Source organism: Micromonospora chalcea (assembly GCF_002926165.1).
In the GTDB taxonomy this organism is placed as follows: Bacteria; Actinomycetota; Actinomycetes; order Mycobacteriales; family Micromonosporaceae; genus Micromonospora; species Micromonospora chalcea.
Map to the genome: position 1 here is coordinate 1 of NZ_MAGP01000057.1, position 111,333 is coordinate 111,333.

Consider the following 111,333-nt stretch of genomic DNA (forward strand, 5'->3'; position numbering starts at 1 on the left):
CCAGTGACGTGCAGGAACGGGGTCACCCGGACCAAGCCGACGGATCCGCTCCAGGACAGCAACGTCGGTCAGGCGGTGAGTCAGACCAGGCCGGGTGACCCCACCCCTACATCCTCACTGTCAGGCGTCGTCGTGGCCGGGCTCCGGCGTCTCGGTCGGGCTCAGCCGTTGCCAGAGCAGCATCAGTAGGCCGAACACCAGCATCGCCGCGCCGGCCCACAGGTTGATCCGCAGGCCCTGTGCCTTGTCGATCTCGGCGGACGTGTCGAAGAGCCCCATCAGGCCGACGATCAGCCCGTACGCGACGAACAGGCCGCCGATGACCCGGCGGATGTCGAACAGCCGGGCCGCCGCCGAGCGGGCCTCGCGGGCGTCCTCGGTCTCGTCGACGAGCGGGTCGTGCGCCTCGCCGCCCTGGTAGTTGCGGTCCGCGTCGTCTGTCATGGCGTGCGTCCCCTCCTCTAGAAGACCGGGATGTAGAACAGGGCGGCGAGGATCACGGCGACGACGCCGAGCAGCACCGGGGAGCGGTACCAGGCGGCGTCGCCGGCCAGCGAGTCGTCGGCGAGCGCGGTGTCGCTGAGGCCGTACACCAGCCCGGTCAGCTGGTCGTCGGTCTTCGGCCGGGTCAGCGGCGTGACGATCGCGGCCACCACCGCGACGGTGGCGAAGGCCAGGCCCGCGCCCCAGAAGCTCTCCTCCAGGTCCGAGTTGAAGCTGATCACGCCGCCCTTGTAGAGCAGGTACGTGGCGGTGGCCACGACGGTGCCGGACAGCAGCGACCAGAACCCGGCCAGCGGCGTCATCCGCCGCCAGAACATGCCGATGATGAAGGTGCCGAAGAGCGGGGCGTTGAACACCGAGAAAAGCGCCTGGATGTAGTTCATGATGTTGCTGAACCCGGCCGCGATGAACGCGGTGCCGATGCCGATCACCACCGCGCCGACTGTGGCGAGCCGGCCCACCTTCACGTAGTGCTCGTCCGACTCGTTGCGCCGGAAGTACGCCTGCCAGATGTCGTACGTGAAGACGGTGTTGAACCCGCTGACGTTGGCCGCCATGCCGGCCATGAACGAGGCCACCAGGCCGGTGACCGCGATACCGAGCACGCCGTTGGGCAGCAGGTCGCGCATGAGCAGCGGGATCGCGTTGTTGTAGACCAGGTCGCCGTCGTCGGCGCCCAGACCTTTGACGGTGACCAGGGCGATCAGGCCGGGGATCACGGTGACCGCGGGGATGAGCAGCTTCGGGTACGCGGCGATGATCGGCGTACGCCGGGCGGCGCTCATGTTCCGCGCGGACAGCGCGCGCTGCACCTCGGCGAAGTTCGTGGTCCAGTAGCCGAAGGAGAGCACGAAGCCGAGGCCGAACACGATGCCCAGCCAGTGCGCGCCGAGCGGGTTGCCGGTGCTGCCGGTGCCCTCCCAGGCGTGCAGGCCGGCCTCGCCGAGCCTGGAGTCGCGGACCGCGTCCATCAGGCCGCTGACGCCGCCGACCTTGACCAGCCCGATGACCGTGATCGGCACCAGGCCGGCGATGATCACGAAGAACTGGAGCACCTCGTTGTAGATCGCGCCGGAGAGGCCGCCGACGGTGATGTACGCCAGCACGATCACCGCCCCGACCACGATCGCGAACCAGAGCGGCCAGCCGAGCAGCGCCTGCATGATCAGGGCCAGCGCGTAGAGGTTCACGCCCGCGATCAGCACCTGCGCGACCGCGAAGCTGATCGCGTTGAGCAGGTGGGTCGGGCGGTTGAAGCGCAGCCGCAGGTACTCGGGAACGCTGCGGACCTTGGAGCCGTAGTAGAACGGCATCATCACGATGCCGAGGAAGACCATCGCCGGCACGGCGCCGATCCAGTAGTAGTGGACCGTCATGATGCCGTACTGGGCGCCGTTGGCGGCCATGCCGATGATCTCCAGCGCGCCCAGGTTCGCCGAGACGAACGCCAGGCCGGTGACCCAGGCGGGCAGCGAGCGGCCGGAGAGGAAGAAGTCCACGCTGGTGCGGATCGCGCGCCGGGCGGCGAAACCGACGCCGAGCACCGTGACGAAATAGAGCGCGAGGATGAGGTAGTCCACCGCGTTCATGTCCAGACGCAGGCCGCCGCCCATGCCCGTGCTCCCCTCGTGTGCACCGCTGCCCGCACGTACCCCGTTTGCGAAGTTTCATGCCTGCTGGCCGGTCCGCGCGCGACGGAGCCCCGGCCGGATCGCCGGCCGGGGCTCGGTGGGGTTCTGCGGCGGGCCTCAGCGCCCCAGTACGCGGTCCAGGAAGTCGCGGTAGCCGCGCACGGCCACCCGGAGCTGCTCGGTGTCGGTGGAGCCGGACTCCTGCCACGCGCCGAGCCGGGTGCGCTGCTCGCGCAGGGCGGTGGAGAGCGCCTCGATCGCCTCCTCGACGAGCGACTCCGCCTCGCCGACCGCGGCGCGCGGGTCGTCCACGAAGCGCAGCTGCACGTCGCGCCAGCGGTCCCGGAAGCCCTGCGCCGCCTCCGGCGCGAACAGCGTCGCGGCGTCGGCCGGTACCGCGCCCGGCGTGGGCCGGTCCGCCCCGCCCAGGGCCGTGCCGGCCGCTGCCGCGCCCGCCGCCGCGGTGCCCGCGTCGACGTGGTCGTGGCGCCGGTCGGCGTCCTCGTCGGCCGCGGGGACCGGCTCGGCGTCGGGGTCGACCAGGCCCGGCTCGGCGCTGCCGTACCCGACCGCGCCGTCGGCCGCCGCGTCGTCCCGGACGACACCGTTGGCCCGCGCGTCGCCGTCGGCCGCCGCGTCGCCGTCGGCGTGCTCGGCGTCCCAGCGGTCGCGGTCGTGCAGTCGGTCCCCGGCCGTCGGATCGGCCCGCTCGTCGTCCAGCGGCTCGGTCCGGCCCGGCGCGCCGTCGCCCGGCATGGCCGTGTCCTCGTCGCGGGCGTCGCGCTCGTCCTGCGGACGGCCGCTCGCCAGCGCCGACGCGGCGACCGCGTCGCCCACCGTGGCCGCGCCGAACGCCGTCGGCAGCGGCGCCGGCTCGTGGAACGGCGGACGCCCGTCGTCGTCGCGCCCGTCGTCGGTACGGTCGGCCGCGTCGCTCAGTTCACCGGCTTCGTACGCGCGGGTCTCGTCGACCTCGTCTCCCCGGTCGTCGATTCCGTCGTGGCGCCGGTCGTCGGCGCCGATTTCGCGCCGGTCGTCGGCGACGGCCGGGTCGTCGAAGGTGCCCCGGTCGTCGAGCGCGTCCTCGGGCACGTCGGCCCGGTCGGCGTCGTGCCGGCCGGGGCCGGCGTGGTCGCCCGGCTGTGGCACCGGTACCGGCGCGGACCGGACGGCCTCGGGGTGGTCCTGCGTGACCTGCTGCTCTTCCTGGCGCATGGCGGCGGCCTCCTCAGCGGCTCGTGACGTCGTGGTCGTGGTCGGGGTGGCGCTGCTCCGGCTGCTCCCGCTGCTCCGGCGGCGGCGTGGACGTGGGCACCGGGTCCTCACCGAGCAGGTCGGCGAAGAGGGCCCGGTAGTGCACGAGCGCCTGCCGGAGGTCCTCGGTGCCGGCCTCGCCGCGCTCGTTGCGCTGCCGGATCTCGTGGGCGTCGCGGTAGTGGGTGAGCGTGCGGGCGTGCTCGACGGAGAGGTGGGCGATCTGGTCCGAGAAGTCCCCGGTGGGGTATCCGCGCTCGGCGATCAGGCGGCTGACCAGCTCGTCCGCCTCGCCGACGGTCTCGGCGGGCGAGTCGACGAAGCGCACCTGCAGCTCTTCCCAGGCGGCGGCGTAGCGGGCCCGGGACTCCGGGCTCAGCGGGGTCAGCTCCAGTTCGGCGTGCCGGCGCTCGCGCTCACGCAGCTCGCGTTCGGCCGCGCCGCGGCTGTCCTGCTCGGCGACGACCCGGTCGTACTCCGGGCCGAAACGCTCCCGCAGCGCCCGGCGGCGGCTGGCGACCACGGCGAACGCGGCGAGCGCGGCGATGACGAGGACGACGATGACTATGACGATTACCTGGGTGGACGACATGGCTCCTCCTTCGCCCGCTGGTATTCCCTCATGCGGGTGATCGCCAATCCCGTTGCGCGGCACTTTCCGCCCCGGTCGGGAAATAAGGAGCGGTGTCGCGACCGCCGTCCGGTGCCGGTCCGGTGTCCGACTGCGCCCGCCGTGCCCGTCTCGGACCGTAGTGAGAGCCGAGACGGCCGGTAGTGCATCCGCCCCGGATTACGTATCCTGCCCAAGGCGTCCGGGCCGGGGCCCGGCGTCGTGGCCGGCGAACGTGACGGCCGCTGCCGGCGCCACCGAGCGACACCTTCCCGGGCGAGGTCTGATTGAACACCCGTGACTGGCCGATCCGCGCCAAGCTGACCGCGCTGGTCATCGGCCCGGTGACCGGGCTGCTGGCGTTATGGATCTTCGCCACCACGCTCACCTTCGGGCCCGCGCTCGACCTGCTCTCCGCCCGTACCCTTCTCTACGACCTCGGCCGTCCCGGCGAGCGCGTGGTGGCGGAGCTGCAACGGGAGCGACGGCTGTCGGTGGTCCAGCTCGCCGGCCGCAGCGCCCTGCCGGCCCTGGCGGAACAGCGCGTACGCACCGACGACGCGATCGTCGAGCTGCGCCGCAAGGTCGACGGCAAGGCCCTGCGCGACGTCGCCGACGAGCAGCTCGACGGCCGCCTCGACCAGCTGGTCTCGGCACTGGACGCGCTGCCCGCCGGACGCGCCTTCATCGACGACCGGAAGGTGGACCGGTCCGGTGCCGTCGGCCTCTACAGCGGGATGATCGGTTCGGCGTTCCAGGCGTTCGGCGCGATGGCAGCGCTGCCCGACGCCCAGCTCAACCGGGAGGCCACAGCGCTCACCGCGCTGGGCCGCTCCCGCGAGCTGCTCGGCCAGGCCGACGCGCTGCTGGCCGGCGCGGTCATCGCGGGCCGGTACGCCGACGGCGAGCACGAGCAGCTGGTCCGGACCCTGGAGAACCAGCGTTTCCTGGCGGAGACGGCGGTCGCCGAGCTGCCGTCCGAGGAACGGACCTCGTACCAGCGGTTGACCGAGGGCGCCGGGTTCGTCAAGCTGCGCGCGCTCCAGGACACCCTGATCCGCTCGTCCGCGTTGCCGGCCCGGTTCGACATGGCCGGCTGGGAGGCCGGCCACGCCGAGGTGTGGCAGAGCCTGCGCGACTTCGAGCTGCGCGGCGCGGACGCCCTGGCCGAGCGGTCGGTGCCGATGGCCACCCGGATCCTCGTCCAGCTCGCCGCCGCCGGTGTGCTGGGTCTCGTCGCGATCGTCGTCTGCGTGCTGGTGGCGCTGCGGGTCGGCCGGTCGCTGGCCCGGCGGCTGACCGGCGTACGCACCGCCGCGACCGAGGTCGCCGAGCAGCGGCTGCCCGACGTGGTCGCCCGGCTGCGTCGCGGCGAGGAGGTCGACGTCGCCCGGGAGGCGCCCGAACTGGACCACGGCGGCGACGAGATCGGCCAGGTGGCGCGCGCGTTCAACGAGGTGCGGCGTACCGCGGTGCGCGCCGCGATCGACGAGGTCACCCTGCGCCGGGGGTTCAACGAGGTGATCCTCAACCTCGCCCGGCGCAGCCAGGGCCTGGTGCACCGGCAGTTGGCGCTGCTGGACCGGCTGGAACGGCGTACCGAGGACCCGGACGAGCTGGCCGGACTGTTCCAGGTCGACCACCTGGCGACCCGGCTCCGGCGGCACGCCGAGGACCTGGTCATCCTCGCCGGCGCCGCGCCCGGGCGGGGCTGGCGCCGGCCGGTCGCCGCGGTCGACGTGATGCGCGGCGCGATCTCCGAGGTCGAGGCGTACGACCGGGTCGACGTGGGTGAGGTGGCGTCGGCCGGGGTGCTCGGCCGGGCCGTCGGCGACGTGATCCACCTGCTCGCCGAGCTGATCGAGAACGCCACCGCGTACTCCCCGCCGGGCACCCGGGTGGACGTCACCGGCCGGACCGTGCCGGGCGGCTACACCATCGAGATCACCGACCGGGGGCTGGGCATGTCCGCGCCGGCCCTGGCCGCCGCCAACCGCAAGCTGGCCGAGCCGCCCGAGTTCGACCCGGCCGGCAGCGCCCGGCTGGGGCTGTTCGTGGTGGCGCGCCTGGCCGCACGGCACGGCGTGCGGGTGGAGCTGCGGCCGGCCCGTCCGGCCGGGATCGTCGCCGCGGTGTTCGTACCGTCGGATCTGATCACCGACGAGCCGCCGGTGGGCACGGACGGCCCCGCCGGGCCGGAGCGGCGGCGCCTGGCCAAGGTGACCCGGTTGACGACGGTGCCGCGTCCGGGGCGCCCGAACCGGCCGGGACGGGACCGGTCGGAGAGCACCGTGGTCCCGTTGCAGTCCGCGCGCGCCTCGACCGTGGAGCCTCCCACCGACGGCGACGGCCTGCCACGCCGGATCCGGCGGCGCGGCGCGTCCGCGCGTCCGCGCGCGGCGGTCGTGGACGCCCCGGCGTACCGCACGCCGGAGGAGGCGCGCCGGGCCATGTCGGCGTTGCAGGCGGGCACCGCGCGGGGTCGCCGGGACGGCGCCCGCGCCACCGACCCGGCCGGTGACGCCGATCCGGCCACCACCGAAAAGCCTGACACCGGTACGCCGTCCGCCACGTCGGGGCCGGCCGTGGAGCCCGCCCTGCCGGTGGCGGAGGACCGAACCGCGACTGAGAGGGACGCCTAGTGGTGTACACGACGCGGCAGAACGCCGATCTCGACTGGCTGCTCGACGACCTGGTGGAGCGGGTGCCCGCCGCACGCCGGGCGGTGGTGCTCTCGGCGGACGGGCTCCTGCTCGGCGCCTCCGGCGACCAGGACCGCAGCGAAGCGGAGCACCTGTGCGCGCTGGCGTCCGGCTTCTCCGGCCTGGCCAAGGGCGCCACCCGGCACCTGGGCGGCGGCGCGGTCCGCCAGACCGTGGTGGAGATGGAGTCGGCCTATCTCTTCGTGACCGCCGCCGGACAGGGCGCCTGCCTGGCGGTGGCGAGCGACGCCGACGCCGACATCGGCCTGGTGGCGTACGAGATGGCGATGCTGGTGATCCGGGTCGGGGAGAACCTGGCCGCGCCGGCCCGCAGCGGCGGGGGGCCGGCCGATGCGCGCTGACTCGCCCGGGCCGCAACACGAGTGGCTGGACGCCGACGCCGGTCCGGTGGTGCGCCCGTACACGCTCACCGGGGGCCGGGTGCGCCCGCCGGTGGACGGCTTCGACCTGCTGGCTTTCGTGCTCGCCACCCCGGACGCCGAGCCGGCCGGCACGCCCGGCCTCCAGCCGGAGCATCGCCGGCTGATCGAACTGGCCCGCCGGCCGAAGGCCGTGGCCGACCTCGCCGCCGACCTGGACCTCGCCGTGGGCGTGGTGCGGGTGCTGCTCGGCGACCTCCTCGCCCATGGCTTCGTCGCGGTGCACCGGCCACCGGCCACCGCGTACCTGCCCGACGACAACATCCTCAAGGCGGTGGTCAGTGGACTCCGTGCGTTATGACCGGGAGCCGGGGGCGCCCCAGGTGCCGCTGGCTCTGAAGATCCTCATCGCCGGTGGCTTCGGGGCCGGCAAGACGACGCTGGTCAGCGCGTTGAGCGAGGTCCGGCCGTTGCAGACCGAGGAGGTCCTCACCGGCGCCGGGCTCGACACCGACGACGTCTCCGGGGTGGAGCAGAAGGCGACCACCACGGTGGCGATGGACTTCGGCCGGATCACCATCAACGACGACCTGCAGGTCTACCTGTTCGGCACCCCGGGTCAGGACCGGTTCTGGTTCCTCTGGGACGAGCTGGCGTTCGGCGCGCTCGGCGCGGTGGTGCTCGCCGACACCCGGCGGCTGGCCGACTGCTTTCCCTCCATCGACTACTTCGAGCAGCGGGGCATCCCGTTCGTGGTGGGCGTCAACTGCTTCGAGGGCTCCCGGCGGTTCGGCCTGGAGGCGGTGCGCGACGCCCTCGACCTGGACCCGGACGTCCCGCTCGTGCTCTGCGACGCCCGGGACCGGCAGTCCGGCAAGCTGGTGCTGATCTCGCTGGTCGAGCACGTGGCGCGGCAGCGCGGCGAGCCGGTGCCGGTGGGCTGAGCCGCCCGCGGCGAATCTCGTCGGCCGTCGCGGGACTGATCGGACGCCTGACCGGGAAGCCTCTGGTTGGATCTGGCGGAGACAGGACCGACGGAAGGTGGGAGCGGTGACCGGGCAGGACGAGATCGTCCACATCGGCGGCTACACGGCGGAGACGGGCGGGCGGGGTGAGGGCGGCGTCGCGGCCCGGCGGGACCGGGCGACCGGCGGGCTGACGCCGCTGGGTGTCGTGGCGGTCACCCCGTCGCCGTCGTTCCTGGTCCGGCATCCGGCGCTGCCGGTGCTGTACGCGTGCAACGAGCTGCCGGACGGCCGGGTCGGCGCGTTCCGGGTGGCGCCGGACGGCGACCTCACGCCGCTGGGCGAGCGCCCGTCCGGCGGGGCCGAGCCCTGTCACGTGGCGGTGGCCCCGGACGGTCGGCACCTGTTCGTGGCGAACTACGGCGGCGGCAGCGTGGCGGTGTTCGGCCTGGACGCCGAGGGCGTGCCGGGGGAGCGCGCCGACCTGGTCCGGCACGAGGGGCACGGCCCGGACACCGACCGGCAGGAGCACGCGCACTGCCACATGGTGTCGCCGGATCCGGCCGGCGGCGCGCTGCTCGCCGTCGACCTGGGCACCGACTCGGTCTACCGGTACGACGTCGACGCCGGCTCCGGCCGGCTGACGCCCCGGGAGCCCCGGGTGAGCACTCCGCCCGGCACCGGGCCCCGCCATCTGGCCCGGCACCCGGACGGGCGGCGCGCGTGGCTGGTCGGCGAGCTGGACGCCACTGTCACCGCGTACGACCTGACGCCGGACGGGCCGCGGGAGCGGGCGCGCGTCGACGCCAGCGGGTGGGCCGGGCATGTCCAGCCGTCCGAGGTGAGCGTGGGACCGGGTGGGCGTTTCCTCTACGTGGGCAACCGGGGCGTCGGCACGGTGGCGGTCTTCGCGCTCGACGGCGAAGCGCCGGAGCTGGTGGCCGAGGTCGACACCGGCGGTGAGTGGCCCCGGCACTTCGCGTTCGCCGGTGAGCACCTGTACGTCGCCGACGAGCGGGCCGACATGATCAGGATCTTCCGGGTCGATCCGGTCAGCGGCGTGCCCGAGGTGATGGGGGAGCCGGTGCCGGTGGCGAGCCCGACCTGCTTCCTGCCGTGAGCGGACGGTCACCGAAACGACCGTCCGCAGTGGACTTCATCACTCTGAAATGACTGACCAGTAACTTAGCGTATGAGTTAGGTGATCAACTGTTTCTGCTGCGTAACTTTCGTCCGAACGGTTGTGGTGGTAACCCCACGAGGTACGCAAGATGGTCACCGTGTCTGGCCGCCATCGCATGCGTTCCAACCTCCGTGGAGCAGGCGCCGCCGCTGTGGCGGTAGCCCTGGTCGCCGTCGTGGGCGGCTCCTGGTTCGGCTACCAGCAGCTGGCCGGCCCGAACTGTTCGGGCCGGATCGAGCTGTCGGTGGCGACCGCCCCGGAGATCGCCCCCGCGGTGCGCGGCGCCGCCGACCAGTGGGTCGCCGACGGCGCCGCGGTGGGCGGCACCTGCATCGCCGTCAACGTCTCCTCCTCGGAGTCGGTCGAGGTGGCCGCCGCGGTGGCCAGCAAGCACGGCGCCACGCTCGCCGGAGTCGGGCAGGCCAGCGGCACCGCTGTCACCCCGGACGTCTGGGTGCCGGACTCCTCGACCTGGCTGGTCCGGCTCAAGAGCGGCGGAGCCAGCGCCTTCGCGCCGACGAACGGCGCCTCGATCGCGCGCAGCCCGGTGGTGGTGGCGCTGCCCGAGCCGGTGGCCTCGCGTATAGGGTGGCCGGACAAGAAGCTCCGCTGGTCCGACCTGCTGACCCAGGTCACCGCGAGTAAGCCGCTGCGGGCCGGGATCGTCGAGCCGACCCAGGACGCGGCCGGCCTGTCCGGGCTGCTGTCGCTCACCGCCGCCGCCAGCTCCACCGGCGATTCCGGCTCGCCGAAGGCGCAGGAGGCGATGGTCGGGGCGCTGCGGGCCCTCGCCACGAACCGCTCCTCGCTGCGGCAGGACCTCCTCGCGCGGTTCCCGCGCTCGTCGGACCCGACGGCGATCGCCAACGGGCTGGGCGCGGCGGCGCTGTCCGAGGAGGACGTGATCGCCTACAACAGCACGAAGCCGCCGATCCGGCTGGCCGCGCTCTACCTGGAGCCGGTGCCGATCCCGCTCGACTACCCGTTCGCGGTGCTGCCCGGCATCGAGCCGGCCAAGGCGTCCGCCGCCCGGGTGCTCTTCGAGGTGCTGCGTACGCCGGACTTCAAGGACCGGCTGGCCGCGCAGGCGCTGCGCGCGCCGGACGGCAACTGGGGGCGCGGCTTCCAGGCCCCGACGGGCGCGCCGAGCCCGGCGAACGGCGGCGCGAGCCAGGTGCCGCCGTCCGGTCAGGGCGGCGCGGCCGACCTCGACCCGGGCGCCATCTCGACGGCGACCACCACCTGGTCGGTGGCCACGCAGTCGGGCCGGATGCTCTGCGTCATCGACGTCTCCGGCTCGATGAAGAAGCCGGTCGCGACGGCGAACGGCGCCAGCCGGGAGCAGGTCACGGTGGCGGCCGCGAGCCAGGGCCTCGGGCTCTTCGACGACTCCTGGTCGATCGGTCTGTGGACGTTCTCCACGAACCTTCAGGGCTCGCAGGACTGGAGCGAGCTGGTCGGGATAAAGCCGTTGTCGAGCAACCGGGGGGCGCTGCAGCGCGGCCTCGCCTCGATCAAGCCCTCCAGCGGCGACACCGGCCTGTACGACACCATGCTCGCGGCGTACAAGAAGGTGCAGCAGGACTGGGAGCCGGGCAAGGTCAACTCGATCGTGCTGTTCACCGACGGCAAGAACGAGGACGACAACGGCATCTCGCAGAAGGAGCTGCTGGACCAGCTGAAGAAGCTGAAGGACGACGAGCAGCCGGTCCAGGTGGTCATCATCGGCATCGGCACCGAGGTGAACCGGGCCGAGCTGGAGTCGATCACCAAGGTCACCGGCGGCGGCGCGTTCGTCACCACCGACCCCAGCAAGATCGGCGAGATCTTCCTCCGGGCGATCGCGCTCCGGCCGCCCGCCCCGCGCTGACCTGAAGCTCAGCGCTAGTCTTCCGCCGTACCGGCAAATCCGGTACGGCGGAAGGCTTCCCGGGTCAAGACGCGGGATGAGAACTGACGGTAATGCGTCCGAATCAATCGGTAACCATAATTGTCCAGGCATGATGACCGGGTGCCTCGACCGCGGGCTCCACACCGGAGCCGGGCGGGGACGGGGCGGTCCTGAGCGAAGTGGGGAGGGCCGGTGACCTCGGCGACGCTGTTGACCCCTGCCACGTCGTCGCGACCCGGTGGTGAACGCCCGGGCAAGACGACACGAGCCGCGGAGCGGGCCTACATCCGGGTCCTGGTGGTGCTGGACACCGCGGTGCTCGCGGTGGCCATCCTGGTCGGTTACCTGGCCCGGTTCGGCGACGAGGAGCCGACCGGGTCCGAGATCCCGTACGTCGTGGTAGCCCCGGCGCTGCTGCTGGTCTGGCTCGTCTCGCTCAAGGCGATGCGGTGCTACGACGACCAGGTGCTCGGGTACGGCGCGGACGAGTACCGCCGGGTCAGCGCGGCGAGCATGCGGCTGGCCGGCGGTATCGCGATCGCCGGGTACATCGCCGACGTCGGCGTCTCCCGGGGCTTCCTGGCCATCTCCTTCGCCGTCGGCACCGTCGGCCTGGAGGTGGCGCGGTTCGCGGCCCGCAAGCGGCTGCACCGGGCCCGCGACCGGGGCGCCGGCTGGTCGCGCAAGGTGCTCGTGGTGGGCGACACGGCACACGTGCTGGAGCTGGTGCACACGCTGCGCCGGGAGCCGTACGCGGGCTACCAGGTGGTCGGCGCGTGCATTCCGGACGCGCTGCTCGCCCCGGTGCCGCAGCGGCTGGGTGACGTGCCGGTGGTCGGCTCCTTCCGGGGCATCCCGGAGGCGGCCACCGCGATCGGCGCCGACACGGTGGCGGTCACCGCCTCCGGTGAGCTGACCGCGACCCGGCTTCGCCGCCTGGGCTGGCAGCTGGAGGGCACCGGGGTCGACCTGGTGGTGGCACCGGCGCTGACCGACGTCGCCGGCCCTCGCATCCACACCCGCCCGGTCGCCGGCCTGCCGCTGATCCACGTCGAGGCGCCCGAGTTCCGTGGCGCCCGCAAGCTGGTCAAGGGCTTCGTGGACCGGTCGATCTCGCTGATCGCGCTGCTCGTGCTGGCGCCGCTGCTGATCGTGATCGCGCTCGCCATCAAGATCGACAGCCGGGGTCCGGTGCTGTTCCGGCAGACCCGGGTCGGTCAGGGCGGCGAGGAGTTCGGCGTCTTCAAGTTCCGCACCATGGTGGTCAACGCCGACGCCCTGCTCGCCGAGCTGGCCGCGCGCAACGAGACCGACGGCCTGATGTTCAAGATGCGCGACGACCCGCGGGTGACCCGGGTGGGCCGGCTGCTGCGCAAGTGGTCGCTGGACGAGCTGCCCCAGCTCGTCAACGTGCTGCTCGGCCAGATGAGCCTGGTCGGCCCGCGCCCGCCGCTGCCGTCCGAGGTGGCCCGCTACGACGGCGACGTGGCGCGACGCCTCCTGGTCAAGCCCGGCATGACCGGCCTCTGGCAGGTCAGCGGCCGGTCCGACCTGAGCTGGGAGGACGGCATCCGGCTCGACCTCTACTACGTGGAGAACTGGTCGCTGGCCGCCGACCTGACCATCCTCTGGAAGACGTTCGGCGCCGTGATCAACAGCCGCGGCGCGTACTGAGCGGGCCGGGTCAGGGCTGCGGGCCCAGCCAGTCCAGGCACACCACCACCGCGTCGTCCACCAGATCGCCGGCGACGAAGGCCCGCAGGTCGCCGATCAGCGACCGGACCGCGTCCAGCGGCTCCATCGGCCCGGTCCGGCGCAGGAACCGGTCCAGCGCCGCCTCGCCGTAGCGCCCCTGCTCGGTGGTGGCGTCGATGACGCCGTCGCTGACCACGAAGAGCCGGTCACCGCGCTCCAACTGGAACGTCTGCTCCCGGTAGTCGGTGCCCTCGAACATGCCGAGCGGGAACTGCTCGTCCAGCGTCTGCTCGCTGACCTCGCCGGCCCGCAGCCGCAGCAGACGGGGCGAACCGGCGTCGACCACGGCCAGCGTGCCGGTGGCCAGGTCCAGTTCGACGAGCAGCACCGAGACATGCTGCTGGCCCCGGTGCTGCGCGTAGATCGCCTGGTCGGCCAGCGCGGCCTGATCGGCCAGGGGGAGCCCGGCCCGGCGCGCGTTGCGCAGCGCGTACGTGGCCAGCGAGGCGAGCAGCGCCGCGGCCACCCCCTCACCGAAGCCGTTGGAGACCGCCAGCCAGAGCCGGTGGCCGTCGTCGGACCAGTCGAAGCTGTCCCCGCGCACCGCGTACGCCGGTTCCAGCTGCCCGGCCAGGCTGAACGACGGCCGGATCCGGCTGCGCCCGGGCAGCAGCTCCCACTGCATCTCGGCGGCCAGCGTGAGGCGCCGGCTGCGCCGGGCGGTCCGGTAGATGTCGGTGGTCGCCATGACCGCGCTCAGCTCGTGCCCGAGCACCGTGGCGATGGTGTCCAGCTCGCGGCGCGCGTCCGGGTCGGCCGGTACCGGAGAGACCCGGAGGACGCCCCGGCGCTCGCCGCGCATGCCCACCGGGAACCAGCCCAGCTCGTCGGCGATCACCGGCTCCTGATGGTCGAAGGCGCGCCAGGCCGGGTGACCGGGGCGGGCGAGCGCCTCGCCGTCACCCAGCGGCAGCAGCTCGGCGAGCCGGTAGTCGACCTGGTAGAGCTCGGTGCGGGTGATTCCGTACGTGCGCGCCAGCTCGGCGGCGAGCCGGTCCACGATGAGATCCGTCGGCGCCTCGGTCAGGACCCGGCGCGCGCGGCCCTCCGCTCCGCTCATCTTTGCTCCTTTGCACAGGTCGCCGGGCAGATCCGGGGGGTAGTCTCGGGCCCACCATGACCGAAGAGCCTGGTCCCCAGGGACCTGACACGAGTATGTCCGCCGCCCTGGACGAGGCGGCAGGCACCTTGCTCGCCGTCTGGGAGGCGGCCCGGGAGCGCACCACCAGCCGGCTGTCCAGTGCCCAGTTACGCGCGATCATGGTCGTCGAGCAGTATGACGGCATCAACCTCCGCCGGCTCGCCACCCTCACCGACATGCTGCTCTCCTCCGCCAGCCGGCTCTGCGACCGGCTGGTCGCGGCCGGCATGCTGGAACGCGAGCCGGGCCGCTACGACCGGCGGGAGATCTCCCTGCACCTCACTCCGGAGGCCCTGCGGCTCCTCGCCGAACTGCGCACCGACCGGCGGCGCCGGCTGGAGCGGATCCTGGACGGAATGAGCTCGGAGGGCCGGGTGGCACTGCTGCAGGGCATGCGCGAGTTCGACGTGGGCGGCCGGCGCGGGGAGGCGACAGCGGCCGAGGGCTGGCCGGTGCTGCAGCCCTCCGGGGAGCGGATCGGTGACCCGGTCCGCCCGTCCGGCGAGCCGCCGGTGGCCCGTACCGCCTGACTTCACCCGCGGACGGCCCGCAGCCGGGCCACCACCCGGGGATGCTCGGTCAGCGCCCGCTCCAGCGTGCCGAGCACCTCGTCCAGCAGCGCCCGCCCGCCCCGGGACGTCAGCGCCTCCGCCTGCCACTCGACGAAGTCCCGCAGCAGCCGGTCGTCGTCCACCCGCACGGCCGCGATCAGCGCGTCCACCAGGTGCGCGATGCCGGTGGCGGCGTCCTCGGCGGTCTCCTCGGGCGGGTCCACCGCGGTCAGCGCGAGCCGGACCAGCTCCCGCCGCCGGTGCAGCAGGGCGACGTACGAGTCGTCGGGCGGCGGTGGTGGCGCGCCGATGTGCGTGCCCGCGGACAGCGGCCGGTCCAGCAGCGCGACGGCGTCCCGGGCGCTGGCGCCCCAGGCCGCCGCGCCGATCGTGGCGGCCCACCGGCCCTCCGGCCCGAAGCCGGGGCCGCCCGCCAGTACCGGCACCCCGGCCGCGCGGCTCGCCTCCACCATCCGCGCCGCCCGGACCAGCCGGTTCGGCTGCACGCAGCTCAGCAGTACCGCGTCCGGGCCGGTCTGGTGCAGGTAGGAGACCAGGTGCCGGGCCGGCACGCTGGCGCCCAGGAACGTCACCCGCCAGCCGGCCGCCCGGACCACCTCGGCGACGATCCGGGCGGCCAGCGCGTGCCACTCGCCCTCGACGCAGGCCATCACCACGTGCCCACGTCGCGGTGCGCCGATCGTCGCGCCCACCGCGCCGACCACGAGTTCGCTGACATGGGTGGCGGCGTGCTCCTGGGCCACGCTCCAGGAACCGGTGAGCCAGCGGCGGCCGATCTCCTGCTGCGCCACCTCGACGAGGTCCACCAGGATGTCCGCGACCGGCACGCCGTCGGCGAGCAGTTCCTGCGCCAGCGCGATCGCGCCGGCCCGGTCGGCCCGGTCCAGGTGATCGAGATACGCGGCGAGCGTCTCCGGCCCGATCCGGCGCTCCGGGCTCACCCGGCGGCCAGCGCCAGCATGGCGATGTCGTCGTGCGGCTGCCCGTCCAGCCACTCGTCGACGAGCTGGAGCACCCGCTCCACGAGCGCGGCCGGCGGGAGCCCGGCACCGGAGGCGACCGCCTGGCGCAACCGGTCCTCGCCGAACATGGCCAGCTCGGTCGGGCCGCCCCGGGCCTCGGTCACCCCGTCGGTGTACGCCAGCAGCAGGTCGCCCGGCGCCAGCCGTACCTCGGCGTCGACGAACCGCGCGTCGGTGAGCGCGCCCACCGGCATGCCGCCCAGCCGGACGGTCTCGATCCCGCCGCCGGCGCGGGCGACGAGCGGGGCGGGGTGCCCGCCGCCGGCCACCCGGACCCGCAGCCCGCCGCCGGGCTCGCGGCGGACCGCGCCGAGCAGGAGCGTCGTGAACTGGGCCCGGCGGGCGGCGTCCGGCGCGTCCAGCAGCGCCCGGTTGAGCAGCTCCAGCAGTTCCCGGGGACGCTGCTCGACGAGGCGCAGCGTCTGCAGCGACTGGCGTACCCGGCCGGTCAGCACTGCCGCGCCGACGCCCTTGCCGCAGACGTCGCCGAGCGCGAGGAGGCCGCCCTCGCCGGTGGGGAACACGTCGTAGAAGTCCCCGCCGATGCGCAGGCTGTCCCCGGCGGCGCGGTAACCGCCGGCGAGCGTCATCCCGGGCAGGCGCGGCAGTTCCGGCGGGAGCAGGCTGTTCTGCAGCACGCGCGCCAGGTGGGCCTGCTCGCCGTACAGCTCGGCGGCGGCCAGCGCGGCGCCGGCCCGCCCGGCGAACTCCCGGGCCAGTGCGATCTCCCGCTGGTCGAAGCCGGGCCGTTCGGGGCGGCGGGCCAGCACCAGCGCGCCGGCCGGGCCGCCGGCGCTGGGCATCGGGCTGATCAGCACGGTGCCCGGCCGGCCGAAGCCGGTGGGCAGCACCTCGGCCAGGTCGGCCAGTTCGGCGTCGAGCCAGGGACTGGGCTCGGTGCGGTCGCCGTCGAGCGCCTCGACCAGCCCGGGGACGGACTCCACGGTGCGCCAGCCGGTCACGCCGGTGACCGGGCCGGAGTCGCCGGTGGCGTACCGGATCCAGTGCGGCGCGTCCTCGGCGGGCGGGGCCGGGCGGTGCACCACCACGGCGACGTCGGCCAGGTAGGGCACCGGCAGCGTGACCGCGGCGCGCAGCGTCTGGTCCCGGTGCAGGGACAGCCCGAGCCGGCTGCCGGCCCGGGCGAGGAACGCGGTCCGGGAGCGTTCGGCGAGCAGCGCGTCGGTGCGTGCGTGCTCCTCCGTGACGTCTCGGACGTACCAGGCGCCGCGCTCGGCGGCCAGCGGGCGCCGCAGCCCGCGCAACCGCCGGCCGTGGTGCTCGGTCTCGAACGTGTCCGATCCGGTGCGCGCCGCCTCGGCCAGCGCCGGCACCTGGCACCCGGCCAGGTCGACGCCGGGGGTCAGCTCCGGGAGCAGGTCGATGGCCATCGCGTTGACCAGGGCCACCACGCCGGCCGGGTCGACTGTCACGACCGCTTCGGCGAGCCCGTCCAGCAGCTCCTGGGCGAGCCGGTCGTCAGCCGGGAGCGCGGCCCCGGCCACCCGCCGGGGTCGCTTCCTCCAGGCGTGCCCACCGCCGCTGACCGGCCCCGCGACACCGCCCCGGCGCGCGGCTGTCACCTCAGGTGGCCGGGCGCTTCGGTCAGTCGACCCCTGCGCATGCTGTCGGTGCACTCCTCGCTCGGCGGACAGGTTGCCTGGCGGCAAGCGTACCGAGCGCGGGCACGTAATGCCCGTCCAGGAACGGCCGGATCAGGCGCTGCGGGCCAGCCAGCCCACCGGCCGGTCGACGATCCGGCGGACCACCGAGCCGGCTCCGCCGACCGCCGCGGACTGCGCCCCGAGCACGGCCGGGCGTACCTCGACCGGTGCCCAGGCGGCGGTCAGCACCCGCCGGGAGATCTCCGCCACCACAGGCGGCCGCAGCCAGGGGGCGAGCGGGGCGTATCCGCCGCCGAGCACCACCGTGTCCAGGTCCAGCAGGTTCACCACACCCGCCACGGCGACCCCGAGGGCGGCGCCGGCGTCGGCCAGGGCGGCGAGCGTGGCCGGGTCACCGGCGTCGGCCAGGTCGGCGAGCCGGGTGGCGGCGGTGTCGGCGGGCAGTTCCGCGCCGGGCAGCCCGGCGGCGGCCAGGATCGCCTCCTGGCCCGCGTACCGCTCCAGACAGCCCTGGCCGCCGCAGCGGCACGGCCGCCCCTGCGGCTGGACCGGGAAGTGACCGATCTCTCCGCTCCAGCCGCGCGCGCCCCGGTAGAGCGAGCCGTCCAGCACGATTCCGGCGCCGATGCCGATCTCGCCGGTGATGTGCAGGAAGCTGCGGGGGCCGGCCGGTCGCGCGTACAGCTCGCCGAGCGCCGCCAGGTTGGCCTCGTTGTCGACCACGAGCGGTGGCACCCCGTCGACCGGCTCGGCCAGCGAATGCCCGGCCAGCAGCGCCGGCACGTCCACGTCCCGCCAGCCGAGGTTCGGCGCGAGCCGGACCAGGCCGCCGTCGCCGACCAGGCCGGGCACGGCGAGCGCCGCGCCGGCCAGGGTCAGTCCGTCGCGTACGGCGGCGGCGCGCGCCTCGGCGGCCAGCGCGGCGAGCCGGGCGAGCGCGTCGGCGGGGGAGACCGGGCGCAGGTCGGCGCGGCGGACCAGGTGGTGCCGGACCGTGCCGGTCAGGTCGACGACGCAGGCCGCCAGGTAGTCGACGTTCACCTCCAGGCCGAGCCCGGCCGGGCCGTCGGAGGCGAGCACCAGCCCCCGGGCCGGCCGGCCCGCACCGGTACGCGGCTCCGGCTCCGCCTCGGCGACCAGCCTGCCGGCGATCAGGTCGTCGACCACGGCGGAGACGGTGGCCCGGGTCAGGCCGGTGTCGGCGGCGATCCCGGCCCGCGAGGGCGGGCGGTCGGCGGCGGCGATCCGCCGGAGCACCACTGCGAGGTTCAACTCGCGCAGGCTGCCCTGCCGGACCGCCCCGGCCGTGCTGGCGCTTGTCACCTCTTGACACTGCCACATCGCCGCCATTTAATTCAACCGCTGAACAAATCGCGGACGACACCACCACTGGAGGTCTGCCATGGCACCCCGTCCCACCCCCGCGGACAAATTCTCCTTCGGCCTCTGGACGGTGGGCTGGCCGGCCCGTGACCCGTTCGGCGACGCGACCCGTCCCGAGCTGGACGCCGTCGAGGCCGTGCACCGGCTCGCCGAGCTGGGCGCGTACGGCATCACCTTCCACGACGACGACCTGGTCCCGTTCGGCGCGGACGCCGCCACCCGCGACGCCCGGCTCAGCCGCTTCCGCAAGGCGCTCGACGAGACCGGCCTGGTCGTGCCGATGGTCACCACCAACCTGTTCAACCACCCGGTGTTCAAGGACGGCGGCTTCACCAGCAACGACCGCGACGTGCGGCGGTACGCGCTGCGCAAGGTGCTGCGCAACATCGACCTGGCCGCCGAGATGGGCGCGAAGACGTTCGTCATGTGGGGCGGCCGGGAGGGCGCCGAGTACGACGTCGCGAAGGACGTCCAGGCCGCGCTGGACCGCTACCGCGAAGCGGTCGACCTGCTCTGCGAGTACGTCGTCGACAACGGCTACGACCTGCGCTTCGCGCTGGAGCCGAAGCCGAACGAGCCCCGGGGCGACATCCTGCTGCCCACCGTCGGCCACGCGCTCGGCTTCATCTCCACCCTGGCCCGCCCGGAGATGGTCGGGCTGAACCCGGAGGTCGGGCACGAGCAGATGGCCGGGCTGAACTTCGCCCACGGCATCGCCCAGGCGCTCTGGCAGGGCAAGCTGTTCCACATCGACCTCAACGGCCAGCGCGGCATCAAGTACGACCAGGACCTGGTCTTCGGCCACGGCGACCTGCTCAACGCATTCGCCCTGGTCGACCTGCTGGAGCACGGCGGCCCGAACGGCGGCCCGGCCTACGACGGCCCGCGCCACTTCGACTACAAGCCGTCCCGCACCGAGGACATCGCCGGCGTGTGGGCCTCCGCCGAGGCGAACATGCGCACGTACCTGCTGCTCAAGGAGCGGGCCGCGGCGTTCCGCGCCGACCCGGAGGTGGTCGAGGCGCTCGCCGCCGCCCGCGTGGCCGAGCTGGCCACCCCGACGCTGAACCCCGGCGAGGGCTACCGCGAGCTGCTCGCCGACCGCACCGCGTTCGAGGAGTTCGACCCGGAGGCCGCCGGGGCGAAGGGCTTCGGCTTCGTCCGGCTCAACCAGCTCGCCGTCGAGCACGTGCTCGGCGCGCGCTGAGGCGGGCCGCCATGCCGCTCGTCGCGGGGGTCGACTCGTCGACCCAGTCCTGCAAGGTGGTGGTCCGGGACGCGGAGACCGGCGCGCTGGTCCGGCAGGGCCGCGCCCGGCACCCGCCCGGCACCGAGGTCGACCCGTACGCCTGGTGGGAGGCCCTGCGGGCGGCGGTGGCCGAGGCCGGCGGCCTGTCCGACGTGGCAGCCGTCTCGGTCGGCGGCCAGCAGCACGGCATGGTCTGCCTGGACGCCTCCGGTGAGGTGGTCCGGCCGGCGCTGCTGTGGAACGACACCCGGTCCGCCGATGCGGCCCGGGACCTGGTCGAGGAGGCCGGCGGCGGGGAGACCGGCCGCCGGTTCTGGGCCGACGCGACCGGCGCGGTGCCGGTGGCCAGCTTCACCGCCACGAAGCTGCGGTGGCTGGCCCGGCACGAGCCGGACAACGCCGACCGGGTGGCCGCCGTGTGCCTGCCGCACGACTGGCTCACCTGGCGGCTCGCCGGCGCGCCCGGCCTGGACGCGCTGCGCACCGACCGGGGCGACGCCAGCGGCACCGGCTACTGGTCGCCGCGCACCGGCGAATACCGGCTGGACCTGCTGGAGCGGGCCTTCGGGCGGCGCGTGACGGTGCCGGTCGTGCTCGGCCCGGCCGAGGCGGCCGGGCACCTCGACCCGGCGGTGCTCGACGGCGACCCGGGCGCGGCGGGGCGGATCCTCCTCGGGTCGGGCACCGGGGACAACGCCGCCGCGGCGCTCGGTGTCGGCGCCGGTCCGGGCGACGTGGTCGTCTCGATCGGCACCTCCGGCACCGTCTTCGCGGTCGCGGACAACCCGGCCGCCGACCCGAGCGGCGCGGTGGCCGGGTTCGCCGACGCCACCGGCCGGTTCCTGCCGCTGGTGTGCACGCTCAACGCGGCCCGGGTGCTCGACGCCACCGCGACCCTGCTCGGCGTCGACCTCGACACGCTCGGTGAGCTGGCCCTGTCCGCGCCGCCCGGCGCCGACGGGCTGGTCCTGGTGCCGTACCTGGAGGGGGAGCGGACACCGGATCGACCGCACGCCACCGGCGAGCTGAAGGGCCTGACACTGCGCACCTCGACCCCGGCGCACCTGGCCCGGGCCGCGGTCGAGGGGATGCTCTGCGGGCTGGCCGACGGTCTCGACGCGCTGCTCGCCCAGGGCGCCCGCGCCGACCGGATCATCCTGGTCGGGGGCGGCGCCCGGTCCGCCGCGGTACGGCGGATCGCGCCGCAGGTCTTCGGCCGCCCGGTGGTGGTGCCGCCGCCCGGCGAGTACGTGGCCGACGGCGCGGCCCGGCAGGCCGCCTGGGTCGCGCTGGGTGGCGACACCCCGCCCACCTGGTCGGTCGGCGACACCGAGGAGTACACCGGCGAGGCGGTCCCCGCCATCCGCGAGCGCTACGCCCACGCCCGGGGGTAAGGAAGGGCCCCTTCTTAACGCCTGCGGTAGAGGAGGGGCCCCTTCTTAACACGCGCGTCGGCCGGGGGCGGTGTCCCGGAACCCGCCCGCACCTGATTGGCTGCCCTGCATGACGGGCACGAAGGTCTCCCGGCGCGGGAACGCGGCACACCGGTTCTACAGCGTCGTCGTCTTCGTGGTGCTCGCCTCGCTGGACAACGTGGCGATCGGCCTGGTGCCCCCGCTGTACGGGCCGATCTCCACCGCCCTCGACGTACCCCAGCGGATGCTCGGCCTGGTCACCGCCGTCAGCTTCCTGGTCAGCGCGGTGGCGGCGGTGGGCTGGGCGTACGTGGGGGACCGCACCAACCGCAAGCCGCTGCTCATGGTCGGCACGCTGCTCTGGGCCGCCGGCACCGCCGGCAGCGCGCTCGCCGGGGGGTACGCGACGTTCCTGGCCGCGCAGTTCGTCGGCGCGGTCGGGCTGGGCGCGGTGGGCTCGGTCGGCTTCTCCGTGGTCACCGACCTGATCTCGCCGCGCCGACGCGGCCTGGTGATGAGCTTCTGGGGGCTGTCCCAGGGCGTCGGCACGCTGGCCGGGACGCTGCTCGGCGGCGTGCTCGGGGCGACCGACTGGCGGCGGCCGTTCCTGCTACTGACCGGCGTGGGTCTGGCCGCCACGGTGGCGTACCTGTTCACCTACGACATCCGGCGCGGGCAGAGCGAACCGGAGCTGGCCGGGGCGATCGACGCCGGGAACGAGTACGACTACCGGATCAGCCGCGCCGACCTGCCCCGGATCCTGGCCCGCCGGACCAACCGCTGGCTGATCCTGCAGGGGCTGACCGCCCAGGCCGCGTTCGGCTCGCTGGTCTGGCTGCCGGTGCTGTTCAGCCAGCGGGCCGAGGCGCAGGGCTACTCGCCGGCGACGGCCGTGGTGGTGGGAAGCGTCTTCGCCACCCTGTTCCAGCTCGGCGGGGTGTTCTCGATCGTGGGCGGCCTGGTCGGCGACGCGCTGCAACGGCGTACGCCCAGTGGCCGGGCCACCGTCGCGGCCGTCGGCATCCTCGCGGCGCTGCCGTTCTACCTGGTCCTGTTCTTCGTGCCGATCCGCATCGACGTGCCCGACGGTGCCGGGGCGGGCGCGGTGGTGACGGCGGTGCTGTCCAGCGTGCTGACCGAGCCGACGGTGGGGCTGAGCCTGCTCACCGCCGTGGTGGCGCTGGCGCTGACGTCGGCGAACTCGCCGAACTGGTTCGCGCTGATCGCCGACGTGAACCCGCCCGAGCACCGGGGCACCGTCTACAGCCTGGGCAACCTCGTCAACGGCGTCGGGCGGGCGGCCGGCAACGGGCTGGTCGGGGTGGTGTTCGCCGCGCTGCGTACGGCCTTCCCGCCGCCGTTGAACTATGCGGTCGGGCTGGCCGCGTTCCAGCTCTTCTTCATCCCGACCGGGATCATGTACTGGCTGGCCGCGCGTACGTCGCCGCGGGACATCGCGCAGGTGCACGACCTGCTGCACGCCCGCGCCGACCGCCTGGAAGGAAGGGCCCCTTCTTAACGGTGAGTGTTAATAAGGGGCCCTTCCTATACCGGAGGCGTTAACAAGGGGCCCTTCCTTACACCACCCGGAACCAGACGGTGACGTCCGTGGGGACCGCGTCGTCGTCCAGCGGCGCGCTCGACACCAGCACCTGCGCGCCGGCCGGCAGCGGCGCCGGGTCGGCCCCGAAGTTCGTCAGCACGGTGAGGTCGCCGTTGGTGAACGTGAGCACCTCGTCGCCGGAGGACAGGAACCGCAGCGGGCCCCGGGCCAGCGCGTGCTCGCGGCGCAGCCGCAGCGCGGTCCGGTACAGCTCGTACGTCGACCCGGGCACGCCGCGCTGCCGGTCCAGCGCGTACTCGGCCCAGGTCGACGGCTGGGGCAGCCAGCTCGCGTCGGTCGGCCCGAAGCCGTACGACGGGGCGTCGGCCTCCCACGGGATCGGCACCCGGCAGCCGTCCCGACCGCGCTCGGTGTGCCCGCTGCGCGCCCAGGTCGGGTCCTGGCGGGCCTCGTCGGGCAGCGTGGTGTGCTCCGGCAGCCCCAGTTCCTCGCCCTGGTAGAGGTAGGCGGAGCCGGGCAGCGCGAGCATCAGCAGGCTGGCCGCCCGGGCCCGGCGCAGACCCAGCGCGGCGTCCGGCTGCGGGTCGTCCACGCCGACGCCGTTGGCCCGGCCACTGGCGGTGCCGAGCCCCAGCCGGGAGGCGTGCCGGACCACGTCGTGGTTGGACAGGACCCAGGTGGTGGGCGCGCCGACGGAGTCGGTGGCCTCCAGCGAGCGGGTGATCACCGCGTACTGGGCCGGCGCGGTCCAGGCGGCCAGCAGGTACTCGAAGTTGAACGCCTGGTGCATCTCGTCCGGGCGCACGTACCGGGCCAGCCGCTCGGCCGGCTCCACCCACGCCTCGGCGACCAGGATCCGCTCACCGGGGTACGAGTCGAGGACCCGCCGCCACTCCCGGTAGATCTCGTGCACGCCGTCCTGGTCCCACATCGGCGGGCGCGGCTTGTCCACCTCGCTGCCGGAGAGGATCTCCTGCGGCTCCTGCCAGTCGGCCAGGTCGGCCTGCTTGATCAGGCCGTGCGCCACGTCCACCCGGAAGCCGTCCACGCCCCGGTCCAGCCAGAAACGCAGCACGTCGAGGAACTCCGCGCGTACCTCCGGGTTGTCCCAGTTGAGGTCGGGCTGGCCGGAGTCGAACAGGTGCAGGTACCACTGTCCGTCCGGCAGCCGCGTCCAGGCGGGGCCGCCGAAGACGCTCACCCAGTCGTTCGGCGGCTCGGCGCCGTCCGGGCCCTTGCCGTCGCGGAAGACGTAACGCTGCCGCTCCGGGCTGCCCGGGGCGGCCGCCACCGCTTCGGTGAACCAGCGGTGCGCGGACGAGGTGTGGTTGGGCACCAAGTCGACGATCACCCGTAGCCCGCGCGCCTTCGCCTCGGCGATCAGCTTGTCGGCGTCGGCGAGCGTGCCGAACAGCGGGTCGACGTCGCGGTAGTCGGCCACGTCGTACCCGGCGTCGGCCTGCGGGGACGGATAGAACGGGGACAGCCAGAGCGCGTCGACTCCCAGCTCGGCGAGGTGGTCGAGCCGGGAGGTGATGCCCGGCAGGTCGCCGATGCCGTCGCCGCCGGAGTCGGCGAACGAGCGCGGGTAGACCTGGTAGATCACCGCCTCGGTCCACCAGCCGGTGCCCGGGGCCTGCTGCGTCGCGTCGGTGTTCAGCGCCTTACTCCTGTCTGGGTGGTGCGGGGACGAGCAAGTTGGTTCAGTGTGCCCGCGGCGGCGCTGTCGATTCGCGCACCACCAGGCGAGTGGGGAGGATCACCGGGGGTGGCGTCCCGTCGTCGGTGCCGGCGCCGCGCGGCGCGGGCACCAGGCCGGGGTACGGCTCGGTGGCCCGTACGCCGAGCGGGTCGAGCAGGATGCGGGCGGCGAGCAGTCCCTGGTCGGCGGCGGGCTGGGCGATCGTGGAGAGCCCGAGCACACCGGCGAGGTCGTGGTCGTCGATGCCGATCACGCTCACGTCCTGCGGCACCCGTAGCCCGGCGTCGCGCAGCGCGGTGACCGCGCCCATCGCCATCTCGTCGCAGGCGGCGAAGATGGCCGTCGGCGGTTCGCCCCGGGCCAGCAGTTCGGCGGTGGCCCGGGTACCCCCGTCGATGGTGAACCGCGACTCGACGTCGAGGCTCGGGTCGGGCCGCAGTCCGGCGGCCCGCAACGCCTCCTGGTAGCCGCGCCGCCGGTCCAGGTGCGTGGTGAAGGCCAGTTCGTCGTCCGGGTCGCCGGAGATGTGCGCGATCCGGGTGTGGCCGAGGTCGAGCAGGTGGCGGGTGGCGGTCCGGGCGGCGGCCACGTCGTCGATCCGGACGCAGGGCCACCCGGGCACCTCGCTGCCCGAGCTGATCGTCACGCCGGGCAGGTCCAGGTTCGTCAGCGCGTGCACGTCCGCCGCGCGCAGCGGGGTGGCGACCAGGATGATCGCGTCCACGCGCTTGTGCAGGCTCGCCGTGCGCAGCACCCGCTGGCGGGTCTGCTCCCGGCCGCCGAGGTTGTAGAGCAGCAGGTCGTAGCCGCTGTCCTGGAGGAACTCCTCGACCGCCTCGACCACCGTGCTGAAGAACCACCTGGTGATCCGGGGCACCACCACCGCGACCGTGCCGGTCCGGCCGCCGGCCAGCCGGCTGGCGCTCGGGGACACCGCGTACTGGAGCTGCTCGGCGGCGGCGAGCACCCGGCGCCGGTGCGCGGCCGAGACCGTCGGCAGGCCTCGCAGCGCCCGGGAGACGGTGGCCGTGGAGACCCCGGCCAGCCGGGCGACGTCGTCAATTCTGGTCATCGTGTGGGCTCCCCGCCGTGACCCGGGCCCCGCCGCCGGCCGTGCCGGCGGCGGGGCGCGGATCAACCCTTGACGCTGCCGGCGAGCAGGCCTCGCACGAAGAAGCGCTGGAGGGACAGGAACACGATCAGCGGTACGACGATCGACACGAACGCGCCGGCCGTCAGCCGCTGCCACTCGTTGCCCCGGGTGCCGGCCAGTTCCGCGAGCCGGACCGTCAGCGGGGCGGTCTCGTCGCCGCCACCGGCGAAGATCAGCGCGACCAGCAGGTCGTTCCAGACCCAGAGGAACTGGAAGATGCCGAACGCCGCCAGCGCGGGCATGATCAGCGGCAGCACGATGGTGCGGAAGATCTTCGGGTGGGTGGCCCCGTCGACCCGGGCCGCCTCCATCAGGTCGCCGGGAAGCTGCGAGATGAAGTTGTGCAGCAGGAACACGGCGAACGGAAGCGCGAAACAGGTGTGCGCGAACCACACCTGGGCGAACTTCTGCTCGTCGACCAGGTCCCACGCGGGCAGGATCTGCACGCCGGCGATCGTGACGCCGGTGGAGAAGAACCGCAGCAGCGGCACCAGGGCCATCTGCAGCGGCACGATCTGCAGCGCGAAGATCCCGATGTAGACCCAGTCCCGCCCCTTGAAGTTCATCCACGCCAGCGCGTACGCCGCGAGCGACGCGAACGCGAGCGGGAAGAGCACCGAGGGGATGGTGATCGCCAGCGAGTTGATGAAGTAGCTGGCCAGCTGCCCGGACGAGCCGGAGCTGAACAGCACCTCCTGGTAGTTCTCCAGCGTGATCTGCGGGTCGCTGAAGAACGTCCACCACCCGGTGGTCTTGATCTCGTTCTCCGGCCGGAGCGAGGAGATGAACAGGCCGAAGGTCGGGATCGTCCAGAGCATCGCGATCACGACTGACACGAGCGTGGCGGTACGGCTGTTCAGACGCTTGCGCACCCGGGCGCCCCGGGTGGTCGGTTCGGTGGCCTGGGCGCCGACTCCGACGGTGGGCGTGGTGGTGGTCATCTCAGCCCTCCCGCTGCTTGCGCAGGTTGCGGATCTGGTAGATCACGATCGGGATCACCAGGACGAACAGGAACACCGCCAGCGCCGAGCCCTGCCCGTTCTCCTGGTAGCGGAACGCCTGGTTGTACATCTCGGTCGCGATCACGTTCGTGTCGTAGTTGCCGTTGGTGGCGGTGCGGACGATGTCGAAGACCTTGAGCGTGGCGATGGAGATCGTCACCACCACGACGATCAGCGCCGGCCGGATGCTCGGAATGGTGATCCGCCAGAACATCTGCCACGCGGTGGTGCCGTCGAGCCGGGCCGCCTCGACGATGTCGGCCGGGATGGCCTTGATCGCGGCGGAGAGCACCACCATGGCGAAACCGGCCTGGATCCACACCATGATCACGATGAGCAGGAACGTGTTCAGCGGCGAGTCCAGCAGCCACTGCTTCGGTTCTCCGCCGAGGCTCACCACGATCTGGTTGAGCAGGCCGATCTGGTCGCCCTCGCCCCGGTAGGCGTAGACGAAGCGCCAGATGATGGAGGCGCCGACGAACGAGATCGCCATCGGCAGGAAGATCAGGGACTTGGCGACCGCCTCGAACCGTGCCTTGTCCACCAGGACCGCGTAGATCAGGCCGAACGCGGTGGCCACCAGCGGCACCAGCAGCACCCAGATCAGCGTGTTGACCAGGACCCGGACGATCGAGTCCTCGGCGAACATCCAGCGGTAGTTGTCCAGTCCCACCCAGTTGCTGCTGCTGGAGTCCATGAAGGAGAGCAGCGTGGTGCGGATGGCCGGCACCACCAGTCCGACGGCGAGCAGCAGCAGCGTCGGCAACAGGAAGAAGAACGCGAACGCGCCCTCGCGCTGCTTGGGCCGGCGGGGCAGTGGCGTGCCGCTCACCGAGGCGGCGACCAGTTGCGCCTCCCGGCGCCGGGCGAAGTACGACGGCACCACGTCGAGGAGCAGGAGCAGCCCGCCCACCACCGCGACGAAGGCGATCAGCCCGTACATCAGCATGAGGAACTTCGGCTGCTCCGCCGCGAAGTCGAACTCCATCGACCCTCCTTCAAGGGTTCGGCTAGCAGAGGTGGCCCGGTCCGGGGGAACCGGACCGGGCCACCTGCTAGATCACTTCCAGCTGCCCTCGATGTCGTTCAGGACGGAGTTGGTGTCCTTGCCGTTGATCCAGGCCACCATGCCCTTCCAGAAGGTGCCGGCGCCGACCGCGGCCGGCATCAGGTCCGAGCCGTCGAAGCGGAAGACCGTCTTCTCGTCCTGGAGGATGCCCACGGAGAGCTTGTCCACCGGGTTCGGCACGTTGTTGATGTCCAGCTTCTTGTTCGCGGACACCCAGTCACCGATCTTGGCGCGGCTGTTGGCGTACTCGCCGGAGGCCAGGTAGGTCTGCACCGCCTGGACCTCGGGACGGTCGGCGAACGCGCCGACGAACTCGCCGCCACCCAGCACCGGCTTGCCCTTGGCCGGGTCGATGGCCGGGAAGTAGAACGCGAAGACGTCGCCGTCCTCGGCCACCTTGGTGCCCTCGGGCCACTGGTTGGCGTAGAAGGACGCCTGGCGGTGCATCGCGCACTTGCCGGTGGTGATCGGCGTGCCGCCCTCCTGGAAGGCGGTGGTGGAGATGCTCTTGACGCCGCCGAAGCCGCCGTTCATGTACTTCTCGTTCTTCAGGATGGTGCCGGCCCGGTTGAGCGCGTCAGCCACCTGCGGGTCGTTGAACGGGATCTGGTGGGTGGTCCACTTGTCGTAGACCTCCGGGCCGCCGGTACGCAGCAGCACGTCCTCGATCCAGTCGGTGGCCGGCCAGCCGGTGGCGTCACCGGACTCGATGCCGGCGCACCACGGCTTGGTGCCGCTGGCCGCGATCTGGTCGGAGAGCTTGATCAGGTCGTCCCACGTGGTGGGGACGGTCCAGCCCTTCTCCTTGAAGGTCTTCGGCGAGTACCACACGAAGGACTTCACGTTCGAGCCGAGCGGGGCGCCGTAGAGCTGGCCGTTGACGGTGCTGTACTTCAGCCAGTCGGGGGAGTAGTTCTGCTCGGCCATCGCCTTGGTGTCGGCGCCGACCGGCTTGAGCTTGCCCGAGTCGACGAAGCGCTTCAGCAGGCCCGGCTGCGGGATGAAGGCGAGGTCGGGGGCGTTGCCGCCGTCGACCCGGACCGGGAGCTGCGCCTCGAACTCGGCGTTGCCCTCGTGGTCGATCTCGATGCCGGTGCAGTCCTCGAACTGCTTCCAGGACTCGTTGAGGCGGTCGGCCTCGATCTCCCGGATGGAGGAGTAGATGGTCACCTTCTTGCCGTCGTGACCTTCGTACTTCTCGTATGCGGCGCATTCGGCCGATCCGGCCTTGTCGCTCTTCTTGTCATCGCCGGTGCCGCAGGCGGCGACACCGAGCGCCAGCCCCAGGACGCCGGCGACCGCGAGCGTCTGGCGCGATCTGGCAAACGCCATGCCGATCTCCTTCCTTGCCGGCGCGTGGGGGGATCGAACCCGCGCCGGTCCGATGGTCGTCCTCACATGTAAGCGCTTGCATCGTGTCGGGTCCACCCCTGGCCGGACACGGCCCGGTAACAATCCCGAAACCCTGGCCAGGGGCTTGGGTGCGCTCCCACGAATCTTCCCGGGAACGGAACTTTCTGTCAGGATGTCCGCATCACATTGAAGACTTTCAACATTGGAGGCAGTGGATGCGTAAGCGATGGCTCGCCCTCGGGGCGAGCGCGACGGTCCTGGCGGCGACCCTCGTGCCGGCCGCGCCGGCGATGGCCGCGCCGACGTTCAAGGTCCCGTTCCCCTGCAACCAGTCCTGGTCCGGTCAGACCCGGACCAACCACAGCCCGGCGAACGCCATCGACTTCAACCGCACCGACGACGCCGGCGACCCGGTCGTCGCCAGCGCACCCGGCACCGTCGACGTGGTCACCAACCTCGGCGACACCAGCTACGGCAAGTACGTCCGGATCAACCACGGCGGCGGCCACACCACCTACTACGCCCACCTGAGCGCCTTCAACGTCTCCGTCGGGCAGACCGTCGGCTACGGCCGGGTGATCGGCTACGTCGGCACGACCGGCGGCTCCACCGGCCCGCACCTGCACTACGAGCAGCGCATCGACGGCAGCTCGGTGAAGATCAAGTTCAACGGCGTCCAGGCGCTCTACTGGGGCACCAAGACCTACACCAGCGACAACGGCTGCGGCGGGACGAACACCGGCCAGGGCACCGTGAACACGGCCGGCTCCCCGCTGACGGTCCGCTCCGGCCCCGGCACCGGCTACAGCTCGGTCGGCACGGTCGCCGACGGGGCGAAGGTGACCATCCAGTGCCAGACCAGCGGCACCAGCGTCAGCGGCACCTACGGCACCAGCTCGATCTGGGACCGGATCGGCTCCGGCCGGTTCATCTCCGACGCCTACGTCTACACCGGCTACGACGGCTACATCCCCGGCGTACCCCGCTGCTGAGCCCGGCGGGCGCGGGGGCGACCGGCCCTCGCGCCCGTACCGGTCAGGAGTTCAGCCGCCACACCGCGAAGTTCAGCGCGGACGCGAACGTCACCCACGCCCAGTACGGCAGCATCAGCAGCGTGGCCGGCCGGGAGACGCGCCGGAACAGGACCACGGTCACGCCGATCGCCAGCCACATCAGCACGATCTCGGCGAACGCCAGCCCGTACGCCCCGGCGCCGAAGAACAGCGGGGTCCAGATCGCGTTCAGCACGAGCTGCACCACCCAGGCCCAGAGGGCGGGGCCGAACCCGGCCCGGCGCCAGACCAGCCAGCCGGCGATCGCGATCAGCGCGTAGAGGACCGTCCAGACCGGGCCGAACAGCCACGACGGCGGCGCCCACGCGGGTTGCTCCAGGCTCTGGTACTCGGCGGAGGTGCCCTGCACACCCAGCCCGCCGATCGCGGCCGCGGCGAAGGTGGCGGCGCCGAAGCCGAGCAGTGCCCACCACTTCCGGGCGCCGGTGGTGCGCCGGGTGACACTCTGCGACGTCTCCATGGTCGAGATGTTTCCGCTCGACCGGCCCGGCAAACGCCGGCCCGGACGCGGAAAAGCCGGAGTCACCCGGCCCGGGTGTTCCGGTCCGGCAGGACGGAACACCCGGGCCCGGCGACCCCGGCGGGTACGAGAACCGCTGTTACGTGTTGAAGATGCTGACGCCACCCGGGCCGACCAGGAGGCCGACGACGATGAGGACGATGCCCCAGAGGATCTGCCGGCGGAACAGGGCGAGAATTCCGGCGACCACCAGTACGACTGCGAGAATCCAGAGAATCAGCTCCATGTCGGCTGAATACCCGTGCGCCCGATCCCGGAAACCTCCCGGTCAGTCGAGCTGGTCACCGCCCAGGTGGAAGACGCTGTACGCCTGCTTGATCACCGGGTGCGCCACGTTGCGGACCCGCACCCCGCCCGGCGTGGTGCCGCGCTCGGTGCCGTGGTGGGCGTGCCCGTGCAGCGCCAGCGCGGTGGGCGCGGCGTCGATCGCCTGCCCGAGCTGGTAGCAGCCGAGGAACGGGTAGATCTCCAGCGGCTCGCCGGCGAGCGTGTCCGGCACGGGGGAGTAGTGGGTGAGCGCGACGAGCGCGTCGCAGTCCAGCGAGAGCAGCGCGTCGGCGAGTGCGTCGGCGCTCTCCCGGGTGGTCCGTACGAACGCCTTCATCTCCGGCTCGCCGAAGTCGCTGGCGCAGCGTCCGGCGAACCCGCCGCCGAACCCCTTGACGCCGGCCACCCCGAGCCGCCCGCCCGGCGTGTCCACCACGACGCCGGTGCCCTCCAGCACCGTGATCCCGGCGTCCTCCAGCACCTTCACCACCTGCGGCACCTGGTCGCACTGGTGGTCGTGGTTGCCGAGCACGGTGATCACCGGTACGCCGAGATCGCCGAACTCCCGGGCCACGCAGCGCGCCTCGGCCTCGGTGCCGTGCCGGGTCAGGTCACCGGCGAGCAGCAGCGCGTCGGCGGAGCCGGGCAGCTCCTCCAGCGCCGGACGGAACCGGCCCACCACGTCCTCGTCCAGATGCACGTCGCCGACGGCGGCGATCCGGATCACCATCGAACCTCCCTCACGGCAGCTCCTCGACCTGGGTGGGCGCCTGCGTGCGGATCACCCCGATGTCGCTCGTCACGTGGGTGTCCGGGAAGCGCTCGGCCACTCGGCGCAGGATCTCCTCCCGCCGGTGCGGGCTCTCCACCTCGCCGTAGAGCACCAGCCCGTTCTCCCGCCGCACCACGGTGATGCCCTGCTCGGCCACCGTCGGGTCCTCGGCCAGCATGCTCTGGATCTCCGCCTCGACGTACTCGTCGGGGGGAACGTCGCCGGACAGTCCGGTCACAGGGTCTCCCTTCCGCCGGGCGCGCCGCCGGGCAGCACGTCCAGCCGGTCGAGCAGCACCAGGAACGCCTCCGCGTACGGCGAGTGCTGCGTCTCCTTCCGTACCCGTTCCCAGTCGATCTGCTCCCGCAGCGAGCGGGCCAGCGGCAGGGCGCGGGCGAAGTCGCAGTAGTGCTGCGAGAAACTCAGCAGCTTGTGCACCATGAGCTGGCTGGCCGAGAGCACCGGCATGTGGATGGCGTCGACCGGGCGCACGATCGTGTCGGCGAACGTCTCCTCGGTCACCGGCGTCTCCACCGGCCGGTGGATCAGGTCCACCATCCGGTCCTCGTCGTAGACCTTGACCAGCCAGTCCTCCGGCGGGCGCTCGGCGGTGAAGCCGGCCTCGACGAGCGCCTCCAGGGCCCGGTCGACGTCCGCCTCGCGGAGCAGGAAGTCCACGTCGTGGTCGCTGGAGTGGCCGCCGTGCGCGTACACCGCGAAGCTGCCACCCAGCGCGAACGGGATCTCGGACTGTTTGAGCACGGCGGCGACCTTCTTCAGCGTGTGCACCAGGGTCTCGTCCCCGCGCTCGGCCATCTGCGGCTCCCTCGTCGTCATGGGCGGTGGGATCACGTTGCGTACCCGGCGGACGCTCCGGTCACACCTGTTGCGGCGCGATCGGCCCGCCAGGGCAGGAAAGCGACATACAGGCCGGTGTGGGCGTCGGTCGGATAACCTCGGGAGGGTGGCCAGCTCACTGCGGACGCGGCGGGGCAGGGCCCGACTGCGTGCCGTCGCCCTGATCGGCATCGACGGCTCAGGCAAGACCACCCAGGCGCACCGGCTCGCCCAGGCCCTCACCGCCGCCGGCCACCCCGCGACGTACCACCGCAACGCCGGTGGCCGCCGCTGGCTCGGCCGCGTCGCCCAACGGATCGGCCGTCCGGACGCGCAGCGGCTCGTCGGGCGTGACGGCCTGCTCGTGGTCGAGTCGGCGCTGCGCTGGCTGGCCATCGCGCTCGCGCTGCTGAGCTGCCTGGTCACTGGCCGTACCGCGGTGATGGACCGCTGGTCGTACTGCCAGTACGCGAGCATCCGGGCGCACGGCGGGCAGCGGTGGGAGCGGCTGGTCCGGGCCGGCTACCGGGTCTTCCCGGCGCCCGCTGTCACGTTCCTGCTCACCGTCGACCCGGCCGAGGCGTACCGCCGGATCGAGCGGCGCGGCACCGACCACGAGAGCATGACCTGGCTGACCGACGCGGACACCGCCTACCGGAGGCTGCCGGAGTACGGCGGCTTCGTGGTGGTGGACGGCAACGGCCCACCGGAGGAGGTGGCCCGCCGGATCCGGGCGCACCTGAGCGAGTGGCTGCCCGACGATCCGTCCGCCGGTCCCGGCCCGGCTCCGGGCGGCCCTCCACGTCCGGCCGGCGGGGCGGGCCGCGACGGCCCGGTGCCGGTTCAGGCCCGGCCGTAGACCGGGATGCCGGCGCCGCTCGTGGGCGCCGACTCGGGGGAGGCCAGGAACCGGATCACGCCGGCGATCTGCGCCGGGGGCACCCAGCGCCGGTGGTCGGCGTCGGGCTGGGCGGCCCGGTTGGCCGGGGTGTCGATGACGCTCGGCAGCACCGTGTTGCACCGCACCCCGCGCTGGCGGTACTCGACCGCGACCGCGTCGGCGAACGCCCGCACCGCGGCCTTGGCGGTGACGTAGCCCGAGGCGCCCGGGAACGGCGACACCGCCGCCCGCGCGGAGACGCAGACCACGGCGCCGTCACCGGTCGCCACGAGGTGCGGCAGTGCCGCCCGGGTCACCAGGTAGGTCGGGCGCAGGTTGAGCCGCAGCATCCGCTCGAACTCCTCGACCGGGGTCTCGTGCACCAGGCCGCCCGCGGCGTACCCGCCGACCAGGTTGACCACCGCGCGCAGTGGCGCGGCCGGCTCGGCGGTCGCGACCTCGACCGCCCGCGCGGCCCCCTCGGGGGTCAGCAGGTCGGCCACGACCCGGACCGGGCCGTCGTCCGTCCCGGCCTCCCGCTGGGGTACGACCACCCGCCAGCCTGCGTCGAGGAAGGCGGCGGTGACCGCGCCGCCCAGCCCACCCGTGCCTCCGGTGACCAGCACCGTGCGTTCCGTCATGGACACACACGCTAGTCAACCGTCGTGCCGGCCGACCGGTGACCCGCACGGGCCGTCCGGACCGTCCGGCCGAGGCCGACCAGGCAGGCCCTGCCGCGCGACGGGGGACCGGCACGTCGGGCGGCAGGAGTGACTCGACCGGACCGGTTGAGGCGGTGGGGCTGCGACAATGGGATCCTTGGCCCGGGGGCGGGCACGGAAGACGGTAAATTTCCCGATACGCGGTGTCATGGTTGACGCTCACGCGCTCTGAAAGTAAGTTTCATCCGTGGCGAAGAGTCCGAAGATTTCTGCGAGTCACGAGCCCGGTGGACTGATCGTCCACATCAGCGGCCTGCTGCCCTCGCTGTCCCCGGCCGAACAGCGGGTGGCCCGGCTGGTCGTCGCCGATCCGGCGGACGCGGCCCGGCGCACGATCACCGACCTCGCCACCGCCGCCGAGACGTCCGAGGCGACAGTGATCCGCTTCTGCCGCTCGGTCGGCATGGACGGCTACCCCCAGTTGCGCATCCGCCTCGCCGCCGAGGCCGCCCGCCGGGTCGAGCCGCCGGACGCGCGGGTGGTCGGTGGCGACATCCCGCCGGGCGCGGACCTGGCCCAGATCATCGCCACCATCGCCTTCAACGACGCCCGAGCCGTCGAGGAGACCGCCGAGCAGCTCGATCCGGCCGTCTGTGAGCAGGTGGTCGAGGCGATCGGCGCGGCCGGCCGGATCGACGTCTACGGCGCGGGCGCCAGCGGCTTCGTCGCCTCCGACTTCCAGCAGAAGCTGCACCGCATCGGCCGCATCGCGTTCTACTTCCCGGACGTGCACACCGCGCTCACCTCCGCCGCCCTGCTCGGGCGCGGCGACGTCGCGGTCGGCATCTCGCACACCGGCACCACGTCCGACGTCATCGAGGTGCTGGAGCAGGCGCGGGCCCGGGGAGCCACCACCGTGGCGCTCACCAACTTCCCGCGCTCGCCGATCACCGAGGTCGCCGACCACGTGCTCACCACAGCCGCCCGGGAGACGACCTACCGCTCCGGCGCGACGGCCAGCCGGCTGGCCCAGCTCACCGTCGTCGACTGTCTCTTCGTCGGGGTGGCCGCGCGCAGCCGGGCCCGGACCAAGAAGGCGCTCGAAGCCACGGCCGAGGCGGTCCAGTCGCACCGGGTCGGTCCCGGGCGGAGGCAGGGATGACGGCGGGCCGGGCGGAGCGCGACGGCGTGGCGGCGATCCGGCCGGTGGTGCGTGTCGGCGCGCCGACCGAGCGGCGCAACCCGCACAGCTTCGACCTCGACCTGATGTCCACCCGGGACGTGCTCACCGTGATCAACGAGGCGGACCGGCGGGTGCCGGCCGCCGTCGCCGCGGTGCTGGACGAGATCGCCGAGACCGTCGACCTCGCGGTGGCCGCGCTGCGCGACGGACACCGCGTGCACTACTTCGGCGCCGGCACCTCCGGCCGCCTGGGCGTGCTGGACGCGGCCGAGCTGGCCCCCACGTTCAACTCGCCCCGGCACTGGTTCTGCTCGCACCTCGCCGGTGGCCCGGACGCCATGTGGCGGGCGGTCGAGGACGCCGAGGACGACGAGCGCGGCGGCGCCGCCGAGGCCGCCGAGTGCGTGCGCCCGGGCGACCTGGTGGTCGGCCTGGCGGCCAGCGGACGCACCCCGTACGTCCTCGGGGCGCTCGCCGCGTCCCGGGAGCGGGGGGCCGCTACGGTGCTGCTCTGCGCGAATCCGGAGGCCCCGGCCGCCGCGTCGGTGGACGTCTTCATCGGCGTGGACACCGGGCCGGAGGTGGTCACCGGGTCGACCCGGATGAAGGCCGGCACCGCGCAGAAGCTGGTGCTCAACACGTTCTCCACGGCCGTCATGGTGCGTCTGGGCCGTGTCTACTCGAACCTGATGATCGACATGGTGGCCACCAACGCCAAACTGCGCGGTCGCATGATCTCGATCCTCGTGGAGGCCACCGGTTGCGCCGAGGAGGTCTGCCGGGTCGCGCTGCGGGAGGCCGACGGCGACCTCAAGACCGCGCTCGTCGCGCTGGTCTCCGGCGCGGAGGTGCCGGCCGCCCGGGCCGCGCTGGCCCGCTCCGCCCACCAGGTACGCGGCGCGCTCGCCCTGCTCGCCTCCTGACCGCCCCCGCTCACCCCTTCTCCCGGCGATCCACCCGCCCGGCGCATCCGTCCGGCGGGTGCGACACGTATCACGTGCGGGAGGGGGACGTTCCCGCCCGTACGGATTGTTCAACGAGGCGGAGGGTAATCCTGAGCGTGGCTGAACCGACCGGTCCACGAGCGCGTATCTCGCAGTGACCAGGATCGCAACGACCCGGTGACGCGGCTCGCTGTGTTCATGGAACAGGCAATGGTGCCATTCCATGGGCGAATAGCGATTCAGCAGCTCCGGCGGGCCCCAAAAGCCGTGTCCGGAAGCCGTCCGAACCGGGCCGGTAACAGGAAACATGGACCGGGCTCTCAGCTAGTACTCAGGCATTCGTGACAGTTTCGACTCACGACATGGAATCCCCGAAGCGTCACATCTGTTGTGTAGGTGTCAGCACCTACGGGCACAGCGGAGGTTACGGGGAGGGCTGATGAACGTGGGGATGGCAAGGAACCGGGCAACCGGCGCGAGCGAGGGGACCGTGGCAATCGTGGACAAGAACATCGGCATGCGTACCGACGAGGTCGCCGAGGAGCGGGACCTGGTCGGCGTCTACCTGCACGAGATCTCCCGGACGCCGCTGCTCGACGCCGCCCGGGAGGTCGACCTCTCCAAGGCGATCGAGGCGGGCCTCTACGCCGAGCACCTGCTCGACGAGGACCGGATCCCCGAGGGCGTCGACCGGGAGGACCTGGAGCGGCTGGTCGTCGAGGGTGAGCGCGCGAAGGACCTGTTCATCCGCGCGAACCTGCGACTGGTCGTGTCCATCGCCCGGCGCTACGTGCGCTCCGGGATGCCCATGCTGGACCTGATCCAGGAGGGCAACACCGGCCTGGTCCGGGCGGTCGAGAAGTTCGACTACGAGCGGGGTTTCAAGTTCTCCACCTACGCGACCTGGTGGATCCGCCAGGCCATCAGCCGGGCGATCGCCCAGCAGGAGCGGACCGTCCGGCTGCCCGTGCACCTGGTGGAGGACGTCAACCGGATGCGCAACGTGGCCCGGCAGCTCACCCGTGAGCTGGGCAGCGACCCGGAGCCGGAGCAGATCGCGACCGCCCTCGGCGTGACCGTCGAGCGGGTCAACGAGCTGGTCCGCTGGTCGCAGGACACCGTCTCGCTGGACACCCCGGTGGGTGACGACGGCGACACCAACCTCGGTGACCTGGTCGCCGACAGCGACGCGCCGTCGCCCGAGGAGATCGTGCTCACCGGCCTGGAGCGGCAGCGGATCGAGGGTCTGCTCAACCACCTCGACGACCGGTCCGCCGGCATCATGCGGGCCCGGTACGGCCTGGAGGACGGTCGCGAGCACTCGCTGACCGAGGTCGCGTCGCGGTTCTCGCTCTCCCGGGAGCGGATCCGCCAGCTGGAGATCCAGGCCCTCGGCCGGCTGCGTGAGCTGGCTCGCGCGGAGGGGCTGCAGGCGGCCTGACCTGGTAGTAATTGAGACAACGAACGGCCGGCGTCCGACAGGGGGACGCCGGCCGTTCGCCGTCCGCGTCGATCAGACCCGGCCGTAGCCGGCGATCGACATGATGTTCATACCGCGTTTGCTGACGTTGCGTCCGGCGCTGGGCGCGTCGATGATCTGGCCGTTGCCGACGTAGAGCGCCACGTGCCCGAGCCCGGAGTAGAACACCAGGTCACCCGGTTGCAGTTGGCTGCGGGTGATCCGCGTGGTGGCGTTCCACTGCCGTGCCGCGCTGTGCGGCAGCGACTTCCCGGCGGCCCGCCACGCGGCGAGCGTCAGACCGGAGCAGTCGTAGCTGCCCGGGCCGTCCTGGGCATAGCCGTAGGGCTTGCCGACCGCGCCGTAGGCGTACCGCACGGCCTTGCCGGCGTCGCCGGAGACGGCCGGGGGCTTGCCCGCCGAGCCGGCGTTGCCGGGCGCCTCGGTGGCCCGCCCGTACGCCCTGCGCCGCATCTCGTAGAGGTCGGCCAGGTCTCCCTCGATCCGCGTCTTCGCGGACTTGAGCTGCTTGGCCTGCGCCGCCTCCCGGGCGAGCGTGGCGTCCAGCCGGGTCTTCTGGTCGATCAGCCGCTGCTGGTCGGCGGTGAAGCTGGAGAGGGTGCGCTGGCGCTGGCGGGTGAGCTGGTCCAGTGTGCCCAGCCGCTCCGGCAGCGTGGCCTGGCCACCCGGGTCCAGCAGGGCCGCCGCGGTACGCATGCCGCCGGTCTTGTACGCCGTCGCCGCCAGCACGCCCACCTCGGCGCGGCTGCGCTCGGCCTGTTCCTGCAGCGGCCCGATCCGGGCCTCCAACGTGGCCGCCGTGGCCTTGTTGGCCTTGATGTCCTCGTTGAGCTTGTTGTAGGACTCGACGATTCGCTCCAGCTCAGTCGAGGACTTCTCGATCTGCTTCGTCAGCTCTGCGGGTGTGGGCTCGGCCCGGGCCACCTGTGCCGGGGCGAGCAGCGCGGCCGAGAGGCCGGCCACCGCGAGCGAGCGGAGCAGCATCCGTAAGGACGACAAGAGCGGAAAGCTCCTCTCCCACCGGTCGCCGGGCGCGTTCGCGACCCGGCGACACCGGCCCGGGGCCATCCGGGTGGATGGCTGTCGACCGGGCCGACCTGCACAACCTAACCCGTGATCGGAGTGGTCGGGAGTTCAAGCAGGGGCGAAAGTTGGCAAAGTGGCGGAAAGTGACGATGGTGCAGCATGGTGTGGCTCGCCCGATTGGTCGTTCTGGGCGGATGTCGTCAGCCACCGCCACGCAAAGTCATGACAAAGGCTGAAATCGCTTCCTCTTTCCGGCGGGCCACCCGGGGCAGAACCGGCGGCCGATCGCCGAAAACCCGAGGTCAGGTGGCGGGCCCGCAACACAATGAAGCCCGGAACCGGGATTCCCGCACGGGATCCGCGTCCCCGGGAGGCCGCCGTGCAGACCGAACGCTCCGCCACCCAGCCGACCCGACCCACCTCGCCCAAACTGCTCTACGCCCGGCCCGGCATCGTCGTCACCGCCGAGCGCTTCACCGTCGGCCGCAACAGCTGGCCGGTGGCCGAGATCACCCAGGTGCGGACCGATCGCGGACCGCACGACCGGCTCGCGATCCGCGCCGTCGCCGTGTCCGCCGCGATGATCGCCGCGGTCGGGCTGCTGCTCGGCTTCACCGGCGGCCTGCACCGGCTCACCGCCGAGGCGTACCTCCTGCTCGGCGCGGTCGGGCTGGTGCCGCTGCTGCTCGTGCTGATCGGCGACCGCTGGCGGCCCCCGGCGCACGAGCTGTGGGGCCGGGTGCGGGGCACCGAGGTGCTGCTGTTCAGCAGCGACGACGAACGACAGTTCGGTCAGGTCAGCCGGGCGCTGCGCCGCGCCCGCGAGGCGGCGCGCATGGGCGGCTGGGCCGACCCGCCGGCGGCCGAGCCGTGGCGACCGGCGCGGTGAGCGGCGCTCAGCCCGCGACCGGCTCCGGGGTACGCGGCTGCTGCTCGGCAGCCACCCACTGGCTCACCCGCCGCTCGGCGTAGAACGAGACGAACGGCACGGTCCCGGCGAGCATCACCAGCAGCATCCGCTTCAGCGGCCAGTTCGCCCGGCGGGACAGGTCGAACGTGAGCGCCAGATAGAGCATGTACAGCCAGCCGTGCGCCACGCCGACCACGCCCACCACGCTCGGGTTGTCGAAGCCGTACTTCAGCGGCATGCCGATCAGGACCAGCACCACGAGCGCCACGCCCACGATCCAGGCGATCACGCGGTACCGGGTAAGGGCTCCGCCCACCGTCGTCCGTCCTTCCGCACCGGCCTCAGCCGGGATAGTCGCCGGGCCGGGCGCCCGGATTGGCGTTCAACCAGGATAGATAGCGGTTGTACGCGGCCAGCTCGGCGTCGTCCGCCCCGTCGGCCGGGGCGGACGGCGTCCGCACGACGCGCACCGGGCGGCGTACCGCCGGGGTGGTGACGGCCGGCTCGGCGCCGGCGGCCGCCGACGGCGCCGGATCGGCCGTCGGCTGCGCATCGCCCGGCGGCGTCGCCCGCAGCGTCTGGCGGACCTCCCGCCACCAGACGAAGATCACGAAACCGGCGAACACCGGCCACTCGATCGCGTAACCGAAGCTGATCGCGTTGCCCCCGGCGGCGCGGGTGACCTGCCACCAGCCCATCCCGAGGCAACCCGCCACCAGCACGACCATGGCCACGTGGCGGACGATCCACGCCGGTGTCCAGAGCCGTTCCATGCCCACGAGAGTACCGGGACTCCCCGGGCGTCTCCGACACGGCGTCGTAGTCCGGGCGGTGGTTTGGTGGCACGCCCGCTGGGCATCCGAACAGGTGCCAACCCGAACGAGACGAGGGGGCGACGATGACCGAATCGGTACGCCGGGACGCGAGCCCGGAACAGCGGGTCGCGGAGTGGGACGGCGACCACGCCCGCACCGTCGACGGCGAGCAGCTCGGGGTGGACCCGGTGGAGCTGGGCGACGAGGACCTGGTCCGGGAGATGCAGAGCCTGCACCGCACCCGGCTGGACACGCTGCGCCACGCCACCGACTCGGCGCTCGCCAACCACCTGCGGCGCACCGCCGAACTGGAGACGGAGTACCTGGCCCGGCACCCCGGCCGGGAGGTCGACCCGAGCCGGCTGCGGGACGCCTGATGGGCAGCCACGCCGAGCGCGGCATGTCCGCGCCCCCGGAGGTGGTGTTCAACACCGCCACTGATCCGGACCGCTCCTCGGCCTGGCTGCCCGAGCGGCTGCGCAACTCCGGCACCTGCCGGGTCGAGGTCGTCGACGCCGACGACATGCGGGCCCGGTGGAGCGCCGCGGACTGGTCCGCCGAGATCGACGTGGAACCGGCCGACGCGGGCGGCGCCCGGGTCCGGCTCGACCTGGCCGGCCCGGACCACGACCTGGCCGACGAGATCCTGGCCAACCTCGACCGCGAGGTGGCCGACAACCTGACCGCCGGCTGAGCCCGGCCGCACGACGAGCACGAGGAGGCCGGGTTGACCGGGAGTGGCCTGAAGCAGAAGGTGGCGCGCCTGCGCCAGGCGTACGCGCCGCACGAGCACCGGCCGCTGGAGGGCTACCTGAAGGCGATGGGCACGTACGCGGGCGTGACCGCCGCGCTCGTCGGCCTGGTCCGGGCGACCGGACGGCCGGTGCCCGAGCGGCCCACGCCGGCGGACGTGGTGCTGCTCTCGATCGCCACGCACAAGCTCAGCCGGCTGCTGTCCAAGGACGCGATCACCAGCCCGCTGCGGGCGCCGTTCACCCGCTACGACCACCCGATCGGCAGCGGCGAGGTGATGGAGCAGGTCCGCGACGAGGGCAGCCCCACCCGGCACGCGCTCGGCGAGCTGGTCAGCTGCCCGTTCTGCCTGGCGGTCTGGGTCGCCACCGGGCTCACCGGCGGCCTGGTGCTGGCGCCCCGGCTGACCCGGCTGGTCGCCACCGCGCTGACCGCGGTGGCCGCCTCCGACTTCCTCCAGATGGGGTACGCGGTCGCCCAGCAGGCGGCCGAGGGCGGTCACCACGAGGCGTGAGGGATGCGGACACGAAAGGGGGCCGGTGTGCGCCGGCCCCCTTTTCGCGCGTCTCCCACCCTCAGGTGGGGGTGGTGCCGTGGTCCTCGCCGGCCCAGCCGCGCGACGCCTCCGGCTCCCGCTCCTCTTCGTCCTCGCCGGTGACGATGTCCCGGTCCACAGCGGTGCGCTCGTGCTCGTTGGCGAAGTCCGGCTCCGGCAGCGTGTCGACGCCCTCCGGGGGCTGGCCGAGCGCCGCCAGGTGCTCGTGCTCGGGGTTCCGGTCGGTCATGTCGCGTCCTCTCGTCTTCCGGGGGCTCAGGCGACCGTGCCGCCCAGCAGATCGGCCGCCTCGTCCGCCGCGTACTCGCCCTGGGGGAGCGCGGCGATCCGGGTGAGCAGCTCGGCGGGGAGTTCGGCGGCCACCGCCCGGCGGTAGATGTCCGCCTGGGTGATCCGCTCCTGGCCGTGGTAGATGTCGTCGAGCAGGTCGTCGAGCGGCCGCGTGTCGGGCTGCTCGGTCACGGGCGCGTCATCGGTCACGGCGACCACCTACCCGGCGCCGAACCGGTCAAACTCGCCCCAACCCCGCTCAGGCCGGCGCCGGCAGCGTGGCCCGGCGGGCCCGGACGGCCTGGGCCAGGTGCTCCAGGACCTCGGCAGTGGTGTCCCACCCGATGCAGGCGTCGGTGACCGACTGGCCGTACGCCAGCTCCCGGGTCGGGTCCAGGTCCTGCCGGCCGGGCACCAGGAAGCTCTCCAGCATGATGCCGACGATCCCGCGCTGACCGGCGGCGAGCTGGGCGGCCACGTCGGCGGCGACCAGCGGCTGGTTGCGGTGGTCCTTGCCGCTGTTGGCGTGGCTGGCGTCGACCACCACCCGCTCCGGCAGGAGCGCGGCGCGCAGCAGCTCCAGCGCCCCGGCCACCGACTCCGCGTCGTAGTTCGGCCGGCCGCCCCCGCCGCGCAGCACCAGGTGCCCGTCCGCGTTGCCCCGGGTGTGCATGATCGCCGGGGTGCCGGAGACGTCGATGCCGGGGAAGACGTGCGGCACCCCGGCCGCCCGGATCGCGTCCACGGCGGTGGCGATGCTGCCGTCGGGGCGGTTCTTCATGCCGATCGGCATGGACAGCCCGGAGGCGAGCTGCCGGTGCACCTGGCTCTCCACCGTCCGCGCGCCGATCGCGCCCCAGGCCACCGTGTCCGCGATGTACTGCGGGGTGATCGGGTCGAGGAACTCGCAGCCCACCGGCAGGCCCAGCCGCAGCACGTCGAGCAGGAGCGCCCGCGCGGTACGCAGACCGGTGTTCACGTCGCCGGACCCGTCCAGCGCCGGGTCGTTGATCAGGCCCTTCCAGCCCACCGTCGAGCGCGGCTTCTCGAAGTAGACGCGCATCACCACGAGCAGGTCGTCGGCGACCCGGGCGGCGGCCTCGCGCAGTCGGCCCGCGTACTCCAGGGCGGCGGCCGGGTCGTGCACGGAGCAGGGGCCGACGACGACGAGCAGCCGGTCGTCGTCGCGGTCCAGCACCCGGCCGACGGCACGGCGGCCCGCCACGACGGCCTCGGCCAGCGGGGTCTCGAGCGGCAGGTGGTGGTGCAGCAGGGCCGGGGTGGTCAGCGGCACCACACGGTCGATGCGCTGGTCGATGACCCGATGGGCGTCCTGGGACGTGGTCACGGTGGGGATTCCTTCCGCCGACCGTGCCCCCGTGCCGGGTCCGGGGGATCGAGCCGGCTGCTCGCATACGAAAGGGCAGGGAAAAGAATCCCTGCCCGGCCGGCTCGAAGAGGTGGTGACGTCAGCTCATGGTCGACTCACCGGCTCCTCCAGCCGGCTGCGTAAACCATCGATACGACATCGTCACGTCGGCCAGCGTACCCGACGCGCGCCGGAAAGCCCGCTGTCGTTCCGAAGTGCGGAACACGGGGTATGTGATCGCCATGACCACCAGCCATGACCCCAGTGACCAGGAACGGATCGAGTCCCGGGCGCATCTGCTGCCGGAGGAGGCGGCGGCGGGCAGCGACGACGCCGAGGCGCAGGCCGACGCGATCCTCACCGAGTCCGACATCCGCGAGGCGGACCAGAACGCCGCCCCCGACACGGTGCTGGAGCACCGCACCTCCGAGCAGACCGTCACCCCCGTCGAGCCGCCCGACTGAGCGTCGCGCCCCGGGCCCGGCGGGAACCCCGGTAACTGTCGTCCCGCAACCGGGCCAGCGGGCCGGCCAGGCGCAACCCCGGCGGCACGTTGCCGATCGGATCGAAGGCGAGCGCGGCGTCCTCGGCGGTGCCGCGCTCGCCGTCGAGGCGTACCTCGCCGAACGGCCGCCACCGGCCTGCCGCCGAGGCCACCGCCAGCACCAGCCGGGGCTCGTCGGCGGCCACCGCCGCGCCCGCCTCGGCCAGGCCGCGGCCCAGGTCGGGTGACTCCGGGTCGGCCAGCACGGCCAGGAACAGCCGTCGCCCGCCGGCCCGGAACGGCATGATCGACGTGTACGTCCCGGTGAAGCGCCGCCGGGGCAGCGGCAGGTTCCGCAGCACCGGCGCTGCGCCGCTGGAACTGAACAGCAGGTCCACCGGCGGCTCCGGGTCGCGGCGCAGCCGTACCGCCACGCCCAGCACGTCCGGCCAGGCGCCCGGCGTCGGCACGCCCTTGGAGAGGCGGATCGTGGCCGGCCACCGGCCCGGCAGGTCGAGCAGCGGCACCCCGGTCGGCGGTCCCGGCGTACCCCAGATCCGGACCTCGCCGCCGAACGTGCGCCCGGCCGGGTGCAGCAGGCGGGCGTGCCGGAGCCGGGCCAGCGCGGCGGCGGCGCGCTCGACGGCGGACGGTGAGGTGGCGGCCATGCCCGCACGGGTACCCCGGCGCGCACCGACGATGCTCCGGCGCGCGTGTCACCTTTCCGCCTCCGGGATCGGATAGCGTCGTCTCATGCCCGACAGCGGTTTCCCCTGGCCGATCGAGACGACCCGACTGGACAACGGCCTGCGTGTGGTGGTGAGCGAGGACCGCACCGCCCCGGCCGTGGCGGTCAACCTCTGGTACGACGTGGGCTCCCGCCACGAGCCGGCCGGACAGACCGGCTTCGCCCACCTCTTCGAGCACCTCATGTTCGAGGGTTCGGTGAACGTGGCGAAGACCGAGCACATGAAGCTGATCCAGGGCGCGGGCGGCTCGCTCAACGCGACCACCAACCCGGACCGCACCAACTACTTCGAGACGGTCCCGGCCGAGCACCTGGAGCTGGCGCTCTGGCTGGAGGCCGACCGGATGGGCGGGCTGGTGCCGGCGCTGACCCAGGAGACGCTGGACAACCAGCGCGACGTGGTGAAGAACGAACGGCGGCAGCGCTACGAGAACGTGCCGTACGGCGACGCCTGGCTGCGCCTGCTGCCGCTGCTCTACCCGCCGGGGCACCCGTACCACCACGCGACGATCGGGTCGATGGCCGACCTGAACGCCGCCGACCTGGCCACCTTCCAGGAGTTCCACAGCACCTACTACGCGCCGAACAACGCCGTCCTCACCGTGGTCGGCGACACCACCGCCGCCGAGGTGTTCGGGCTCGCCGACAAGTACTTCGGCGGGCTCGCCGCGCGCGCCGACATCCCGGCCGCGCCGGACGGCCGTACCGTGCCGGCCACCGGCCGCCCGGCGGTGGAGACGGTCACCGCCGACGTGCCCGCCCCCCGCGTCTACGTCGCGCACCGCACCCACCCGTTCGGCACCCCGGGGTACGACGTGACCACGGTGCTGGCCACCGTGCTCGGCAGCGGCCGGGGCAGCCGCCTCTACCAGCGCCTGGCCGACGGCGAGCGGATCGCCCAGCCGGACCTCGTCGGCGCGTACGGGGTGGACCTGGCGCACGCGCCCGCCCCGCTGATCGCCACCGCCACGGCCCGCCCCGGGGTGAGCGCCGAGCGGCTGCGCGACGGGCTGGCCGAGGTGGTCGACGAGCTGGCCACGGTGCCGGTGACCGCCGCCGAGCTGGACCGCGCCAAGGCGCTGCTGAGCACCATGTGGTGGCGGCAGATGTCCACTGTCGACGGGCGGGCCGACACGCTCGGCCGGTACGCCACCCAGTTCGGCGACCCGGCCCGCGCGGCCGACCGGCTGCCGGCCTGGCTCGCGGTGACCGCCGAGCAGATCGCCGAGCAGGCCGCCGAGCTGCTCGGCGCCGCCGACCGGGTGATCCTGACCTACCTGCCCGAGGAGAAGTGATGTCGCTGATCGCCACCCGTCCCGGCCCCGGCGCCGCCCGCGCCTACCGGTTCCCCCAGGTGGTCCGGCGGACAGCGGCCGGCGGCCAGGTGGTCGCCGCGCACCTGCCCGGGCAGAACCTCGCCGTCGCGTTGCTGCTTCTCGACGGCGGCGCGGGCCGGGAGCCGGTCGGCAAGGAAGGGCTCGGCGCGGTGCTGGCCAAGGCGCTGGAGGAGGGCACCGCGCAGCGGGACGCCACCGCGTACGCGCTGGCCATCGAGGCGCTCGGCACCGAGCTGTCGACCGGGCTGGACTGGGACTCGTTCCAGGTGAGCGTGCAGGTGCCGGTGGACCGGCTGACCGCCGCCGTGGAGCTGCTCGCCGAGGCGGTCCGTACGCCCCGGCTCGACCCGGCCGACGTGCGCCGGGTCCGCGACGACGAGGCGACGGCGCTGCGGATGGACTGGGCCAACCCGGGCCCGCGCGCCGACGCGGTGCTGCGGGCCGAGCTGTTCGGCGCGCAGCACCGGTGGGGCCGCCCGCTCTACGGCGACCCGGACAGCGTGGCCGCGCTGGAGGTGGACGACGTCACCGTCTTCCACTCCGAGTGGTTCATCCGCCCCGGCACCCTGATCGTCGCCGGTGACCTGGACCGGATCGACCTGGACGCGCTCGCCGCGACGGCGTTCGCCGGCGCCGGCGGCGGCCCGGTGGAACGCGGCGGCCCGATCGACGTGCCGCTGACCGGGCAGCGCCGGATCATTCTGGTGGACCGGCCCGGCTCGGTGCAGTCCACGCTGCGGCTGGGCCACCCGTCCCCGCACCGCGCCCACCCGGACCACGTGCCGATGACGCTCGCCGGCACCGTGCTCGGCGGCGCGTTCACGTCCCGGCTCAACCACCTGATCCGCGAGGTGCGCGGCTACACGTACGGGATCCGGGGCGACTTCGCCTCGTCCCGGCGGTTCGGGCGGTTCGCGGTCAGCTCCGGCGTGCAGACCGCGGTGACCGCCCCGGCGCTCGTCGAGTCGGTGGGCGAGATCTCGCGTACCCAGCTGACCGGGGTCACCGAGGACGAGCTGGAGGTGGCGCGCTCCTGGCGGGCCGGCCAGCTCTCGGTCGAGCTGCAGAGCCCGCGCGCGATCGCCGCGGCCCTGACCACGCTGGTCGTGCACGACCTGCCGGACGACTACCACGCGCGGCTGCGGGAGCAACTGCTCGCGGCGACCGTCGAGGACGTTTCCGCCGCCGCGGCGACCTACCTGCACCCCGAGTCGCTGACCATGGTGATCGAGGGGGACGCGGCGGTCATCCGGGACGAGCTGGTCGCCAGCGGTCTCGGCGAGGTGCTCGACCACACGTGACCGGACGGGGCGGCGGGCCTGTGATTCCCGTCGCCCCGCATCCGCGCGGTGGGAAACGTTTCCCACCCGCACCGCCCGGCTGGGTAGCCTCGCGGGCATGAGGATCGGCATTGTGGGAGCCACCGGTCAGGTCGGTGGCGTCATGCGGCAGGTGCTGGCGGAGCGCGAGTTCCCGGCGGAGCAGGTGCGCCTGTTCGCCTCGGCCCGGTCGGCCGGGCGCACGCTGCCCTGGCGCGACGGCGAGGTCACCGTGGAGGACGCGGCCACCGCGGACTACCGCGGCCTGGACATCGTGCTCTTCTCGGCGGGCAAGGCCACCGCGAAGGAGCTGGCTCCCCGGGTCGCCGAGGCCGGCGCCGTGGTGATCGACAACTCCTCGGCGTTCCGGATGGACCCGCAGGTGCCGCTGGTGGTCGCCGAGGTCAACCCGCACGCGATCGCCGACCGCCCGAAGGGCATCGTGGCGAACCCCAACTGCACCACGATGGCCGCCATGCCGGTGCTGCGTCCGCTGCACGACGAGGCCGGGCTGGTCAGCCTCGTCGTCGCCACCTACCAGGCGGTCTCCGGCGCCGGCCTGGCCGGCGTGGCGGAACTGGACGAGCAGGTCCGCAAGGTGGCCGGGGACGCCGCCGGGCTGGCCTTCGACGGCGGTGCGGTGGAGTTCCCGGCGCCGCGCTCGTTCGCCCGCCCGATCGCCTTCAACGTGCTCCCGCTCGCCGGCTCGATCGTCGACGACGGCTCGTTCGAGACCGACGAGGAGCAGAAGCTGCGCAACGAGAGCCGCAAGATCCTGGAGATCCCCGGGCTGAAGGTCTCCGGCACGTGTGTGCGCGTCCCGGTCTTCACCGGCCACTCGTTGCAGATCAACGCCCGGTTCGCCCGCCCGATCGACCCGGCCCGGGCCCGCGAGCTGCTCGACGGCGCGCCCGGCGTGGCGCTGCGCGACGTGCCCACGCCGCTGGAGGCGGCCGGCCAGGACCCGACGTACGTCGGCCGGATCCGGGCCGACGAGACCGTCGAGCACGGGCTCGCGCTGTTCTGCGCCAACGACAACCTGCGCAAGGGCGCGGCGCTGAACGCCGTGCAGCTCGCCGAACTGGTCGCCGCCGAGCGCTGACCCTGCGGGCGTCCGTGCCGGGCCGCCCGGCACGGACATCCGCTCAGCGGGTATGCCCGCCGGGTCGCCGGCCGCCCCGCGCGCCGGCAGGGCGGAGGTGCCGATGACGGCCGAAGGGGACACCGAGGCCGCCGGGATGCGTTCGGACACGGGCCGGGCGATCGGGTTCAGCGACGCGGTCTTCGCCATCGTCATCACGCTGCTGGTCCTCGACCTGCGGGTGCCCGAGACGGCGCCGGGCGGAATGCTGCGCGCGCTGCTCGACCAGTGGCCGGTCTACCTCGCCTACGTCACGTCCTACCTGTACGTGGCGGTCAACTGGCTGAACCACAAGGGGACGTTCCACCGGGTCCGCTGCGCCGACCGGGGACTGCACTGGGCCAACCTCGGCGTGCTGTTCAGCGTGGCGCTGCTGCCGTTCGTCACCGCGCTCGTCTCCCGCGCGGTGGAGGAGGGCGACGTCTTCGACGAGCGGGTCGCGGTGTCCGCGTACGGGCTGGTCGGCGTGATCCTGTCGATCACGTGGCTGTGGCTCTACCACTACCTGAGCCGGCACCCGGAACTGCTGGAGCCGCACGTCCCCGCCCGTTTCTTCGAGGCCGAACGCGTCCGGGCGCTGCTCGGCGTCCTCGCGTACGCGATCGCCGGTCTGGTGGGCGTGTTCCTGAGCGTGCCGGTGGCGCTCGTGGTGCTCCTGCTGCTGCCGATCTTCTACGGGCTGTCCAGCAACGGCTTCTACGACCTGCGCCGGCGCCTGCGCCACCGGCGGTGACGCCCCGCGTTACCCCGCCTCGGGCGGCGGGTAGACCACCGTGCCGACACCGAGAGGGGAGCACCATGACAACGGTCGGAGAGTTCATGACGACCCGGTTGGTGACGATGGACGGCAACGACACGCTCACCGCCGCGGCGCAGGAGATGCGCGACAGCGCCATCGGCGACGTGGTGGTGACCGACGGCGACAACGTGGTCGGTATCGTCACGGACCGGGACATCACGGTGCGGGGCGTGGCCGAGGACATGGATCCCACCTCCACCCGGCTCAACCAGATCACCAGCAAGGACGTGGTGACGGTGAGCCAGTACGACGACGCGGTGGCCGCCGCCGACCTGATGCGCACGTACGCGGTCCGCCGGCTCCCGGTGGTCGAGGACGGCCGGCTGATCGGCCTCATCTCCATGGGTGACCTGGCGGTCGAGCGGGAACCCCAGTCGGTGCTCGCGGACATCAGCGCCGACGACCCCAACAACTGACCTGACCGACGCGGTGACGCCGACTCCCGGTTCGGGGGCCGGCGTTCCGCGTCACGCAGGCGACGCGGCGGTCACCCGGATCGGGCGAGGTTGACCGCGGAACGGGTGGGGACACCGCATCCCGGACGGAAGACCGCGGAACGCGGGAGGAGTCGCCCGGATGGTGGACATGGCCACAAGATTCTTCGAGGACCTGGACCGGCGGGGGTTCGAGCCCCTGTTGGTCAAGACATCCGGAACGCTGCGCTTCGACCTGCACGAGGGCCCGCACACCACGCACTGGCTGCTGGAGATAGAACGGGGCAACCTGCGGGTCCGGCAGGAGGACGGCGAGGCGGACACCGTGGTCGGCACCGAGCCGCGCCTCTTCGCCGAGCTGGTCGGCGGTGAGGAGAACGCCATCGCGGCGCTGCTGCGCGGCGACATGACTGTCGTCGGCGACCTCCGGCTGGTGTTGCAGGTCGAGCGGGTCTTCCCCGGTCCGCCGGACTCCCGGGGACCACGTCACACGTTCGGTGGGAGGGGCGCCTGATGCCCGGGCAGAACACCGTCCGCATCCTGGACGGCAACACGTTCGTGGTCAGCGAGGACAGCGGCGACATCGAGGCCACCCCGAACGAGCCGACGGGTCTCTTCTCGCTCGACACGCGCTACCTGTCGAAGTGGGTGCTCACCGTCAACGGCGAGCGGCTCAACGTCCTGTCCTACGACGACCTGCAGTACTACGAGGCCCGGTTCTTCCTGGTGCCCGGCATGGCCACGCATTACATCGACGCGAAGCTGTCGGTGATCCGGGAACGGGCGGTGGGCGGCAGCTTCCGGGAGACGCTGACCATCCTCAACCACGACGAGAAGGCGGTCGACCTGGAGGTCCGGATGGACGCCGGGTCCGACTTCGCCGACCTCTTCCAGATCAAGGACGAGATCCTGAACAAGAAGGGCGAGCTGTACGCCGAGGCCGAGTCGGACCGGCTGCGCCTGGGCTACCGGCGGGGCAACTTCCGGCGCGAGACCGTCGTCTCCGCCAACCAGCCGGCCCGCTACGACCAGCGCGGCTTCGCCTGGAGCCTGCGGCTGGAACCCAACGAGCAGTGGGACGCCGTCATCGACGTGCAGACGTTCGCCATCGGTCCCGGCGGCCGGGACCTGCGGATCGGGCTGCGCGCCCACGGCGTCGAGCGGCTCGCGCTCCAGCATGACCTGGAGGAGTGGATCAGCCGGGCCCCGAAACTGAACAGCGAGCACGAAGATCTCGCCGCGACCTACCGGCGGAGCCTGGTCGACCTCGCTGCGCTGCGCTTCTCGCCGCTGTCGCTCGGCGGGCAGACGCTGCCCGCGGCCGGCCTGCCCTGGTTCATGACCATGTTCGGCCGGGACAGCATCCTCACCTGCCTGCAGGTGCTGCCGTTCGCGCCGGAGATGTCGAAGACCACGCTGCGGATCCTCGCCGCGCTGCAGGGCACCCGGTTCGACGACTTCCGGGACGAGGACCCGGGCCGGATCCTGCACGAGATGCGCTACGGCGAGACCGCCGCGTTCGAGGAGCAGCCGCACTCGCCGTACTACGGCTCGGTGGACGCCACCCCGCTGTTCGTGGTGCTGCTCGACGAGTACGAGCGGTGGACCGGCGACGGGGCGCTGGTCAAGGAGCTGGAACTGGAGTGCCGGGCCGCGCTGAGGTGGATCGACAAGTACGCCGACCTGATCGGCAACGGCTACATCTGGTACGAGCGGCGCAACACCGACACCGGCCTGGAGAACCAGTGCTGGAAGGACTCGTGGGACTCCATCTCGTACGCCGACGGCACGCTGCCGCCGTTTCCCCGGGCCACCTGTGAGGTGCAGGGCTACGCGTACGACGCGAAGATGCGCGCGGCCCGGCTGGCCCGGGTGTTCTGGGGCGACCACACGTACGCCGACCAGCTCGAACGCGAGGCCGCGGAGCTGAAGCGGCGCTTCAACCAGGACTGGTGGGTCGCCGACCGCGGCTTCTACGCGCTCGCGCTGGACCCGGACGGGCGCCAGTGCGACGTGCTCAGCTCCAACATCGGCCACCTGCTGTGGAGCGGGATCGTGGACGAGGAACGGGCGTCGAGTGTCGCCGAGCACCTGGTGGGGCCCCGGCTCTGGTCCGGCTGGGGGGTGCGGACGCTGGCCGAGGGCGAGGTCCGCTACAACCCGATCGGCTACCACAACGGCACGATCTGGCCGTTCGACAACTCGTTCGTCGCCTGGGGCCTGCGCCGGTACGGCTTCAACGAGGAGGCGGCCACCGTGGCCAACGGCATCCTCGACGCGGCCGCCTACTTCGACGGCCGACTGCCCGAGGCGTTCGGCGGCTACCAGCGGGAGCTGACGAAGTTCCCGGTGGAGTACCCGACCGCGTGCAGTCCGCAGGCGTGGTCCACCGGCGCGCCGCTGCTGCTGATCCGCACCATGCTGGGTCTGGAGCCGCACGAGGGGCACCTGGCGGTGGACCCGCGCCTGCCGATGGGCATGGGACGCATCGAGGTGCTGGACATCCCGGGCCGCTGGGGCCGGGTGGACGCGTTCGCCCGGGGCCGGCTCGACCTCGACGAGCTGGCCGAATGAGTCAGTGCCCGGGCGGACGCGCGGTGTGCGCCTCGTCCGGCGGCAGCAGGCAGAACTCGTTGCCCTCCGGGTCGGCCAGCACGGTCCAGCGCGGCAGCTCGCGTACCACTGTCGCGCCCGCCTCCAGCACGGCGGCCCGCTCCTCGGCGTCACCGACCAGGTCGAGGTGGATCCGGCCGGGCGCGGGCAGCTCGGCGGCGGGGCTGATCCACAGGTCCGGCCGCCGGCCGTGCGGGTCGCGCAGCAGCACCGCCTCGGCCGGGGCGAGCGTGCCCTCGGCGAGCTTCACCCGGTCCTCCTCGACCACCGGCAGCCCGGTGACCGCGCTCCAGAACGGCGCGAGCAGGTACGGGTCGCGGCAGTGGATGACGATCGCGGCGAGGTCGGGCATGCCTCGAACCTAGTCGCCCGCGACGGCGGGCAGGACGTTGTCCAGGAACGCGGCGGCGGTCGCGAGCAGGTCGGGCCGGGCCAGGTCGAGCGCGTGACCCCCGCCTGTGAGCCACAGATGCACCGGGTGACCGGCGGCGAGCAGCCGAGCGGTCAGCTCGACCGGCTGGGCGGCCGGCAGGTCCTCGTCGTCGCGGCCCTGGACCAACAGCACCGGCACGCCGGAGCCCAGGTGGGTGGCCACTGTCGCGTCGGCGGTGGCCGGGTCGCCCGCGGCCGGCGGGTGGCCCAGCAGGTCGGTCCACGGGTCGTCGCCGGGGGCACGCCGTCGCCGCTGCTCCGGGTCGAGCGGGTCGACCGGCGCCCAGTACGCGAGCACGCCCGCCACATCGCCGGGCCGGTCCACCCCGCGCAGGGCGAGCTGGAGGGCCAGCATCCCGCCCGCTGAGTCGCCGCCCACCAGCAGCGGCAGGCCGTCCGCCCCGCTCCACGCGGCGCGCGCGGCTTCGCGTACGTCATCGAGCTGGGCCGGCCAGCGGGCCTGGTGGGAGAACCGGTAGGTGGCCTCGACCACGCGCAGCCCGAGGGACGCGAGCGCTCTGCCGTCCTCCTCGGCGCGGGCACGCCAGCCTCCGCCGTGGATCCAGAGCAGCACCGCGCGTTCGGTCACGGCACCATCGTCGCCGCACCCGCCCCCGGTGCGCGAGCCCGGTCTGCCGAGGGCAGATCGCCCCTACGGTCGCGTAACCTACTCGGGGTAAAGTAGCGGGATGTCGGAACTCGTGTACCCGCCCGTGATCACCGCCGCGAAGACGATGTTCCGGCTCCTCGACCTGCGCCTCGACGTGTCCGGCAGCGAGCACGTGCCGCCCACCGGCGGCGCCGTGCTCGCATCCAACCACGTGAGCTACCTCGACTTCATCTTCTGCGGCTACGGCGCGCACCCGGCCAAGCGGCTGGTCCGCTTCATGGCCAAGGACAGCGTCTTCCGGCACCGCGTCTCCGGGCCGCTCATGCGCGGCATGAAGCACATCCCGGTCAACCGGGCCGCCGGCGCCGGCTCGTACGCCGCCGCAGTGAGCGCGCTGCGCCGCGGCGAGGTGGTCGGCGTCTTCCCGGAGGCGACGATCAGCCGCTCCTTCGTCGTCAAGGACCTCAAGAACGGCGCGGCCCGGATGTCGCAGGAAGCCGGCGTGCCGCTGCTGCCGGTCGCGCTCTGGGGCACCCAGCGCCTGTGGACCAAGGGCCGCCCGCGTACGCTCACCCGCCGGCACACGCCGATCACCATCATCGTCGGCGATCCGATGGACCCGGCCGCCTACCCGGACGCCACAGTCATGACCGCCGACCTGCGTACCCGGCTGTCGGCGCTCGTCGACCGGGCCCAGCGGGAGTACCCGGACCAGCCGTCCGGCCCGGACGACACCTGGTGGCAGCCGGCCCACCTGGGCGGCAGCGCGCCCACCCCGGAGGAGGCCGTCGAGCTGGACCGCTCCGAGCGCCGCACCCGCAGCGCCTCCTGACCCCCGCGGTCCGCAGCTCGGCTCGGCTCGGCTCGGCTCGGCTCGGCTCGGTAGATCTTGGTACGAAAAGGCCCCCATGAGGGCCCTTTCGTACCAAGATCTACACAGATCTCATGACGTAGTACGTTCGTCTCATCTGGTGGTGTGCCCTCCAGGAGTGCGGTGCGCGCCCGGCCGAACTGAGCGAGTGGAGTCTCACGCAACGCCCCTCCGTTGCCGAGATCTTCGGCCGCCCACCACGCACATACGAGGAAAGGGCCGCCGAGAACGCTCACCTGTTCCGCCGACTGAGGACAGCCGCACCGCGCAAGGATGCACCTCCATGCCGCAGAGGATGCGCGCTCGGGGGAGGGTCAGCAGGCGGAACCGGGCTGGTCGCGGGCCGGGACGTCGGACAGCGCCCACGGCGACGCCTCGGCCACCGGCGGACGGTAGTAGTCGTCGCGGGACAGGAACTCCACCGGCAGCGAGCCCGGCAGCGTCACCGTGCCGAGCATCGGGCCGGGGGAGGCGGCGACCCGGGTGGCGAGCACGTCCCGCTCCGGCGGTGAGAGGTCGACCAGATCGGGGTTGGCCAGACGGTATCCGGCCACCGCGCGGCGGACCTGCCGGGCCAGCCCGGCGACCGGCCCGACCGGGCCGGTCAGTGCCAGCGCCGGCTGCCGGATGGTGCGCAGCGCGTCGCAGACCACGCGCAGCTCGGCTGTGCCGTCGCCGTGATCGACCAGTTCCAGCCGGGACGGCCACTGCCAGCGGATCTGACCGCTGACCAGGCGGGACAGCCGGACCGGGCGCCGGTGCCGGCTACCCGTCCGGCTGTCCCGCCCGGGGACCACTGACAACTCGGAACCGCTGCAGACGTACGCCAGCCGGCGGTCGGTCACGGTGATCGTCGCCGGCGCGGGCAGCGCCCAGCAGCGGACGTCCTCGGTGGGGCCCAGCAGGTGACCGGCGACCCGCAGCAACTGATGCCCGAGTATGCGCTCACCCGGCTCGGGCACCAGCGCGTAACGCCGGTCCAGCACGGGACGGGTGGGGTCGGCGTCGGCGTCGAACCGATGCGGTCCGACGAAGAAGGGTGCGGCGTCCTCCGGCACGGTACGACCTCCCGGTGACGGTTGGCGGTATCAGGGAGCCTGCCGGATTCGTAGGGTGATTGTCATGACACCTGTTAGGGGGTCGGCCGGTCGGCCGACGCCTGCGACCGGTAGATGCCGATATCTTCCGGTCGGACGAGTCCGTCCTCGATCGCGCGGGCGAGCAGAGCCGCCTTCGTGGCAGCCGGACGCCCCGCTCGGGTGTACTTGATCCGCGCTCGGTCGACGTACTGCTTCACTGTGTGCTCGCTGATCTGCATCCGGCGCGCCACCGACGCCTTCGACATCGACTGGAACCACAACAGCAGCGCCTCGCGCTCCTTGTCCGACAGGGCCGGACGATCCGGCCGGGCGTCGCCGACCATCGCGCCGGCCAGCGCGGGCGGCACGTACGGCCGGTCCTGCGCCGCCGCCAGCACGGTGCCCACACAGTGCTCGCGTCCCTCGTGCTTGGCCAGGAACGCCACCGCGCCCGCGTCCAGCGCGGCCAGCATGGTCGGCGGGTCGCTGTGCTCGGAGTAGACCACCACCCGGCGCCCGGCCGCGCTCAGCTCGGCCAGCTTGTCCAGCACCATCCGGCCGTGCAGGCGCAGGTCGAGCAGCACCACCTCGGCGTCGGGCGCGGCCCGCAGCACCTCGTCCGGGTCGTCGCCGGTGGCCACCACCCGCAACCGCGGCTCGCCGGCCAGCCAGGCCCGCACCCCGTCGATCACCACCGGATGGTCGTCCACGATCGCCACCCCGATCGGCCACCCGGCGTTCACGTCCGCCGCCAGCGGGTCTGCGTCCATCTGATCTCCCCGTCCCGCTCGTGCAGGTGTTCCACCGGTCCGCCCCCACCGGTCGTCGTCTCGTCCGGGCCGTCGTGGTCCGGTGTCACCAGGCTGACCACCACCTCGTCCGGTCCCGCGACCACTGTCAGCCGCGCCCAGCCCTCGGCCGCGGCGAGCCCTGCCGTGAGCGGGTCGGCCAGCCCGCGCCGGATCTCCACCGGCAGCTCCGGCGGCGTGCCGACCGCCACCAGGTCGATCGGCAGCCCGTTGCGTTCGGCCAGGTCGGCCGCCGCGCGCAGCGCGTCGAGCAGCGCGTCGGGCACGTCGTCCGACTCGGCGATGAGCCGGCGCAGCCGGGCCGCGGCCAGCACCGCCCGCCGCCGCACCGCCGGATCGGCCGGGTCGGCGTCGCCCGACGCCAGCTCGGCCAGCACCTCCTCGGCGGTGCCGCTGACCAGAGCGAGCCGTTCCTGGCGCTCGGTGCGGGCCCGCTCGGCCGCCTCCCGCTCCGCCGCCACGGCCAGCGCCGCCGCCGCGGTGGCGGCCCGGGCCCGGGCCTGCGCGGTGAGCGCCGCCGCGCCGACGAAGACCGCCGCCGGCAGGGTGGAGGTGCCGTAAACGTACATCGTGGCCCGGCTCAGATCGGCCGACGCGGTCGCGCCGTACAGCACCACCGCGGTCACCGCGATCGCGCCGTGCGCGGCGAGCATGACCAGCAGCCAGCGCACCGGCCGCCGCCAGAGCGCCAGCAGGAAGAACCAGGCCAGGCCGCCCCACACCCAGTTGGCGGTGCTGAACAGGAAGCGCTCGCCGGCGCCCGCGACGACCGCCGCGTCGACCACCAGCAGCGCCGCGGCCAGGCTCCGGGCCGGGGGCAGTTCGCCGCGCAGCAGAAGTACGCCGGCCCAGACCCCGATCAGCGCGGTCACCAGCCAGCCCACCGCCACCACGGCGGGGAAGGCCATTCCCGGTCCCGCCCGCAACACGGCCGGCAGCGCGATCGCCAGGTGCCAGGCCGCCGCGATGACGATGGCGGCGATCCGCGCGCCCCCGTCGGAGGCGTCGGCCACCGCGTGCGCCTCCGGCGGTGCGGTGGCCGGTCCGGGGCGCGTCGCCACCCGCGGCCGGGGAAGGGGACGCAGCACGGAGTCGGCGGTCACCGCCGCACCCGACTCAGTCGGCATCGGACCACTCCAGCCGAATCCGGGTGCCCGCGCCAGGGGCGGAGGTCACCAGCGCGCGTCCACCCACAGTGGTCATCCGCCCGTGGATCGACTCGCGCAGCCCGTACCGGTGGGCCGGGACCGTGGCGGGGTCGAAGCCCGGACCGTCGTCGACCACCTCGACCACGCCGGCGCCGCCCTCGCGGGCCAGGCGCAGCGACGCGGTCGCGCCGGGTGCGTGCCGCGCCACGTTCGCGAGCGCGGCGGCGGCGCTGTCGGCGAGCGCCGTGGCGACCTCCGCCGGCAGCCGGCAGGGCGCGAGCGTCGCGGTCACCGCCGGCCCGGGCGTTCCGGCGAGCACCTGGCGCAGCCGTTCGTCCAGGTCGGCCTCGCCGGCCGCGGTCGCGGACCGCGCGCCCGCCAGGGCGGTCAGGGTACGCAGATCGTGCGCGCACCGCTCGCGCAACGTCGCCGAGTCGGGTACCGCGCCGAGGCCGACCATGGTGAGCGTGCCCAGCACGGTGTCGTGCAGGTCGCGGTTCTGCCGCCGTTCGTCCTCGCGGGCGGCGCGCGCGACCACCGCCTCGTGGGACAGCCGCTGGTAGTCGGCGAACGCGGCGTCGGCGCGGGCGATCCGGCGGCGCATCACCGCTGTCATCACCGCCGCGCTTCCGGTCTGCACCAGCAGCGTCCCGGCGTGCGCCCGCGCCTCGACCGGGTTGCCGGCCAGCGTGGTGCCGGTGACGTACGCGGCGGTGACCAGCAGCCCGGCCGGCACCGACCAGCGGGCCGGCGCGGTGGCCTGCGTGTTGATCACCGTCGAGCTGGCCAGCACCGCGATCCAGCTCGCCTCGCCCGGCAGCACCTCCGGCGCGACCAGCCACGGGACGGCGAGCGCGGCGGCGGTAGTGAGCGCCACGTCGCCGGCCACCAGCGGCCCGTCGATGCCGTGCCGGAACGCCCGCCAGGCGTACCAAACCGACCAGACGGTGAGGACGACGACAGCGGGGATCAGCAGCGCCACCCGCACCGGCGGTGTCCGCACCGACAGTGCGACCACCGCGCCGACCAGACCGCAGGTGAGTCGCAGCAGCGCGGGAAGCGTCGTGAAGATCAGCGTGAACGCCTCAGCCGCCGGCCGGGCCTGGGTGGACCCGGGCAGAGACGTGGCGGCAGCGACCGGCATCGGGGGGATGTCCTTCCGGCAGCGACCCGGCCGGGTCCGCGCGGCATAGATTGACGCCGGAGAATAACACGGTTTGTGGGTACTGGTCACCCTTGGTGCTTGACGAGTTTCGCTCCGGCGTAAAGCAGCCGAGGCTCAGCGCCCGCCGAGAAGCGGAGCCGCGGCCTCCGGTTTACGGTTGCCGGCGTCTCCTACCCTGCGGGGTATGGCATACCAGCCGGCCATGGTGCCGCCGAAGAAGTCCAAGCGAACCCTGTTCATCGTGCTCGGCGTGGTGCTGGCGATCTGTTGCTCCGGCGGTGTGCTCGGCGGCTTCTTCCTCTTCCGGGTCGTGCAGGAAGCCACCGGCCCGGCGCGCTCCACAGCGCAGACCTACGCCGAGATGATCGTCGACCGCGACTACCCCGCCGCGTACCGGCAGCTCTGCTCCCGCGTACGCGACCGGGTCAGCGAGGCGGACTTCACCCGGCAGCAGTCCTCCCAGCCGGAGTTCACCGGCTACGAGATCACCGGGCTCAACGTGTCGAACAACAACGGCCGGGTGAGCGGGTCGACGACCATCCGGTTCACCCCGGCGGTCGGGACCAACGTGACGCAGTCGTTCCCCATGGTCAAGGAGGACGGGGAGTGGCGGATCTGCGAGTGAGCCGGTGGCGCTCCTCCGCGCGCACCTGATCCACTTGTCGCATGGCCCCATCTCCCACCGCACCGGTTCCCCCGGCCGTCGAGGACCGGCTCGCCCGCGAACGCAACGTCTGGCTCTGCACGCTGCGCCGGGACGGCTCACCGCACATGACGCCGGTGTGGTTCGTGTACGCCGACGGCGTCTGGTGGATCGGCTGCGAGGGCCGCAGCGTCAAGGCCCGCAACGTGGCGGCCGACCCCCGCGTCTCGCTCGCCCTGGAGGACGGCGTCCACCCGGTCGTCGCGGAGGGCGTCGCCCGACTGCACCGTGCCGGCTTCCCGCCCGCGATCGTGGCGGCCTTCGCCGAGAAATACGGCGGCTGGGACATCCGGCAGCCGGTCACACCGGACAGTGAACGGGTGCTGCTGGAGGTGCCCGTCCGGCGGTGGCTGCTCGCCGGCCGGGCACGCTAGTCCCCGGAGAACCCCCAGAAGTAGATCTCGCTCGGGACGCCCGCCTCGTCGTGCAGCACGGCGTACCGGCCGAACCAGCGCTGCTCGGCCAGCGGCGCGAGCGCCTCGACGTGCGCGCGGGTCGGCCTGGCGACGCCCACACGTGCGAGCGCTTCGGCCTCGGTCACCCGCTGGAACGTCCCGAAGCCGGGCTCCTCGCCGTCGGTCAGCACCCGCGACATGTCCAGGATGGAGTGGGTGCCGGACTCCTGTACCCGCTCGTCCGCCCACAGCTCCTCCTCGCTGCGGGGACGGTCCGGGAAGTCGGCGGCGGACGCACCGAACTCGCCCGGCGCCGCCCACCAGTAGTCGCCGGTCTCGAAGACCTGCCGGCGCAGTTCGTCAAGCGCGGCCTGGGCATCCGGCTGGTACGCCACGAAGTAGGTCCATCCCGATGCGCCCACGCTGCCTCCCGGTGATCCCGCTCGTCGACCGCCGTCGTGCGGCGGCGCACGCGATCATGCCCGACACCACCGACGAAACCGGCGGGTCGACGCGACCAGGATTCCTGTGCCACTCTCCGCCTTGCGTCTGTCGTCGGGCCTGCGCGGGCGATCGCGCCTACGGGTGCGAATCGGTGATCGCAATGACCTCGTCGAGGCGGTCCAGGGCGGCCCGGAGATCGTCGACCTTGGCCTGGATGCGCTCGCGCTCGGCGCGCAGCATGGCCCGCTGCCCGGGGTCGGTGTGCCCGGAGTCCCAGCACGGCAGGAGTTCGGCGATCCGGCTGCTGGTCAGGCCCGCCGCGTACATCTGCTGGATGAACCGGACCAGCGTGACCGTGTCCGGCCGGTAGAGGCGCTGGCCGGACGGGCTGCGCCTGGGGACGAGAAGACCCTGCTCCTCGTAGTAGCGCACGGCCCGTACCGAGACACCGGCGCCGCGTGCCACCTCACCGATGCGGATCAGCGGCTCGGTCACGGTGACCCCTCTCACCCCGGTCTCGGCGGTCAGCACTTGCCTCTGACGTCAACGTCAGGTTTTAGCGTACCGGGCATGGACATCAACGACTCGGTAGCCCTCGTCACCGGCGCCAACCGCGGCCTGGGCCGCGCCTTCGCCCAGCGCCTGCTCGAACGCGGCGCCCGCAAGGTCTACGCGACCGCCCGCCGGCCGGAGACCGTCGACCTGCCCGGCGTCGAGGCGCTGCCGCTCGACATCACCAGCCCCGCATCCGTACGGGCCGTCGCCGCTGCCGCCCCGGACGTCACGCTGCTCGTCAACAACGCCGGCATCCAGACCGGAACCGACCTGGTGACCGGTTCGCTGGAGGCGGTACGACACGAGGTGGAGACCAACGTGCTCGGCCACCTGGAGATGATCCGCGCGTTCGCGCCGGCCCTCGCCCGCAACGGCGGAGGCGCGATCGTGAACGTGCTCTCCGCCATGTCGTGGTTCGGGACCAGGGGCGCCGGCGCGTACCACCTGACCAAGGCCGCCGCCTGGGCCATGACCAACGGCGTACGCCTGGAACTCGCCGAGCAGGGCACGCTCGTGACGGCGGTGCACCTCGGCCTGGCCGACACCGACATGTCAGCGGGCTGGCCCGTCGACAAGATCGCGCCGTCCGATCTGGCCGACGCGGCGCTCGACGGCGTCGAGGCGGGCGCCGCCGAGGTGCTGGCCGACCAGTGGAGCCGGGACGTCAAGTCCCGGCTGACGCTGACGCCGGAGGAGTTCAACGCCGCGATGGACCGCGCCCTGGCGGCGCTGGCGGCCTGACCGGGCCTGGCGGTACCGGCCGTGGCCGTGGCCGCGTTCGCTGAGGCACCGCATCGCCGACCGGTTGCAGCGAGCCGAGCGCTGGTGAGCAGGGCTAGGGCTTGCTCGCGCCCTCGTCGCGGCAACGGCCGTCCTGGACCGCCGGTCAGACGACGGTCACGACGACTTTCCCGAGCGCGCGGCCCTCACCGACGTGGGCCAACGCCTCGGGCACCTCATCGAGGGTGAAGGACCGGTCGATGTGGACGGTCAGCTCGCCCGTGGCGCAGCGGTCGGCCACCGGTTCGAAATGCGCCGGCCCTTCCTTGACGGCGAGCACACCCAGACGCCGACGGGTGAGCCGGCCGACCGCGGCGCCGATCGTCAGGACGCGAAGCACCGCCGGGACCGGGCCGCCGACGCACCGGTAACGGCCGCCGGGGGCCAGCGCCCGGCGGTAGTCGAACACCGACCGGTACGCCACCAGGTCGAGGATGAGGTCGTACGGGCCGCTGCGGGTGAAGTCCTGGCTGCGGTAGTCGATCACCTCGTCCGCGCCGACCGACCGCATGAAGTCGAGCTTGCCGGCGTTGTCGACGCCGGTCACCTCGGCGCCGAGCTGCTTGGCAACCTGGATGGCGAAGGAGCCCGATCCTCCGCCGGCGCCGTTGATCAGGACCCGTTTCCCGGCTGCGGCGCCTTGAGTCCCTTGCCAGGCGATGGCTCCCGCCTGCGGGATCGTTGAGGCCTCGGCGAAGGTCAGGGCGGCGGGCTTGTGGGCCAGAACCGACTCGGGAGCGATCGCGTACTCGGCGAAGCCGCCCTTGAGCATGAGGTTGTCGCCGTACACTTCGTCACCGGGCCGGAACCGGGTGACCTCCGGGCCGACCGCATCGACCCAGCCGGCGATGTCCGAACCGAGTGTCCGCCGTGCCGGGGAGCGCAGCCCACCGATGCGCGAGTACAGCGGCGAGCCTCGCAGGGTCTCCCAGTCGCTCAGGTTGACCGAGGTCGCTGCGACCCTGACGAGCACCTGCCGGCCGGTAGGAGAGGGCTTGGCGACGTCCTCGACCCGTAACACATCCGGCGGCCCGTACCGGTCGTACACAATCGCTCTCATCCACGCACCCCCCAGCCCTTCACCAAGGCGCAGGCAACGGCTTCTTGGTAGCACACAGAGGCGAGGACCGCGCCCGTCCGTGACCGCGCGGAAAGCCGGAAACGGTGTTTCTCCGATTGGTGATCGCTCCGTAGGATCTCCGGCGATCAAGGGGGATGAACGGTGGGCGATTTCCAGCAGTTCGTGACGGACGTGACCTCACGTCTGTCCACCATGTCCAAAAGTGAGTTGTACGTCGTCGGCGACGGCCTCGACCGGGACTCACTCTGGCTCACCTTTCTCGAATCGTTCCCCGCCGGCACCAATCTGCGGTTCCGTGAGCGATCCGAGTACGACTGCTCGACCTGCCGCGGCTTCATCAAGCACTTCGGCAACGTGGTCGAGATCCACGACGGGCGGGTCCGTACCGTCTGGTCCGGGGTTTCGGCCCTCGATCCGGTCTTCTCCGTCGTCGCCGCCGCTCTGGACGAGTTCGTCCTTTCGCTGCCGTTGTCCACCGTCTTCCGGTCCAGTCAGGCGCAGTACGGCACGAAGACCACCCGATCGCTGCGCGACGGCCAGGTCGAGGTGTGGCACCACCTGCACGGCCGGGTGGAGAAGCGGCATCGTGTCGAAGACGTCAGCGCGGCACAGAGCGACTTCGACGCCGCGGTGCAGGTCTTCCAGCGGGGCCTGGCCGAGCTGACCCCGCACGCTCTGGACACCGTCGTCGACCTCATCGACGACAACGCCCTCTACCGCGGCACGGAGCATCGTCGGGCGGTGACCGAGTTCCGGTCGCTGCAGAACCGGTGGACGAAGGCGACCGACGGACGGGCCTTCGTCTTCGCCAACGCCATGAACCCGGCGGCACGCTTGCGCAATACGGTGATCGGCACTCTCGTCCAGGCTCTCTCCGCGGGCGTCGACCTGGAGCAGGCGGTCCGGTCGTTCGAGACGAAGGTGGCGCCGCAGAACTACCAGCGCCCCACGGCGCTGATCACCCCGGCCATGGTCAAGGCTGCCATGAAGACCATCGACGAGTTGGGCATCGAGGAGTCGTTGCAGCGACGGTTCGCCCGGCTGTCCGACGTGTCGGTCAACAACGTGCTGTGGGTCGACAACGACACCCAGCCGCAGATGAAGGACGGCATCGAAGGGCTGCTCATGCAGGCGGCCACCACGACGTCGACAGGTGCGCGCCTTCGTGACGCGAAGCCGGAGGAGATCCCCGTGGTCTCCTTCCTGAAGGACATTCTGCCCGGCGCCAGCTCCATCGACCTGTGGGTCGCCAACACCCACGAGCCGCACTTCGTCAGTCTCACGACCGGCCGGCACCCGGCTGCTCCGCGGTTGTTCAGGTGGGACAACGACTTCGGCTGGTCGTACGGCGGCAACGTCGCCGACTCGATCCGGGAGAAGGTCAAGCGGGCCGGCGGCAATGTCACCGGCAAGCTGCGGGTGAGCCTGTCCTGGTTCAACCACGACGACCTCGACCTGCACGTGTTCGAACCAAACGGCGACCACATCTGGTACCAGGAGAAGCGCGACAAGCTGGACGTCGACATGAACGCCAGCGGGCCGCTCTCCCGCGAGCCGGTGGAGAACGTCACCTGGACCGACCACGTCCCCGACGGTGAGTACCGGATCGAGGTGAACCAGTACCGCAAGCGGGACAGCGCCCAGGTCGGCTTCGTGATCGAGACCGAGAGCAACGGGAAGATCGAGCATTACCGTCACGAGCGCGCGGTCGGCCACAAGGAGACCGTCGAGGTCGGCCGGATGACGGTTGCCGGCGGCGTGATCACCGCTTTCCGGCCGGGTAAGGACGTGCAGCCGGGCAGTGCGGGCAAGGAGCTGTGGGGGATCACCACCGAACAGTTCGTACCAGTGTCCACCGTCATGTACTCGCCGAACTACTTCGACGACAACGAGGTCGGCAACCGGCACTACTTCTTCATCCTGAAGGGGTGCGTGAACGACCAGCCGACGCGGGGGATCTACAACGAGTTCCTCCGCGCCGACCTGCAACCGCATCGCAAGGTGTTCGAGGTTCTCGGCGACCGCACCAAGTGCGAGCCCTCTCCGGATCAGCTTTCCGGCCTCGGCTTCAGCTCCACGATCCGTAACTCTGTGGTCGCCAAGGTGACCATGACCGGCGGCCGGCGCCGCCTCCTCAGCATCCAGTTCTGATCCCCTACCCAGAAAACGGAGAGAGGTCGTCGTGACCATTTTTGAGAAGGCCACGCGGGAGAAGTTCCGCTATCCGTCGGCCAAGGGACTGCTGACCACGGAGCAGTTGTGGGAGCTTCCGCTGACCGCCAAGTCCGGCTTCAGCCTCGACGACGTGGCCAAGGCGGTCAACGCCGAACTCAAGGCCGTCGACACCGAGTCGTTCGTGGCCACCGAGGCCAATCCGGCCAAGGCGACCCTGGAGACCAAGTTGGAGGTCGTCAAGCACGTCATCGCCGTCCGCCTCGCCGAGGACCAGGCGGCGAAGGCGGCGGCGGCCAAGAAGCTGGAGAAGGAGAAGCTGCTGGCGGTCCTGGGCCGCAAGCAGGACGCGGTCCTGGAGAATCTGACCGAGGCGGAGCTGCTGGCCCGGATCAACAACCTGTAGCCCGCTGACGATCTGGCCTGCGGTGGGGATGGTGCGCCCGGCAGGATTCGAACCTGCGGCCTTGGGATTAGAAGTCCCCTGCTCTATCCGCTGAGCTACGGGCGCGCGCCGACGGTCGTCGCGCCAAGAGGGTACCGCCGCTCCCCGTCCGCCCGGGGGTACGGGTCGGCGCGTCCGTTCCGCCCCTCAGCGTCCCATGCCGGGGCCCGGAACGGCACCACAGTTCCGGCGGGTCCCGCGTGGGCCGGGCGGGACGCGATCCGTACCCTCGTCGGATGCTGCTCGACCAGGAAACCGAGAACGAGATCGTCTTCGAGCTGTGTCAGCTCCTCGGACGGGCGATCCTGCCCCTCACCGGCTCGGACGGCCCGGGCACGCCGCCCGGCGTCCTCGGCACCGCCTTCTTCTACAGCGAACTGGTCGGCGCCACCGACGACGGGGAGGTCGCGCACGAGTGGCTGCTCACCGCCGACGCGCTCACCGACCGGGCGTACGGCGAGATCGGGTTGCGGCCCAGCGTCACCGAGCCGGCCGAGGGGGCGGACGAGCCGATCGAGCTGCCCGGTTTCGCCGACCACTGGCTGCACCTGCCGGAGCTGGGGCTCGCCGCGATGCCGACCGGCGGCCTGCACGGCTGGGCCGACGACCGGGGCTGGCGCTGGCGTACCCAGCAGGTCACCGAGGCGGTGGCCGCGCCGGCCGACTCGGTCGCCCGGATCGGCGCGGCGCCCGTCTCGGCGTTCGTGCTGGCCCTGGGCGCGGGTGAGGACGGGTCGCGGCCGTTGGAGGCGGTGGTCGAGCGGGTCGCCCGGGACGGCGGCGAGGTGCGGGTCACCACGGAACTGCCCGCCGGCTACGTGGGCGCGCCGGTGTTCGCGGTGGAGGCCGGACCGGACGGCGGACCGGCGCTGCGCTGCCTGGGCGTGGTGCTGCCGTGGCGCGCGGGCGGGCACCCGGTCGCGACGTTCGACCGGATCCGCGCCGCGCTCGCGGCGGTCGTCACCGACTGAAGCGGCGAGGCGGGGCCGGGCTCAGCCCTCGGCGGTCGCGTCGGCCCGCCGCCGAGGTGACGGCGGCGTCGTGGGCTCCGGTTCGGTCGGTCCGGCGCGGAGGAATCCCTCCGCCCACCGTCCGACCTCCGCGAAGACCTTCTCGCGTACGCCGGGACTGGACAGCGTGAGGTCGTGCAGCCCGCCGTCGAAGCGGGCCAGCGTGACGTGGTGGCCGAGGCGGGGCGCCCAGCGCACCATGTGCTCGACGTCGAGCACGGCGTCGGCGCCGGTGGCGCTGTCGTGCCACTTGGTGCCCCGGAAGCTGCGCGTGGAACAGGCGAGCAGCACCGGCACCGGGATGTCCAGCCCGGCCCGCAGGCGACGCTGACCGGTACGGATCGCGTTGATCCAGCCGGCCCGGACCGGGAACCCGGCGAGCGGCTTCCAGGCCAGGTCGTACCGCCACTCGCCCCGGTGGTCGGCGTGCAGGCTCTCGCCGTACACGGTGCCCAGGCCGAACGGCAGGACACGCTGCGGCGCCCTGCGGCCCAGGCGGGAGACGGCGGCCGCGAGGGGCCGACGGACCATCCAGGGCGCGTTGATGTCGAAGAAGGGGCTGTTGAGCACGATGCCGTCGACCAGTCCGGCGTCGCGGCGGTCGTGCGCCCAGAGCGAGATGATCAGGCCGCCGGTCGAGTGGCCCATCGCGAGCAGGGTGTCGTGGCCCTCCTCGGCCCGGATGATCTCCGCGGCGGCGTCCAGCTCAGGGAAGTAGTCGCTCAGGTCGCGGCAGAAGTTCGGAGTCTGGTGCGCCAGCAGGCTGCGGCCGTACTTGCGCAGGTCGAGCGCGTAGAAGTCCCAGCCGCGCTCGGCGAAGAAGTCGGCTACGTGGGTCTGGAAGAAGTAGTCGACGAACCCGTGCACGTAGAGCACGGCGCGACCGGTCGGGCGGTCGGCCCGCCGCCGCACCAGGGTCGCGACGACCGGCCCCTCGTCGTCGGTGCCCAGGTCGATCGTCCGCCGCTCGTAGGGGGCGCCCAGCACGTCCGGTTCCACGACCGCGACGGTACGCCGCCGCGCTACTCGGCGGTAGGGGTGCTGGGCTGTAAGGAGGGGGCCCTTGTTAACGCATCCGGTAGAGGAAGGGCCCCTTCTTAACAACGCCTCGGCGCGGGGACGGCCCGCCCGCCGGCACCGAGCGGGCGGGCCGTGCCGGGATTCAGACGGTTTCGGCGTCCTCGCGTGCGGCGTCCTGCAACGGGACGCCCTCGGGCTGGTCGACGGCGCGCAGGTGCTTGTTGTTGCGCGGCTCCTGCCGGGTCTTCGCGTCGTTGAGCTTGCGGCGCAGGTCGTCCCGGACGTCGTTGAGCGCGGCGTGCAGATCCTCCTCGGTCGAGGTGGTGACGATCTTCTGCCGGCCGGCGATCCAGCACTCCAGGGTCACCTTCTGGCCCCGGGCCTCACGATCCTTGACGGACACCTCCAGCTCGGTGGCGTCGGCGTGGAAGCCGGCGAGCCGGGTGTCCAGGGTCGCGAACTGCTCGGCGATCCAGTTGCGGTCGCCCTGGGAGAACCCGGCGCCGACCCGCAGGCACTCGGCCACGGTCGCGGGGTTCGCCACGGCGCTCATCGCGCTGCCTCGCGGACGTCTCGGAGAAGCATCGGAGCTCCCTTTCTCTCGGTTGATCAAGTACTTACCCAACCGGCGTGATTCCGGAACGCCTGCTTGCCGGCTCCACTCGATCGTGCGTCGCCGCAGGTCAGGCGCGTAGGGCCGGTTGACCTAGCAGATCGGGACCTTGATCAGGGGGTTGTCCACAGGTCGGTCCGTCGTCCACAGGTACGGGCCGGGCGGGTGGCCCGGGCGAGGCGGCGGGCCGACGCTTTCCGGGACAAGTCGATCCCTGGGAGGGGCGATGTTCGATACGTACGTCACGATCGTCGGCAATGTGCTGACCGCGCCGGAGTGGCGCCGGACCACCCAGAGCGGAACGCTGGTGGCCAACTTCAAGGTCGCCTCGACCGCCCGCCGGCTCGACCGCGACAGCGGCCGCTGGGTCGACGGCAACAGCCTGCGGGTACGGGTCAACTGCTGGCGCCGCCTGGCCGAGGGAGTCGCGTCCTCGGTGGCGGTCGGCGACCCGGTGATCGTCGCCGGCCGTCTCTACACCCGGGACTGGACCGACGAGTCCGGCACCCACCGCACGCTCTACGAACTGGAGGCGGTCGCGGTCGGGCACGACCTGTCCCGCGGCCGGGCCCGGTTCCTGCGCAACCAGCCCCGCGCGGCCACCAGCACGGTCGAGGACGCGGAGGCCGAGCAGCGGGTGCACGGCGAGACGACCGAGCCGGTGCCCGACGGGCAGGCCCCGGCCACCTTCGACGACCGGCCCTTCGACGACGACTTCCCGCCCTCGGAGTACGGCGGCGGCCGGGTCGGGCTCGTCGGCACCGTGGAGCGGGTGGGTGAGCCCGACCCGTTCGACGCCCGGTCCGTCGACGCCCGGTCCGGTGCGCGGCAGGCCACCGGCTTCGAACCCGGTTCGGGTGGCCCGGCGGGGGAGGAGGACGAGCTGGGCGACGTGGCCGACGACGGGCCGGCCACGGCCGAGGACGACGAACTGGGCGAGGTCGCACCGCCGGAGGTCGGCGGACCGGGTGGTTCCGGGCCGGGTGAGGGCGAGCCGGGCGGCGCGAGCCCGGGCGGGACCGCGTCGGGGCGCCGGAGCAGGCGACGGACCCCGGTGCCCGCCTGACAGTCGTCCGACGGGGGCGCGGGGTGGTGACATCGGCGTCTCCACCCCGCGTACGACTAGGCTGGCCGGCCGGAGGTGGTGCGGGTGCGGCAGGCGACCGCCATGGCGAACGCGACCGGACTGGTGGCGGGCTACGCGCTCGACGCGCTGCTCGGTGACCCCCGCCGGTGGCATCCGGTGGCCGGCTTCGGTCGGGCGGCCGGCGCCCTGGAACAGCGGCTCTACCGTCCCGACCGGTCGGCCGGGGCCGCGTTCACGGCGGTGGCGGTCGGCGCGCCGGTGCTGCTCGGCGCCGCCGCCGCGCTGGCCACCCGCCGTCATCCGGTGGCCCGGGCCGCGCTGGTCGCCGCCGGCACCTGGACGGTGCTCGGTGGGCGCACGCTGCGGCACGAGTCCCGGGTGATGGCCCGGGCGCTGGGCCGGGCCGACCTGCCCGCCGCCCGGGCCCGCCTCGGCAACCTCTGCGGGCGGGACCCGTCCGCCCTCGACGAGTCCGAACTCGCCCGCGCCACGGTCGAGTCGGTCGCCGAGAACACCTCGGACGCCGTGGTCGCCCCGCTGGTCTGGGGCGCGGTCGCGGGCCTGCCCGGCCTGCTCGGCTACCGGGCGGCCAACACGCTCGACGCGATGGTCGGTCACCGCTCACCCCGGTACGCCCGCTTCGGCACCCCGGCGGCCCGGCTGGACGACGTGCTGAACCTGGTGCCGTCCCGGCTGACCGGGCTGCTCACGGTGGCGGTCGCGCCGGCGGCGCACGGGGACCGTGCCGTCGCCTGGCGGGTGTGGCGGCGGGACCGGGCCGACCACCCGAGCCCCAACGCCGGTCAGTGCGAGGCGGCGATGGCGGGCGCGCTCGGTGTCCGGCTCGGCGGGCGCAACGTCTACTTCGGCCGCGCGGAGACCCGGCCGTTCCTCGGTGACGGGCCCCGCCCCGAGGCGCGGCACCTGAAGCGGGCCGCCCGGATCTCCGGCGCGGTCGGCGTGGCCGCGCTCGGCCTGGCCGCGCTCTACCCGGTGACCGTCGGGCGCGTGGCCGGTGCCGCCGGGCGGGCCGCGCTGGGCGTCCTCATGCGGGCAGCCCGTCGGGGGAGCGGGCGGTGAGCGGCGGGCTGCTGGTCGCCGGCACCACCTCCGACGCCGGCAAGAGCGTGCTCACCGCCGGTATCTGCCGCTGGCTGCGCCGCCGGGGCGTCCGGGTCGCGCCGTTCAAGGCGCAGAACATGTCGAACAACTCCGCTGTCGTGGTCGGGCCGGACGGGCGCGGCGGGGAGCTGGGCCGGGCCCAGGCCATGCAGGCCGCCGCCTGCGGGCTCGACGCCGACCTGCGGTTCAACCCGGTGCTGCTCAAGCCGGGCAGCGACCACGCCAGCCAGGTGGTGCTGCTCGGCGAGGCGGTCGACACGGTCACCGCCGGCAACTACCACGAGGTGCGGTCCCGGCTCGCCACCACCGCGTACGCGGCGCTGACCGAGCTGCGCGAGGAGTACGACGTGGTGATCTGCGAGGGCGCGGGCAGCCCCGCCGAGATCAACCTGCGTGACGGCGACTACGTCAACATGGGGCTGGCGCGTGCGGCCGGGCTGCCGACGATCGTGGTCGGCGACATCGACCGGGGCGGCGTGTTCGCCTCGATGTTCGGCACCGTCGCCCTGCTCGACGCGGCCGATCAGGCGCTGGTCGCCGGGTTCGTCGTGAACAAGTTCCGGGGCGACCGGGGGCTGCTCCAGCCGGGGCTGGACATGCTGCGCCGGGTCACCGGCCGCCCCACGTACGGGGTGGTGCCCTGGGCGCTGGACCTGTGGCTGGACGCGGAGGACTCGCTCGCGTACGGGCGGGTGCTCGGCCGGCCGCCCGCGCCCCGGGGCACCGACTGGCTCGACGTGGCAGTGGTGCGGCTACCCCGGATCAGCAACGCCACCGACGTCGAGGCCCTCGCCACCGAGCCGGGTGTGCGGGTACGCCTCACCGTCGAACCGGCCGAACTGGCCGCCGCCGACCTCGTGGTGCTCCCCGGCACCAAGTCGACTGTCGCCGACCTGGCCTGGCTGCGGGAGACCGGCCTGGCCGACGCGGTACTGGCGCACGCCGCCGCCGGCCGGCCGCTGCTCGGCATCTGCGGCGGCTTCCAGATGCTCGGCCGGGCGATCCACGACCCGGTGGAGAGCCGCGCGGGCACCGTGCCCGGCCTCGGGCTGCTGCCCGTCGAGATCACTTTCGAGCCGGTCAAGACGGTGCGCCGGGCCGAGGGCAGCGCCGCGGGAGACGTGCCGGTGAGCGGCTACGAGATCCACCACGGCCGCGTCTCGGCCGCCGACCCGGGTCTCGCGCCGCTGCTCCGTCACACCGACGGCACCGGCGAGGGCGCGCGCCTCGGCACCGTGTACGGCACCCACTGGCACGGCACGTTCTCCTCCGACGAGTTCCGCCGCCGCTTCCTGACCGAGGTCGCGGCGGCGGCCGGGCGCACCGGCTTCAAGGTCGCGCCGGACACGTCCTTCGCGGCGGCCCGGGAGCGGACGCTGGACCTGCTCGGCGACCTGGTGGAGGAACACCTCGACACGGACGCGCTGTGGCGGCTGATCGAGTCCGGTCCGCCGCCGGGACTGCCGTTCGTGCCACCCGGCGCGCCGCCGGCACAGAGCGACGTCCGGCGGCCCGCCGTCGACCGCGCGGTTCAGTAGCGCACGTCGGCCGGGCGGTCGGACATCGGCAGCCCGGCCTCCCGCCAGCCCTGCACCCCGCCGATCATGTCGGTGGCCTGCCGCAGCCCCAGCGTCTGGAGGCTGGCGGCGGCCAGGCTGGAGCTGTACCCCTCCCGGCACACCACGACGATCTCGCGGTCGTACCCGGTGGCCTCGGGGATGCGCCAGGCGCTGGCCGGGTCGAGCCGCCACTCCAGCACGGTGCGGTCGATGACGATCGCGCCGGGCAGCTCACCCTCCTCGCGGCGCTGCGCCTCGGTACGCGTGTCGATCAGCAGCGCGCCGCCTCGGACCGCCTCGACGGTCTCGTGCGGAGTGAGCCGGCGGAGACCGGCGCGGGCCTGTTCCAGGAGGGCGTCGACGCCCGGACACATCACGTCATGGAGCACCCCCCGATGATGCCCAGCCGTCCACGTCACCGCTCGCCGAAACGGCCCGCCCGGGTCGCAGGTTCCAGCGGACGGGGGAACGTTAGCGTCGGTCGGGTGAACGTCGCCGTGATCGAGGCGTACGCCGGGTTGGCCCGCCGCGTGCTGGCCGGTCCGGCGCGGTTGGGGCGTACCCGGCTGGTGGCCGTCGACGGGCCCAGCGGCGCGGGCAAGAGCGTGTTCGCGACGCGCCTCGCGGACGCGCTCGCGGAGCGGGCGGGCGGCGTGCGCCCGCCGCTGGTGCACACCGACGACCTGCTCGACGGCTGGGACGACCAGCTCACGTTCTGGACCCGGCTGGAGGAGCAGGTGCTCGGCCCGCTGCGGGCCGGCCGGGCGGGCGGCTACCGCCGCTACAGCTGGGTGCGCCGGCGCTTCCTGGACCGGGTGGTGCCGGTGCCGGCCGGTCCGGTGCTGATCGTCGAGGGGGTGAGCGCCGCCCGCGCCGCGGTACGCCCCGAGCTGACGCTGTCGGTGCTCGTCACCGCGCCGGCCGAGCTGCGGTTGCGCCGGGCGCTCGCCCGCGACGGTGAGCAGATCCTGCCGGAGTTGCGCCGCTGGCACGCGGGGGAGCGGGCGCACTTCACCGCCGACGGCACCGCGGCGGCGGTGGACCTGGTCGTCGACGGTGCCCCGGACCTGCCGCACGACGCGGACCGCTACTACGTCCGGGTGGGCGGCTGGCGATCAGGCTCGGCCGACGTGGCGGGGTAAGGCCAGCATACGATTCCGGTCATGACCACTCCGATCCTCTCCGAGTCCGAGGTGCGGGCCGCCGTCGAGCGGGAACTGCCCGGCGTCCGTGCCGACCTCGAGCGACTCGTCCGCATCCCGGGCATCGCCTTCGAGGGCTTCGACCACTCGCACGTGGAGCGTTCCGCCGAGGCGGTGGCGGAGCTGCTGCGCGGCTGTGGCCTCGACACGCGGATCGTCCGGTCCGGCGGCCAGCCCGCGGTGATCGGCACGAAGGCGGCCCCGCCCGGCGCGCCCACCGTGCTCATGTACGCGCACCACGACGTGCAGCCGGTCGGCGACCTGTCGCTGTGGGAGTCGGACCCGTTCGAGCCGGTGGAGCGTGACGGCCGCCTCTACGGCCGGGGCGCCGCCGACGACAAGGCCGGCATCATGGCGCACGTCGCCGCGCTGCGCGCGTTCGGCGACCGGCTCCCGGTCGGCGTGGTGCTGTTCATCGAGGGCGAGGAGGAGTACGGCTCGGACTCGCTGGAGCGGCTGCTCGCCGAGCACCGTGACGATCTGGCCTCCGACGTCATCGTGATCGCCGACTCCACCAACTGGGACGTCGGCGTGCCCGCGCTGACCACCTCGCTGCGCGGCATCGTCAACTGCTTCGTGGAGGTGCGCACGCTCGACCACGCGGTGCACAGCGGCATGTTCGGCGGCGCGGTGCCGGACGCGCTCACCGCGCTGGTGAAGCTGCTCGGCACGCTGCACGACGAGGCCGGTGACGTCGCGGTGGACGGACTGGTCGGCCGCGAGGGCGCCAGCGTCGACTACCCGGAGGACCGGTTCCGCGCCGAGGCCGGCCTGGTCGACGGCGCGGAGCTGTTCGGCACCGGCCGGATCACCGACCGGCTCTGGACCAAGCCGGCGCTGGCGATCCTCGGCGTGGACGCGCCGGCCACCGGCGAGGCGCCGAACGCGCTGGTGCCGTCCGCGAAGGTGAAGCTGAGCGTACGGCTCGCGCCGGGCGACGACCCGAAGAAGGCGTACGCGGCGCTGACCGCGCACCTGGAGCGGCACGCGCCGTGGGGCGCGCAGGTGTCGGTGACGTTCGAGCACGACGGCGCGCCCTGCGTCATCGACGCCTCCGGGCCGATGTTCGACGCGGCCCGGTCGGCGTTCCGGGCGGCCTGGGACGGCACCGACCCGGTGGACATCGGGGTGGGCGGGTCGATCCCGTTCATCGCCACGTTCCAGGAGATGTTCCCGCAGGCCGCGATCCTGGTAACCGGGGTGGAGGACCCGCACGCGCGGGCCCACGGGCCGAACGAGAGCCTGCACCTGGGCGAGTTCGCGCGGGTGTGCCTGGCCGAGGCGCTGCTGCTGGCCCGGGTGGCGGAGGCCGGAAACCGCGTCTGAGGTGTCGAAACCGTAACTTCGGGGCCGATGTCGGAGTTTGTGGTGTGTCGGCGGGCGGGGTGTTATAGCCTTTCGAACATGCGTACGAACGACGAGATGGAGCGGCTTCAGGCCGCCGTCCGTGCTCTGGGGGACGTCGACGTCTCCGCGTGGTCCGAGGACACGCTCAACGAACAGATCGGCGAGCTCTCCGCCGCGCTGGTCACGCTCGACGCGCTGCTCACCCGGGTCGCCGAGGGCGTGCGCGGGCGCGGCCTGCGGATCGAGGAACCGGTCTCGGCCTGACCGGTTGCCGGTGACCCGGCCACCCGTGTGGTGTGCCGGGTCGCCGGATCGGCCCCGGTGTCGCAGGTGACTGGCAGGATATGGGCGTGCGTTTCGCGGAGCTGGCGGCCACCTCGGCCGCGGTCGGCGCCACCAGCGGCAGACGAGCCAAGGTGGAGCTGCTGGCCGCTGCGCTGCGCGGGCTGGAGCCGGGCGAGATCCCGGCCGGCGCCGGCTATCTCGCCGGTGAGCTGCGCCAGCGTCAGACCGGTGTCGGCTGGGCGGGCCTGCGTGACCTGCCGCCGCCGGCCGCCGAGCCGACGCTCACCGTCGCCGCCGTCGACGCGGCGATCGAGGAGATCTCCCGCGTCGCCGGCTCCGGTTCGCAGGCCCGGCGGCGGGATCTTGTCGGCCGTCTCTTCGCCGCCGCGACCGCCGACGAGCAGCGCCTGCTGACCGGCCTGTTCCGGGGCGAGCTGCGGCAGGGCGCGCAGGCCGGGCTGCTGACCGACGCGGTCGCGCGCGCCGCCGACGTACCGGTCGCGGCCGTCCGGCGTGCCCTGCTGCTCGCCGGTGACCTGCGCGCGGTGGCGGTCGCGGCGCTCACCGGCGGCGCCCCGGCGCTGGCCGGGTTCGGCCTCCAGGTGGGCCGCCCGCTCGCGCCGATGCTGGCGCAGAGCGCGCCCTCCGTCGACGAGGCGCTCACCGCCACCGGCGTGCCGGCGATGGTCGACGTGAAGCTCGACGGCATCCGCATCCAGGTGCACCGTTCCGGCTCGGACATCGCCGTGTTCACCCGCAGCCTGGACGAGATCACCGGCCGGCTGCCCCAGGTGGTGGCGGCCGTACGCGCGCTGCCCGCCCGCGAGCTGGTGCTCGACGGTGAGGCGATCGGGCTGGACGCGGCCGGCCGGCCGCTGCCGTTCCAGGAGACGTCCAGCCGGGCGGCCCGGCGCACCACGCCCAGCACCACCGGGCCGACGCAGGTCGCGCCCGCTGTGCTGGCCGCCGCCGAGCGCACCGGCGAGCCGGTGCTCACGCCGTACTTCTTCGACCTGCTGCACCTCGACGGCGCCGACCTGATCGACGCGCCCGGGCGGGAGCGGTGGGCGGCCCTGGCCCGCGCGGTCGACGCCTCGCTGCTGGTCGACCGGATCGAGGTGGACGACGCGGAGCAGGCGGCCACGGCGTTCGCCGCGGCTGTCGACGCCGGGCAGGAAGGCGTGGTCGTGAAGGACCCGGCCGCGCCTTACGACGCCGGCCGGCGCGGCTCGGCCTGGGTCAAGGTCAAGCCGCGGCACACGCTCGACCTGGTGGTGCTCGCGGTCGAGTGGGGCAGCGGCCGGCGCGAGGGGTGGCTGTCGAACCTGCACCTCGGCGCCCGTGACCCGCGAACCGGTGAGTTCGTCATGCTCGGCAAGACCTTCAAGGGGCTCACTGACGAGATGCTGCGCTGGCAGACCGAGCGGTTCCTGTCGCTCGCAGTGGAGAAGGGCGACTGGGAGGTGCGGGTCCGGCCGGTGCAGGTGGTCGAGATCGCCTTCGACGGGGTGCAGACCAGTAGCCGCTACCCGGGTGGCATGGCCCTGCGCTTCGCCCGTGTGCTGCGTTACCGCCACGACAAGACGGCCGCCGAGGCGGACACGATCGACGCGGTCCGCGCCATCCACGCCGGCCGGATCACCGGCTGACCGGTCCGGCTCAGGCGGAGGTGGGGGCGGCCGGCTCGGCGGCCCGGTCCACCGGCTCGCCCGGCTTGTCCAGTCCGGCGAGGCGCCGGGCCTCGCGGCGCGCCACCCAGCCGTAGCCGAACAGGCTCATCACCGCGAAGATCCACCACTGCCACACGTAGCCGAAGTTCTGCCAGTTGTTCGTGTGCCCGATCTGCACCGCCCGGAACGCCGGGTCGGCGGCCGGCGTCTGCCCGTCGAGCAGCACGTAGCCGCCGGTCACCGGATAGGGGAGCTGCTCGGCCAGGCGGGGGATGTCGATGCGCCGGGCCTCCAGCTTCCCGTCGCGCCGGCTGACCCCGCCCCCGCCGCTCTCGCTGGCGACCACCCGGCCGGTCACTGTCACCTCGCCGCCCGGCGCCGCCGGCACCTGCGGCTGGACCGTCGCGCCTGCCCCGGGGGCGGGCGGGATCCAGCCCCGGTCGACGAGCACCGCGCTGCCGTCGGCGAGCACCAGCGGGGTGAGCACCTCGAAGCCGACCGTCCGGTCGACGGTCCGGCCGCGGATCAGGACGGTGTTCGCGCTGTCGTACCGGCCGGTGGCGGTGACCCGGCTCCAGGTCAGATCCTCGGCCGGAGCGGGACCGACGGCACCCGCGCCGCCGGTGGGCGCGGGCAGCGCGTCGCGCAGCGGCGCGGGCGTCATGGTGGCTCCGGCGTCGATCCGGTCGTTGATCGCCGTCCGGCCCCGGTAGCGGTCCAGCTGCCAGTTGCCCAGGAACACCATCACCGTCGCGGCGACGAGCGTCAGCGCGAGGTAGCCGAGCCAGCGCGGGGTCAGCAGGAACCGGTACACGTTGGCCAAGGCTACCCGTATGAGCGATGCCACTCGCCGTCGCCGGGCAGAAACGGCGGTACGCGCGGACGTCGCGGGCCGGGCCGGACGGGTATGGTCACGCGGGCGGAAACCACCCACATCAGGAGTCGATGATGACCGACGTGCCGCGCGTCGTGCTGAGTGCGCCCTCCTCGGGTCACGGCACCGGCGCCGTCTCTCTCGGCCTGCTGGCGGCCCTCGCCGACCGGGATCTCCCGGTGGCCGGCTTCAAGGTCGGGCCGGACCAGGTGGACGCGGCGTACCTCGGGCTCGCCGCGGGCCGTCCCGGGCGCACGCTCGATCCGAGGCTGGTCGGTCCGGAGCGGATCGTCCCGCTCTTCGCGCACGGCGCGGCCGGGACCGGGTTCGCCCTGGTGCAGGGGACGATGGGCCTCTACGACTCGGTCGCCGGGCGGCCGGAGAGCGAATCCACGGCGGCGGTGGCCACGGCGCTGCGCAGCCCGGTGGTGCTCGTGGTGGACGTGGCCGCGATGGGCCAGTCGGTGGCCGCGCTGGTGCACGGCTTCCGGGCGTACGACGACGAGCTCTGGCTGGGCGGCGTGATCCTCAACCGGGTGGCCTCGCCCCGGCACGAGGCGCTGCTGCGCGAGGCGCTCGACGACGTCGGCGTGCCGGTCTACGGGGCGCTGCGCCGGCACGAGCTGCCGCCGGTGCTGCCCGCCCGGCGGTACGGCACCGGTCCCGTGGTGCGCGGCGACGCCGACGCCGAACGTGGCGTACGCCGGCTCGGGGAGGCGGTGGCCGCCACCGTCGACCTCGACCGGCTGCTGGTGCTGGCCCGGTCCGCCCCGGCGCTCACCGTTCAGGCGTGGTCGCCGGAGCCGGCCGACGCCCCGGCGGCGTCGGCGGAGCGCCCGGTGGTCGCGCTGGCCGGCGGCCCGGCCGGCGCCTACAGCCACCCGGAGGTCGCCGAGCTGCTGCGCGCCGCCGGCGCCGAGGTCGTCACGCTCGATCCGCTGCGCGACGAGGCGCTGCCCGCCGGGGCGCGGGCGCTCGTCGTCGGCGGCGGGTTGCCCGAGACGTACGCGGAGCAGCTCTCCGCCAACCGCCGCCTCTGCATCGCGGTGGCCGAGCTGGCCCGCTCGGGCCGTCCGGTGATCGCCGAGGGGGCCGGCCTGCTCTGGCTGGCCCGGGAGCTGGACGGCCTGCCGATGTGCGGCGTGCTCGACGCGGTCGGCACGGTCCGGGACGGCCTGGTGGTCGGCTACCGCACGGCCACGGCGGTCACGGACAGCGTGGTGGCCCCGGCCGGTACGACGGTGACCGGGCACAAGCAGCACGCGGCAGTGCTGACGCCGCGGGCCGGTGAGCGGCCGGCCTGGCGCTGGGAGGGCGGCAACCCGGAGGGGTTCGTCCGGCAGGCCGTGCACGCCTCGCAGCTCGTGCCGCACTGGGCTGCGCACCCGGACGTCGCGGCCCGGTTGGTGGCCGCCGCGCTGGCGCCCGTGCCAGCGCCCGCCTGACCGCAAGGTGACGGAAACGTCGATCAAGGAGCTCGCGTCGGCGGATCAGGCGATCCGGACGCAAACTCCTTGATCGACTACCCGGGCGCACCCCCGGGCGGATCGGGGCGGGTCAGCCGACTATCTGGTCCGAGGGTGGGGTGAACTGGCGGGTCGGCTGACCCTTCAGGGAATCCCGCAGGGTCTGCGCCACCGCGTTCACCGGGATCTGCGACTGCCCGTCACCCACCGCGTTGAACGGATTGTCCGGGTCGGCGATGAAACTCGCCGCCGCCAGCTCCGGCGTGTAGCCGACGAACCACGCCGACCGGGTGCTGTCCGTCGTACCCGTCTTGCCGGCGACCGGCCGGCCCACGGTGCCGCGGACGCTGTCGGCCGTCGACCAGCCGCCGCAGCTCCCCTTCGCCGGGGTGTCGCCGGTCGGGCAGCGCGCCGCGTCCGTGGCGGCCCGGGCCGCGTCCGCGTTCACCACCTGGCGGCACCGCGGCTTGGCGACCTCCCGCTGCACCCCGCCCGGCGTGCTGTACGTGGCCGGTGTGCCGTCCCGGTTCATGATCGCGTTGACCGGGATGGCCTCGCAGTAGCGCCCGTCGGCGGCGATGGCGGCGTACGCGTTCGCCATCTCCAGCGGGGTGGCGTCGGAGACGCCGAGCGTGAACGCGCCCCACTTCTTCGCCTTCCCCGGCGCCGCCTGTTCCTTGTCCACGTCGGTACGCCAGCGCAGCCCCAACTGCTCGGCCAGGCGCACCCCGGCGTCCGCGCCGATCTTCTCCTCCAGCTGGACGAAGTACGTGTTCACCGACTTGCCGAACCCGGACCACATGGTCTGCCGCCCGGTCATCGCGGCGCTGGCGTTCGACGGCGCCCAGCCGTCGTAGACCGCCGACTGGTACCGGTACGGCGAGTCGTACGCGGTGGACAGCGGCATCCCGGCGTTGAGCGCGGCGAGCATCGGGAACATCTTGAACGTCGAACCGGCCTGGTAGCCCGGGAGCGTCCCGCCGCCGAGCAGCGGCGCCACCGTGTTCGGGTAGTTCGCCTTGACCTTCGGTCCTGCCTCCGGGTTCGAGCTGTTCGGGTTCTCGGCCAGGTCGAGCGAATAGTTCCGGTTCACCGCCATCGCCTTGATCCGCCCGGTGCCGGGCTCGGCGACCACGATGCCGTTGGCGAACGGGCTGCCGGTGTTGTCCTTGGCGCCCACGTTCTTCTCCGCCGCGGCCTGCGTCTTCGGATCGAGCGCGAGCACGATCCGGTAGCCGCCGCGGCGCAGCTTGTCCATCCGTTCCAGCCGGTTCTCGCCGAACGCGGGCTGGGCGCTCCACCAGTTCTTCAGGTAGTCGCAGTAGAAGCCCCAGCTGCGGTGCCCGCCGTCGATCGCGGCGCAGTCGTTCGGCGGGTCGGTCAGCTTCAGCTTGATCGGCTGGCCCTTGGCCGCCGCGGCGGCGTCGGGCGACAGGTAACCGAGGCGGGCCATGTTGTCCAGCACGTAGTTGCGCCGGCCGGTGGCCTCCTTCTGGTCGGAGGTGATCGGGTCGTACTCCGACGGCGACTTCACCAGCCCGGCCAGCGTGGCCGCCTCGACGGGGGTGAGTGTGGCCGGGGTCTTGGAGAAGAAGATCTGCGAGGCGGCGTAGATCCCGTACGCGCGGTGACCGAAGTAGGCCGAGTTGAGGTAGCGCTCCAGGATCTGTTCCTTGGTCAGGTGCTTCTCGATGTCCAGCGCCATGCGCATCTCCTTGACCTTGCGCAGGCTGGTCTGCTGGGTCGCCTCCTGGACCTCCTTGGGCGTGGTCGCGCTGTCCCGCAGCGCCATCCGCACGTACTGCATGGTGAGCGTCGAGGCGCCCTGGGAGACGCCGCCGGACCGGGCGTTGGATACGAAAGCTCGCGCCACGCCCTTCGGGTCGACGCCGTGGTGCTGGTAGAAGCGGTTGTCCTCGGCGGCGACGATCGCCTGCTGGATGTTCGGCGACATGTTCTCGATCTTGGTGTACTGCCGGTACTCCTCGTAGAACATCGTCAGCACCGTCTTGCCGTCCGGCGCGTAGACGTACGAGGTCTCGGCCGGCAGCGCGGTCTTGAGGATGCTCGTCTTCTGTTCGATCGCGTGCGCGGTGGCCTTGGCCCCGATGCCGGTGACGGCGACCAGCGGATACAGGGCGGCGGCGACCACGATGCCGGCGATCAGTCCGGCGCGGAGAAGAGGAACGAGACGGCCAGCGGAAGCAAGGGGACGACTGCTCACGGGGTCAAGCTATGACATTTCCGATTCGGAAATGAGAAGAACTCATAAACCGGCGGACCGTGACGCGACCCACGCCGGGATGCGCTGTCCCGGGCGGCGGCTACCCGGCAGGATCGCGGACATGCCCGCACCATCGACCGGGAGCGCCGCCGCGCCCAAGGCGCCCGACCTGGGCCACCACGGGGACGCCGAGGCCACGCCCGGCCTGGTCGACCTGGCGGTCAACGTGCGCCGCGCCCCGATGCCGGACTGGCTGGCCGACCCGGTCACCGCCGCGCTGGGCGACCTGGCCGCGTACCCGGACCCGGCGCCGGCCCGCGCCGCCGTCGCTCACCGGCACGGGCGACCCCCGGAAGAGGTACTCCTCACCGCCGGCGCCGCCGAGGGTTTCGTCCTGATCGCCCGCGCGTTGTCCGGCGTCCGCCACCCCGTCGTGGTGCACCCCCAGTTCACCGAGCCGGAAGCCGCGCTGCGGGCCGCCGGGCACCGGGTGGACCGGGTGCTGCTCGACCCGGCCGACGGCTTCCGCCTGGACCCGGCCCGCGTCCCGGAAGACGCCGACCTGGTCATGATCGGCAACCCCACGAACCCGACCTCCGTGCTGCACCCGGCGGGGGCGATCGCCACGCTGGCCCGCCCCGGACGGGTGCTCGTGGTCGACGAGGCGTTCGCCGACACCACCGCCGCGCCGGGCGTCGACGGCGAACCTGAGTCGCTCGCCGCGCGCCGCGACCTGCCCGGCCTCGTGGTGGTGCGCAGCCTCACCAAGACCTGGGGCCTGGCCGGGCTGCGGATCGGCTACCTGCTCGGCGACGCCGCGCTGCTGACCCGGTTCGCCGCCGCGCAGCCGCTCTGGGCGGTCTCCACCCCCGCGCTCGCCGCCGCCACCGCCTGCGCCGCGCCGGCCGCCGTCGCCGCCGAACGCGCCATCGCCGCCCAACTCGCCGCCGACCGCGACTATCTGGTGGCCCGCCTGTCCGGCCTGCCCGGGGTACGCGTGGCGGGGCGCCCGGCCAGCGCCTTCGTGCTGATCCACCTCGCCCGCGCCGCCGACGTACGCGAGCGGCTGCGCGCGCACGGCTGGGCGGTACGCCGGGGCGACACGTTCCCCGGGCTCGGCCCGGACTGGCTCCGGATCGCCGTACGCGACCGGGACACCACAGACGCGTTCATCGAGACGCTGGCACGGATCCTGGAGGCATGATGCTGGAGTCCACAGTCGCGGCGATCCGGCCGCTGGACGAGGCCGCCATGGCGGCGGCCCGCGAGTTGCAGGGGCGGCTGACCAAGCCCGCGGGCTCGCTCGGCGCCCTGGAGCCGCTCTCGGTACGTCTCGCCGGGCTGGCCGGCGCCTGCCCGCCGCCGCTGCCCGAGCCGGCCGTGGTGGCGATCTTCGCCGGTGACCACGGCGTGCACGCCCAGGGCGTGACCCCGTGGCCGCAGGAGGTCACCGCCCAGATGATCGCCAACTTCCTGGCCGGCGGCGCCGTGGTGAACGCGTTCGCCCGCCAGGCCGGCGCCTCGGTCACGGTGGTGGACGTCGGCGTGGCCACCCCGATCCCCGGCGCCGAGTCCGCCGACCCGGCCGGGCCGCGTCTGGTGTCCGCGAACGTCCGCGCCGGCACCCGCGACATGACTGTCACCGCCGCGCTCACCCGGGACGAGGCCCGCACGGCCGTCGAGACCGGTATCCGGGTCGCGGGCGAGCTGATCGACGCCGGGGCGGGCATCCTGCTCACCGGCGACATGGGCATCGGCAACACCACCCCGTCCGCCACGCTCATCGCCGCGTTCTCCGGCGTCGACGCCGAGGCGGCCACCGGCCGGGGCACCGGGGTCGACGACGAGACGTACGCCCGCAAGGTGGCGGTGGTGCGGGCCGCGCTGGCCCGGCACGAGCCCGACCCGGCCGACCCGCTGGGCGTCCTCGCGGCGGTCGGCGGGCTGGAGCACGCCGCGCTGACCGGCCTGATCCTCGGCGCCGCCGCGCGCCGGGTGCCGGTGCTGCTCGACGGCGTGATCGCGGTGAGCGCCGCGGTCGCCGCCGCCGCGTTCGCGCCGGACGCGGTGGACGCCATGGTGGCCGGGCACCGCAGCGCCGAGCCGGGCGCCACGGCGGCGCTGCGGCACCTCGGACTGGAGCCGCTCATCGACCTGGGGCTGCGGCTCGGCGAGGGCACCGGGGCGCTGCTCGCCCTGCCGGTGGTCACCGGCGCGGTTCGGGTACTGCACGAAGTCGCCACGTTCGACTCCGCCGGGGTGGCGGAGAAGTGACCGGACCGACGTCGCCCAGCCCGTACCCCCTGGGGTTGCGGCTGGACGGGCGGCGCGTGGTCGTCGTGGGCGGGGGAGCGGTCGCCACCCGGCGGGTGCCGGCGCTGCTCGACGCCGGCGCGGACGTCCTGCTGGTCTCGCCCGAACTGACGCCGGCGCTGCGTGCCCACGTCGACGCCGGGCGGCTGCACTGGGAGCCGCGCCGGTTCACCCCCGGTGACCTGGACGGCGCGTGGCTGGTCCAGGTCGCGGTGGACGACCGGACCGCCGCCGCCGCGGTCAGCGCCGCCGCGGCCGAGCGGCGGATCTTCTGCGTACGCGCCGACGACCGGACGGCGGCGAGCGCGTGGACCCCGGCGGTGACCCGGCACGGCCCGGTGACGGTTGCGGTCCTCGGCGGCGGCGACCCCCGCCGCGCGATGGGCGTCCGCGACGCCATCCGCGCCCTGCTCGGAAGGAAGGGCCCCCCGTTAACGCCTGCGGTAGAGGAAGGGACCCCTGTTGACACCGGCGGCCGCGTCGCGCTCGTCGGATCCGGTCCGGGCGACCCGGAGCTGATCACCGTGAAGGGATGGCGGCTGCTCACCGAGGCCGAGGTGGTCGTCGCCGACCGGCTCGTGCCCGGACTGCTCCTGGACGAGATGCGCCCCGACGTCGAGCTGGTCGACGCCTCCAAGATCCCGTACGGGCCGTCGCGCGCCCAGGAGGAGATCAACCGGATCCTGGTGGACCGGGCCCGGGCCGGCAAGGTGGTGGTACGGCTCAAGGGCGGCGACCCGTACGTCTTCGGCCGGGGCGGCGAGGAACTGCTCGCCTGTGCCGAGGCGGGCGTACCGGTGACTGTGGTGCCCGGCGTGACCAGCGCGATCGCGGTGCCCGAGGTGGCCGGCGTGCCGGTGACGCACCGGGGCGTGGCGCACGAGTTCACAGTGGTCTCCGGGCACCTCGCGCCCGACGCGCCCGCGTCACTGGTGCGCTGGGACGCCCTGGCCGGGCTGCGCGGCACGCTGGTGATCCTGATGGGGCTGAAGAACCTCGCCGCGATCAGCGCCACCCTGATCGCGCACGGCAAGCCGGCGGACACCCCGGCCGCGGTGATCCAGGAGGGCACCACGTCGGCCCAGCGCACGCTGCGCTCCACGCTCGGCGCGGTCGCCGCCGACGTCGAGGCCGCCGCCCTGCGCCCACCCGCGATCGTGGTGGTAGGCGACGTGGTGCACGCCCTGACCCCCGCCTGACCCTCCGCCCTCGTACGGCGTTACTGCTTGAGCATGTTGTCCAGCAGCAGGGCGCAGCGGATCAGGCCCAGGTGGCTGTACGCCTGCGGGTGGTTGCCCAGCCCGCGCTCGGCCAGCGGGTCGTACTGCTCCGGCAGCAGCCCGGTCGGCCCGGCCGTGTCGACCATCTGGGTGAACAGCTCCTCCGCGTCGCTCCGGCGGCCGGTGCGCAGGTACGCCTCGATCAGCCACGACGTGCAGATGTGGAAGCCGCCCTCCCGGCCGGGCAGGCCGTCGTCCCAGTGGTACCGGTAGACGACCGGCCCGCTGCGCAGCTCCGCCTCGATCTTGAGCACGGTGGAGAGGAAGCGCGGGTCGTCACCGGCGAGCAGCCCGGAGATGCCGATCCACAGCGACGAGGCGTCCATCTCCTCGTAGCCGTAGGCGACGCTGTACGCCTCGGCCTCCGGGTGCCAGCCGTGCTCCAGCACGTTCGAGGCGATCCGGTCGCGCAGCTCGACCCACTCGGGCCGGTCCTCGCCGCCGTGCCGCCGTACGACGTGCAGCGCCCGGTCCACAGTCATCCAGAGCATGACCTTGGAGAAGACGTGGTGCCGCGGGGGGAGGCGGGCCTCCCAGATGCCGTGGTCGGGCTCGTGCCAGCGGCGGCGTACCGCCTCGACCATGTTCTCCAGCACCCGCCACTCGTCGTCCCGGATCGAGCCCCGGGCGTCGGCGACTGCCGCGATCAGGTCCGCGACCGGGCCGAACACGTCGAGCTGGAGCTGGTGGTTGGCGAGGTTGCCGACCCGTACCGGCCGGGAGCCGGCGTAGCCGGGCAGCGTGTCGATGACCGCCTCGGCGCCCAGCTCGAAGCCGTCCACCGTGTAGAGCGGGTGCAGCCGCTCCGGGTGCCCGCCGGTGCGCTCGACCACGCCGTCGATCCAGCGCAGCAGACCTTCGGCCTCCTCGGTGGAGCCGAGGTCGACCAGCGCGCGGGCGGTCATCGCGGCGTCCCGGAGCCAGCAGTAGCGGTAGTCCCAGTTGCGGACACCGCCCAGCTCCTCGGGCAGCGACGTGGTGGCCGCGGCGAGGATCGAGCCGGTGGGCTCGTGGCAGAGCCCGCGCAGCGTCAGCGCGCTGCGGGCGACCAGGTCCCGGGCGGTGGCTGGCAGCCGCAGCGAGGCCACCCAGTCCTTCCAGGGCTGCTCGGCGGCGGCCTGCCGCTCGTGCACCGGCAGCCGGTGCGGCTCCAGGCTCTGGGTGCCGAAGCGCAGCTCCAGCACCACCTGGCCGCCGGCCGCCGACAGGTCGACCACCGCCTTCGCGGTCTCGTACCCGGCGTCGTTTGTGACCTCCCACTCGACGCCGGGGGAGTGCAGCGCGACCGGCTCGTTGGAGCCGAGCACCAGCAGGCCGTCGTCGAGCGGCTGGAGCTGCACCGCGACCTGGCCGAACTCGGGCCGTGGCGCGAACTCGACGCGGGCCCGCCCGGTGCCGCTGAGCACCCGGACCAGTGTGGAGTCGCCGCTGACCACGGCCGGGTCGTCCGGCGTGGTCTGCCGTACCGGTAGGTCGAGCCAGTCGGTCACGGTCAGGCCGGACCAGCGGGTCTCGACGGTCATCGTGTTGCTGCGGTAGCGCTGGCCGAGCGGGATGCCGCCGCGCTCCGGGCCGACCGTGAAGTGCCCGGCCGGGCTGCCGCCGACCAGGTCGGCGAAGATCGCCGCCGAGTCCGGCTTCGGGTGACACAGCCAGGTGATCTTCGCTTCCGGCGTGACGAGCGCGACGGTACGGCCGTTGGCGAGCATCGAGTGCCGCTCGATCGGCACCGCCCGCTCGCCGAACAGCCAGTGCCGCCGCGTCTCCAGCAGCAGCCCCAGTGCGCGGGCCGCCTCGATCGGCTCGGACACCCGGTAGTCGGCGCGGGTCTCGCCGGGGCCGATCTTGATGCCGACGTCCGGCCCGGTCAGGTTGCCGAACGCGTTCTCGTCGGTGACGTCGTCGCCGATGAACAGCACCGCGCTGGCGGCGAGCTGGGTCCGGAGCTGATCGATCGCGGTGCCCTTGTTGGTGACCACCACCGACAGCTCGATGACTTCCTTGCCCTGGGTGACCGTCACGCCGTCCCAGGTCGCCGGCCCGTTGCGGACCGCCTCGACGGCCCGGGCGGCGGTGTGCGGGTCGACGCCGCGGGTGTGCACGGCGACGCTGGCGGGCTTGCGTTCCAGGCGGATGCCCGGATGCTCGGCGGCGATCTCCCGCAGCGCCTCGCGGAGCCGGTGCCGGACCGCGATCAGCTCGTGGGTGAGGCGCTCGACGAAGCCGATGTCGAACTCCGAGCCGTGGCTGCCGACGAGGTGCACCTCGCTGGGCAGCCGGGAGAGCGTGGCCAGGTCGCGCAGCGCGCGGCCGGAGACCACCGCGACGCTGGTCTGCGGCAGCGAGGCCAGAGCGCGTACCGCGGCCACCGACTCCGGCAGCGGAACGGCCTTGCTCGGGTCCTCGACGATCGGCGCGAGCGTGCCGTCGTAGTCGCAGGCGACCAGAAGCTGCGGAACCCGGGCGATGCGGCCGATCGCGGCACGCAGTTCGGGATCCAGCACGCCGCCGTGTGCGGCGGCGAGGGCGGGCGAGGTCACGCAGCCTCCGTATCTCCGACGCCGAGCTCGCTGAGGAACGACTTGGCCCAGTGGCCCACGTCGTGGCTGCGCAGATGGCGTTGCATGACGCGCATCCGGCGGCGGGCTTCGGGCTTTTCGACATGCACGGCCCGCAGCAACGCGTCCTTCACCGCGTCCGGGTCGTGCGGATTACACAGGAACGCCTGGCGCAGCTCGGTGGCAGCGCCGGCGAACTCACTGAGCACGAGCGCGCCGCCCTGGTCGGCGCGCGATGCGACGTACTCCTTGGCCACCAGATTCATTCCGTCTCGCAGCGGGGTCACCATCATGACGTCGGCCGCGACGTACATCGCGGCCAGTTCGGAGCGACTGTACGACTGATGCAGATAATGCACTGCAGGCACGCCGACCCGGCCGAATTCACCATTGATCCGGCCAACCTCGCGTTCCACCTTCACCCGAAGTGCCTGGTAGTGCTCCACACGCTCGCGGCTGGGCGTGGCGACCTGCACCATAACCGCGTCCGGAACTGTCAACTTTCCGTCAGCGAGGAGTTCGCGGAAGGCCTTCAGGCGGAGTTCGATGCCCTTGGTGTAGTCGAGCCGGTCGACGCCCAGGATGATCGTCTTCGGGTTGCCCAGCTCCTCGCGGATCTGCTTGGCCCGGGCCTGGATCGCCGGGTCCTCGGCCAGCCGCTCCATCTCCTTGGTGTCGATCGAGATGGGGAACGCGCCCGCCTTCACCTGCCGGCCGTCGACCTGGATCATCTGGCCCTCGTAGCGCAGGCCGAGCAGGTGCCGGGCCAGCCGGACGAAGTTCTGCGCCGCCAGCCGCTGCTGGAAACCGACAAGGTCCGCGCCGAGCAGGCCGCGCAGGATCTCGGTGCGGAACGGCATCTGCATGAACAGCTCGATCGGCGGGAACGGGATGTGCAGGAAGAAGCCGATCCGCAGGTCCGGCCGCAGCTCGCGGAGCATCGCCGGCACCAGCTGGAGCTGGTAGTCCTGGACCCAGACCGTGGCGCCCTCGGCCGCCACGTCGGCCGCGGCCTCCGCGAACCGGGCGTTCACCAACCGGTACGCCTCGCGCCAGCGCCGCTTGTACGCGGGTGTCTCCACCGCGTCGTGGTAGAGCGGCCAGATCGTCGCGTTCGACTGGCCCTCGTAGTAGCGCTCCAGCTCCTCGGCGCTCAACGGCACCGGGTGCAGGCGGATGCCCTCCAGGTCGAACGGCTCGGGCGCGGCGCCGGTGCCGCCGGCCCACCCCACCCAGGTGCCCTGGTGCTCGGCGAGCACCGGGTGCAGCGCGGTCACCAGCCCGCCCGGGCTGCGCCGCCACTGCCGCCCCTCGGGTGTGCTCACCTCGTCGACCGGCAGGCGGTTGGCCACTACGACAAAGGAGCTACGGACGGTCACGATCGGCCACCTCCGGGTACTGACGGGTCCACCGCGATGAGCGTACTGAGCGTAGCTGCGGCCTCTGTTCCCCCGTGCCGGAGTTACCTACCCGTCCCAGAACCGCCGAACCCACCGCGTGATCTTGTCGACACCGGTGGCTCAGAGGTCGATGATCGGCCACTCCTTCGGCAGCACCTCACCGAGCAGCTCCCGCCGGTCCGTCACGATCGGCACGAGCGGATTGGCGGCGGCCTCCATGGCCAGCTGCGCGAGATCCATCCGCCCGGTCATCCGCCGCGACCAGCCTCCGAGGTAGGCGCACATGTCAGGTTCCACGGGGGTGATCTGCACCTGCGGCAGGGCGGCCAGCAGTTCCAGAAGCTCCCACTGCGGAGCCGTGGCCTGCTGATGGGCATGCGCCAGGCAGAGGGCGGGCACCAGCACGTCACGCGCGTAGTCGGCGGCCTCGGCGATCCTCGCACCGACGTCCTTGGCGCCCGAGGCATAGGCCAGCAGCGCGGCCGTGTCGAGCGCCAGGCCGAACTGCGTCACCGCCGCGCCTTCGCCCTGGCCGCAAGGACCTCCGACTGGAGCCGGCTGGCCCGCTCACGAAGCTCGGGCGTGATACTCGCGGTGAGCTGCTGCATCTCCGCGTGGGCCCGGGCCACGTCCTCGTCGGTGATCGTGACACCGGCGCGAGCGAGCAGCACCCGCGTCTGCTCGCCGGCCATCTGCCGACGCACGGCGCGCGCTACGAAGGCGGACACGTTCGGCTCCTTGGCCAGCCGCTCCGCGACGTCGTCCGGCAGGCTCACGGCGATCTTCTTGGTCATACGCCAAGGCTATTCAGTCATACCCGCGCCGGCAAGGAGGCGCGCCACCGTACCCCTGGGGTGGGGTGATGTGGGCGTGGCGGTCCGTACCTGTCAGGATTGACGGCGGCGTGCGTGCGGCCGGCTCCCGGCCGGCGGCGGCGGGCGGAGATCGACGCCCGCGCCCCGCACCCGACAAGCCCGCGAACGCAACCGACGGAGGTAGCCCGCACCGTGGCCCAGTTCATCTACGTCCTGGACAAGGCGCGCAAGGCGCACGGCGACAAGGTCGTGCTCGACAACGTGACGCTGAACTTCCTGCCGGGTGTCAAGATCGGGGTGGTCGGTCCGAACGGCGCCGGTAAGTCCAGCCTCCTCAAAATCATGGCAGGGCTGGACCGGCCGAGCAACGGCGAGGCCCGGCTCATGCCCGGCTACTCCGTCGGCATGCTCGCGCAGGAGCCGCCGCTCAACGAGGAGAAGACGGTCCTCGGCAACGTCGAGGAGGCGGTCGCCGAGACCAAGGCCAAGCTGGAGCGGTTCAACGCCATCGCCGAGCAGATGGCCACCGACTACTCCGACGAGCTGATGGAGGAGATGGGCAAGCTCCAGGAGGAGCTGGACGCCGCCGACGCGTGGGACATCGACTCCAAGCTCGAACTCGCGATGGACGCGCTGCGCTGCCCGCCGCCGGACGCCGACGTCACCAAGCTCTCCGGTGGAGAGCGCCGCCGGGTCGCGCTGTGCAAGCTGCTGCTGGAGGCGCCGGACCTGCTGCTGCTCGACGAGCCCACCAACCACCTGGACGCGGAGAGCGTGCAGTGGCTGGAGCAGCACCTGGCCAAGTACGCCGGCACCGTCCTGGCGATCACCCACGACCGGTACTTCCTGGACAACGTGGCCAACTGGATCCTGGAGCTGGACCGCGGCCGGGCCTACCCGTACGAGGGCAACTACTCCACCTACCTGGAGAAGAAGGCCGCCCGGCTCTCCGTCGAGGGACGCCGCGACGCCAAGATGAAGAAGCGGCTGTCCGAGGAACTGGAGTGGGTCCGCTCGAACGCCAAGGCGCGGCAGACCAAGTCCAAGGCCCGCCTGGACCGCTACGACGAGATGGCCGCCGAGGCGGAGAAGACCCGGAAGCTGGACTTCGAGGAGATCCAGATCCCGCCGGGCCCGCGCCTGGGCAACACCGTCATCGAGGCGCAGAACCTGACAAAGGCGTTCGGTGACCGGGTGCTGATCGACGACCTGTCGTTCTCGCTGCCCCGCAACGGCATCGTCGGCATCATCGGCCCGAACGGCGTCGGCAAGACCACGCTGTTCAAGACCATCGTCGGGCTGGAGCAGCCGACCAGCGGCTCGGTCCGGGTCGGCGAGACGGTCTCGCTGTCGTACGTCGACCAGAACCGGCAGGGCCTGGACGGCGACAAGACGGTCTGGGAGGTCGTCTCCGACGGGCTGGACCACCTCATGGTGGGCAAGGTCGAGATGCCGTCCCGGGCGTACATCGCGGCGTTCGGCTTCAAGGGGCCGGACCAGCAGAAGCCGACGAAGGTGCTCTCCGGCGGCGAGCGCAACCGGCTCAACCTGGCGCTGACGCTGAAGATCGGCGGCAACGTGATCCTGCTCGACGAGCCGACGAACGACCTGGACGTGGAGACGCTGTCCAGCCTGGAGAACGCGCTGCTGGAGTTCCCCGGCTGCGCCGTGGTCATCTCCCACGACCGGATGTTCCTGGACCGGGTCGCCACGCACATCCTGGCCTGGGAGGGCGACGACCAGAACCCGGCGAAGTGGTTCTGGTTCGAGGGCAACTTCGAGGCGTACGAGAAGAACAAGATCGACCGGCTCGGCGCCGAGGCGGCCCGGCCGCACCGGGTGACCTACCGCAAGCTCACCCGTGACTGACCGCTTCGTCTACCACTGCGCGTTGCGCTGGTCCGACCTGGACGCGTACGGCCACGTCAACAACGCCCGCTTCCTCACGCTCTACGAGGAGGCCCGGGTGGCGATGATGTTCGCCGGTGGCCGGGCGTGGGGAGTGGGCTCGTTCGCCGACGGGGTGGTCATCCGCCGGCACGAGGTCGACTATCTGCGCCCGGTCGACTACGCGCTCGGCCGGGCCAGCGCGGAGGCGGCCCCGACCGTGCGGATCGAGCTGTGGGTGGACCAGATCCGCAACGCCTCGTTCTCGGTCGCCTACGAGCTGTACGACGGCGACACGCTGGCCAGCACCGCCCGGTCGGTGCTGGTGCCGTTCGACCTCGCCGCCCAGCGGCCACGCCGGATCTCGCCGGACGAGCGCGCGTTCCTGCTCCGCTACGCGCCGGGGCTGAGCGGATGACGACCGGGCACGGGCTGACCGGGGTGGCCGACGCGGGGGCCTTCCTGGCCCGGCTGGTCCGGTTCGACCCGGCCACGGTGGTCCGCCTGCGGCCGGTGCCCGGCGCCGGGCGTACGGCGCTCTGGGCGCGGCTGCCCTGGGGGGTGCTCGTGGTCCGTACCGTGCCCGGCGCCGCCCCCGGTGACGTCACGGTGGCCGCGGGGGAGCTGCTGGCCGAACTCTCCGCCGGGGGCGCGGCGCTGCCGGTACGGCGGGACGACGGCTGGCGCTGGCAGCTCCCACCGGCTGCCAGCCGCGTGGTGGAGACGCTGCCCGGCGCGGAGTTGCGCCGGATCGCGGAGCAGGCGGCCGGGACGCTGCGCGAGGCGGCCACGCACGGGGTGGCCGGCCGCGCGGTGGGTCAGCGGGTGCTGCGGGACGCGTTGCTGGACCACGTCGCCGTGGTGGTGACGCCGGACGAGGACCCGCGCACGCCGGTGGAGGTGTCGCAGCGGCTGGTGCAGGGTCTGGTCCGGATGGGCTTCGCCGGTAGCGGCGAGGACGACGTTCAGGTGCGGGTCGCCGGCCGGTGGGTCGGGCTCGTCGGTCCGTTCGGGGCGGTGTGGTCGCGTACCGTCGCCGATCTTGCACTCAGGCCGATGCGGGGTCAGCCGAAAGTATGACCCATCATCGGCCTTCCGGTTTGGGGCGGCCGTTGGGGGGATGCCTCATGCCGCCTGTCCGGGTACCGTCCTTCCTCGGATCCAACGCACCGTAGGCGATTGGATCCGCTGGGGAGTGAGGTGCGCGAGCGATGCCGTGGTGGTCATGGCGCCCTGGTCCCGCCGCTGGCGGCGAACCGGAGACTCGAAGCGGAGTCACAGTGGATGACACCATCCGGGTGGGGCCACCTACCCCGCGCCAGCCGGGAGACGACGCGCCGGCACCCGAGCGCCCGGCCCTGGCGGACATGCCGGCCACTGTCGCCCCGGTCACCCTGAGCCGGGTCTGCGACGCGCTCGACCTGCTGGACGTGCGCTACCTGGCCGACGGCGGCGGCAATCTGCTGGCCATGTGGGAGCGGCACGCCGTGCTCGTCGCGCTGGAGGGCCCGGAGGACGAGATCCTGGTGATGCGGGCCCGCCCGCACGCCACCGTCCCGCCGGACTGGGCCGACCGGGCGTACCGGGTGGTCAACGAGTGGAACCACACCCGCCGCTTCTGCAAGGCGTACATCGGCGACCCGACCGAGCGCGGCCAGCTCCCGATCTACGCCGAACTCCAGGTCCCGCTCGGCGCCGGGGCCCACGACGCGCTGCTCGTCGAGATGCTCGACTGCGGCGCCGCGGTCGCCACCACGTTCGTCGACTGGCTGCACGACGAGGGCGCGCTGCTCTGAGAGCCGGGCGGCTCAGCCGGCCGCCGGGTCCTCCATCACGTTCACCATGAAGTAGGCGGCCCGCTCCAGGTAGTCCCAGAGCGCGCCGGCGAGCTGCGGCGGCAGGTCCAGCGCGTCCACCGCCCGGCGCATGTGCAGCAGCCAGGCGTCGCGCTCCGCGGCGCCGATCCGGAACGGGGCGTGCCGCATCCGCAGCCGGGGGTGCCCGCGCTGCTCGGAGTAGGTGTGCGGCCCACCCCAGTACTGGATGAGGAAGAGGGTGAGCCGGTCCGCCGCCGGGCCCAGATCCTCCTCCGGGTACATCGGCCGCAGCAGCGGGTCCTCGGCGACGCCGGCGTAGAACTCGTCCACCAGCTTGCGGAAGGCCGGTTCACCGCCGATCGCCTCGAAGAGGGTCATCGACTCGCCTGGGGAAGTCACGCTTCCATCCTGCCAGGTGCGCCCCCGCGGTCGCGCCCGCCCGCGGGGCGGCGCGGATCACGTCACCGCGTGCCGGCGCCGGCCGTGCTCCCGGCCCCGGTCGCCCGCCGCCGGGCCACGCGCGGCGTGCGTGGGCGCGGCGGCGTCCGGGGCCGACTCGGCGCGGGCGGCCGCGATCGCCGCGTCGATGGTGCGCGGCCGAGGCCAGGCGAACGCCGCGACGAGCATCAGCAGCACGCCCGCCGCGCTCCACGCGCCGACCACCGACGGGACGGAGAACCGCTCGGCGAGGGCGCCGGTGGCGAGCACCGCGGCGCCCTGGATGACCTGGGTGCCGGTGGCCATCACCCCGAACGCCCGGGCCCGGTAGCCGTCCGGCAGGGCCTGCACGAACAGCCCGTTGGCGACCGGCACCAGCCCGGCGACGGCGAAGCCGCACGCCGCGGCGAGCAACGCCACCACGGACGGGGCCGGGTCGAGGAGCGCGGGCACGAGCACCGCCGGCGCGATCACCATCAGCGGCCGCATCAGCGCCAACCGGCGCGCCGGGGCGATCAGCCGCCCGATGATCACCCCGCCGAGGACGTATCCGACCGGACCGGCGGCCATGATGACCGCCTGGGCGGTGCCGGCGTCCATCGTGCCGTCGGTGCGCTCGGCGGCCCAGCCGGCGGCCAGCCCTTCGGGGACGATCGAGAACAGCATCGCGCTGAACACCAGCATCGCGATGGCCCGCAGCACCGGCCGCTCGAAGACGATCCGGAAGCCCTGGCCGGTCTCCCGCAGCAGGTGGCTGCGGTGCTTCGCGGTCATCGTCGACGGCCGGTCGCGTACGCCGACGCGGACCAGCAGGGCCGACAGGGCGAAGGTCGCCGCGTTGACGAGCAGCGCGGCGTTCGGGTTCAGCGCGGCGATGGTCGCGCCGATCAGGTAGCCGACGACCTGGGCGGCCTGGGACGCGCTGGTGAACGCGGACAGGCCCACCACCAGCCGGTCGCCGGTGAGGATCTGCGGCATCACCGCCGAGCGCGCCGCCTGGCTCGGCGGATTCGCGAGCGTGGCCAGGAAGATCAGCGCGAGGACCGACCAGGCCGGCATGAACGGCATGGCGACGAGCACCATCAGCGCCATGCGGATCAGGTCGCAGATCACCATGACCCGGCGGTAGCGGTGCCGCTCGGCGAGCGCGGAGAGCAACGGGCCACCGAGCAGCCAGGGCAGATAGCTGACCGCGAACGCGGCGGCGGAGAGCGCGACCGATTCGGTCTCGCGCAGCACGAGCACGGTGACCGCGGCCTTGGCGAGATAGTCGCCGACCCAGGAGAGGATGTTGGCGGCGAAGAGCGCCCGGAACTCCGGCTGACCGAACACGTCGCGGAAGGTGGCCGGGCCCTCCTGGGCGGGTCGCTCGTCGGACACCGTCGCCTCCATCGTTCCTGGTCGACCACTTGTGATGGCCCGACCGGGAACCGTCGTCAGATCAACCGATCAGCGAGGACACGAGCACGCTCCCCGGTGGAGCGTGTTCACCGGATTCTGCCCGATCGTCTGACAACTGGCTAGGGCGAACGGATTGATCGTCGCATCTCCGACTGAACCGAACGGACGATACCCGAGGGGCCGCGCGGAGCGCGACCCCCGGAAATAGTCCGGCTTGTCCGGCGACTCAGGTGGGTCCGCTGGTCCCCGTGCCCTCGGCCGTGGGCGTCGCCGGCGGCTGGGGCGGCAGCCCGGGGAAGAGCCGGGCCGCCGCGATCTGCGCTGTGATCCCGGAGTTCTCCAGTGCCTCGGCGAGGCGGCGGCGCAGCTCCCGGCCCACCGCGAACTGCCCGTCCGCGGTGGTCTTGACGACGGTACGGATCACCGTGCCGTCCACGGTGATCTGCTCGACGCCGAGGACCTCCGGCGCCTCGACGATCTTCGGCGCCAGCTCCGGGTCCAGCGCCACCGACGCCGCCGCGGTACGCAGCACCGCCGTGGCCTCCTCGGTGCCGGCGAAGCCGATCGGCAGGTCGACCACGACCAGGGCCCAGCCCTGACTCTTGTTGCCGACGCGGACGATCTCCCCGTTGCGGATGTACCAGAGCACCCCGCGGCCGTCACGGACCGTGGTCACCCGCAGGCCCACCGCCTCCACCACGCCCGTCGCCTCGCCGAGGTCGACCGTGTCACCGACGCCGTACTGGTCCTCGATCAACATGAACAGGCCGGCGATCAGGTCCTTGACCAGGCTCTGCGCGCCGAAACCGAGCGCCACGCCGGCGATGCCCGCGCTGGCCAGCAGCGGGGCCAGGTCGAAGCTGAACTCCTTGAGCACCATCAGCAACGCGATGCCGAAGACGAACGCGGTGACCATGCTGCGCAGCACCGACCCGATCGCCTCGGCCCGCTGCCGCCGCCGCTCCGGCACGAACTGGTCCGGGTCCGGCGTGGCGCTGGGAATCCGTTCCCGCAGCGGGCGGAGCATGGTCGGCACCGCGCCGTCGGTGGTGGTCCGCACCAGCCGGTTGATGGTCCGGTGCAGCGCCCAGCGGGCGGCCACCGCTAGCAGCAGGATCAGCGCCACCCGCAGCGGCTTGAACAGGATCCAGTAGCTGCTCTCGGCGAACCAGGCGGAGTCGGTGACCCGGTACACCCACTCGCAGGAGCTGCTGCCCTGGCAGTCCGGCCGCCGGTCGGAGACGGCGGACAGCAGGGCGGAGATCAGGTCGGAGAGATTCACAGTGCTTTCGTACCGCACCCGCGTCGCCCGTCCGGCGCGGACCCACCGCCGGCCGGGCAACCCGCCCTGCTTCCTGCTCCGTTGTACCGGGGGGCGGCAAGAACGCCCCGGCCCGCACGGGGGCCCCGCGACTGGCCGTCCAGCTCGCAGCTGGGCGGAGCAAGGGGAACAGCGACATGACGGAGGAGCTCTTAGGCGCGCGCCGATCCTGGTCCCGTCGTCAGGTGCTGACGGTGGTGGCGGCGGCGGCCGGCGCCGCGCCGCTGGTGGCGACCGGGGCGGCGAGGCTGTCTGCCGAATCGCCTGTCAAGTTCCGCAGCGACCCGTTCGAGATCCGCGATCTGCCGCAGGGTCAGCGGCCCTACTACAGCGGCGTACGGCTCCCGCTCGTCGACACGGGCACGCACGACGAGCACGGCGTACGCATGGCGCTGCTCACCGGGAAGCTCTACGACCATCCGGTGGCCCAGGCCCAGTACGGCATCAACCTGCTGGAGAGTTACCGGGTCACCGGCGATCAGGTGTACCTCAAGCGGGCGATGGCGCAGGCGCAGCGCCTGATCGACAGGCGGGTCGTGCGGCGGGACGCCTGGTTCTACCCGTACCGGTTCCGGCACGCCATGCACCGCGGCACCGACGTCTACGAGACGCCGTGGTACTCGATGATGGCCCAGGGGCAGGCGATGAGCCTCTTCGTCCGGCTGGCGCAGATCGTCGGCGAGCGCACCCACTGGCGGCAGGCGGCCGACTCGACGTTCGCGTCCTACCTGCTTCCGCCGGTGGGCGGCCTGCCGTGGGGGGTGTACGTCAAGGACGGGCTGCTCTGGCTTGAGGAGTACGCCCACCCGACGCGGGTGCGCGGCGACCAGACCTACAACGGGCACGTCTTCTCGGCCTTCGGGCTCTGGGACTACTGGAGCCTGAGCCGCGACGCCCGGGCCCGCCAGATGCTCCAGGGCGCGATCACCACCGCCCGGGACGCCCACCACCTCGTCCGCACCCGCCAGTGGCGGAGCCGGTACTGCCTCACCCACCGCAAGGACGCGGGCATGTACCACTCGACGCACATCATCCAGCACGCCGTGCTGCACGCGATCACCGGCGACCCGACCTTCGCCGGGATCATGGACCTGTTCTACTCCGACCACCCCACCTACGGGGTGTCCGGAACGATCCGGCTCGCCCCCGGGGACCACGTCGGCTACAAGTTCGACGCGGCCGGCACGGTCCTGGACCGCAAGCGGATCTCCCTGACCAGGCCGACCGAGGCGGCCTCCACGGAACGGCACAAGGTGATGCGGCAGACCGGCATCTGGTACGACATCAGCGAGGGGAGCCTGAGCGGCTACCTGGTCCAGGAGATCCCCGGCCGGTCGTACCAGATCGGGAGAGCGGCGCCGATCGGCTACCGCATCCCGCGCTCGGCGGTGGTCGTCGCCGCGCCCGGCAGGGCGTACTCCCTGGACGACGCCGGGAAGGTGACAGCGGTGACCGCCGGCCTCGCCGTCGGTGACACCGTGACAGTGGATCTGCGCGCCGCCATCGACGGCGTCCAGCACTACCGCCTGGCCGCCGGCCCGCACGAGGGCCAGTGGGTCCGGCTGGGCACCCTGCGTAGCGTCGGCACGGCGTAGCGCGAGCGCGCCGGAGCGCCCCGGTGCGGGTGATCCGGCGGGCCGCTTGCAGATTCGTGCGTGCAATCGAGGGCGCGATCAGGGACTATTGGCGCAACGGACGTCGGTGATCCGGCCGGCGTCGGAATTCGTTCCGCGCTGTTCGCGGGCGGTTCCGGCGCGCAGACGGCGGGAGCGGCTGGACCGGGAGGGTGAGCGCGATGCCTGACATACGACCCACGGCGGGCTCCGGTGCGCTCGTTCTCAACGCCACCTACGAACCCCTGTGCGTCGTGTCGGTGCGTCGTGCCGCGATCCTCGTGCTCTCCGCCAAGGCGATCTGCGTCGCCGACGGTGAGGGCATCCTGCACAGCGCGCGCAACGCGTTACCGGTGCCCTCAGTGGTACGCCTGACCCGCTACGTCCGGGTGCCCTACCGCACCCACGTCGGGCTGTCCCGGCGGGCCGTGTTCGCCCGCGACGGGTGGCGGTGCGCGTACTGCCGGGGGCCGGCGGAGACCATCGACCACGTCTTCCCGCGCAGCCGGGGCGGCCGGCACGCCTGGGAGAACGTGGTCGCCGCGTGCGCGCGGTGCAACCACACCAAAGGCGACAAGACGCCGGCCGAGCTGGGCTGGCGGCTGCACCACCTGCCGGCCGCCCCGAAAGGGGCGGCCTGGCGGGTCCTCGGGCACCGCGCGCCCGACCCGCGCTGGGCGGACTGGCTCGACCTGCGCGAGCCCGAGTCCGAGGCGGCCTGACCGGAGCGCTCAGCGTGCCTTGACCAGCGAGGCGTAGACGACCAGGTTGTCCGCGTACCCGGTCTCGCCGCCCACCCAGCGCCCACCGCAGGTGATCAGCCGCAGGTTGGGCCGGCTGAAGTCGCCGTAGACGTCCTCCACCGGCAGCTTCTCCTTGCCGTACCGCTCGATCGAGGTCACCTCGAACACCGCCACCGAGCGGTCCTCGCGGGTCACCTCGATCCGGTCGCCGTCGTCGAGGTTCTTCAGCCCGTGGAAGACGGCCGGCCCGGTGGTGGTGTCGACGTGCCCGACGAGCACCGCCGGGCCGTACTGGCCGGGGGTGGGGCCCTGGTCGTACCAGCCGACCTCGCCGGCCCGGTCCACGTCCGGCACGTCGATGCTGCCGTCCGGCGCGATTCCGACGCGGTGCACCGGCGCGCGCAGGTCGAGCTTGCCGATGCTCAGGTCGGTCGGCGGGCTGGCCGGCAGCACCGGGAACTTCTTCGGCGGCGGGCGCAGGCCGGCGACGATCCGGTCCGGCAGCACGCTGACCCCGGTCACCCGTTCCAGCCCGAGCATGGCCACGATCAGCGCCATCACGCTCGCCACCACGAGCACCGGGACACCGGGGTTGCGGCTCGGGGCGTACCGGCGGGTGGTGGCCGGTGCGGCGCGGGCCGGGACCGGCCGCGGGTCGGCGGTGGTGACGCTGGCCGTGAAGGCGTGCCCGGCGACATGGGCGAACCGGCGCGCGGCCCGGGACGTCAGCCGCAGCGCGGCCCGGAGCCGTTTCGCGCGCTCCGGCGGCCGGCGGCCGGCGGCGCGACGGCGGGTGCGGTCCGCCGCCGGGCCGGCGCGGTCCCGGCGGCGCGATTTGCGGGCCATGTCGGCGCCTCGTCAGACGCGGTTACCGGTCTTGCGGCGGGCGCTCACGCCGGCCACCACTGCCACCGCCACCAGGCCGCCGACCAGCAGCAGCGAGCCGGTCCCCCGGCCGCCCGCGGCGCCCCCACCGCCGGTCGCCGGTCCCTTGCTCGGCTGCGCCATGTTCAGCACGGTGAGCATGGTCGAGGCGGTGTTGCCGTTGGAGCAGTCCAGGTTCACCGGGTAGTCGCCGGGCGCCTTGTTGCCGGGCACGGTGACCGAGCCGGTGAGGAAGCCGTTGTCGGGCCGCAGCGTCACCCGCCCGAAGGCGTCCGAGGTGACCTGGGCCTGACGGTTGTTGCTGTTGTCGCAGCCGGCCCGCAGGCTCACCCGGGAACCGGCCTGGACGCTGTTCGGCGTCACCTCGATGAACACGCTCTCGCCGGCCCGCGCCGGTGGCGCGGTCGCCAGGACGAACGTCGCGACCAGGCCGAACAGGCCCAGTACGGACGACAGCACGCGGTGTGACAGGAGCCCTCGCATGGTTCCCCCCTCCCGGCGCGACGGTGCGCCGGACCCACTGACGGGCAGCGGCGGCTGCTTTCCCGGGGGGCAGGGGAAGCTAACGAGGCGCCTTCACCACCGGATGCCAGGCCAGCGGCGTGGAGAGCACCATCGTGCTGGACGGCTGGCCGTACGGGGCGAGCCGGTCGATGACCTCCTCGAACTCGCCCATGTTGGTGGCGGCGACCTTGAGCATGCTGCAGGCGTCCCCGGTGATCCGGTGGATCTCCATGATCTCCGGCCAGCCGGCCACCTCGGGGTCGTTGAGGATGCAGCGCGCGCCGTAGCAGGACATCCGGATCAGGGCGAGCACCGTGCGTCCGGCCCGGGTGAGGTCGACGTGGGCGTGGTAGCCGGTGATCACGCCGGACTCCTCCAGCCGCCGCACCCGTTCGGCCACCGCGGGCGGGGACAGGTGGACCCGGCGGGACAACTCGCTGTACGAGAGCCGGGCGTCGGCCTGGAGCTCACGCAGCAACGCCCAGTCCATGTCGTCCACGCGGGGACCTTCCTTCCGTAAAGGGAGCGACGCGAGATGGTTTCGGTTCGCGAGGTGAGACCACCATACCGCCGTTGAACAGGCATTCCATTCGGCCGCCCACCAGCGGGATCATGACGTCTACCCCGCGCACGGACGGAGAACGACTGTGGAACAGACGACGGCGGTGCGCCCGGTAACCCCCCAGGAACGGGCGGCTCGGGCGGCACGCAACGGCGGCGAGCCGACGCTGGAATTCGCCGAGCGCGTGCCGTACGACGCCTACGTACGGGCCAGCACCCTGCACCGGCTCCAGGAGCCGCTCAGCGACGACCCGGGCGAGATGTCCTTCCTGATGGTCAGCCAGATCATGGAGCTGTACTTCGGGCTGACCTGCCACGAGCTGCGGCACGCAAAGCGTGAGCTGCGCGAGGACCGGATCTGGGAGGCGCTGGCCCCGCTGCGCCGGGCCGCCCTGCACCTGGAGGGCCTCAACGCGGCCTGGCACGGCCTGCGCTGGATGAGCCCGGCCGACTTCAACCGCTTCCGCGACCGGCTCGGCGAGGGCTCCGGCTTCCAGTCCGCGATGTACCGGCAGCTGGAGTTCCTGCTCGGCCTGCGCGACCGGGCGCTGATCCGCCCGTTCCGCCGGCAGACCGACGTGTACGACGAGCTGACCGCCGCGCTGGCCACGCCGAGCCTCTGGGACGAGGTGGTGGCGCTGCTGGCCCGCAAGGGCTTCGACGTGCCGGCCGAGCTGCTGTCCCGGGACGTCAACACCGAGCACGAGGCGCACCCGGCGATCGAGGCGGCCTGGGTCCGGATCTACGGCGACAGCGGCCCGGACAACCACCTGCGCCTGCTCGGCGACGCGCTGACCGAGATCGCCGAGGAGTTCGGCGACTGGCGCTGGAACCACGTCAAGGCCGTGCAGCGCACCATGGGCGCCAAGGTCGGCAGCGGCGGTTCCGCCGGACTGGCATGGTTGCAGCGCAGCATGGCCCGGGTGGTCTTCCCGGAGCTGTGGTCGGCCCGCACCGCGATGTGACGAGAGAGAACAGCATGCACACCCCCGAGAACGAAGCCCTCCGCCGCGACGCCGACGACCCCGGTCACCGGCACCTGTTCCACATCCCGCCGGCTGACGGCGGTCGCTACCCGGACACCGCGTACCTGGCCGGTAACTCGCTCGGCCTGCAGCCCCGCGCCACCCGGGACGAGCTCCTCGCCGACCTCGACGCCTGGCAGCGCCTGGGCGTGGAGGGGCACCTGGAGTCGGAGCGGCCCTGGCTGCCGTACCACGAGCTGCTGACCGCGCCGGCCGCCCGCCTGGTCGGCGCGCTGCCCGCGGAGACGGTGGTGATGAACTCCCTCACCGTCAACCTGCACCTGCTGATGGTGAGCTTCTACCGGCCGGCCGGCGAGCGCACCCGCATCGTGATCGAGGACAGCGCGTTCCCGTCGGACAGCTACGCGGTGCGCAGCCAGGCCCGCTTCCACGGCCTGGACCCGGACACCACCGTCGTACGCCTCAAGCCGCGCCCCGGCTCCGACACGCTCGGCACGCAGGACGTGCTGGACTTCCTGGCCCGCGAGGGCCACACGGTGGCGCTGCTGATGCTCGGCGGCGTGAACTACCTGACCGGCGAGCTGATGGACATCCCCGCCATCACGGCCGCCGGGCGGGCCGCGGGCGCGGTGGTCGGCTGGGACCTGGCGCACGCCGCCGGCAACGTGCCGCTGGCGCTGCACGACTGGGACGTCGACTTCGCCGCCTGGTGCTCCTACAAGTACCTCAACTCCGGCCCGGGCGCGCTGGGCGGCGTCTTCGTCCACGAGCGGCACCTCGGCGACCCGTCGATTCAGCGCTTCGAGGGCTGGTGGAGCACCGAGGCGGCCACCCGGTTCGAGATGACCCCGGTGTCCCGGCCGCCGGCCACCGTCGAGGCGTGGCAGATCTCCAACCCGCCGATCTTCGCGATGGGCCCGGTGCGTACCTCGCTGGAGCTGTTCGACTCCGTCGGCATGCCGGCGCTGCGCGAGCGCAGCCTGCGGCTCACCGCCTTCCTGGAGCAGTTGCTCGACGAGGTGACGCCCGGCCGCCCGCTGAGCGTGGTCACCCCGCGCGACCCGGCCCGGCGCGGCTGCCAGCTCTCCGTCCGGATCGGCGTGGGCAGCGCGAACGAGCTGACCAAGCGGCTGCGGCACGAGCACGGCGTCGTCGCCGACGCCCGGGAGCCGGACATCGTCCGGTTCGCCCCGGTGCCGCTCTACTCGACGTACCACGACTGCTGGCGGGTCGCCGAGGCGCTGGCGGCAACTGTTGAGAAGGAGGGCTCATGACCGAGCGCGACGAGATCGCTGTCGTCGGCGCCGGGCTGGCCGGCTGCCTGCTGGCCTGCTACCTGGCGCGGCGCGGCTACCCGGTGGCCCTCTACGAGCGGCGGCCCGACCCGCGTACCGGCACCGTCGAGCGGGGCCGCTCGATCAACCTGGCGCTGTCCGAGCGCGGCCTGGACGCGCTGCGCCGCATCGGCCTGGAGGACGAGGTGATGGCGGACGCGCTGCCGATGCGCGGCCGCATGATCCACCCGGTCGAGGGTGAGCCGGAGTTCCAGTCCTACAGCGGCTCCGGGGACCGGGCGATCAACTCGATCAGCCGGGGCGCGCTGAACAACGCGCTGCTGGACGCCGCCGCCGCGCTGCCGAACGTGCGCGTCGCGTTCGACCACCGGCTGGTCGGCCGCGCCCTGCTCGGCGGCGAGATGACGTTCGAGACCCCGCAGGGCAAGGTCACCGCCACCGCCTCGGTCATCCTCGGCGCCGACGGCGCCGGCTCCGCGGTGCGCGGGCAACTGCTCGCGTACGGGGGCCTGACCGAGAGCCTCGACTTCCTCGACTACGGCTACAAGGAGCTGACCATCCCGCCGCTGGGCGGGGAGTTCGCGCTCGACCCGGGCGCGCTGCACATCTGGCCGCGCGGCACCTCGATGATGATCGCGCTGCCGAACCCGGACCGCTCCTTCACCTGCACGCTCTTCTGGCCGACCCACGGCACGCGCAGCTTCGCGTCGCTGAGCAGCCCGGCCGCGATCGAGCGGTTCTTCGCCACCCACTACCCGGACCTGGTCCCGCTGGCCCCGAACCTGGTCGACGACTACCAGCACAACCCGATCGGCCTGCTCGGCACGGTGCGCTGCACGCCGTGGCAGGTGGCCGGGAAGGTCGGCCTGATCGGCGACGCCGCGCACGCCATCGTGCCGTTCTACGGCCAGGGCGCGAACTGCGCGTTCGAGGACGTGGTCGAGCTGGACCGCTGCCTCGACGAGTGCGACGACGAGTGGGCCGCCGCGCTGCCGCTGTTCCAGCACCGCCGCCAGGACAACGCGGAGGCGATCGCCCGGATGGCGCTGGCGAACTTCGTGGAGATGCGGGACAAGGTCGCCTCGCCGGTGTTCCGGACCCGCAAGCAGGTCGAGCACGCGCTGGAGCGCGCGCTGCCCGGCCGCTACGTCTCCCAGTACGAGCTGGTCTCGTTCTCGACCACCCCGTACGCGCAGGTGCGCCGCCGGGTGCGCGCGCAGTACGCGGTGGTCGGCGCGGTGGCGGCCGGCGCGGTGGCGCTGCTGGCCGGTGGGGTCCGCGCGGCGCTGGGGCGGCGGCGATGACGCTCTGGGATCCCCGGCTGATGGCCGGGCACGCGCCGGACGGCCCCGGCCTGCTGCGCAACTTCGTCGGCGGCGAGTTCGTCGACGCCGGCGCCCGGTTCACCAAGCGCAGCCCGGTCACCGGCGAGCCGGTGTTCGAGGTGGTCGAGGCGTCGCAGTCCACGGTGGACGACGCGGTGGCCGCCGCCCGGGCGGCGCTGCGCGGCCCGTGGGGCCGGATGGGGGAGCGGGAACGCGCCGAGGTGCTGCGCCGGGTCGCCGACGAGCTGGAGCGGCGCTTCGACGACCTGGTTGCCGCCGAGGTGGCGGACACCGGCAAGGCCATCTCGCAGGCCCGGACGCTCGACATCCCGCGCGGCGCGGCCAACTTCCGCGCGTTCGCCGAGATCGTCGCGACCGCGCCCACCGAGTCGTTCACCACTGTCACCCCGACCGGTGGCCGGGCGCTGAACTACGCGGTCCGCAAGCCGGTCGGCGTGGTCGCGGTGATCGTGCCGTGGAACCTGCCGCTGCTGCTGCTCACCTGGAAGGTCGCGCCGGCCCTGGCCTGCGGCAACGCCGTGGTGGTCAAGCCCAGCGAGGAGACCCCGGCCTCCGCCACGCTGCTGGCCGAGGTGATGGCCGCGGCGGGCGTGCCGGACGGCGTGTTCAACCTGGTGCACGGCTTCGGCCCGGGCTCGGCCGGCGAGCACCTGACCCGCCACCCGGGCGTGGACGCGATCACGTTCACCGGCGAGTCGGCCACCGGCAGCGCGATCATGCGCGCCGCCGCCGACGGGGTGAAGGCGGTCAGCTTCGAGCTGGGCGGCAAGAACGCCGGCCTGGTGTTCGCCGACGCCGACCTGGACGCGGCGGTCGCCGGTTCGGTGCGGTCCAGCTTCACGAACGGCGGCCAGGTGTGCCTGTGCACCGAGCGCATCTACGTGCAGCGGCCGGTGTTCGAGGAGTTCACCGCGCGGCTGGCCAAGCGCGCCGACGAACTGGCGTACGGCTGGCCGGACGACGAGGCGACGGCGAACATGCCGCTGATCTCGCACGGGCACCGGGACAAGGTGCTCGGCCACTACGCGCTGGCCCGTACCGAGGGCGCCGAGGTCCGCGCCGGTGGGGGCACGCCGCGCTTCGGCGACGGCCGCGACGGCGGGGCGTACGTGCAGCCGACGGTGCTCACCGGCCTCGGCGCGGACGCCCGCACCAACCAGGAGGAGATCTTCGGCCCGGTGGTGCACGTCGCGCCGTTCGACGACGAGGACGAGGCGTTCGCGCTGGCCAACGGCACCGACTACGGCCTGGCCGCCGCGGTGTGGACGCGGGACGTGGGCCGGGCGCACCGGGCCGGCGCCCGGCTCGACGCCGGCATCGTCTGGGTGAACACCTGGTTCCTGCGCGACCTGCGCACCCCGTTCGGCGGGGTGAAGGCGTCGGGTGTGGGCCGCGAGGGCGGCGTGCACTCGCTCGACTTCTATTCCGAACTGACAAACGTCTGTGTGGACCTGTCATGAGCGCGCGTGGTGGGCAGAATGGCCGGAATCCCCAGCGACGTAAGCGAGGAACCGCCATGACCGTGGACATCGAGGCCGCCAACCGGGAACTCGCGGTGGCCCGGCAGGAGGGCAAACCCTGCCCGCCGCTGCGCGGCCGGCTGCTGCCCGAGGGCGACGTCGAGGCCGCGTACCAGGTGCAGCAGGTCTACACCCGGCAACGGCTGGGCAAGGGGCACCGCCGCGTCGGCGCGAAGATCGGCCTGACGTCGCGGACCGTGCAGGAGAGCTTCGGCGTCTTCCAGCCCGACTTCGGGGTGCTCTTCGACGACATGGCCGTCGGCGACGGCGTCGAGGTGCCGATCGACCGGCTGCTCCAGCCGCGGGTGGAGGCGGAGATCGCCTTCGTGCTCGGCGCGGACCTGCCGGACGAGCGGGTCACCACTGTCGACCTGATCCGGGCGGTGGACCACGTGCTGCCGGCCATCGAGATCGTCGACTCGCGGGTCGCCGACTGGGACATCTCCATCGTGGACACGGTGGCGGACAACGCCTCCAGCGGGCTGTTCGTGCTCGGCACCGCGCCCCGGCGGCTCGCCGACGTGGACCTGCGGTTGTGCGGCATGGTGCTGGAGCACGCCGGTGAGCCGGTCTCGGTCGGCGCGGGCGCGGCCTGCCTCGGCAACCCGCTGCACGCGTTGCAGTGGCTGGCCGCGACCATGGCCCGGGCGGGCGATCCGCTCAAGGCCGGTGACGTGGTGCTCTCCGGCGCGCTCGGCCCGATGGTGCCGGTCACGCCCGGCGCCGCGTACGAGGCGCGCATCTCCGGGCTCGGCTCGGTGCGTACCTGTTTCTCGCGGGAGGGAAGCTCATGAGCGGCGTCGGAGTGGCGGTGCTGGGGTCGGGCAACATCGGCACCGACCTGATGATCAAGGTGCTGCGGCTCAGTGAGAGCCTGCGCATGGTGGCGATGGCCGGCATCGACCCGGCCTCGGACGGTCTGGCCCGGGCCCGCAGGCTCGGCGTGACCACCACCGCCGAGGGCGTCGACGGCCTGGTCGCGCTGCCCGAGTTCGCCGACGTCCAGCTCGTCTTCGACGCCACCTCGGCCGGCGCGCACAAGCGGCACGACGAGGTGCTGCGGGCGCACGGGCGCACCGTCGTCGACCTGACCCCGGAGGCGATCGGCCCGTACGTGGTGCCGCCGGTGAACCTCGACGAGCACCTGGGCGAGCCGAACGTCAACATGGTGACCTGCGGCGGGCAGGCGACGGTGCCGATCGTGCACGCGGTCGGCCGGGTCACAGCCGTCGCGTACGGGGAGATCGTCGCCTCGATCGCCTCGAAGTCGGCCGGTCCGGGCACCCGGGCCAACATCGACGAGTTCACCGAGACCACCGCCCGCGCCATCGAGGTGGTCGGCGGCGCCGAGCGCGGCAAGGCCATCATCGTGCTGAACCCGGCCGACCCGCCGCTGTTGATGCGCGACACGGTCTACTGCCTGTGTCCGGACGCCGACGCCGACCGGGTGAAGATCGTCGCCTCGGTGGCCGACATGGTGGCCGCCGTGCAGGAGTACGTGCCCGGCTACCGGCTCAAGCAGGACGTGCAGTTCGACGCCGTCGACACGTACGCGCCGGTGCTCGGCCGGCACTTCACCGGCCTGCAGGTGTCGGTGTTCCTGGAGGTCTCCGGCGCCGGGCACTACCTGCCCGCGTACGCCGGGAACCTCGACATCATGACGTCGGCCGCGCTGCGCACCGCGGAGCGGCTGGTGGCGCTGCGTTCCCCGGAGGGGGCACCCCGATGACCGACCTCTACATCCAGGACGTGACGCTGCGCGACGGCATGCACGCCATCGGGCACCGCTACACGGTCGACCAGGTGCGTACCATCGCCGCCGCGCTCGACGCGGCCGGTGTGGCCGCGGTCGAGGTGGCGCACGGCGACGGCCTGGCCGGCTCCAGCGTCAACTACGGGCACGGCGCCGCCGCCGACGCGGACTGGATCGCCGCCGCCGCCGAGGTGCTGACCACCGCGCGGCTGACCACGCTGCTGCTGCAGGGCATCGGCACCATCGCCGACCTGAAGGCGGCGAAGGCGCTCGGCGTGACGAGCGTCCGGATCGCCACGCACTGCACCGAGGCGGACATCTCCGCCCAGCACATCGCCTGGGCCCGCGAGAACGACATGGACGTCTCCGGGTTCCTGATGATGTCGCACCTCAACGACCCGGCCGGGCTGGCCGCGCAGGCCAAGCTCATGGAGTCGTACGGCGCGCACTGCGTCTACGTCACCGACTCCGGCGGGCGGCTGCTGATGTCGGACGTGGCGCAGCGAGTCGACGCGTACCGGCAGGTGCTGGAACCGGAGACGCAGATCGGCATCCACGCGCACCACAACCTGTCCCTGGGTGTGGCGAACAGCGTACTGGCGGTCGAGCACGGCCGGATCCTCGGCGACGGCCCGCTCGGTTCGCCGTCCGGGCGGACCGTCCGGGTGGACGCCTCGCTGGCCGGCATGGGCGCGGGCGCGGGCAACGCGCCGCTGGAGGTCTTCGTCGCGGTCGCCGAGCTGCACGGCTGGAAGCACGGCTGCGACGTGTTCGCGCTGATGGACGCCGCCGACGACCTCGTCCGCCCGTTGCAGGACCGGCCGGTCCAGGTGGACCGGGAGACGCTCTCCCTGGGGTACGCGGGCGTCTACTCCAGCTTCCTGCGGCACGCCGAGCGGGCCTCGGCCAAGTACGGCGTGGACGTCCGCTCGATCCTGGTCGAGCTGGGCCGCCGCCGGATGGTCGGCGGCCAGGAGGACATGATCGTGGACGTGGCACTGGACCTGGCCGGTAAGGAGAACAACTCATGATCGGGCCGGACATCGCCGGCATCGCGGAGAAGCTGGGCGCGGCGGCCGACACCGCCACCGCGATCCCGCAGCTCGCCGCCGAGACCGGCCTCGACGTCGACGCCGCGTACGCGGTGCAGACCGCGCTGGTGAAGCGCCGCCTCGACCGGGGCGAGCGGCTGGTCGGGCTGAAGATGGGCCTGACCAGCAAGGCGAAGATGGCGCAGGTCGGCGTGGACGAGGTGATCTGGGGCCGGCTGACCGACGTGATGCGGGTGCCCGACGGCGGCGCCGTCGACGTCGGTGACTTCATCCACCCGCGCGTCGAGCCGGAGGTGGCGTTCCTGCTGGACCGGCTGCCCGACCCGGGCGAACCGGTCGGCTCGTTCACCCGGGCGGTACGCGCTGTCGCCCCGGCGATCGAGCTGATCGACTCCCGGTACGCGAACTTCACCTTCTCCCTGCCGGACGTGATCGCCGACAACACCTCGGCCGCCGCGTTCGTGGTCGGGCCGTGGGCGCCGGTGCCGGACGGGCTGGACAACCTCGGCGTGCTGCTGGAGATCGACGGGCGGGTGGCGCAGGTCGGCTCGACCGCGGCCATCCTCGGCGACCCGCGCCGCGCGCTGGACGAGGGCCTGCGGCTGGCCGGCCGGCACGGCGTCCGGCTGCGCAAGGGCTGGGTGTTCCTGGCCGGCGCGGCCACCGCCGCGGTGCCGCTGCGCCCGGGCGCGCACGTGCGCGCCACTGTCGAGAAGCTCGGTTCCGCCTCCCTGAAGGTTCTCCCATGACCGCCCGCGTGGTGGCCGGGAAGGCCGTGCCGCGGGGCGCGTTCCCGCACGTCAAGGTGGCCGGCGGATTCGTCTACGTGTCCGGTACGTCGTCGCGCCGGCCGGACAACACGTTCGCCGGGGTGTCGGTGGACGAACTCGGCACCACCGACCTGGACATCCGGGAGCAGACCCGGGCCGTGATCGAGAACATCCGGGACCTGCTGCGCTCGGTCGGCGCCGACCTCGGCGACCTGGTGCAGATCACCAGCTACCTGGTCAACATGAACGACTTCGGTGGCTACAACCAGGTGTGGGCCGAGTTCTTCGACGCGACCGGCCCGACCCGGACCACTGTGGCCGTGCACCAGCTTCCGCACCCGCATCTGCTGATCGAGATGCAGGCCGTCGCCCTTCTTCCGTCGGGAGGTTCCCATGAGTGAGATCGCCGAGCCGTTCAGCTTCTCCGGCTGGATCGGCGACAACCAGCACCTGCTCAAGCCCCCGGTGGGCAACAAGGAGATGCTGCCCGGCAGCGACGACTTCATCGTCATGGTGGTGGGCGGCCCGAACCAGCGCACGGACTTCCACGTCGACCCGTACGAGGAGTTCTTCTACCAGGTCAAGGGCAACATGCACGTCAACCTGATGCTCCCCGAGGGGCCGCGTACGGTGCACGTGCGCGAGGGCCAGATGTGGATGCTGCCGCGCAACACCCCGCACTCGCCGCAGCGTCCCGAGGCCGGCTCGATCGGCATGGTGATCGAGCGGGTCCGCGAGGAGGGCACGCTGGAGAAGTTCCAGTGGTACTGCGCCGAGTGCCACCACAAAGTGCACGAGGTGGAGTTGCAGGTCCGCGACATCGCCGCCGACCTGCCCCCGGTCTTCGCCGCGTTCTACGCCGACGAGAAGGCCCGCACCTGCGACAACTGCGGCGCGCTGCACCCGGGCAAGGGCTGACGCCGGTGTCGATGCCGGTCGTGGACGTGCACACGCACGTCGTACCGAAGGGGTGGCCGGACCTCGCCGCGGCGTGCGGCGGGTCCGGCTGGCCCTGGCTGCGGGTGGACTCCGAGCGCGCCGCCATGATCATGGTGGGGGAGACGGAGTTCCGCCCGATCGGCGCGCAGTGCTGGGACGCGCCGACCCGGCTCGCCGACATGGCCGCCGACGGCGTGGACGTGCAGGTCGTCTCGCCCACCCCGGTCTTCTTCAGCTACGACCGCCCGGCCGACCAGGCGGTCAAGGTGGCCCGGATCTTCAACGACCTCACGCTGGAGGTCACTGCGGCCGGCGGCGACCGGCTGGTGTCGTTCTGCCAGGTGCCGTTGCAGGACGCGGACGCGGCCTGCGCCGAGCTGGACCGCTGCCTGGCGGCCGGGCACGCCGGGGTGGAGATCGGCAACCACGTCGGCGACCGGGACCTGGACGACGCGGGCATCGTGCAGTTCCTCACCCACTGCGCCGAGGTCGGCGCGCCGGTCTTCGTGCACCCGTGGGACATGCCCGGCGGCCCCCGCCTGGACCGGTGGATGGCCCGTTGGCTGACCGGGATGCCGGCCGAGACGCACCTGTCGGTGCTGGCGCTGATCCTCGGCGGCGTGTTCGACCGGGTGCCGGACACGCTGCGGATCTGCTTCGCGCACGGCGGCGGCAGCTTCCCGTTCTGGCTGGGCCGCGCCGACAACGCCTGGCACCGCCGCGGCGACCTGGTACGCGGCGCGTCGAGCGGGCCGCCCAGCTCGTACGTGGACCGGTTCCACGTCGACTCGGTGGTCTTCGAGCCGGCCGCGCTGCGGCTGCTCGTGGACACCATGGGCGCCGAGCGGGTGCTGCTCGGCAGCGACTACCCGTACCCGCTGGGGGAGCGGCCGGTGGGCCAGGTGGTGCACCGGGCGGACTTCCTCACCGACGATCAGCGGGCCGCGCTGCTCGGCGGCAACGCGCTGCGGTTCCTCGGCCGCTGAGACCGGCGCGGGTGCGTCCGTCGTCGCCCTAGAGTCGACGGACGCACCCGGCGCTGTTCAGGACCGGCCGGACGTGTCGCCCGGCCTCCCGGCCGCCGGACCGGCAGGATGGACGGCATGGCCGAGCCGCACGACCTGACCGCGCTGGAACAGGCCGCCGCGATCCGCCGGGGCGAGCTGTCCAGCCTGGAACTGGTCGAGCACCACCTGCGCCGGGTCGAGGCGCTCGGCGACACCGTCGGCGCGTTCGTCACCGTCACCGCCGAACACGCGCGGGCGGCCGCCCGCGCGGCCGACGCGGTCCCGGCGGCGGACCGGCATCCCCTGCACGGCGTGCCGACCGCGATCAAGGACCTGACACTCACCGCCGGGGTACGCACCACCTTCGGCTCGGCCGCCTTCGCCGACTTCGTCCCGCCGGTCGACGCCGACGTGGTCCGCCTCATGACCGACGCCGGCCTGGTCAGCGTCGGCAAGACCACCACCTCCGAGCTGGGCTGCTCGCTGTACTCCGAGGGGCTGGTGGCGCCGCCGGCCCGCAACCCGTGGGACCTCGCGGGCACAGCGGGCGGGTCCAGCGGCGGGGCGGCCGCAGCGGTGGCCGCCGGACTGGTGCCGGTGGCCCAGGGCTCCGACGGCGGCGGCTCGCTGCGCATCCCGGCCGCG

The 111,333-nt window shown here is 73.1% G+C and carries 113 protein-coding genes, 1 tRNA gene and 1 pseudogene (1 of these 115 only partly in view); 64 read left to right on the forward strand and 51 right to left on the reverse strand.

The window, feature by feature from the left end; genetic code table 11:
• Positions 1–120: 120 nt before the first annotated feature.
• The 4 genes from BAW75_RS06235 to BAW75_RS06250 form a co-directional block, all read right to left on the reverse strand.
• Positions 121–444: a hypothetical protein gene (locus BAW75_RS06235; RefSeq protein ID WP_043328786.1), complete on the reverse strand. Its 324-nt coding sequence runs from the start codon at positions 442–444 to the stop codon at positions 121–123.
• A 17-nt stretch (positions 445–461) separates the two neighbouring features.
• On the reverse strand, positions 462–2,117 hold the full coding sequence (locus tag BAW75_RS06240) for a sodium:solute symporter family protein (protein WP_104112942.1): 1,656 nt from the start codon (positions 2,115–2,117) through the stop codon (positions 462–464).
• Positions 2,118–2,252: 135 nt separating this feature from the next.
• The gene (locus tag BAW75_RS33410) at positions 2,253–3,350 is read right to left on the reverse strand and encodes a hypothetical protein (protein ID WP_104112943.1); all 1,098 of its coding nucleotides are present in this window, start codon (positions 3,348–3,350) and stop codon (positions 2,253–2,255) included.
• A 13-nt stretch (positions 3,351–3,363) separates the two neighbouring features.
• Entirely contained in the window at positions 3,364–3,981 is a 618-nt protein-coding gene (locus tag BAW75_RS06250; protein ID WP_104112944.1) for a hypothetical protein, read from the reverse strand.
• 305 nt (positions 3,982–4,286) lie between these two features.
• Between BAW75_RS06250 and BAW75_RS06255 the strand changes: the two genes are divergently transcribed.
• The 7 genes from BAW75_RS06255 to BAW75_RS06285 all read left to right on the forward strand — a co-directional run bounded on the left by BAW75_RS06255 (position 4,287) and on the right by BAW75_RS06285 (position 12,794).
• Positions 4,287–6,641: a sensor histidine kinase gene (locus tag BAW75_RS06255; protein ID WP_064447789.1), complete on the forward strand. Its 2,355-nt coding sequence runs from the start codon at positions 4,287–4,289 to the stop codon at positions 6,639–6,641.
• Complete coding sequence (locus BAW75_RS06260) at positions 6,641–7,063, forward strand: roadblock/LC7 domain-containing protein (RefSeq protein ID WP_043328791.1); 423 nt, start codon at positions 6,641–6,643, stop codon at positions 7,061–7,063. The genes BAW75_RS06255 and BAW75_RS06260 overlap by 1 nt, the downstream gene beginning before the upstream one ends.
• Positions 7,053–7,442, forward strand: coding sequence for a DUF742 domain-containing protein (locus BAW75_RS06265; protein ID WP_030502282.1), 390 nt, complete (start codon positions 7,053–7,055; stop codon positions 7,440–7,442). Before BAW75_RS06260 ends, BAW75_RS06265 begins: the two co-directional genes overlap by 11 nt.
• Positions 7,423–8,025, forward strand: a complete 603-nt coding sequence (locus tag BAW75_RS06270; RefSeq protein WP_043328792.1) for a GTP-binding protein — start codon at positions 7,423–7,425, stop codon at positions 8,023–8,025. Before BAW75_RS06265 ends, BAW75_RS06270 begins: the two co-directional genes overlap by 20 nt.
• Positions 8,026–8,131: 106 nt before the next feature.
• A complete protein-coding gene (locus BAW75_RS06275; RefSeq protein WP_208635195.1) occupies positions 8,132–9,166 on the forward strand; it encodes a lactonase family protein in 1,035 nt (344 codons plus the stop codon).
• Positions 9,167–9,344: 178 nt separating this feature from the next.
• Positions 9,345–11,099 (forward strand): substrate-binding domain-containing protein, encoded by a 1,755-nt coding sequence (locus BAW75_RS06280; protein ID WP_051611375.1) that lies wholly within the window; start codon positions 9,345–9,347, stop codon positions 11,097–11,099.
• A 213-nt stretch (positions 11,100–11,312) separates the two neighbouring features.
• Complete coding sequence (locus BAW75_RS06285) at positions 11,313–12,794, forward strand: sugar transferase (RefSeq protein WP_104112946.1); 1,482 nt, start codon at positions 11,313–11,315, stop codon at positions 12,792–12,794.
• A gap of 10 nt (positions 12,795–12,804) precedes the next feature.
• Here BAW75_RS06285 and BAW75_RS06290 read toward each other — a convergent pair whose 3' ends face one another.
• A complete protein-coding gene (locus tag BAW75_RS06290; RefSeq protein ID WP_104112947.1) occupies positions 12,805–13,935 on the reverse strand; it encodes a PP2C family protein-serine/threonine phosphatase in 1,131 nt (376 codons plus the stop codon).
• Between the two features lie 95 nt (positions 13,936–14,030).
• On the opposite strand from BAW75_RS06290, the gene BAW75_RS06295 reads away from it, so the two are divergent.
• Positions 14,031–14,546: a MarR family winged helix-turn-helix transcriptional regulator gene (locus BAW75_RS06295; protein ID WP_104112948.1), complete on the forward strand. Its 516-nt coding sequence runs from the start codon at positions 14,031–14,033 to the stop codon at positions 14,544–14,546.
• Positions 14,547–14,548: 2 nt separating this feature from the next.
• On the opposite strand, the gene BAW75_RS06300 is transcribed toward BAW75_RS06295, so the two are convergent.
• The 3 genes from BAW75_RS06300 to BAW75_RS06310 form a co-directional block, all read right to left on the reverse strand.
• On the reverse strand, positions 14,549–15,529 hold the full coding sequence (locus BAW75_RS06300; RefSeq protein WP_104112949.1) for a cobalamin B12-binding domain-containing protein: 981 nt from the start codon (positions 15,527–15,529) through the stop codon (positions 14,549–14,551).
• On the reverse strand, positions 15,526–17,115 hold the full coding sequence (locus tag BAW75_RS06305) for a PP2C family protein-serine/threonine phosphatase (RefSeq protein WP_244206021.1): 1,590 nt from the start codon (positions 17,113–17,115) through the stop codon (positions 15,526–15,528). The genes BAW75_RS06300 and BAW75_RS06305 overlap by 4 nt, the downstream gene beginning before the upstream one ends.
• Before the next feature lie 210 nt (positions 17,116–17,325).
• Positions 17,326–18,585, reverse strand: a complete 1,260-nt coding sequence (locus BAW75_RS06310) for an ROK family protein (RefSeq protein ID WP_104112950.1) — start codon at positions 18,583–18,585, stop codon at positions 17,326–17,328.
• Positions 18,586–18,637: 52 nt separating this feature from the next.
• On the opposite strand from BAW75_RS06310, the gene xylA reads away from it, so the two are divergent.
• From xylA to BAW75_RS06325, 3 genes are all read left to right on the forward strand, one after another.
• Complete coding sequence (xylA, locus tag BAW75_RS06315) at positions 18,638–19,825, forward strand: xylose isomerase (protein WP_043328799.1); 1,188 nt, start codon at positions 18,638–18,640, stop codon at positions 19,823–19,825.
• Between the two features lie 11 nt (positions 19,826–19,836).
• Positions 19,837–21,261, forward strand: a complete 1,425-nt coding sequence (xylB, locus tag BAW75_RS06320) for a xylulokinase (RefSeq protein ID WP_104112951.1) — start codon at positions 19,837–19,839, stop codon at positions 21,259–21,261.
• A gap of 109 nt (positions 21,262–21,370) precedes the next feature.
• Complete coding sequence (locus BAW75_RS06325; RefSeq protein WP_043328800.1) at positions 21,371–22,801, forward strand: MFS transporter; 1,431 nt, start codon at positions 21,371–21,373, stop codon at positions 22,799–22,801.
• 58 nt (positions 22,802–22,859) lie between these two features.
• Here BAW75_RS06325 and BAW75_RS06330 read toward each other — a convergent pair whose 3' ends face one another.
• From BAW75_RS06330 to BAW75_RS06350, 5 genes are all read right to left on the reverse strand, one after another.
• Positions 22,860–24,506, reverse strand: a complete 1,647-nt coding sequence (locus tag BAW75_RS06330; RefSeq protein WP_104112952.1) for a glycoside hydrolase family 13 protein — start codon at positions 24,504–24,506, stop codon at positions 22,860–22,862.
• A gap of 43 nt (positions 24,507–24,549) precedes the next feature.
• Positions 24,550–25,620: a LacI family DNA-binding transcriptional regulator gene (locus tag BAW75_RS06335; protein ID WP_104112953.1), complete on the reverse strand. Its 1,071-nt coding sequence runs from the start codon at positions 25,618–25,620 to the stop codon at positions 24,550–24,552.
• A 62-nt stretch (positions 25,621–25,682) separates the two neighbouring features.
• Positions 25,683–26,642, reverse strand: coding sequence for a carbohydrate ABC transporter permease (locus BAW75_RS06340; RefSeq protein ID WP_064447781.1), 960 nt, complete (start codon positions 26,640–26,642; stop codon positions 25,683–25,685).
• A gap of 1 nt (position 26,643) precedes the next feature.
• Complete coding sequence (locus tag BAW75_RS06345) at positions 26,644–27,690, reverse strand: carbohydrate ABC transporter permease (protein WP_030502266.1); 1,047 nt, start codon at positions 27,688–27,690, stop codon at positions 26,644–26,646.
• A gap of 72 nt (positions 27,691–27,762) precedes the next feature.
• Complete coding sequence (locus tag BAW75_RS06350; RefSeq protein WP_064447780.1) at positions 27,763–29,103, reverse strand: ABC transporter substrate-binding protein; 1,341 nt, start codon at positions 29,101–29,103, stop codon at positions 27,763–27,765.
• 236 nt (positions 29,104–29,339) lie between these two features.
• Between BAW75_RS06350 and BAW75_RS06355 the strand changes: the two genes are divergently transcribed.
• Entirely contained in the window at positions 29,340–30,116 is a 777-nt protein-coding gene (locus tag BAW75_RS06355) for a M23 family metallopeptidase (protein ID WP_043328805.1), read from the forward strand.
• Between the two features lie 43 nt (positions 30,117–30,159).
• Here BAW75_RS06355 and BAW75_RS06360 read toward each other — a convergent pair whose 3' ends face one another.
• The 5 genes and pseudogenes from BAW75_RS06360 to BAW75_RS06375 form a co-directional block, all read right to left on the reverse strand.
• Positions 30,160–30,657 (reverse strand): TspO/MBR family protein, encoded by a 498-nt coding sequence (locus BAW75_RS06360; RefSeq protein WP_043328806.1) that lies wholly within the window; start codon positions 30,655–30,657, stop codon positions 30,160–30,162.
• 139 nt (positions 30,658–30,796) lie between these two features.
• The gene (locus BAW75_RS32245) at positions 30,797–30,943 is read right to left on the reverse strand and encodes a GPGG-motif small membrane protein (RefSeq protein ID WP_013288160.1); all 147 of its coding nucleotides are present in this window, start codon (positions 30,941–30,943) and stop codon (positions 30,797–30,799) included.
• Positions 30,934–31,714 (reverse strand): annotated as a pseudogene (locus BAW75_RS06365) (metallophosphoesterase family protein). The gene BAW75_RS32245 and the pseudogene BAW75_RS06365 overlap by 10 nt, the downstream one beginning before the upstream one ends.
• 10 nt (positions 31,715–31,724) lie before the next feature.
• A complete protein-coding gene (locus BAW75_RS06370; RefSeq protein WP_225319459.1) occupies positions 31,725–31,934 on the reverse strand; it encodes a hypothetical protein in 210 nt (69 codons plus the stop codon).
• A 56-nt stretch (positions 31,935–31,990) separates the two neighbouring features.
• Positions 31,991–32,572: a nucleotidyltransferase gene (locus BAW75_RS06375; protein WP_043328811.1), complete on the reverse strand. Its 582-nt coding sequence runs from the start codon at positions 32,570–32,572 to the stop codon at positions 31,991–31,993.
• A gap of 148 nt (positions 32,573–32,720) precedes the next feature.
• Between BAW75_RS06375 and BAW75_RS06380 the strand changes: the two genes are divergently transcribed.
• On the forward strand, positions 32,721–33,452 hold the full coding sequence (locus BAW75_RS06380; RefSeq protein ID WP_104112954.1) for a dTMP kinase: 732 nt from the start codon (positions 32,721–32,723) through the stop codon (positions 33,450–33,452).
• On the opposite strand, the gene BAW75_RS06385 is transcribed toward BAW75_RS06380, so the two are convergent.
• Positions 33,437–34,114 carry an SDR family NAD(P)-dependent oxidoreductase gene (locus BAW75_RS06385; RefSeq protein ID WP_043328814.1) on the reverse strand — a complete coding sequence of 226 codons (678 nt, stop codon included), beginning with the start codon at positions 34,112–34,114 and terminating at the stop codon, positions 33,437–33,439. The two genes, BAW75_RS06380 and BAW75_RS06385, sit on opposite strands and share 16 nt — an antisense overlap.
• A 268-nt stretch (positions 34,115–34,382) precedes the next feature.
• Here BAW75_RS06385 and BAW75_RS06390 point away from each other — a divergent pair, with 268 nt between their 5' ends.
• From BAW75_RS06390 to BAW75_RS06400, 3 genes are all read left to right on the forward strand, one after another.
• Positions 34,383–35,297 carry a MurR/RpiR family transcriptional regulator gene (locus BAW75_RS06390; protein ID WP_104112955.1) on the forward strand — a complete coding sequence of 305 codons (915 nt, stop codon included), beginning with the start codon at positions 34,383–34,385 and terminating at the stop codon, positions 35,295–35,297.
• Positions 35,294–36,241, forward strand: a complete 948-nt coding sequence (locus BAW75_RS06395) for an N-acetylmuramic acid 6-phosphate etherase (RefSeq protein ID WP_051611378.1) — start codon at positions 35,294–35,296, stop codon at positions 36,239–36,241. Before BAW75_RS06390 ends, BAW75_RS06395 begins: the two co-directional genes overlap by 4 nt.
• Positions 36,242–36,713: 472 nt before the next feature.
• Positions 36,714–37,703: a sigma-70 family RNA polymerase sigma factor gene (locus tag BAW75_RS06400; RefSeq protein WP_043330973.1), complete on the forward strand. Its 990-nt coding sequence runs from the start codon at positions 36,714–36,716 to the stop codon at positions 37,701–37,703.
• Between the two features lie 72 nt (positions 37,704–37,775).
• Here BAW75_RS06400 and BAW75_RS06405 read toward each other — a convergent pair whose 3' ends face one another.
• Entirely contained in the window at positions 37,776–38,741 is a 966-nt protein-coding gene (locus BAW75_RS06405; RefSeq protein WP_104112956.1) for a C40 family peptidase, read from the reverse strand.
• Between the two features lie 406 nt (positions 38,742–39,147).
• Between BAW75_RS06405 and BAW75_RS06410 the strand changes: the two genes are divergently transcribed.
• On the forward strand, positions 39,148–39,657 hold the full coding sequence (locus tag BAW75_RS06410; RefSeq protein WP_104112957.1) for a DUF6232 family protein: 510 nt from the start codon (positions 39,148–39,150) through the stop codon (positions 39,655–39,657).
• A 7-nt stretch (positions 39,658–39,664) separates the two neighbouring features.
• On the opposite strand, the gene BAW75_RS06415 is transcribed toward BAW75_RS06410, so the two are convergent.
• Together BAW75_RS06415 and BAW75_RS06420 are read right to left on the reverse strand one after the other, a co-directional pair.
• Positions 39,665–39,994, reverse strand: coding sequence for a DUF3817 domain-containing protein (locus BAW75_RS06415; protein WP_043328820.1), 330 nt, complete (start codon positions 39,992–39,994; stop codon positions 39,665–39,667).
• 25 nt (positions 39,995–40,019) lie between these two features.
• On the reverse strand, positions 40,020–40,451 hold the full coding sequence (locus tag BAW75_RS06420) for a hypothetical protein (RefSeq protein WP_064447779.1): 432 nt from the start codon (positions 40,449–40,451) through the stop codon (positions 40,020–40,022).
• A gap of 125 nt (positions 40,452–40,576) precedes the next feature.
• Between BAW75_RS06420 and BAW75_RS06425 the strand changes: the two genes are divergently transcribed.
• Genes BAW75_RS06425 through BAW75_RS06435 form a run of 3 tightly spaced genes read left to right on the forward strand, consistent with a single transcriptional unit; the run spans position 40,577 to position 41,760 of the window.
• Positions 40,577–40,870, forward strand: a complete 294-nt coding sequence (locus BAW75_RS06425) for a DUF6158 family protein (protein ID WP_030502251.1) — start codon at positions 40,577–40,579, stop codon at positions 40,868–40,870.
• Positions 40,870–41,187, forward strand: coding sequence for an SRPBCC family protein (locus BAW75_RS06430; protein WP_064447778.1), 318 nt, complete (start codon positions 40,870–40,872; stop codon positions 41,185–41,187). Before BAW75_RS06425 ends, BAW75_RS06430 begins: the two co-directional genes overlap by 1 nt.
• 33 nt (positions 41,188–41,220) lie before the next feature.
• Positions 41,221–41,760: a DUF1360 domain-containing protein gene (locus BAW75_RS06435; RefSeq protein ID WP_030502249.1), complete on the forward strand. Its 540-nt coding sequence runs from the start codon at positions 41,221–41,223 to the stop codon at positions 41,758–41,760.
• A gap of 61 nt (positions 41,761–41,821) precedes the next feature.
• On the opposite strand, the gene BAW75_RS06440 is transcribed toward BAW75_RS06435, so the two are convergent.
• From BAW75_RS06440 to BAW75_RS06450, 3 genes are read right to left on the reverse strand one after another with little or no spacing between them, the layout of a single operon-like run.
• Positions 41,822–42,031 (reverse strand): hypothetical protein, encoded by a 210-nt coding sequence (locus tag BAW75_RS06440; protein ID WP_043328824.1) that lies wholly within the window; start codon positions 42,029–42,031, stop codon positions 41,822–41,824.
• 26 nt (positions 42,032–42,057) lie between these two features.
• On the reverse strand, positions 42,058–42,291 hold the full coding sequence (locus BAW75_RS06445; RefSeq protein ID WP_420914986.1) for a hypothetical protein: 234 nt from the start codon (positions 42,289–42,291) through the stop codon (positions 42,058–42,060).
• A gap of 40 nt (positions 42,292–42,331) precedes the next feature.
• On the reverse strand, positions 42,332–43,429 hold the full coding sequence (locus BAW75_RS06450) for a 3-deoxy-7-phosphoheptulonate synthase (protein ID WP_104112958.1): 1,098 nt from the start codon (positions 43,427–43,429) through the stop codon (positions 42,332–42,334).
• Positions 43,430–43,683: 254 nt separating this feature from the next.
• Here BAW75_RS06450 and BAW75_RS06455 point away from each other — a divergent pair, with 254 nt between their 5' ends.
• Positions 43,684–43,905 carry a hypothetical protein gene (locus BAW75_RS06455; RefSeq protein ID WP_013288141.1) on the forward strand — a complete coding sequence of 74 codons (222 nt, stop codon included), beginning with the start codon at positions 43,684–43,686 and terminating at the stop codon, positions 43,903–43,905.
• Here BAW75_RS06455 and BAW75_RS06460 read toward each other — a convergent pair.
• The gene (locus BAW75_RS06460; RefSeq protein WP_104112959.1) at positions 43,880–44,593 is read right to left on the reverse strand and encodes a phosphodiesterase; all 714 of its coding nucleotides are present in this window, start codon (positions 44,591–44,593) and stop codon (positions 43,880–43,882) included. The genes BAW75_RS06455 and BAW75_RS06460 overlap by 26 nt on opposite strands.
• Positions 44,594–44,678: 85 nt before the next feature.
• Between BAW75_RS06460 and BAW75_RS06465 the strand changes: the two genes are divergently transcribed.
• The 7 genes from BAW75_RS06465 (at position 44,679) to BAW75_RS06495 (ending at position 52,277) form a co-directional block, all read left to right on the forward strand.
• The gene (locus tag BAW75_RS06465) at positions 44,679–45,968 is read left to right on the forward strand and encodes a M16 family metallopeptidase (protein WP_043328830.1); all 1,290 of its coding nucleotides are present in this window, start codon (positions 44,679–44,681) and stop codon (positions 45,966–45,968) included.
• On the forward strand, positions 45,968–47,311 hold the full coding sequence (locus tag BAW75_RS06470) for a M16 family metallopeptidase (protein WP_104112960.1): 1,344 nt from the start codon (positions 45,968–45,970) through the stop codon (positions 47,309–47,311). Before BAW75_RS06465 ends, BAW75_RS06470 begins: the two co-directional genes overlap by 1 nt.
• Positions 47,312–47,408: 97 nt before the next feature.
• Positions 47,409–48,431: an aspartate-semialdehyde dehydrogenase gene (locus BAW75_RS06475; protein WP_064447774.1), complete on the forward strand. Its 1,023-nt coding sequence runs from the start codon at positions 47,409–47,411 to the stop codon at positions 48,429–48,431.
• Positions 48,432–48,534: 103 nt separating this feature from the next.
• Entirely contained in the window at positions 48,535–49,203 is a 669-nt protein-coding gene (locus BAW75_RS06480; RefSeq protein ID WP_069087316.1) for a TMEM175 family protein, read from the forward strand.
• Positions 49,204–49,268: 65 nt separating this feature from the next.
• The gene (locus BAW75_RS06485) at positions 49,269–49,685 is read left to right on the forward strand and encodes a CBS domain-containing protein (RefSeq protein WP_043328834.1); all 417 of its coding nucleotides are present in this window, start codon (positions 49,269–49,271) and stop codon (positions 49,683–49,685) included.
• A 160-nt stretch (positions 49,686–49,845) separates the two neighbouring features.
• On the forward strand, positions 49,846–50,217 hold the full coding sequence (locus BAW75_RS06490; RefSeq protein ID WP_043328836.1) for an SCP2 sterol-binding domain-containing protein: 372 nt from the start codon (positions 49,846–49,848) through the stop codon (positions 50,215–50,217).
• The gene (locus BAW75_RS06495; protein ID WP_043328837.1) at positions 50,217–52,277 is read left to right on the forward strand and encodes an amylo-alpha-1,6-glucosidase; all 2,061 of its coding nucleotides are present in this window, start codon (positions 50,217–50,219) and stop codon (positions 52,275–52,277) included. The genes BAW75_RS06490 and BAW75_RS06495 overlap by 1 nt, the downstream gene beginning before the upstream one ends.
• Before the next feature lies 1 nt (position 52,278).
• Here BAW75_RS06495 and BAW75_RS06500 read toward each other — a convergent pair whose 3' ends face one another.
• Positions 52,279–52,668 carry a VOC family protein gene (locus BAW75_RS06500; protein ID WP_043328838.1) on the reverse strand — a complete coding sequence of 130 codons (390 nt, stop codon included), beginning with the start codon at positions 52,666–52,668 and terminating at the stop codon, positions 52,279–52,281.
• 9 nt (positions 52,669–52,677) lie between these two features.
• Positions 52,678–53,337 carry an alpha/beta hydrolase gene (locus BAW75_RS06505; protein WP_104112961.1) on the reverse strand — a complete coding sequence of 220 codons (660 nt, stop codon included), beginning with the start codon at positions 53,335–53,337 and terminating at the stop codon, positions 52,678–52,680.
• 100 nt (positions 53,338–53,437) lie between these two features.
• On the opposite strand from BAW75_RS06505, the gene BAW75_RS06510 reads away from it, so the two are divergent.
• Complete coding sequence (locus BAW75_RS06510; protein WP_030502236.1) at positions 53,438–54,190, forward strand: lysophospholipid acyltransferase family protein; 753 nt, start codon at positions 53,438–53,440, stop codon at positions 54,188–54,190.
• A 353-nt stretch (positions 54,191–54,543) separates the two neighbouring features.
• On the opposite strand, the gene BAW75_RS06515 is transcribed toward BAW75_RS06510, so the two are convergent.
• The 4 genes from BAW75_RS06515 to BAW75_RS06530 form a co-directional block, all read right to left on the reverse strand.
• A complete protein-coding gene (locus tag BAW75_RS06515; protein ID WP_104112962.1) occupies positions 54,544–55,287 on the reverse strand; it encodes a hypothetical protein in 744 nt (247 codons plus the stop codon).
• 74 nt (positions 55,288–55,361) lie between these two features.
• Positions 55,362–56,078 (reverse strand): response regulator transcription factor, encoded by a 717-nt coding sequence (locus BAW75_RS06520; RefSeq protein WP_043328844.1) that lies wholly within the window; start codon positions 56,076–56,078, stop codon positions 55,362–55,364.
• Positions 56,048–57,244 (reverse strand): hypothetical protein, encoded by a 1,197-nt coding sequence (locus tag BAW75_RS06525; protein WP_104112963.1) that lies wholly within the window; start codon positions 57,242–57,244, stop codon positions 56,048–56,050. Before BAW75_RS06525 ends, BAW75_RS06520 begins: the two co-directional genes overlap by 31 nt.
• Positions 57,234–58,409, reverse strand: a complete 1,176-nt coding sequence (locus BAW75_RS06530) for a sensor histidine kinase (RefSeq protein WP_104112964.1) — start codon at positions 58,407–58,409, stop codon at positions 57,234–57,236. Before BAW75_RS06530 ends, BAW75_RS06525 begins: the two co-directional genes overlap by 11 nt.
• Before the next feature lie 205 nt (positions 58,410–58,614).
• Between BAW75_RS06530 and BAW75_RS06535 the strand changes: the two genes are divergently transcribed.
• Both BAW75_RS06535 and BAW75_RS06540 read left to right on the forward strand, forming a co-directional pair.
• Positions 58,615–59,055, forward strand: a complete 441-nt coding sequence (locus BAW75_RS06535; protein WP_104112965.1) for an Rv0361 family membrane protein — start codon at positions 58,615–58,617, stop codon at positions 59,053–59,055.
• Positions 59,056–59,096: 41 nt separating this feature from the next.
• Positions 59,097–59,507, forward strand: coding sequence for a TIGR03618 family F420-dependent PPOX class oxidoreductase (locus BAW75_RS06540; protein WP_064448672.1), 411 nt, complete (start codon positions 59,097–59,099; stop codon positions 59,505–59,507).
• On the opposite strand, the gene BAW75_RS06545 is transcribed toward BAW75_RS06540, so the two are convergent.
• Both BAW75_RS06545 and BAW75_RS06550 read right to left on the reverse strand, forming a co-directional pair.
• Positions 59,504–59,950: a hypothetical protein gene (locus tag BAW75_RS06545; RefSeq protein ID WP_043328852.1), complete on the reverse strand. Its 447-nt coding sequence runs from the start codon at positions 59,948–59,950 to the stop codon at positions 59,504–59,506. The genes BAW75_RS06540 and BAW75_RS06545 overlap by 4 nt on opposite strands.
• Positions 59,951–60,107: 157 nt before the next feature.
• Positions 60,108–60,467: a MerR family transcriptional regulator gene (locus BAW75_RS06550; RefSeq protein WP_181373721.1), complete on the reverse strand. Its 360-nt coding sequence runs from the start codon at positions 60,465–60,467 to the stop codon at positions 60,108–60,110.
• Between the two features lie 75 nt (positions 60,468–60,542).
• On the opposite strand from BAW75_RS06550, the gene BAW75_RS06555 reads away from it, so the two are divergent.
• Entirely contained in the window at positions 60,543–61,268 is a 726-nt protein-coding gene (locus BAW75_RS06555) for an SDR family oxidoreductase (RefSeq protein WP_104112966.1), read from the forward strand.
• Positions 61,269–61,413: 145 nt separating this feature from the next.
• On the opposite strand, the gene BAW75_RS06560 is transcribed toward BAW75_RS06555, so the two are convergent.
• Positions 61,414–62,517: an NAD(P)-dependent alcohol dehydrogenase gene (locus tag BAW75_RS06560; RefSeq protein ID WP_244206022.1), complete on the reverse strand. Its 1,104-nt coding sequence runs from the start codon at positions 62,515–62,517 to the stop codon at positions 61,414–61,416.
• A gap of 12 nt (positions 62,518–62,529) precedes the next feature.
• On the opposite strand from BAW75_RS06560, the gene BAW75_RS06565 reads away from it, so the two are divergent.
• Positions 62,530–64,539, forward strand: a complete 2,010-nt coding sequence (locus tag BAW75_RS06565; protein ID WP_104112968.1) for a hypothetical protein — start codon at positions 62,530–62,532, stop codon at positions 64,537–64,539.
• A gap of 31 nt (positions 64,540–64,570) precedes the next feature.
• Entirely contained in the window at positions 64,571–64,966 is a 396-nt protein-coding gene (locus tag BAW75_RS06570; protein WP_043328857.1) for a hypothetical protein, read from the forward strand.
• Positions 64,967–64,995: 29 nt separating this feature from the next.
• On the opposite strand, the gene BAW75_RS06575 is transcribed toward BAW75_RS06570, so the two are convergent.
• A tRNA-Arg gene (locus BAW75_RS06575) sits at positions 64,996–65,071 on the reverse strand.
• 170 nt (positions 65,072–65,241) lie between these two features.
• Between BAW75_RS06575 and BAW75_RS06580 the strand changes: the two genes are divergently transcribed.
• On the forward strand, positions 65,242–65,976 hold the full coding sequence (locus BAW75_RS06580) for a hypothetical protein (protein WP_104112969.1): 735 nt from the start codon (positions 65,242–65,244) through the stop codon (positions 65,974–65,976).
• 21 nt (positions 65,977–65,997) lie between these two features.
• Here BAW75_RS06580 and BAW75_RS06585 read toward each other — a convergent pair whose 3' ends face one another.
• Both BAW75_RS06585 and BAW75_RS06590 read right to left on the reverse strand, forming a co-directional pair.
• Positions 65,998–67,014 carry an alpha/beta hydrolase gene (locus BAW75_RS06585; protein WP_167435526.1) on the reverse strand — a complete coding sequence of 339 codons (1,017 nt, stop codon included), beginning with the start codon at positions 67,012–67,014 and terminating at the stop codon, positions 65,998–66,000.
• A gap of 163 nt (positions 67,015–67,177) precedes the next feature.
• Complete coding sequence (locus tag BAW75_RS06590) at positions 67,178–67,588, reverse strand: HPF/RaiA family ribosome-associated protein (protein ID WP_043328869.1); 411 nt, start codon at positions 67,586–67,588, stop codon at positions 67,178–67,180.
• Positions 67,589–67,874: 286 nt separating this feature from the next.
• Here BAW75_RS06590 and ssb point away from each other — a divergent pair, with 286 nt between their 5' ends.
• The 3 genes from ssb (at position 67,875) to BAW75_RS06605 (ending at position 71,395) form a co-directional block, all read left to right on the forward strand.
• Positions 67,875–68,714, forward strand: a complete 840-nt coding sequence (gene ssb, locus BAW75_RS06595; protein WP_084789618.1) for a single-stranded DNA-binding protein — start codon at positions 67,875–67,877, stop codon at positions 68,712–68,714.
• Positions 68,715–68,798: 84 nt separating this feature from the next.
• Entirely contained in the window at positions 68,799–69,815 is a 1,017-nt protein-coding gene (locus BAW75_RS06600; protein ID WP_402927562.1) for a cobalamin biosynthesis protein, read from the forward strand.
• Positions 69,812–71,395 carry a cobyric acid synthase gene (locus BAW75_RS06605; protein ID WP_104112970.1) on the forward strand — a complete coding sequence of 528 codons (1,584 nt, stop codon included), beginning with the start codon at positions 69,812–69,814 and terminating at the stop codon, positions 71,393–71,395. Before BAW75_RS06600 ends, BAW75_RS06605 begins: the two co-directional genes overlap by 4 nt.
• On the opposite strand, the gene BAW75_RS06610 is transcribed toward BAW75_RS06605, so the two are convergent.
• On the reverse strand, positions 71,389–71,790 hold the full coding sequence (locus BAW75_RS06610) for a rhodanese-like domain-containing protein (RefSeq protein ID WP_013288093.1): 402 nt from the start codon (positions 71,788–71,790) through the stop codon (positions 71,389–71,391). The two genes, BAW75_RS06605 and BAW75_RS06610, sit on opposite strands and share 7 nt — an antisense overlap.
• A 111-nt stretch (positions 71,791–71,901) precedes the next feature.
• On the opposite strand from BAW75_RS06610, the gene BAW75_RS06615 reads away from it, so the two are divergent.
• The 4 genes from BAW75_RS06615 (at position 71,902) to BAW75_RS06630 (ending at position 75,899) form a co-directional block, all read left to right on the forward strand.
• Positions 71,902–72,558, forward strand: coding sequence for a uridine kinase family protein (locus BAW75_RS06615; protein WP_244206023.1), 657 nt, complete (start codon positions 71,902–71,904; stop codon positions 72,556–72,558).
• Between the two features lie 21 nt (positions 72,559–72,579).
• Entirely contained in the window at positions 72,580–73,944 is a 1,365-nt protein-coding gene (locus BAW75_RS06620) for a dipeptidase (protein WP_104112971.1), read from the forward strand.
• A 78-nt stretch (positions 73,945–74,022) separates the two neighbouring features.
• Positions 74,023–74,229: a hypothetical protein gene (locus tag BAW75_RS06625; RefSeq protein ID WP_030273275.1), complete on the forward strand. Its 207-nt coding sequence runs from the start codon at positions 74,023–74,025 to the stop codon at positions 74,227–74,229.
• Positions 74,230–74,315: 86 nt separating this feature from the next.
• Positions 74,316–75,899 (forward strand): ATP-dependent DNA ligase, encoded by a 1,584-nt coding sequence (locus BAW75_RS06630; protein WP_104112989.1) that lies wholly within the window; start codon positions 74,316–74,318, stop codon positions 75,897–75,899.
• A 10-nt stretch (positions 75,900–75,909) separates the two neighbouring features.
• On the opposite strand, the gene BAW75_RS06635 is transcribed toward BAW75_RS06630, so the two are convergent.
• Entirely contained in the window at positions 75,910–76,734 is an 825-nt protein-coding gene (locus BAW75_RS06635) for an SURF1 family cytochrome oxidase biogenesis protein (protein WP_104112990.1), read from the reverse strand.
• 134 nt (positions 76,735–76,868) lie between these two features.
• Here BAW75_RS06635 and BAW75_RS06640 point away from each other — a divergent pair, with 134 nt between their 5' ends.
• Positions 76,869–78,239 carry a cobyrinic acid a,c-diamide synthase CobB gene (locus BAW75_RS06640; RefSeq protein WP_064448657.1) on the forward strand — a complete coding sequence of 457 codons (1,371 nt, stop codon included), beginning with the start codon at positions 76,869–76,871 and terminating at the stop codon, positions 78,237–78,239.
• A 112-nt stretch (positions 78,240–78,351) separates the two neighbouring features.
• On the opposite strand, the gene BAW75_RS06645 is transcribed toward BAW75_RS06640, so the two are convergent.
• The gene (locus BAW75_RS06645) at positions 78,352–80,484 is read right to left on the reverse strand and encodes a transglycosylase domain-containing protein (protein WP_104112972.1); all 2,133 of its coding nucleotides are present in this window, start codon (positions 80,482–80,484) and stop codon (positions 78,352–78,354) included.
• A gap of 121 nt (positions 80,485–80,605) precedes the next feature.
• On the opposite strand from BAW75_RS06645, the gene cobC reads away from it, so the two are divergent.
• The 3 genes from cobC to cobA are packed head-to-tail and all read left to right on the forward strand — an operon-like array spanning position 80,606 to position 83,996.
• Positions 80,606–81,688 carry an Rv2231c family histidinol phosphate aminotransferase CobC gene (cobC, locus tag BAW75_RS06650; RefSeq protein ID WP_104112973.1) on the forward strand — a complete coding sequence of 361 codons (1,083 nt, stop codon included), beginning with the start codon at positions 80,606–80,608 and terminating at the stop codon, positions 81,686–81,688.
• Positions 81,688–82,758 (forward strand): nicotinate-nucleotide--dimethylbenzimidazole phosphoribosyltransferase, encoded by a 1,071-nt coding sequence (cobT, locus tag BAW75_RS06655; protein WP_104112991.1) that lies wholly within the window; start codon positions 81,688–81,690, stop codon positions 82,756–82,758. The genes cobC and cobT overlap by 1 nt, the downstream gene beginning before the upstream one ends.
• On the forward strand, positions 82,755–83,996 hold the full coding sequence (gene cobA, locus BAW75_RS06660) for a uroporphyrinogen-III C-methyltransferase (protein ID WP_104112974.1): 1,242 nt from the start codon (positions 82,755–82,757) through the stop codon (positions 83,994–83,996). Before cobT ends, cobA begins: the two co-directional genes overlap by 4 nt.
• A gap of 20 nt (positions 83,997–84,016) precedes the next feature.
• Here cobA and otsB read toward each other — a convergent pair whose 3' ends face one another.
• The 4 genes from otsB to BAW75_RS06680 form a co-directional block, all read right to left on the reverse strand.
• The gene (gene otsB, locus BAW75_RS06665; RefSeq protein WP_104112975.1) at positions 84,017–86,617 is read right to left on the reverse strand and encodes a trehalose-phosphatase; all 2,601 of its coding nucleotides are present in this window, start codon (positions 86,615–86,617) and stop codon (positions 84,017–84,019) included.
• On the reverse strand, positions 86,614–88,014 hold the full coding sequence (locus BAW75_RS06670) for an alpha,alpha-trehalose-phosphate synthase (UDP-forming) (RefSeq protein WP_043328887.1): 1,401 nt from the start codon (positions 88,012–88,014) through the stop codon (positions 86,614–86,616). The genes otsB and BAW75_RS06670 overlap by 4 nt, the downstream gene beginning before the upstream one ends.
• 141 nt (positions 88,015–88,155) lie before the next feature.
• The gene (locus BAW75_RS06675; RefSeq protein WP_051611384.1) at positions 88,156–88,548 is read right to left on the reverse strand and encodes a hypothetical protein; all 393 of its coding nucleotides are present in this window, start codon (positions 88,546–88,548) and stop codon (positions 88,156–88,158) included.
• On the reverse strand, positions 88,545–88,829 hold the full coding sequence (locus tag BAW75_RS06680) for a hypothetical protein (RefSeq protein WP_043328891.1): 285 nt from the start codon (positions 88,827–88,829) through the stop codon (positions 88,545–88,547). Before BAW75_RS06680 ends, BAW75_RS06675 begins: the two co-directional genes overlap by 4 nt.
• A 213-nt stretch (positions 88,830–89,042) precedes the next feature.
• Here BAW75_RS06680 and ettA point away from each other — a divergent pair, with 213 nt between their 5' ends.
• The 4 genes from ettA (at position 89,043) to BAW75_RS06700 (ending at position 92,533) form a co-directional block, all read left to right on the forward strand.
• On the forward strand, positions 89,043–90,719 hold the full coding sequence (ettA, locus tag BAW75_RS06685) for an energy-dependent translational throttle protein EttA (protein ID WP_043328893.1): 1,677 nt from the start codon (positions 89,043–89,045) through the stop codon (positions 90,717–90,719).
• Positions 90,712–91,155, forward strand: a complete 444-nt coding sequence (locus BAW75_RS06690; protein ID WP_043328894.1) for an acyl-CoA thioesterase — start codon at positions 90,712–90,714, stop codon at positions 91,153–91,155. The genes ettA and BAW75_RS06690 overlap by 8 nt, the downstream gene beginning before the upstream one ends.
• Entirely contained in the window at positions 91,152–91,817 is a 666-nt protein-coding gene (locus BAW75_RS06695) for a DUF8185 domain-containing protein (protein ID WP_104112976.1), read from the forward strand. Before BAW75_RS06690 ends, BAW75_RS06695 begins: the two co-directional genes overlap by 4 nt.
• A 131-nt stretch (positions 91,818–91,948) precedes the next feature.
• A complete protein-coding gene (locus tag BAW75_RS06700; protein ID WP_043328898.1) occupies positions 91,949–92,533 on the forward strand; it encodes a type III secretion system chaperone family protein in 585 nt (194 codons plus the stop codon).
• Between the two features lie 12 nt (positions 92,534–92,545).
• On the opposite strand, the gene BAW75_RS06705 is transcribed toward BAW75_RS06700, so the two are convergent.
• From BAW75_RS06705 to BAW75_RS06715, 3 genes are all read right to left on the reverse strand, one after another.
• Entirely contained in the window at positions 92,546–92,932 is a 387-nt protein-coding gene (locus tag BAW75_RS06705; RefSeq protein WP_051611386.1) for a globin, read from the reverse strand.
• Positions 92,933–93,010: 78 nt separating this feature from the next.
• On the reverse strand, positions 93,011–94,384 hold the full coding sequence (locus tag BAW75_RS06710; protein WP_064448651.1) for an MFS transporter: 1,374 nt from the start codon (positions 94,382–94,384) through the stop codon (positions 93,011–93,013).
• A 235-nt stretch (positions 94,385–94,619) separates the two neighbouring features.
• Positions 94,620–95,675 carry a mechanosensitive ion channel family protein gene (locus tag BAW75_RS06715; RefSeq protein ID WP_402927548.1) on the reverse strand — a complete coding sequence of 352 codons (1,056 nt, stop codon included), beginning with the start codon at positions 95,673–95,675 and terminating at the stop codon, positions 94,620–94,622.
• 176 nt (positions 95,676–95,851) lie between these two features.
• On the opposite strand from BAW75_RS06715, the gene BAW75_RS06720 reads away from it, so the two are divergent.
• Positions 95,852–97,309, forward strand: coding sequence for a D-glucuronyl C5-epimerase family protein (locus tag BAW75_RS06720; protein ID WP_104112978.1), 1,458 nt, complete (start codon positions 95,852–95,854; stop codon positions 97,307–97,309).
• Positions 97,310–97,509: 200 nt separating this feature from the next.
• Positions 97,510–98,049 carry an HNH endonuclease gene (locus tag BAW75_RS06725; protein WP_030502198.1) on the forward strand — a complete coding sequence of 180 codons (540 nt, stop codon included), beginning with the start codon at positions 97,510–97,512 and terminating at the stop codon, positions 98,047–98,049.
• 9 nt (positions 98,050–98,058) lie between these two features.
• Here BAW75_RS06725 and BAW75_RS06730 read toward each other — a convergent pair whose 3' ends face one another.
• The 3 genes from BAW75_RS06730 to BAW75_RS06740 all read right to left on the reverse strand — a co-directional run bounded on the left by BAW75_RS06730 (position 98,059) and on the right by BAW75_RS06740 (position 99,958).
• Positions 98,059–98,916, reverse strand: a complete 858-nt coding sequence (locus BAW75_RS06730; protein WP_043328904.1) for a class F sortase — start codon at positions 98,914–98,916, stop codon at positions 98,059–98,061.
• Between the two features lie 12 nt (positions 98,917–98,928).
• On the reverse strand, positions 98,929–99,438 hold the full coding sequence (locus BAW75_RS06735; RefSeq protein ID WP_043328906.1) for a hypothetical protein: 510 nt from the start codon (positions 99,436–99,438) through the stop codon (positions 98,929–98,931).
• Between the two features lie 79 nt (positions 99,439–99,517).
• Complete coding sequence (locus BAW75_RS06740; RefSeq protein WP_030502195.1) at positions 99,518–99,958, reverse strand: Lrp/AsnC family transcriptional regulator; 441 nt, start codon at positions 99,956–99,958, stop codon at positions 99,518–99,520.
• A 148-nt stretch (positions 99,959–100,106) separates the two neighbouring features.
• On the opposite strand from BAW75_RS06740, the gene BAW75_RS06745 reads away from it, so the two are divergent.
• From BAW75_RS06745 to BAW75_RS06800, 12 genes are all read left to right on the forward strand, one after another.
• Positions 100,107–100,985, forward strand: coding sequence for a tryptophan 2,3-dioxygenase (locus tag BAW75_RS06745; protein WP_043328908.1), 879 nt, complete (start codon positions 100,107–100,109; stop codon positions 100,983–100,985).
• Between the two features lie 14 nt (positions 100,986–100,999).
• Positions 101,000–102,280, forward strand: a complete 1,281-nt coding sequence (gene kynU / locus BAW75_RS06750; RefSeq protein ID WP_043328909.1) for a kynureninase — start codon at positions 101,000–101,002, stop codon at positions 102,278–102,280.
• The gene (locus tag BAW75_RS06755; protein ID WP_104112979.1) at positions 102,277–103,605 is read left to right on the forward strand and encodes an FAD-dependent oxidoreductase; all 1,329 of its coding nucleotides are present in this window, start codon (positions 102,277–102,279) and stop codon (positions 103,603–103,605) included. Before kynU ends, BAW75_RS06755 begins: the two co-directional genes overlap by 4 nt.
• Positions 103,606–103,625: 20 nt before the next feature.
• A complete protein-coding gene (locus BAW75_RS06760; RefSeq protein ID WP_104112980.1) occupies positions 103,626–105,107 on the forward strand; it encodes a 2-hydroxymuconic semialdehyde dehydrogenase in 1,482 nt (493 codons plus the stop codon).
• Positions 105,108–105,163: 56 nt separating this feature from the next.
• The gene (locus BAW75_RS06765) at positions 105,164–105,961 is read left to right on the forward strand and encodes a 2-keto-4-pentenoate hydratase (RefSeq protein WP_069087296.1); all 798 of its coding nucleotides are present in this window, start codon (positions 105,164–105,166) and stop codon (positions 105,959–105,961) included.
• A complete protein-coding gene (locus BAW75_RS06770) occupies positions 105,958–106,896 on the forward strand; it encodes an acetaldehyde dehydrogenase (acetylating) (protein ID WP_104112981.1) in 939 nt (312 codons plus the stop codon). Before BAW75_RS06765 ends, BAW75_RS06770 begins: the two co-directional genes overlap by 4 nt.
• Positions 106,893–107,951: a 4-hydroxy-2-oxovalerate aldolase gene (gene dmpG / locus BAW75_RS06775; RefSeq protein WP_104112982.1), complete on the forward strand. Its 1,059-nt coding sequence runs from the start codon at positions 106,893–106,895 to the stop codon at positions 107,949–107,951. Before BAW75_RS06770 ends, dmpG begins: the two co-directional genes overlap by 4 nt.
• Positions 107,948–108,721 carry a 2-keto-4-pentenoate hydratase gene (locus BAW75_RS06780; protein ID WP_104112983.1) on the forward strand — a complete coding sequence of 258 codons (774 nt, stop codon included), beginning with the start codon at positions 107,948–107,950 and terminating at the stop codon, positions 108,719–108,721. Before dmpG ends, BAW75_RS06780 begins: the two co-directional genes overlap by 4 nt.
• Positions 108,718–109,143, forward strand: a complete 426-nt coding sequence (locus BAW75_RS06785) for a RidA family protein (RefSeq protein WP_104112984.1) — start codon at positions 108,718–108,720, stop codon at positions 109,141–109,143. The genes BAW75_RS06780 and BAW75_RS06785 overlap by 4 nt, the downstream gene beginning before the upstream one ends.
• Positions 109,136–109,660 (forward strand): 3-hydroxyanthranilate 3,4-dioxygenase, encoded by a 525-nt coding sequence (locus tag BAW75_RS06790; protein WP_030502185.1) that lies wholly within the window; start codon positions 109,136–109,138, stop codon positions 109,658–109,660. Before BAW75_RS06785 ends, BAW75_RS06790 begins: the two co-directional genes overlap by 8 nt.
• Positions 109,661–109,665: 5 nt before the next feature.
• The gene (locus BAW75_RS06795; RefSeq protein WP_208635196.1) at positions 109,666–110,667 is read left to right on the forward strand and encodes an amidohydrolase family protein; all 1,002 of its coding nucleotides are present in this window, start codon (positions 109,666–109,668) and stop codon (positions 110,665–110,667) included.
• A 117-nt stretch (positions 110,668–110,784) separates the two neighbouring features.
• Positions 110,785–111,333 carry the start of an amidase gene (locus BAW75_RS06800; protein ID WP_104112993.1) on the forward strand. 924 nt of this gene lie beyond the right edge of the window, so only the first 549 of its 1,473 coding nucleotides appear in the window; it begins with the start codon at positions 110,785–110,787; the stop codon falls past the right edge of the window.

Excerpts from the sequence above, each read along its gene's own strand:
- BAW75_RS06765 (WP_069087296.1), top strand. The coding sequence starts at position 105,164 with ATGACCGTGGACATCGAGGCCGCCAACCGGGAACTCGCGGTGGCCCGG.
- BAW75_RS06730 (WP_043328904.1), bottom strand. The coding sequence starts at position 98,916 with ATGGCCCGCAAATCGCGCCGCCGGGACCGCGCCGGCCCGGCGGCGGAC.
- BAW75_RS06710 (WP_064448651.1), bottom strand. The coding sequence starts at position 94,384 with ATGGAGGCGACGGTGTCCGACGAGCGACCCGCCCAGGAGGGCCCGGCC.
- xylB (WP_104112951.1), top strand. The coding sequence starts at position 19,837 with ATGCCGCTCGTCGCGGGGGTCGACTCGTCGACCCAGTCCTGCAAGGTG.
- BAW75_RS06350 (WP_064447780.1), bottom strand. The coding sequence starts at position 29,103 with ATGGCGTTTGCCAGATCGCGCCAGACGCTCGCGGTCGCCGGCGTCCTG.
- BAW75_RS06785 (WP_104112984.1), top strand. The coding sequence starts at position 108,718 with ATGACCGCCCGCGTGGTGGCCGGGAAGGCCGTGCCGCGGGGCGCGTTC.
- BAW75_RS06440 (WP_043328824.1), bottom strand. The coding sequence starts at position 42,031 with ATGACCGACCGGAACCCCGAGCACGAGCACCTGGCGGCGCTCGGCCAG.
- BAW75_RS06780 (WP_104112983.1), top strand. The coding sequence starts at position 107,948 with ATGATCGGGCCGGACATCGCCGGCATCGCGGAGAAGCTGGGCGCGGCG.
- BAW75_RS06580 (WP_104112969.1), top strand. The coding sequence starts at position 65,242 with ATGCTGCTCGACCAGGAAACCGAGAACGAGATCGTCTTCGAGCTGTGT.
- BAW75_RS06755 (WP_104112979.1), top strand. The coding sequence starts at position 102,277 with ATGACCGAGCGCGACGAGATCGCTGTCGTCGGCGCCGGGCTGGCCGGC.
- BAW75_RS06485 (WP_043328834.1), top strand. The coding sequence starts at position 49,269 with ATGACAACGGTCGGAGAGTTCATGACGACCCGGTTGGTGACGATGGAC.
- ssb (WP_084789618.1), top strand. The coding sequence starts at position 67,875 with ATGTTCGATACGTACGTCACGATCGTCGGCAATGTGCTGACCGCGCCG.
- BAW75_RS06470 (WP_104112960.1), top strand. The coding sequence starts at position 45,968 with ATGTCGCTGATCGCCACCCGTCCCGGCCCCGGCGCCGCCCGCGCCTAC.
- BAW75_RS06430 (WP_064447778.1), top strand. The coding sequence starts at position 40,870 with ATGGGCAGCCACGCCGAGCGCGGCATGTCCGCGCCCCCGGAGGTGGTG.
- BAW75_RS06385 (WP_043328814.1), bottom strand. The coding sequence starts at position 34,114 with ATGACGGAACGCACGGTGCTGGTCACCGGAGGCACGGGTGGGCTGGGC.
- kynU (WP_043328909.1), top strand. The coding sequence starts at position 101,000 with ATGCACACCCCCGAGAACGAAGCCCTCCGCCGCGACGCCGACGACCCC.
- BAW75_RS06590 (WP_043328869.1), bottom strand. The coding sequence starts at position 67,588 with ATGAGCGCCGTGGCGAACCCCGCGACCGTGGCCGAGTGCCTGCGGGTC.
- BAW75_RS06705 (WP_051611386.1), bottom strand. The coding sequence starts at position 92,932 with ATGACCCTCTTCGAGGCGATCGGCGGTGAACCGGCCTTCCGCAAGCTG.
- BAW75_RS06475 (WP_064447774.1), top strand. The coding sequence starts at position 47,409 with ATGAGGATCGGCATTGTGGGAGCCACCGGTCAGGTCGGTGGCGTCATG.
- BAW75_RS32245 (WP_013288160.1), bottom strand. The coding sequence starts at position 30,943 with ATGGAGCTGATTCTCTGGATTCTCGCAGTCGTACTGGTGGTCGCCGGA.
- BAW75_RS06250 (WP_104112944.1), bottom strand. The coding sequence starts at position 3,981 with ATGTCGTCCACCCAGGTAATCGTCATAGTCATCGTCGTCCTCGTCATC.
- dmpG (WP_104112982.1), top strand. The coding sequence starts at position 106,893 with ATGACCGACCTCTACATCCAGGACGTGACGCTGCGCGACGGCATGCAC.
- BAW75_RS06495 (WP_043328837.1), top strand. The coding sequence starts at position 50,217 with ATGCCCGGGCAGAACACCGTCCGCATCCTGGACGGCAACACGTTCGTG.
- BAW75_RS06240 (WP_104112942.1), bottom strand. The coding sequence starts at position 2,117 with ATGGGCGGCGGCCTGCGTCTGGACATGAACGCGGTGGACTACCTCATC.
- BAW75_RS06335 (WP_104112953.1), bottom strand. The coding sequence starts at position 25,620 with ATGACCAGAATTGACGACGTCGCCCGGCTGGCCGGGGTCTCCACGGCC.
- BAW75_RS06280 (WP_051611375.1), top strand. The coding sequence starts at position 9,345 with ATGCGTTCCAACCTCCGTGGAGCAGGCGCCGCCGCTGTGGCGGTAGCC.
- BAW75_RS06345 (WP_030502266.1), bottom strand. The coding sequence starts at position 27,690 with ATGGAGTTCGACTTCGCGGCGGAGCAGCCGAAGTTCCTCATGCTGATG.
- BAW75_RS06420 (WP_064447779.1), bottom strand. The coding sequence starts at position 40,451 with ATGGAACGGCTCTGGACACCGGCGTGGATCGTCCGCCACGTGGCCATG.
- BAW75_RS06290 (WP_104112947.1), bottom strand. The coding sequence starts at position 13,935 with ATGAGCGGAGCGGAGGGCCGCGCGCGCCGGGTCCTGACCGAGGCGCCG.
- BAW75_RS06490 (WP_043328836.1), top strand. The coding sequence starts at position 49,846 with ATGGTGGACATGGCCACAAGATTCTTCGAGGACCTGGACCGGCGGGGG.
- BAW75_RS06735 (WP_043328906.1), bottom strand. The coding sequence starts at position 99,438 with ATGCGAGGGCTCCTGTCACACCGCGTGCTGTCGTCCGTACTGGGCCTG.
- BAW75_RS06375 (WP_043328811.1), bottom strand. The coding sequence starts at position 32,572 with ATGGCCGAGCGCGGGGACGAGACCCTGGTGCACACGCTGAAGAAGGTC.
- BAW75_RS06455 (WP_013288141.1), top strand. The coding sequence starts at position 43,684 with ATGACCACCAGCCATGACCCCAGTGACCAGGAACGGATCGAGTCCCGG.
- BAW75_RS06770 (WP_104112981.1), top strand. The coding sequence starts at position 105,958 with ATGAGCGGCGTCGGAGTGGCGGTGCTGGGGTCGGGCAACATCGGCACC.
- BAW75_RS06310 (WP_104112950.1), bottom strand. The coding sequence starts at position 18,585 with ATGGCGGCGATGTGGCAGTGTCAAGAGGTGACAAGCGCCAGCACGGCC.
- BAW75_RS06680 (WP_043328891.1), bottom strand. The coding sequence starts at position 88,829 with ATGACCAAGAAGATCGCCGTGAGCCTGCCGGACGACGTCGCGGAGCGG.
- BAW75_RS06395 (WP_051611378.1), top strand. The coding sequence starts at position 35,294 with ATGACGGCGGGCCGGGCGGAGCGCGACGGCGTGGCGGCGATCCGGCCG.
- BAW75_RS06360 (WP_043328806.1), bottom strand. The coding sequence starts at position 30,657 with ATGGAGACGTCGCAGAGTGTCACCCGGCGCACCACCGGCGCCCGGAAG.
- BAW75_RS06325 (WP_043328800.1), top strand. The coding sequence starts at position 21,371 with ATGACGGGCACGAAGGTCTCCCGGCGCGGGAACGCGGCACACCGGTTC.
- BAW75_RS06790 (WP_030502185.1), top strand. The coding sequence starts at position 109,136 with ATGAGTGAGATCGCCGAGCCGTTCAGCTTCTCCGGCTGGATCGGCGAC.
- BAW75_RS06620 (WP_104112971.1), top strand. The coding sequence starts at position 72,580 with ATGACCACTCCGATCCTCTCCGAGTCCGAGGTGCGGGCCGCCGTCGAG.
- BAW75_RS06265 (WP_030502282.1), top strand. The coding sequence starts at position 7,053 with ATGCGCGCTGACTCGCCCGGGCCGCAACACGAGTGGCTGGACGCCGAC.
- BAW75_RS06525 (WP_104112963.1), bottom strand. The coding sequence starts at position 57,244 with ATGCCGACTGAGTCGGGTGCGGCGGTGACCGCCGACTCCGTGCTGCGT.
- BAW75_RS06295 (WP_104112948.1), top strand. The coding sequence starts at position 14,031 with ATGTCCGCCGCCCTGGACGAGGCGGCAGGCACCTTGCTCGCCGTCTGG.
- cobC (WP_104112973.1), top strand. The coding sequence starts at position 80,606 with ATGCCCGCACCATCGACCGGGAGCGCCGCCGCGCCCAAGGCGCCCGAC.
- BAW75_RS06540 (WP_064448672.1), top strand. The coding sequence starts at position 59,097 with ATGGCCCCATCTCCCACCGCACCGGTTCCCCCGGCCGTCGAGGACCGG.
- BAW75_RS06695 (WP_104112976.1), top strand. The coding sequence starts at position 91,152 with ATGACGACCGGGCACGGGCTGACCGGGGTGGCCGACGCGGGGGCCTTC.
- cobT (WP_104112991.1), top strand. The coding sequence starts at position 81,688 with ATGCTGGAGTCCACAGTCGCGGCGATCCGGCCGCTGGACGAGGCCGCC.
- BAW75_RS06640 (WP_064448657.1), top strand. The coding sequence starts at position 76,869 with ATGACCGACGTGCCGCGCGTCGTGCTGAGTGCGCCCTCCTCGGGTCAC.
- BAW75_RS06460 (WP_104112959.1), bottom strand. The coding sequence starts at position 44,593 with ATGGCCGCCACCTCACCGTCCGCCGTCGAGCGCGCCGCCGCCGCGCTG.
- BAW75_RS06760 (WP_104112980.1), top strand. The coding sequence starts at position 103,626 with ATGGCCGGGCACGCGCCGGACGGCCCCGGCCTGCTGCGCAACTTCGTC.
- xylA (WP_043328799.1), top strand. The coding sequence starts at position 18,638 with ATGGCACCCCGTCCCACCCCCGCGGACAAATTCTCCTTCGGCCTCTGG.
- BAW75_RS06520 (WP_043328844.1), bottom strand. The coding sequence starts at position 56,078 with ATGGACGCAGACCCGCTGGCGGCGGACGTGAACGCCGGGTGGCCGATC.
- BAW75_RS06535 (WP_104112965.1), top strand. The coding sequence starts at position 58,615 with ATGGCATACCAGCCGGCCATGGTGCCGCCGAAGAAGTCCAAGCGAACC.
- BAW75_RS06700 (WP_043328898.1), top strand. The coding sequence starts at position 91,949 with ATGCCGTGGTGGTCATGGCGCCCTGGTCCCGCCGCTGGCGGCGAACCG.
- BAW75_RS06530 (WP_104112964.1), bottom strand. The coding sequence starts at position 58,409 with ATGCCGGTCGCTGCCGCCACGTCTCTGCCCGGGTCCACCCAGGCCCGG.
- BAW75_RS06355 (WP_043328805.1), top strand. The coding sequence starts at position 29,340 with ATGCGTAAGCGATGGCTCGCCCTCGGGGCGAGCGCGACGGTCCTGGCG.
- BAW75_RS33410 (WP_104112943.1), bottom strand. The coding sequence starts at position 3,350 with ATGCGCCAGGAAGAGCAGCAGGTCACGCAGGACCACCCCGAGGCCGTC.
- BAW75_RS06500 (WP_043328838.1), bottom strand. The coding sequence starts at position 52,668 with ATGCCCGACCTCGCCGCGATCGTCATCCACTGCCGCGACCCGTACCTG.
- BAW75_RS06610 (WP_013288093.1), bottom strand. The coding sequence starts at position 71,790 with ATGTGTCCGGGCGTCGACGCCCTCCTGGAACAGGCCCGCGCCGGTCTC.
- BAW75_RS06370 (WP_225319459.1), bottom strand. The coding sequence starts at position 31,934 with ATGCTGGCCGAGGACCCGACGGTGGCCGAGCAGGGCATCACCGTGGTG.
- BAW75_RS06400 (WP_043330973.1), top strand. The coding sequence starts at position 36,714 with ATGGCAAGGAACCGGGCAACCGGCGCGAGCGAGGGGACCGTGGCAATC.
- BAW75_RS06625 (WP_030273275.1), top strand. The coding sequence starts at position 74,023 with ATGCGTACGAACGACGAGATGGAGCGGCTTCAGGCCGCCGTCCGTGCT.
- BAW75_RS06510 (WP_030502236.1), top strand. The coding sequence starts at position 53,438 with ATGTCGGAACTCGTGTACCCGCCCGTGATCACCGCCGCGAAGACGATG.
- BAW75_RS06340 (WP_064447781.1), bottom strand. The coding sequence starts at position 26,642 with ATGACCACCACCACGCCCACCGTCGGAGTCGGCGCCCAGGCCACCGAA.
- BAW75_RS06480 (WP_069087316.1), top strand. The coding sequence starts at position 48,535 with ATGACGGCCGAAGGGGACACCGAGGCCGCCGGGATGCGTTCGGACACG.
- BAW75_RS06235 (WP_043328786.1), bottom strand. The coding sequence starts at position 444 with ATGACAGACGACGCGGACCGCAACTACCAGGGCGGCGAGGCGCACGAC.
- BAW75_RS06465 (WP_043328830.1), top strand. The coding sequence starts at position 44,679 with ATGCCCGACAGCGGTTTCCCCTGGCCGATCGAGACGACCCGACTGGAC.
- BAW75_RS06555 (WP_104112966.1), top strand. The coding sequence starts at position 60,543 with ATGGACATCAACGACTCGGTAGCCCTCGTCACCGGCGCCAACCGCGGC.
- BAW75_RS06720 (WP_104112978.1), top strand. The coding sequence starts at position 95,852 with ATGACGGAGGAGCTCTTAGGCGCGCGCCGATCCTGGTCCCGTCGTCAG.
- BAW75_RS06425 (WP_030502251.1), top strand. The coding sequence starts at position 40,577 with ATGACCGAATCGGTACGCCGGGACGCGAGCCCGGAACAGCGGGTCGCG.
- BAW75_RS06725 (WP_030502198.1), top strand. The coding sequence starts at position 97,510 with ATGCCTGACATACGACCCACGGCGGGCTCCGGTGCGCTCGTTCTCAAC.